Below are 113096 nucleotides of genomic sequence, written 5' to 3'. Positions count from 1 at the left end.
ACATTCCAAGACTTCCTCCACCAGGTCAAAACCACCACCCTCAACGCCTACGAACACCAAGACCTCCCCTTCGAACGCCTCGTAGACGAACTCGCCCCCGAACGCGACCTCAGCCGCACCCCCCTCTTCCAAGTCATGCTCGCCCTGCAGAACACCACCCACACCACCTGGCACCTCACCAACACGAACATCACCCCCCTACCACCCCACACCACAACCGAAAAATTCGACCTCACGCTGTTCGTGACGGAGTCCGAGAACTGCCTGCGGGCCACTTTCAGCTACAGCACAGATCTGTTCGAATCGGCCACCATCGAGCGTATGGCGGGTCACTTCCAAACCCTCCTCGCCCATGCGGCCACCACCCCCACCACCCCGCTGAGCCGACTCCGCATGCTCACCCCCGCCGAGGAACACCAACTCCTCGTCGAATGGAATGACACCGCCGCGGAATACCGGCGGGATCGCTGTGTTCACGAGCTGTTCGAGGAGCAGGTCGAAGTCGGTCCGGAAGCGGTGGCCGTGGTCTGTGGTGAAAGCGCCCTGACCTATCGCGAGCTGAATTTCCGTGCCAACCAAGTGGCGCACCACCTCCGCGAACTCGGCGTGGGACCGGACGTTCCCGTGGGCGTCTGCACCGAGCGAGGCCCGGACATGGTGGTCGCACTCCTGGCCGTGCTGAAGGCAGGCGGTGCCTATGTCCCGCTGGATCCGGATCACCCCGGGGAGCGCTTGGGTCTGGTCCTGCGCGACACGGCCGCTCCGGTGGTGCTCACCCAGCAGCACCTCGCCGGCCGGCTGCCTGCACGTGCTCTGGCGCTCGTGCTCCTGGACGGGGACTGGGAACAAATCGAGACCCGGCCCGTGGACAACCCGAGTCGCACTGCCGGGCCCGACGACCTTGCCTACGTTCTCTACACCTCAGGTTCCACCGGAACGCCCAAGGGCGTGGCTGTGACCATCCGGTCTCTGGTCAATCTGGTCGAGACGATGCGACAGGTTATCTCGGCCGGCAACGAGGACTGCTTCCTCTCGGCGACCACCGTCACCTTCGACATCTCGTACGTGGAGCTCTTGCTGCCGCTGATCACCGGTTCGCGCGTCGTCATCGCGAGCAGGTCCGAGGTCCGCTCGCCGGCGGATCTCGCCAGAGTGATCACCGAGCGCCGTGTCAACGTCGTCCAGGCCACCCCCTCTGCCTGGCGGCTCCTGGTCGACGTTCTCGAGGAACCCGTCCCGGACCTGCGGATCCTCGTTGGGGGAGAGGCGCTGGCGGAGGACCTGGCCCAGCGGTTGACTGCAGTCGCCACGCGTGTGATCAACGGATACGGGCCCACAGAGGCAACGATCTACGCAACGACCTCAGACGTCGGTGGAGCCGGCCGTGTCACCATCGGCCGTCCTGTCGCCAACACCGAAGTCTTCGTGATGGACCGCTTCGGAAGCCTGGCGCCGGTCGGTGTGCCGGGGGAGCTGTGGATAGGCGGGGTGCAGGTAGCACGCGGATACCTCAATCGACCGGAGTTGACGGACGAGCGATTTGTCGCCCATCCGTTTTCCAGCGATCCGGATGCGCGGGTGTACCGGACGGGCGATCTGGTGCGCTGGCTGCCCGAAGGGTCTCTTGAATTCCTGGGGAGGATCGATCAGCAGGTCAAGGTCCGCGGGTTCCGAGTCGAACTGGGTGAGGTCGAGTCGACCCTGATGGCGCACCGGGACGTTGCTTCGAGCGTCACTGTCGTTCGCGAAGACACTCCTGGCGACAGGCGGATCACAGCATATTGTGTTCCGGTCACCGGGAAGAATCTGCGCACGGACGCCCTGAGGGACTGGTGCGGTCGCACACTCCCGGATTACATGGTTCCCAGTACTTTCGTATTCCTCGATGGGCTGCCGCTGACGTCAAGTGGGAAGGTGGACCGCGCGGCTCTACCCGCACCGGACGGCAATCGTCCGGAACTTGTGGTGGAGTTCGTCGCCCCACAGACCGCGACCGAAGTCATCATTGCCCGCGAATGGTGCCGAGTCCTGGGCGTCGACCGCGTGGGGGTGCACGACAACTTTTTCACCCTGGGTGGCGACTCGATCCTCGGCATCCAGATGATCGCCAAGGTGAAGAAGCATGGTGTCCATCTCACGCCTCGCACGATATTCCAACATCAGACACTCGGCGGCATAGCCCGGGCGGCTAAGCGCTCTGTGGCGGTTCAGGCTGAGCAGGGAAGAATCACGGGGGAGTCCTCGCTGACGCCGATTCAGCAATGGTTCTTCGAGCGTGATGCGGTGGAGCCCCATTATTTCAATCAGTCTATGCTCCTTGAAACCGTGGACCTGGACCCAGCGATTCTGGAAGATGCGCTGGGGGCTCTCGTCGGACATCACGATGCACTCGCTTCAACCTTCCGCCAGGAGGCGGACGGTTGGGTTCAGTGCTTCGGCGAAGGCGTTCCCTCGAACACTCTTCAGTGTCATGACCTCTCGACACTTCCCTCCGAGGCGCGTCTGCCGGCCTTGAAGGAGATAGGCGAGGGTCTGCAGCGGAGCCTGAATCTTTCCGAAGGTCCATTGTTCCGAGTCGGTCTGATAGAGCTAGGTCGCGAAGGCGGACAACGGTTGCTGCTCACCGCACACCACCTGGTGGTGGACGGGGTATCCTGGCGCATCCTTCTCGAAGACCTCGGCACGGCCTACCAGGCGCTGTCGGACGGCCGGACTGTCGATTTTCCACAGAAGACCACTTCCTTCAAGGAGTGGAGCCGGCGACTGTCGGAGTTTGCCCACTCCGCTGAAATGCGGCAGGAAGAGTCCCATTGGGTGGAGCCGCGTACGGTGAACCCTCTTCCGCGGGACCACGACGGCTCCAACAGTGAGGCGTCGGAATCCCTGGTCACCGCCTCGTTGACAGCAGCAGAGACGGATTTGCTTCTCAAGACCGTGCCGGCGGCATTCGGTACCCAGATAAACGATGTGCTGCTCACCTCTCTCGCGTTCGCCCTGCGTGAGTGGACGGGAAGCAGTTCGACGGTTGTGGACCTTGAAGGACACGGACGGGAGGACATTTTCGCGGACGTTGACCTCACCAGGACGGTTGGGTGGTTCACAAGTCTCTTCCCGGTGGAGATCAAACTGGCAGAGGGAGCCGGTCCGGTCGATTCGTTGGCCCACGTAAAGCGTCAGCTGGCAAAGATTCCGCAGCGCGGGATCGGCTACGGAATCCTTCGTTACCTGGGGGAAGCGGGCATCCGGCGCAAACTCACCCGCCATGCTGCTGAGGTCAGCTTCAACTACCTGGGCACCTTCGAATCGAAGGTTCACGGACTGGGGACGCGTGCTGGAACGGGTGAGGACATCGGGAGGATGACCAGCCCACTCGGTCATCGCAGCCATCTCCTCCAGATCCTGATGGGGGTCAGCGGAGACCGGCTGGTCCTCGAAATCGCCTACTCGAGCAACGTCCACGACCCGAGCACCGTGGAGTTCCTGGCATCCCGGTTCCTGTCGACACTGAGGGAAGTGGTTCGAGCAGCTGACGTGCTTCCTTCTGCCGCGCAGCCGGGAGGGAACCCGGCCGAACGGCCGGCGGGGCCCGGCGGTGAACGCTTCAAGATGCTCGGGTCACTCCGCGGTGGCGTGGACAGTCGCGTCTCGGTGGTCGAGCTCAACCGGGCCGATGCCGCCCGCCCCGTACTCTTCTGCCTCCACGAGATCGGAGGCAACGTGACCGGGTACCTCGCCCTCGCGGAATCACTCGCGCCATGGGTGCGTGCCGTGGGGATCGAGGCGGGCGCCGTCGGGTTCGGCACCGAGCCCGACGAGGATTTGGCGGCGATGGCAGAAAAATACTGGCATGCCATTCGGGAGGTCCAGCCGACCGGGCCCTACCTCCTGGCCGGTTGGTCCTTCGGCGGGGTTCTCTCGATCGAGATCGCCCGGCTCATCGAGGATTCAGGTGAACGGGTAGGGTTTCAGGTGGCATTCGATTCCTGCTTGCCAACAGAAGACACTCTGGAAATGTTCGAACGTGACAGGGATGCTCTGCAGGAGCTCCATGCCCGCGTCTCCGCTGCTCCGGCTGCAGAAATCGAATCGACTCCACCGTGGTTCGTCGGCATGGTGCACCAGCTCAACCTGCCCGAGGCTCTGCTTTCCATGGAAAAATCGGAATTGGTGAACTGTCTGCGGACGATGCTGGCCCATTCTCGGGCCCTTGCCGGGTACCGTCCGCGGCCGGTCGCGAGTAATGTGCTGCTGTATCAGGCGGAATCGAGCGGAGACGTTCCGCTGGTGGAAAGCTGGGTCCCCTTCTCCGGTCGTGTGGATGCCAGAACGTGCGCAGGGAGCCATCACACGCTCCTCCGTCCGCCGCATGTGAAGGCCCTCGCCGACGCACTGGCGGAAGAGCTCCAAGGTGTGCTCCGGGAGCTCCGTTCCTGAGGGAATCCCTTCCCCGTTTTCCGACCGAGGTGAACCTCTCGGTCTTTCCAGTCGACTTCAATTCTCACGGTAAAGGTGCCGTACATGTCGTTCTCGCTGCTGTGTTTGCCCTTCTCGGGAGGTGGCGCAGGTTTCTTCCGGCCGTGGGGGAACCTCGGGGTGCCGGGGGTCGAGGTGGTGCCGCTCCAGCTTCCCGGCAGAGAAGAGCGCTATGCGGAGTCTCCGCATTTCGTGCTGGAGAACGCCGTAGCGGACCTGGCGAGCCAGGCGGAGCGGCTCACCGCTGATCGCCGCCCCATTGCGATCTTCGGGCACAGTCGCTTCGGTGCCGTCCTTGCATTTGAACTCGCCCGTAGGTTGGAGTCGCGGCCGCAGTTCGATCTGATCCGCTTGTTCGTCAGCGGATCACCTGGACCACGGGTCCGCCCGCCTCGGATCTCGGACTTGGCCGACGAAGATTTCCTCATTCGCGTGGAAGAGATGTCGGGATATCGGCACGCGGCATTCGATCACCCTCAGTTGCGTGATCTGCTGCTGCCGCTGCTCCGGGCCGACACCGCTATCCACGAAGACTACGAGCCGTTTTCCGATGCGCCGCTGTCGACGCCCATCACTTCCGTGCGAGGCACCCACGACGTATTGGCCCCCCGTGAGCTCGCCGAGCTGTGGGGGGCGGTGACCAGCAAGCCGTTCGAAATACTGGAAATGCCGGGTGGCCACATGTACCTGACCGAATCATCCCGCGTGCTGCTCGAAAAGATCGTCGAGAACTGCAAATGAGGAACCCCACACCGATGGATGGACATGTCGAACTCCAGGAAGAAGCTGCCGCCCGTACCGCACGTGACACGGAGTCACCGATGACCGATGAGCTCCTCTCGCAGGTACGGCAGGCCTGGCTGGACGTGCTCGGTCTTGAAGAAGTCCCGCTGGACGTCAACTTCTTCGAGACGGGCGGGAATTCGCTGTTGCTGATCATCCTGCACGGTGAACTGTCCAGCCTGGCCTCGAGGGAACTGCAGATCGCCGACCTCTACCGTTCCAACACGGTCCTCAGCCAGGCCCAGCTGCTTGCCCAGGAAGGAGCGAAGAACCCGTGACCGGGCTGAGGGAAGTCGCGCAGGACCGGACGCTCTACCAGTGGTTCGCCGACTCGGCCGAGCGGCACGCACAGGAACCGGCGCTCGAAGTGCAGGGCCACGTTCTCAGCTACGACGAACTGCACCGGACGGCGCTCGCCCTTGCCTGCCGTCTCGTGGAGGCGCACGGGGCAGTACCCGACCGGGTTGCGCTGCTGGCCACACGCACGGTGAGCGCCTACGCCGGCTATTTGGCCGTGCAGCGGCTCGGAGCAGCAGTCGTGCCGCTCAATCCCGACTACCCGCTCAAGCGGAACACCGACATCGCCGAGCGCGCCGGAATCGATGCGATCCTCGTCGATGCGGAACACGGCGCGGCGGTTCCCGATGCTTCTTCCGGCTTCGAGCCGACCGTGCTGCAGATGCCGAGCCTCCCGCTGCCGGCGGGCGACCTCGAGCAGGGTGCGCTGCCGCCCGTGCCCACGGACACCAGCCGTATCGCCTACATCCTGTTCACGTCCGGGTCGACCGGCCGCCCCAAGGGCGTGCCGATCACGCAGCGCAGCATCTCCGCATCGGTGTCCTACAACATCTGCTGCTACGAGGCGGGGCCGGGCTGCCGAATGTCCCAGGTCTTCGGGCTGACCTTCGACGCGTCGGTCTTTGACATGTTCGTGGCCTGGGGGTCCGGGGCCTGCCTCGTGGTCCCGTCGGCGCAGGACCTCTATACCCCAGTCGACTTCATCGTGGACCAGAGGCTCACCCACTGGTTCTCCGTACCGTCGGTGATCACCATGGCGCGGCTGATGGGGAACATGCCGCTGGGGCGGGCCGTCGGACTGCGGCACAGCCTCTTCGGAGCCGAGCCGGTCACCATCCAGCATGCCGACCTCTGGCGCCAGGTGGCGCCGCACTCGAGGATCCACAACCTCTACGGGCCGACCGAAGCCACCATCACGTGCACGGACTACGAGCTGCCCGCCGACCGCAGCATGTGGCCCGAGACGTCGAACCACACGGTGCCCATCGGCCGTGCCTACCCGCACCTGGAGATCGTCCTGCTGAACGAGGACGGACTGCCCGATGGTGAAGGCGAGCTGTGCGTCCGAGGCCCCCAGCGGTTCGACGGATATCTCGACCCGGCCGAAGACATGAACCGCTTCCTGCTGTTCGAGGAAGGTTCGGCACCGGCGGCTCCTTACACAGGCGGAGGCCTCACCGCCCTGCACTGGTACCGGACCGGGGACAGGGTCGCCATCCACGGGGGTTCCCTGGTGCATCGGGGCCGGCTCGACAACCAGGTGAAGATCATGGGTCATCGCGTGGAGATCGGCGAGGTCGAGGCCGCGCTGCGACAGCACGTGGATGTCGTCGAGGCCGCAGTGGTGGCAAGGTCCGTCGACGGCGAGACCCAGCTGCTCGCCGCCTATTCCGGGACGTGCATCCCGGAGAACCGGTTCCACCACTGGCTGCGCCGGCAGATCCCGCTCCACATGGTGCCCCGCAGGATCGTGCACCTCGACGCACTGCCCCTGAACGGGAACGGGAAGACCGACCGACGGCGTCTGGCGGAGATTCTCGGTGACCACACCCAGCCGAAGGCCCCGACGAGGTGACCGGAAACGACGTCGGGACGGACGGGCGCGACGGCCTTCGTCCCGTCGACAGTGCATGGTTCCGCATCCCCCCGGCCAGGGGCGAGGGCGGGCGGGTACGCCTGTTCTGCCTGCCGCAAGCAGGCGGCGGCACGTCCGGTTTCCAGCAGTGGCCGCGTGTCGCGCCCGGTTGGCTCGAGATCGTTCCCATCCGGCTTCCCGGCCGTGAGGCACGCTTCGACGAGCCTCTGCCCACCGACTTCGCTTCGGTCGTCCGACAGATCGCCGACGCGATCGGACGCCTGGCACAGGATGAAGCGGCGCGTGGTCGGCGGCCTGTCCCGTACGCCCTCTTCGGCCACAGCATGGGAGGCTGGCTGGCCTACGAGACGGCTCTGTGCCTGAGCCAGACGGCCGCTCGACAGGCATCGCGGGTGTTCATTTCAGGTATCGACGGACTCGATCACGCGGCCGTCCGGGTCGCCGAGACCATGGATCCGCGCTACATCGCCGAAGTGCTCGGCACGCTGTCCGGACCTGCGGCGCAGCTCGTGGCCCGGCCGGCACTGGCCGAGGTTTTCGCGAGTGCCGTCGCGTCGGACCTGGCGATGCTGCGTACGTACACACCGGCGTTCCGGAAGGTGAACTGCCCGCTCACCGTTCTCTGGTCCCCGGACGACCCGCGGACCGACCGCGACGGCATCCGCAACTGGGAGAAATGGACGGAGGGCGCCTTCGAAGTCCTGGAATTCTCCGGAGGCCACGGATTCCCGTTCGAGAGCGGCGAGGCGGCCGTGGCCGCGTTGGCCGCGCGCCTGGAGCCGGCGGACGGCATCGCCGTGTGACGTCGAGGTCCCTCTTTCTTCGTCTGATTGAACCCTTTCCCACGTATCAGAAGTCTGTCGCTCGCAGTGTCCGTCTCATGGCGGAGATTGCCAAGCTCGGGGGAACCATTAGTGAATTTGCGTTCGGAAGATCAAGATGTGGAATCGCGACTGCTCGCCCGCATGCGACGGTTTCGCGTATCGGGCATAGACCGTCGGCCTCATCCGACGCGGCCCGTCCGGCTGTCGTTCGCCCAGCAGCGGCTGTGGTTCCTCGAACAGTTGGCGCCAGGTGGCGTGGAGTACTCGATACCGTTCGCGTTCCGGGCTAGCGGAAGACTGGACGTCGCGGCGCTCGAGTCCGCCTTCAGCGGTCTGGTGCGGCGGCACGAGGTGCTGCGGACCCGGTTCGTGGTGGGTGCGGACCAGGATCCCGTGCAGGTCGTCGAGGATCCGTGGGCGGTGCGGGCCCGCATCGTGGACCTGACCGACCGGGGTGCAGAGGCAGCAGAGGCCGCCGGGCTGGAAGTGCTGGCCGAGGAAGCCGCGCGACCGTTCGACCTGACCAGCGGCAGACTGCTGCGGCTCGTGGTGGTTCGGATGGCCTCGGACGCCCATCTGATGGCGGTGACGATGCACCACATCGTCGCTGATGGGTGGTCCACCGGAATTCTGGCCAAGGAGCTGCCGGAGCTGTACGCGGCGTGCATGGCGGGGCGAGAGGCGCAGCTCGCCGAGCTGCCGATCCAGTACGCCGACTACGCGGTGTGGCAGCGGGACCAGCTGCAGGGAAAGGACCTCGAGCAGCAGCTGGCCTACTGGCGCAGCGCGCTGGCCGGACTGGTCCCGCTGGAGTTGCCGACCGACCGTCCACGCCCACCCGTCCGTTCTGGCCGAGGAAGCGCCGTCGACTTCACGGTTCCGGGTGGTACGACCGCGGCACTGCACGCGCTGGCCCAACGGGAAGGCACCACCCTTTTCATGCTCCTCCTTGCTCTGTTCCAGGTGGTGCTGGGGAAGTGGAGCGGCCAGGACGACGTGACGGTGGGCGTTCCCGTTGCCGGGCGCAACCGTGTCGAGGTCGAGGAGCTGATCGGCTTCTTCGTCAACACGCTGGTCCTGCGGTCCCAAACGTTCGACGACCCGCGGTTCGACGAATTCCTCCGCCGTGTGAAGGGCGCGACGTTGAGCGCCTACGAGCATCAGGACATGCCGTTCGAGCGTCTGGTGGAGGATCTCGCCCCGACGCGCGACCTGAGCCGTACGCCGCTGGTACAGGCCGTGTTCGCACTCCAGAACGCGACGGAGACGGCCTGGCGACTGCCGGGCGTGCGGATCGATCCCCTGCCGTCCGAGACGAAGGTGGAGAAGTTCGACGTGACCATGGTCCTGTCGGAGTCGCAGGGTGGCCTCGAGGGATCGCTGACCTACAGCAACGATCTGTTCGATCGCGAGACGGTCGAGCGGATGGCCGAGTACTTCCGCACCCTGCTCTCCGCGGTGGTGGCCGACCCGGCAGCGCGGCTCGGCGAGCTTCACGCAGTCGTGGTCGAGCAGTGCGGGTGGGTCGGGCCGCCGGCCGGAGCGGCGGGCCGAAGCGCCCGCCCGGATCCCGGCGAGGGCCCCGACCAGGACGAGGTGGAGTACGTCGCCCCCCGAAGCCCGGTCGAGCGCACCATCGCCCGGATCTGGGGCGATGTGCTCGGCGTCGCCCGGGTCGGTGTGCACGACAATTTCTTTCTCCTCGGTGGGCACTCCTTGATGGCGGCCCGTATCGCTTCGCAGTTGAGCCAGGAACTCGGCTTCGAAGTGACCGTCCGCACGCTGTTCGAGGCTCAGACCGTCGAAAACCTTGCCGGTGTGTTGGCTGCCGAACATTTCGCGAGAATCAGAAACAGGTTTGGAATTCCGACACCGACCGCAGGGGATTGACCCGGCGTCTGCTGTCTGCTCGCCACGGATGTGCGGTCGGCCGTGGGTGAGCGTCGAATGCTATGAGGAGAGTGAAATTTTGGAATCCCCCGTGTTCTTGAAGACGGGTGCCGGGACGGTCGAAGGTGTTCCCGCCGACGGCGGATCTGAGCACTTCTACCGCGAGGGGGGTGCGCGCCGCATCATGAGTGTCGCCAACTTCCCGGACGAGATCCTGTCGTTCCTGCAGATGGAGGGCCTCACCGTCCTGGATGTCGCCTCACGTCACCGGTGTGACAGTCTGGTCGAATTGGGGTGTTACGACGGGCGTGCGCTGGAAGTGGCGAAGGTCGCCAACATGTCCTATGTGGGTGTCGACGTGAACAGCGTCGCCATCGGCTCCTTGAGCCGTCGGATCGCGTACGAGGGCTTGGGGGAATGGGCGCGAGCAGTCCTCGGAAGTATCCGCGTTAGTGAGGACTGGGTGCCTGAGGTGCGAGGGGAACGTCCGTTGCTCCTCCTTCCCTTCAACCTGATCGGAAACCTTGACGAGCCGGCGAAGTTTCTCGCGGAGCTGGGTGGGGTGGGGAGGCTGGGTGTCATTTCCTTCTTCAATGACGATGCGTGGACCACGGAAGTACGACGCGCCTATTACACGGCCTGCGGAATAGCGATCCACGAAGAGGGCCCCGGCACTCACGGCGGTACCCTGTTTCGTGGTGACGGAGGGTTCCGATCCCAGTCGTTCAGTGTCCGAGGGATGCAGCGCCTGCTGGAAGCCGCAGGCGCCACCCTGGTGCACGAGACCAGTAATCGCCTCGGATGCTGTATCGCCGTTCGCTTTTCGTCGGTTCCCTCGGGTGCGCGCGCATGAGCGTCATGAACGGTGCTCAAGTAGTGCTGCAGACCCTCAACAGTGCTGATATTGACGTCTGTTTCACCAATCCCGGTACCTCTGAGATGCATCTCGTCGCCGGAATGGTCACGACAACCGGGATGCGGAGCATCCTGTGGCTGTTCGAAGGGGTGGCGACGGGGGCTGCCGACGGATACGGGCGTATGGCCGGCAAACCGGCCTCGACCCTGCTCCACCTGGGGCCTGGGCTCGGCAACGGCTTGGCCAATCTGCACAACGCCCGCCGCGCGGGCACTCCAGTGGTGAACATGGTCGGAGACCACGCCACGTATCAGAAGGCGTTCGATGCACCCCTCGACACCGATATCGAGGCCATGGCCGGAACCGTCTCGCAGTGGGTTCGGCGGACGCAGAGTGTCGCCGACGCCGGCAGGGATACGGCGGAAGCCATTGCCGCTGCCCGGACCTCGGGTCACCTGCAAGGTGGTGTGGCCGCGCTGATCCTCCCCTCCGACGTCTGCTGGTCCGCAGGGGGGACCGCCGCGCCCGTTCCCGCCGCCCGACGTCCGTCGATCGACACGGATGCAGTGGAGCGGATCGCCACCATGCTGCGGACCCGCGACGACTGTCTGCTTCTCATCGGCGGCGGCAACATGCGACGCTCGGGGCTGGACGCAGCGGGTCGTATCGCTCGGGCGACCGGGGCACGGCTGTTGGCCGAGAAGTCGCCGGCGCGGCACGAGCGGCGAGGTGCTCGCCTCCTCGGACTTCCTGTCCTTCCATTCACCCGCGTACCGACACGTCGTCACATACGAAGATCTCCGCCTGGTTCCGCCAGCTGCGTTCGTCTTGATCACGACATTGGGCCTGCCGATGCCCGAGTCGGACTTCCGTACCTGGCAGTCCGCCAGGGAGGGGCGGACCGTGATGGACCTGTGCGCGGCCCACGCTGTCGACGACGCGGTGGTGAGCCTTCGAGGTGTCCACGTGCAGGAGCTCTACGCAGCGCGGACGTCGGAATCGGTGCATCGTGCCGAGACGCGCCTGATCGACAATCTGGCCACCGCCCTCCACTCGGCAGGCCCCTAAAGGTCTCACAACCACGAGATGACCACCCCGTTCGAGAGCGTCATCGCCCTCGCTACCTCCTCCTCGTCAACAACGAACACCTGCATGAGGCGAACCTACGGCCTCTGCACCCCGATACCCGGCACCCCTAGGACCCACCGTGACCATCACCACCCTGAACGTCAGCCACATCGAGCTGTACGTCACCGACGCCATCACCGCCGCCGAGGCGTTCACCCACGGCTACGGCTTCCAGATCTACGCCACCGCCGAGCGCACCGGCCCGCACAGCGGCTCCCGGTCCCTAGCCCTCCGCACGGGGGACGTCATCCTCGTCGTCACCCAGGGCCTCGATGCCGACCACCCGGCCGCCGTCTACACCGCCCGGCACGGTGACGGCATAGCCGACATCGCCCTGACCGCCTCTGACGTTCGAGCCGCGTTTGCCGATGCGGTCTCCCGCGATGCGACCGTGCTGGCCGAGCCCGCCGAGGCCGACGGCTGGGTTACGGCCGTGCTCGGCGCCGGTTTCGACGACGTACGCCACACCTTCGTCCAGCGTCCGGCCGGAGCCGAGGCGCACGGCGTCCCGCTGCCACTGCCCGGCTTCGAGCCGGTCGCCGAGTTGCTGCCGGTGCCCGCCGAGGCTCCCGCGTTGACCGTGCTCGACCATGTCGCGGTCACCGTGCAGATGGGCGAACTCGCCGCCTCCACCGACTACTACGAGAGGGTCTTCGGCTACCGGGCCATCTACGAGGAGCTGATGGTTCAGGGCAGGGAAGCCATGGACTCCAAGGCCGTCCGCAGCCCCGTCGGCGACATCACCTTCACCGTTCTCGCGCCCAGCCCCGAGTACGAGGCCGGTCATATCGGCGACTTCCTCCAGCGGCACGGCAGCGGCGGGGTCCACCACCTGGCCTTCGCCACTGAAGACATCGTCGAGACCGTCGCCCGGCTCAACAAGCGCGGCATCGCCTTCCTGTCGACCCCCGACACTTACTACGACGCGCTGGCCGGGCGACTCGACCTGAACCGTCATTCCCTGGAAGAGCTCCGGGCCGCCGGCATCCTCGCTGACGAGGACCACGCCGGCCAGCTCTTCCAGATCTTTACCCGGACCGTCCACCCCAAGCGCACGCTCTTCTTCGAAATCATCGAGAGGATGGGAGCCGACACCTTCGGCGGCGGCAACGTCCGCGCGCTGTACGAGGCGGTCCAGGCCGAGAAGGCCGACCACGAGGGCGCCACCACGACGGTCGAGGCCATCCCGGAGCGCGCGCAGTGACCCTGCCCGCTCTCGATGGCATCCTCACGCCTGCGGATGCGCAGGCACTGGCGGCTGGCATCCTGCCCGCCTCCGTGGAGCGGTTCGTCGACGGCGCGGCGGGTGCCGGGCTGACCCTCGACGCCAACCGCACTGCCCTTGACCGTCTACACCTGGTGCCCCGCGTCCTGACTGACGTCTCCACCACCAGTACCGCGGCGACCCTGTTGGGGGCGCCCACCACCCTACCCGCGGCCGTCGCTCCCATGGCTTACCAGAAGGCGGTGCATCCCATGGGCGAACTCGGCGCGGCCCGCGCCGCGTCGGCCGCCGGGATCCCCTTCACGGCCTGCACCTTCAGCAGCACGCCGATCGAGGACATCACGGCCACCGGCGTCACCACCTGGTTCCAGCTGTACTGGCTGCGCGACCGGGGCCTGACCCGAGACCTCCTCGCCCGTGTCGAGGCAGCCGGCGTCCAGGCCCTGATGCTCACCGTGGACACACCGCGCATGGGCCGCCGACTGGCCGACCTGCGAGCCGGCTTCACCCTGCCGGCAGGCGTCACCGCGGCCCACTTCGCCCTTGGGGCCGACGGACTACCAGCCGGCGGGCGCGACGGGGTCAGCGCCGTCGCAGCGCAGACCGCTCACTTGGTCGACCCGTCGCTGTCCTGGGCTGATCTGGAATGGCTGCACGCGCAGACCACGCTGCCGCTCGTTCTCAAGGGTGTTCTCGACTCGCAGGACGCCGACCGCGCTGCGGAAGGCGCGGTCGCCGGCCTCGTCGTCTCCAACCACGGCGGCCGCCAGCTCGACGGCGCCCTGGCCGCCGCGGACGCCCTGCCATACGTGGTGGAGGCCGTGGCCGATCGCTGCCAGGTCCTCCTGGACAGCGGCATTCGCAGCGGCACTGACATTTTGAAGGCACTGGCGCTCGGCGCCGACGGCGTCTTGCTCGGCCGGCCCGTGCTGTGGGGGCTCGCCGCCGGTGGAGAGGCTGCGGTACGGCGGGTCCTCGGGCTGTTCCAGGAGGAGCTGGAACACGCCCTGGCCCTGGCCGGCTGTCCGGGTCCGGCCGCCGCGGCCCGGCTGCGCTTGGGGCGGGCCCTCGGGGGTGGCGTCCGGTGACGGCACTCGACAATTCGGCCATCGCCTTATCCGGCCCGCTGGCCAGCTGTTCGGAGGCCGCGCCTCGGCAGCGCCCCACCCTCGACGACGTCCGGCCTTCGTCGGCCGACGCGGCGGTCTCCAGGCCGAAATGATCGTCACTGAAGATCCGGTAGAGCACCACGCCGGTTCGCCTTCGAGCCGGGAGAGGCCCAGGTCGTCGACGACCGCGATCAACGTCGAAGCCGCCCGGGCCACCGGCCTGCGCGGCCACCCCTACACCACCCTGCCCGCTTTTCAGAAGACCTCGTTCCTCGTTCCTGAGTGCCTGACCCGGCCAGCGAGAAGGCGGCATCCGGTTCGGGGATGCCAGTGCGGCGGTCGCCTTCAGCGTCGGCCTGGGCGAGTAAGAGCTCGTAACACGTCGGATCGTCAGCCCGCGCTCCGCGGTTGAGGCCTCATCGCCGCCCCGACGTGTGAGCGGCCTATCAGCAGCTGCCCGGAGAGAACCGGGCGGTTGATCACCGGTCGGCATCGGCGACGGGCGAACCGCCCGCCGCCGCGGACGAGGTGCTCGACCCGTTCGCCCAGCAGGAAGGACCATACGCATGCGCGCCGCTGTCATCCACGCCTCCCGCGACGTACGAGTCGAGGAGGTGCCCGACCCGGTGATCCGGCGGCCCACCGACGCCGTGGTACGGGTCCTCCTCTCCTGCATCTGCGGCACCGATCTGTGGGCGTACCGGGGCATGGCCAGCTTCCAGCCGGGGCAGCGCACCGGCCACGAGTTCGTCGGCGTCGTCGAGGACGTCGGCGCCGACGTCATGGGTTACGCCGCCGGTGACCTGGTCGTCGTGCCGTTCGTCTGGTCGGACGGGATATGCGGCTACTGCGCCGAGGGGCTGACCACATCGTGCGAACAGGGCGGCTTCTGGGGCACGAGGGGATCGGACGGCGGCCAGGGCGAGGCGGTCCGGGTGCCGTACGCCGACGGAACCCTCGTACGGCTCCCCGGTGAAGCGGCATCGGACCGGCGTCTGCTCACTGCGCTCCTGACGCTGTCCGACGTACTGGGAACCGGACACCACGGCGCGCTCGGCGCGGGCGTGGGACCCGGCACCACGGTGGCCGTCGTCGGCGACGGCGCGGTCGGACTCTGCGGTGTGCTCGCCGCGAAGCGCCTGGGCGCCGAACGAATCATCGCGCTCGGCCGGCACCCCTCTCGTACGGCCATCGCCACTGCCTTCGGCGCGACCGACATCGTCCCGGAACGTGGAGAGACGGCGGTCGAGGCCGTGCGTGAACTGACCCGCGGCCGGGGCGTGCCCGCGGTGATCGAAGCCGTGGGCACCGAACAATCCATGTGGACGGCGCTGCAGATCGCCAGGGACGGTGGCTCCATCGGCTGCGTCGGAGTGCCGCACGGCAGCGACACGGGGCTGGATCTGAGCGACGTCTTCGAGCGGAACATCGCGCTGCGCGGCGGCGTCGCGCCGGTGCGGACCTACATCCCCCAGCTGCTGCCCGACGTCCTCGACGGGGTGATCGACCCGTCACCGGTCTTCGACCTGTCGATCGGACTCGAAGGAATCCCCGGTGGCTACCAGGCCATGGACGAGCGAACGGCCCTGAAGGTGCTGATCAGTTACTGAAACACCTCCTGCGCCGTCCCCTATTGACCTCAGCGACGAACCAGACGAACCAATGGAGTAATCGTGAGTAAGTGCCCCGACAGCGTTGTCTCATGCGTTGACATGAACGGTGACGAGCTGGCTGACCACGTGCTGAAGTACGCGTTCCGCCAACTGCTCGGCAACAACGGATACGTGCACGTGGTGGACGTTCCCGAGTCCTTCGACCATGTCGCCTTCCTCAAGGAGCTGGGGGAGTTCCAGCCCACGCCCACCGGCACGGTCGTCGGGGACGTGAAGCCCGAACGCGGTATGGACGACGTCAACCACGGCCAGAACCAGGGGGGATTGCAGCCCCACACGGAGGGATACGAGTTCCGCGGCACGCCGCCGCGGTATCTCGCGCTGTGGTGCGTCAAGCCGGCTGAGGGGCGAGGCGGCGAGACCACCATGCTCGACGGGAACCGCGTGCTCGCGGAGTTCGACACGAGCGAGCGGCAGCACTTCCTCGACACCCGCTACCAGTGGAAGTCCACCGAGGGCCTCGCCCGCCGCGGAGTGGTGCCCACGGCGGAGCACCCGGTCCTGGAGGAGCGCGACGGCGAAATGATCTTCCGGTACTCGACCAGCTACCTGCAGATACCCGAGGGCGACGAGCTGGCACGCCGGCTCATCGACCGGGGAAGCGCCCTCTACGAGGAGAACCACATCGCCGTCCGCTACCAGGAGCGGGACCTCGTGGTCTGGGACAACTGGCGGATGCTGCACTCCCGCAATGCCTTTGAGGACCCGCAGCGGCACCTCAAGCGCGTACAGATCGCCGGCTGACCCCCGAAAGGTAGGCACCCCCATGAACGGCGCCCGAGCAGTGCTCAGCACCCTTGTGCACGGTGGCATCGATGTCTGTTTCACGAATCCCGGCACCTCCGAGATGCACCTGGTCGCAGCCATGGTCTCGACGCCGGAGATCCGCAGCATCCTCTGCTTGTTCGAGGGAGTGGCGACGGGCGCCGCCGACGGGTACGGCCGGATGGCGGGACGGCCCGCCTCGACGCTCCTGCACCTGGGGCCCGGTCTCGGCAACGGGCTGGCGAACCTGCACAACGCCCGCCGCGCGGGTACGCCCTTGATCAACATGGTGGGCGACCACGCGACGTACCACAAACCCTTCGACGCGCCCCTGGACTCCGACATCGAGAGCATGGCCGGCACGGTGTCGGCATGGGTGCGCAGGACCGAGCGTTCCGCCGATGCCGGGCCGGACACCGCCGCCGCCATCCAGGCCGCCAGGACTCCGGTCGGCTATCTCCCCGGCGGCGTCGCCACCCTCGTCCTGCCCTCCGACGTCTGCTGGTCCGGGGGGGCCGGTGCCGTGCCCGTTCCTGCCGCGCAGCCCCCGTCGTTCGACGCGGCCGCGGTGGAGCGGATCGCCAAGACCCTGCGCGAGAACGAAGGGTGCCTCCTGCTCGTCGGGGGCGGCAACGCGCGCCGGGCGGGGCTCGGGGCGGCCAGCCGCATCGCGGCGGCGACTGGGGCCGACGTCCTGGCCGAAAAATCCCCCGCGCGGCACGAGCGGGGAGCCGGCATCCCGCGCTTCGACCGGCTGCCCTACCCCAGGGACCTGGCGGCCGACCGGCTCAAGGCGGCGCGGCACCTCGTCCTCGCCGGCACGCGCGAGCCCGTCTCGTTCTTCGCCTACCCGGGTAAGCCGAGCACCTTGATCCCGTCCGAGTGCGAGGTGCACGACCTCGGTGCGGCACCCGGAGCCCTCGAATACCTGGCCGACCTGGTGGCGCCCGGCACCGCGCCGTTTGTCAGCGACGCGGGCAGGCCGGGGCTGCCCAGCGGAGCACTGACGGCGGAGAAGGCCGCGGCCGTCATCGGCGCGCTCCTGCCGGAGGGGGCCATCGTCGTCGACGAGGCCATGACGTCCGACTATTGGCTGCCGGCCGCCACTGCCGGTGCGCCCGTCCACGACTGGCTGAACATCACCGGCGGTTCGATCGGCATGGGAACGCCGGTCGCCACGGGGGCGGCCGTTGCCTGCCCGGACCGGCCGGTCATCAATCTGGAGGCGGACGGCAGCGCGATGTACACCCTCCAGTCGCTGTGGACGCAGTCGCGTGAGGGCCTCGACGTGACGACAGTGATCTTCAACAACGCCTCCTACGCGATCCTCGACTCCGAGCTGCGGCGGGTCGGGGCGTTCCAGGGCGCCGACGCTCAGCGCAGCCGGTCGCTCATCGACATCCCGGGACTCGACTTCGTCGCGCTGGCGAACGGCATGGGCGTACCCGCCACACGGGCCCACACGGCCGAGGACTTCACCCGTCAACTGCGAGCCGCCGTCGCGGAACCGGGACCCCACCTCATCGATGCCGTGGTTCCGCCCGTGCGGGCCTCCTGAGCCCGACCACGCCCCTCCACCCGCCAACGGCCCTCCCATACGAAAAGAAGAACGGTGCCCACTTCCGTGTTCCAGCAGGTCTCCCTGCTGCCCGGCCTCTGGCCGTCCCCTGGACTCCTTGACGCACTCCGCCCGCTGAGCGAGCGGCCGCCACTGCGACTGAGCGAGTGGCCCTCACCGGATTCGGAGCCTGGAGAGTCGTTCGCGCGGACGGACGCATTGCTGGCGGGGTGGAAGGACCGGCTCGACGCCGGGCACCTGAGTCAGCTGCCTGCCCTGCGCTATGTGGGCCTGCGTGCCACTTCGACCGATCGCGTCGACCTGGACCACGCGCGGCGAGCGGGCATCACCGTGTCGCCCATTTACGGCTACGGCGACATCGGCACTGCCGAGTTCGTGATCGAGCAGCTCCTCGTCCATACGCGCCACAGCGGGGGCGCACCGGGGGAGCTGGCGGGCCGCCGCCTGGGGCTCATCGGCTACGGACCCGTGGCCCGGCGCGTAGGCAAGGTCGCCATGGCTCTCGCTATGGACGTCCTCTTCCACACCCCCAGGCATCGCTCCACGGCCGCCGACGAGCCTCGGTGGGCGCCGCTGGCCGAGCTGCTCGGCTCCGCGGACTGCCTGTCCTTCCACTCGCCCGCCTACCGGCATGTCGTCACCCTCCAGGACCTGTGCCGTATACCGGAGGGAGCCGTTGTCGTCGTGACGACCCTGGGGCTGCCCATGGCCGAGACCGATCTGCGCGCCTGGCAGGCAGACCGCTCGGGACCCGTGATCCTCGACTCGTGTGCGGCCCACGCCGTCAGCGAATCCACGAGGCTGGTCCCCGGCATCGACGTACACGATCTGTACGCCGCCCGGACCACCGAATCGGTCAAGCGCGCGGAGGCCCAACTGCTGGAGAACCTCACCGCAGCGCTCCGCTTGTGAGACCACCGCCGTGCCCCGCGTCATCAGCCTCCTCGGACGGCTCGGTCCATAGACGGGGGTGTCGAGGAGGTGGGTGAACTCGGTGCGGATCCGGCCGCCGCCGATCCGGCGTGGTTCCCCCGGCCCGGCCGTCTTGGCGTCTCGCTTGCCGTGTTCTGGGGCCTGGGTAAGAGTGCGCGATGGTGTACGCGGGTGTCATGCGGTCAGGCCGGCGTCGAGGAGTTTGGCGGCTGTGCCGATCGAGCCGGGCATGAGGTGTCGGTAGGTCTTGAAGGTGATGTCGATGTTGTTGTGTCCCATCCATTCGGCGACGTCCGTGATGGGGATGTTGTGCGTGAGGCAGTTCGAGGCGAAGAAGTGGCGGAGGCTGTAGATGACCATGCCTTCGGGTATGTCGAGTGCGCCTCGTCGCTTGAGTCGCTGCCATTGGTTTTGGAAGAGGTAGGGCTGGAAGGGACGGCCGGAGTCCTTTGGGTGGAGCAGTAGGTAGCCGTCGGTGGTGCCGTGCCTGTCGGCGTAGGACTCGATGGCGTTCTTGGTCCGCTGGGGAAGCGGGACGTCGCGGTACTCGCCGAGCTTGCGGTGCTTGAGGCGGTCGTACTGCTTCGTGGACTGGTTGACTTGCTCGCTGACACGGTAGACATCGTCGGCAACGATGTTGTTGAGGTTGACCGCGGCGGCCTCGCCGTTGCGTAGGCCGCAGCCGCTCATCAGTTCCACCAGTAGTTGGAAGACGTCGTCTCCGGTGCGACGAAGGGCCTGGAGCTCCTCAGGTGAGGGGATGACGGCGCGCTTGGGGTCGTACTGGGGTGGGCTGACGCCCAGGAGGGGGCTGTCTTCGAAGAGGCCCAGGCGGTGTGCGTCGAGGAGGATCGACTTCAGCTTGTCGTAGGCGTTGGACTGTGTTGCGAGGCCGGTGCCGTTGCGCTCCATCGTCCGGATGAAGTTGTCCACGACCTTGGGGTCGAATGTGCTCATCCGCCGGGTCCCGATGGCGGGGTAGATGTGGTGCTGGAGGAGCGAGTCGAGGCTGACGACCGTCGCGGGACCGAGGTGACGCTGACCGGCCTTCCACTCGGCGGCGTACTCCTTGAACCGCATCTGGCCGTACTTCTTGATGCGCTCGATCTTCGCCTGGCTCGCGGGGGCAGCCTTCTTCGCTTTGTAGACATTGGTCAATCGGTCGATGGCCGCGTCTGAGGTCAGGAAGCCGGACTCCTCGACCTGATTTCCGCCGGGGCCTCTGTAGCGGACCTTGTAGAAGTGCGGGCACTTCGCCCACCGGGGCGTGGGGTGCTCGCAGTCCTTGAAGAAGGAACCCATCCCTCGGGCGAGTCTCTTGGTTGCCATGCGCCTGGACTCCTCGGATACCGATGCTGACACTTTGCTGACCTTCAGCGATCCAAAGGGCATCTGACCTGCGAAAACGTTCCCATGCATCGTTATCGAGTTCAACCAGATCTACCGCCGCCTGGAGAGCTCGATGACGGAGGCGGCGCAGTTCACCGAACTGCTGCTGGCACCGCCGACCGTACTCGACCCGGTGTGCCCGGAACCGCTGCTGCCCGGGGCCGCCGACGTGCGCTTCGAACGGGTGGACTTCGCCCACGCGGGCGCGGAGCCGCTCTTCGAGGGCCTCGACCTGGTCGTGCCCAGCGGGGCGAAGATCGGCCTGGTCGGCCGGTCCGGCGGGGGCAAGACCACGCTCAGCCGGCTGCTGCTGCGGATGACGGACATCGACGGCGGCCGGATCCTGATCGGAGGTCAGGACATCAGCAGGCTGCGCCAGGCCGACCTGCGCAGTCTGATCGCCTACGTGCCGCAGGATCCGGCGATGTTCCACCGCACGCTGCGGGACAACATCGCCTTCGCCCGGCCGGGCGCCACCGACGCCGAGATCCGCCGCGCGGCCGAGGCGGCGCACGTCACGGAGTTCGCCGACGCGCTTCCCGACGGCTTCGAGACCATGGTGGGCGAGCGCGGGGTGAAGCTGTCCGGCGGACAGCGCCAGCGGGTCGCCCTCGCCAGGGCGATCCTGCGCGACGCGCCGATCCTGCTGCTCGACGAGGCGACCAGCGCCCTCGACTCCGAGAGCGAGATCCTCGTCCAGGAGGCGCTGTGGCGGCTCATGGAGGGGCGGACGGCGCTCGTGGTGGCGCACCGGCTGAGCACGGTCGCCACCATGGACCGGCTCGTCGTCCTCGACCGCGGACGGATCCTCGAACAGGGCACGCACCAGGAGCTGCTGGCCGCGGAGGGCGCCTACGCGAAGCTGTGGCAGCACCAGTCGGGCGGCTTCCTGGACGACACCCCCGCGGGGGCCGACCTGCACTGACCTCGGCCCGGCGGTCGTTCCCCGCCGGGGTCAGCCCCGCCGGGCTCAGCCGTCCGCCGGGTGGACCACCTCCACGCCCTGCGCCCGGAGTTCCTCCACCACCGGCGAGTCCTCCGGCGCGTCGGTGACGATGAGCGCGATCTGCTCCATCGTGCAGATGCGGCCCAGCGCCGCGCGGCCGAGCTTGTCGGCGGTCGCGACCAGGATCACCCGCTGAGCCGCCGCCACGGCGGCCCGCTTCACCTGTACGTCGTCCAGGTTGTACGCGGTGGCGCCCTGGACCGGGTCGACGCCGCAGCAGCCCAGGATGAAGGTGTCGAAGCACAGGTCCTGGAACGTCTGGACGGGTGTGCGGCCGTAGAAGGAGAGCTCTTCGGGGCGCACCTGGCCGCCGGGCAGCACGAGCTGGATGTCCGGATGCCCGGAGAGCGTGAAGGCGGCGTGCAGGGACAGCGGGGTGACGGTGAGCTTCCGGCCGGCCATCGCCTGGGCGACGGCCACGGCGGTGGTGCCGGTGTCCAGGGCGACGGTCTCGCCGTCGGTGAGCAGCTTCACCACCGTGGCCGCGAGTCGCTCCTTGGCCTGCGCGCCGGACATGGCGCGGATCGCGTACGGCGGCTCGACCCCGCCCGGCAGGTTGCTCACCGCGCCGCCCCGCACCCGGCGCAGGGCCCCGCGGGACTCCAGCACCTCCAGGTCCCGGCGGATGGTCATCTCCGACGCACCGGTGGCTGCGGCCAGTTCCGCGACGGTCGCGCGGTTCTCCTTCATGAGCAGCGCGACCACGAACCTGTGTCTCTCCATCACGTTCATGTGTCTGCTTTTAGCACAGGGAGGGAGCTGCCGGGGGTGCTGGTGCACACCCCATGTGTGGTAACGAACATCAAATCTGAGTAAAGTGCGCCGTTGTGTGTGATCTGGAGGCTCTAATGAACATCGGTGATGTTCATTCGATCAAGCAACGATGAGGAGAGCGATGTCCGCCACCCCTGAGGCCGACCCGTCCGAGAAGGCCGCACCGCTGCTCAGTACCGTCGCGATCATCGCTTCGTGCGCCGCCTTCGTGGTGATCGGCGCCCTGCAGGCCCTGTACGGTCCCGCGATCCCGGCGCTGCGGGACGAGTTCGGCATCAGCCCCGCCGTGGCCGGGCTCAGCCTCAGCGCCCACTTCGTCGGCGCGCTGCTGGGTGTGCTGATCTATCACGTGCTGCGGGGGCGGCTGAGCAACCGCACGCTGCTCGGCGGCTCCTACCTGCTCATGGCGGCGGGCGCGGCCGTTTTCGCGTTCTCGCCGAGCTGGATCCTGGCGCTGACCGGCACCCTGGTCATCGGGCTGGGCTTCGGCGGCATCGACTACGGCCTCAACCAGCTCTTCGCCGTCGGGTTCGGCCGCCGCAGCACCGCGATGCTGAACCTGCTCAACGGCCACTTCGGGGTGGGCGCGATCGCCGGTCCCGCCCTCGTCGGCTGGCTCGGAGCGGAGAGCTATCCGGAGATCTTCGTCGGCATCGGCGTCGTCTGCCTGCTCATCCTGCTCACCCTCGGCGGCGTGGCCGCCCGGGAGCCGGAGCCCGTCGGCGCGGAGGCCGGCCGGGCGGGCGGAGCGCGCGTCCTGCCGGTCATCGCCGCGTTCGTCGGCGTCTACGTCCTGCACGTGGCCATCGAGACGGGCGTCGGCGGCTGGGAGCCCACCCACCTGGAGGCCGTCGGCTACGGCGCCGCCACCGCCGCCACCGCGACCTCCGCCTACTGGGCGGCGATGACCATCGGCCGGTTCGTCATCGTCCCCCTGAGCCTGCGCTGGTCCGCGCCGTCCATCCTGACCGTCTGCTGCGCGGGCATGGCCGGCTTCCTGCTCCTCGCGACCGTCCCGGCGCTCGCCCCGTACGCGTACTTCGGCGTCGGCCTGATGATCGCGCCCATCTTCCCCACCTGCCTGCCCTGGCTGAACCGGGCCGTACCGAGCGTCGCCGCCGCCGGGGCATACGTGATCGCCGCCTCGATGATCGGCGGCGTGGCCTTCCCGCCGCTGCTGGGCGGGGTGATCGACACTATGGACGTGCGGGCGGCGCCGCTGGTGCTGTTCGCACTCGCCGCCGTCTGCGCCGTCCTCAGCGTGTGGCTGCGCAAGAACGCCCCCGACCCGGAAGCCGACGCGGAAGCCGACCCGGAAGCCGGCCCGGCCGGCCTCGATTCGGCTCCCGGCTCGCGCTCCGCGGCCCACCCGGACGCCGTCCCGACCCGAGGAGCCCAAGGATGACAGCCGTGAAAGCCGTCCTCTTCGACATGTTCGGCGTCATCGCACGCCTTCAGTCGCCCGCCTCCCAGGCCGTGCTGGAGCGCATGGCCGGCGTGGAACGCGAGCGGTTCTGGGCGGCGTACTGGTCGCGGCGCACCCCGTACGACCGCGGCGACGTGTCCGGTCCCGCCTACTGGAAGGGCGTCTGCGACGACCTGGACATCCCGCTCGACGAGCGCCTGACCACCGAGCTGATCGCGGCCGACGTGGCGAGCTGGAGCGAGGTCGACCAGGACTGCGTCGACCTGCTCCGCACCCTCGCCGACCGCGGACTCACGCTCGGACTGCTGTCCAACATCCCCGAGGAACTGGCCGTCCGGTACGAGACATACGAGCCGTGGCTGAACCTGTTCGCGGCCGTCGGGTTCTCCTGCCGCATCGGCAGCGCCAAACCGGAGCCCGCCGCCTACGCGTGGTGCGTACGTGAACTGGCGCTGCCCGCCGGGGAGATCCTCTTCGTGGACGACCGGGCGGACAACGTCGTGGCGGCGCGTGAACTTGGTTTGCAGGGGCATGTCTTCACCTCCACCGGGGCACTCGCCGCGCTATTTCCTGGCTGAAATTCCCGGTACGCGAAGTGACTTACATGTCCCAAATTGGCACTTGCCGCCGTCACTTGAGATGTGATCGTATGAATGAGCAGGCGCCGATGCCCGATCTGAACGGGTAAACAATCCGGGCCGCCGCCACCGATGAATCAACAACGGTGCGGCGGCCACCAGTTCCCTGCCTCTTTGGATGAATCATGCATTGCTCTCACAGTCTTGACGTATTTCCCTTACCTGCGTGAGAAGGAAAAATGGCCAGCACCGTTGTCACCGATCACCTCTATTACCCCGTCAGTGAACGCAAGATGGAGCGGGGTGAGGGCGTCTACCTGTACGACGAGGACGGAAGGCGCTACCTCGACTGCGCGTCGGCGACGTTCAACCTGAGCCTCGGCTACTCCCACCCGGCCGTCATCGCGGCCATGAAGGAGCAGCTCGACAAGGTGGTCCACCTTACCTCCTCCTACCAGAGCGACCCGGTCAACGGGCTCGTCCAGCGGCTCGTGGAGACCTCTCCGGCCGGACTGACGAAGGTGCACCCCAAGGTTTCCGGCGGCTCGGCCGCCAATGAAGGGGCCATCAAGATGGCCCAGCTCGCCACCGGCAAGTCCGATGTCATCACCCTGTTCCGCAGCCACGTCGGCCAGACGATGATGATGACCTCGATGTCCGGCAACTCCTTCCGCCGCGAGCCGTTCCCCAACCTCTTCCCGGGCAGCCTGCAAGTGCCCGACCCGTATTGCTTCCGCTGCTTCTACGGGCAGCAGAAGGACACCTGCGGAATGATGTGCGTAGACCGGCTGGAGGATTTCGTCGACTACGCCAGCAGTGGCCGGGTCGCCGCCGTCCTGATCGAGCCGATATCCGGGAACGGCGGCAACATCGTCCCGCCGGACGGCTACATGCAAAAACTCCGGGCATTCTGCGACGAGCAGGGAATAGCCCTGATCTTCGACGAGATCCAGACCGGGATCGGCCGTACCGGCCACATGTTCGCGGCCCAGTACTTCGACGTCGAGCCGGACGCGATCACCACCGCCAAGGGGCTGGGCGGATCGGGCGCGCAGGTGGCCGCCATCCTCACCAACGAGCGGCTCGCCGGACTTCCCGCGAACCACCACTCCTTCACCTACGGTTCCAACCTCCTCGCTGCCGCCGCCGCGAACGTCACGCTGGACATCGTGCGCCGGCCGGAGTTCCTCGCGAACGTGACCAGGACCGGCGACCACATCATGGAACGCCTCCGCGACATGCAACGCCGCTACCCGGCCATCGTGGACGTCCGCGGCGTCGGCCTCATGATCGGCTTCGAGATCGCCGAACTCGACGGCAAGCCCGCCGTCAAGCTGACCAACCACCTCGCCGACAAGGCCATGGAACACGGGCTGATCCTGCGCACCTCGCGCTACGGCTACGGCAACGTCCTCAAGATCCGTCCGCCGCTGATCCTCACGATGGAGCAGGCCGACGAGATCTGCGACAAACTGGAGAACCTCTTCCTCGCGGAGCTGACCCGATGAAAGAGCTGAAGAAGCTGCTGACGGAACTCGGCGAGCACGTCCGCACCGAACTCCTCGCCTACGCGGACCGCGGCCTCGTCCGCCAGGTCCACGGCGACTCGCCCGGCGGCGACGCCCAGTTCGACGTGGACGAGGTGGCCGAACGGGCCGTGGTCGACCACCTGCGCGCACACACCGGGATCCCGCTCGCCCTCTACACCGAGGACGGGTCGTACGTGGAACTCGCGCCCGACCCGCAGGTGCTCCTCGTCGTCGACCCGATCGACGGCACCCGCCCCACCTCGGCCGGGCTGGAGATGGGCATGGTGTCCATCGCCGCCGCCCCCTACCGCGACGGGGCGCCCACCCTCGCCGACGTCACCGCCGCCCTGCTGGTGGAGATCAAGAGCGGCGCCTGGATCTACGGGGACGATCAGGAAGGCCTCTCCAGCGGCGGCTTCCACACCCCCGTGCCGCGCCTGAGCCGCAACACCGACCTGGCCACGATGTTCTGGTCGATCGAGTTCAACGGCCACCCGATGCGACTGATGGCCGAGGCCTACGCCCACCTGGTCGACCGGTCGGCCAACACCGGCGGCATCTTCGTCTTCAACAGCAGCACCTTCTCCATCTCGCGCATCATCACCGGCCAGCTCGACGCCTTCGTCGACATCGGCAACCGGGTCCTGCGCGACCACCCGCGGACGGAGGACGAGTTCCGGCGCGTGGGCCGCGGCTCGATCCTGCACCTCTTCCCCTACGACATCGCGGCCGCCGTCTACCTCGCCCGCCTCGCCGGCGTGGTGATCACCGACGCCTACGGCGACGACCTGGGCTCCACCTCACTCGTGGACCTCGGCCCCATGAACCAGAAGTCGTGCATCGCCGCCTCCACCCCCGAACTCCACAAGCAGCTGCTCGACGCCGTCCACTGGGACCTCGGCGGCACCGTCACCCCGGCGACAAGGAAGACATCATGAAGGCGCTGACGCTGGGCCCCGACCGCACGCTCGCCCTGGTCGACCACCCGAAGCCGCAGGCCGCTCGCGCCGACGACGTCGTCATCCGGGTCGCACAGAGCGGCATCTGCGGCACCGACCGCAGCGTGCTCGTGGGCAAGTTCCCCGCCGAGACCGGCGTGGTGATGGGACACGAAGCCGTCGGGACCGTCGACTCCATCGGTCAGGGCGTCACCCGCTTCGCCGTGGGCGACCGGGTCATCGTCAACCCCACCCTCTACTGCGGCAACTGCCCCACCTGCCTCGAAGGCCACTTGAACTTCTGCGGCCACAAGACGGGCACCGAGGTCGGCCTGGACTACGACGGCTCCTTCGCGGAGTTCATCCGCCTCCCCGAACTCTTCTGCCACGCCGTACCCGACGACATGAGCTTCGACCGCGCCGTCGTCGTCGAGCCGCTCGCCTGCGCCCTGAACAACCTCGAAGCCGGACGGCTCGTCGCGGGTGAGACGGCGATCGTCGTCGGCGGCGGACCCATGGGCGTGGTCACCGCCATGGCCGCCCAGCTGTACGGGGCCCGGGTGCTGCTGGTGGAACCCGACCCGGTGCGCCGGCAGCTCGACCACGAGGTGTTCGAGGCCCCCGAGTTCGGCGGCCGCGTCACCGTCCACACCCCCGGGGACGGGGAACTCGCGGCGCGCGGCGACCTGGTCGTCGACTCCGTCGGCAGCCTCCTGGAACAGAGCATCGGTTACGCCGCTCTGCGCGGCCGGGTCGTCATCATGGGCTTCAACAGCAACGCCTCCGCCACGGTGCGCCCGCTGAGCCTGCTCCAGCGCGGGCTGCAGATCATCGGCGCGGGGGACTACAACAGCCAGATCTTCCCCAAGGCCATCGAACTCGCCCGGACCCTGCCGCTGGAGCGTGTGGTCACCCACCGCTTCCCCCTCGCCGAGCACGAAGAGGCGTTCAGGGCCCTCGCCGCCCTCCCCGGCGCCCGGTACACCGCGCTGAAGGTCGTCCTCGTACCCCCGCACCCTGAGGCGGCGGCATGACCCGCATCAACGACGCCCTGGTCCCGGGCGCCGGCCGTCCCGTCGTCGTCGGCGAGTACCCGTACTACCGGGCCGACCCCGCCAACTGGGCCTCGAACCTGCGGGAGTTGCGCCGCCTCGGCGTCGACGTCGTGTCCTGCTACCTGCCGTGGCGGTTCCACGAGACCGGTGAAGGCGCGGAGCGGACCTTCGACTTCACCGGCAGGACCGACCCGCAGCGCGATGTGACGGGATTCCTGGAGCTGGCCGCCCGGGCGGACTTGGCCGTACTCCTCAAACCCGGCCCCTTCATCCACGCCGAGGTCCAGCTCGGCGGGCTGCCCGACCGGCTCTGCGGGCCCCCGTACAACCCGTACCGCGGCCTGGACGGCGCAGTGCTCACCTCCCAGGACAAGCCGCTGCCCAGCCTGCTCGACCCGGCGGTCGCGGCCGAGGCCGAGACCTGGCTGCGCGCCGTCGCCGACGAGGTCGTGGCCAAGGCCGCGGCGCCCCACGGACCGGTGGTCGCGCTCCAGCTCGGCAACGAGGGCATGGCCGGCGAGGCGGGCCTGCGCGTCGACGCCCAGGACGCCTCACCGGCCGCCCGGGAGGCCTTCGCGCAGTGGCTCACCGAGCGCGGCCTGACCGACGAGGCCGCACTGGCCGCCCAGGACCTCGACCGGTGGAGCGGCACCCTGCGGGCCCTTTGGTCCGAGTGGTGCGGCCACGCCATCGTGGGCCTGTGGGACCGGATCTGCGACCTCTTCCCGGCCGGCCCCGCCCGGCTGGCCAACGTACCGTTGGCGAGCACCACGGCTCCGGGAGCCCTCGACGCGTGGGCCGCCCGGCAGCGCGCGGTCCAGGGCTCCCGCCACCTGGCCGGTCACACCGAGTGGGTGGGAAACCCGGCCCGCGACACCGCGGCCTTCTCCTCCCACCTGACCGGGATCATGCTCGGCGGTACCGATGTGGTCGAGGCCAACTGGGGTTTCACCTGGACCGACGAGACCTACGCCCAGCCGCGCACCCCGGTGTTCAACGCGCTGCTGGCGCTGCTGCTGGGCTCCACCACGGTCAGCGTCTACACCGCCTGCGCCGCGGGCAGCTGGGGCGGCCTCGTGGACATGGACCCCGCGGGGCTGCGCGCCGAAGGCGTCGACCCGGCCCTGCACGCGCCCCCGTACTGCCCGGGAGCCCCGCTCACCGAGGCCGGCGCACACACCGCGAACGCCGAAGGGCTGCGGCTGCTGGCCGCGTTCCTCGACCGCTTCGGAGGCCTGCTCCTCGACAGCGAGCCGGAACGCGACGCGCTGGTCCTCCTCGACCGGGCCCTGCCCGAGACCGGTGCCTGGCAGCGCGACGGCCGGACCGCGCTCGGGGAACTCGCCGACGCCGTACACGAACAGCTGCGCGAGCACGGCAGGCTGATCGGCCTGGGATGGCTCGACGAGCACCCCCGGCGGAGCGGCGACGGCCAGGGGATCCCCGTCGGGATCCTGCGCGCCGGAGCGCCGCACGGTGCAGCGTCCGACGAGCCCGGGACGCCGGGCGAGCTGAGGCTCGCCGCGGACGTCCCGGCCGACGGTGCGGTCGCCGCCTTCGTGGCCGCCTTGCCGTCGGCGGGCGCACCGCGCTGCACGTCCGAGCACCGGCGGGCGCTCGTACTCGGCCGGACCGGCCCGGGCGCCGTACGGATCACCGGCGCCTTCAACCCGACCGACGGCGACGACCGGGTCACCGGCCCCGACGGCGGGTGGGAGCTGTACCTCCCGGCGGGCTCCGCCGCCGTCGTCGTCACCCGCGGTGAGGCCCTGCTGGGCTGGCTGGCCACCCCGGCCCCGCCGTCCACCGCACCCGTCGCCCTCACCCGGGCCGGCGAGCAGGCCGACGCGATTCGCGTCACGGCCTCCTGAGAACGCGGGCGGCGGGACAGCGCACCTGACAGCGCGCGTCCCGCCGCCCGCCCCTTGCCCCCTCCCTTCCACGGCCTCTCCAGCCGTGTGAAGGGAATTTGGCGGACGTATGGAGAAGTTTTGGAGGCCCTCTCCAGGATGGGAGCACAGCCCCCGATCCTGCGAAGGAGGTGCACAGATGAAGAAGATCCAGATTCGTAAGGCCGGCCCCGTCCGCCTCACGTCCTCCGCTTGTTCGGTCTACCCGAACCCCGCCTGACCTCGCGTCAGGTGAGTCCGGCATCGGGCCCCCGCCGCGGCCGGGGCCCGATGCCGCCCGGGAGAGCAGGCAGAGAGGGAGCAGCGCCATGGCGGACCGAGATCTCCGCAGTTCCGACGACGCGCCGCTGGCGCTCCACCCGCTGGTCTACCTGGAGGACGGCGGCGAGGTCACCATCGGCCGTCAGGACACCGACTCGTACGCGATCTTCCCGCCGGACGGCGCCGAGCTGGTACGCCGCCTGCAGGAGGGGGCCACACCCGCACAGGCCGCCGACTGGTACGAAGCCGAGTACGGGGAGCGCGCCGACGTCGCGGACGTCGTCGAGGCCCTGTACGAACTCGGCTTCGTCCGCGCGGCGGACGAGGAACCGGCCGCGGCCGAGCCGGTGCGCTGGCAGCGGCTCGGACGGGCCCTGTTCTCGCCGGCCGCCTGGGTCTGCTACGGCGCGATCACGGCCTGGGCGGTGCTGCGCATGCTGCTGGAGCCCGACCTCGTACCGACGGCGCGGGACCTGCTGTTCAGCGACTACTACGCGGTGATCAACGTGGTCCTGCTGATCGTCGCCGTGCCGCTCATCGCCGTCCACGAACTGTTCCACGCCCTGGCCGGCCGCCGCCTCGGCATCCGTTCCCGGACCCGGATGTCGTACCGCTTCTACTTCCTCGTGGTCGAGACCTCACTGGACGGCCTGGTCGCGGTGGAGCGCCGCAAGCGCTACCTGCCGATCCTGGCCGGGATGGTCGCCGACGTCGTCCTGATCAGCCTGCTGATCACGGTGGCCGACGCCCTGGGACCGGGCGGCGGGGCCGCGCTCGTCGGCCGGGTGTGCCTGGCCGTGGCGTTCGCCGCGGTCATCCGGCTGCTCTGGCAGTTCTTCCTCTATCTGCGCACCGACGTCTACGTGCTGATCACCACCGCGCTCGGCTGCGTGGACCTGCACACCACGTCAGTGCGCCTGCTCCGCAACCGGTTCAACCGGCTCCTCGGGCGGACCCACCTGCTGGTGGACGAGGGCACGTGGCACCCCGTGGACCGGCGGGCGGCGCGCTGGTACTCCTGGCTGATCCTCGTCGGGTACACGATCAGCCTGAGCACGTTCCTGCTGGGGCTCGGCCCGGTCTTCCTGCAGATGATCACAGCCTCGCTCGACCGCTTCGGTGCGGGCCACCGAGCGGACTGGGTCCTCCTGCTCGACTCCTCGGTCTTCCTGCTGCTGACCTTCGCCCAGGTGGGCCTCGCCCTCTGGATCGCCGTCAGGGAGCGCCTGCGCAGCCGGCGGTCCCGGCTCGACCACGTCATCGCCTGAGGGAACGCCCGGACGGGGCTCCCGACGGCCACTTATGTGAAAGGCAGGCCCATGAGCGGCCACTACTGGATCTCCGCTCCGCAGCGCGCGGAGCGTGACCGGCTGCGGGCCGGCCTCGAACTGCCTCCCCTCCTCGCGTCCGTGGACGCGCACCGGCGGCTGCGCGGCCCGTACACCGCCGCCGGCACCCTGCTCCGGGCCGTGGCCCCGGAAGCGCTCCGCCGCCGGCCCGCCCTCGCCGACCGCCACTACATCGAACTCCAGGAGAGCACCCCGGAGCTGAAGCCTCTGGTACCGGCGATCACCCGCGCCCTGGAACAGCAGTCGGCGGCCCCGGGCGAGGTCAGCCGCTACCCGGCGCGGCTGCACTCGCTGCGCGTCTCGCACGGCCTGGTCGACTTCCTCCTCACCGCGCTGGCCGATGCCGGCGACGGGCCGCGGACCCTGGTCGTGGAGAACGTCCAGCACGCCGATGCCACCGACCAGGAGTTCCTGGCGGCCGCAGTGCGCAGGATCCCCGCCGGGCTGCTCACCATCGTGGTGTGCACCGGCACCGGGGAACTGGCCGATCCGCCGGGCACGCTGTCCGTTTCGCTGCCCGCCGCACTCGGCGCGCACACGACCAGGATCACCGGCTCGGCCCCGGCCCAGGCCCCCGTCCCCGACGCCGTGCCCGCCGGTCCCGCGGCGGCTCAGCGGTACGTGGACGCCGACGGCGCCGACGACGACCCCGCGCTGCTCCGCGCGTACGAGCAGCTGGCCCCCGCCGAGCGGGCCGCCCTGCACGACCGGCGGGCCGCGGACCTGACGGAGCGGGCGGAAGCGGGCGAGTCCTCGCTCAGGCTCGGCGCCCTGCCGTACCACCTCATGCGCGGCGGCGACCCCGGCGGCGCGGGACTGGACGCCCTGCGGTGGGCCCTGGGCCGGTGCAAGTACCTGGGCTTTTACCACGCGGCCGCGGAACTGGGCGAGGCGGGCCGACTGGCCGTGGACCCGGCGGAACGCCCCGACCTGTGGTGGATCTTCATCCGGGAGACCGGGGTGTGCCTGGCGGCCGCAGGCCGCCCCGACGAGTCGGCGGTCCTCCAGGAGGAGGCGCGGACCGCCACCATCGACCCCGCGCACCACATGAAGCTCGCCTACGAGATCGGGATGCTCTACGCCCGCCACTACCCCGAGGAACGCCGCGACGAGCGCAAGGCCCGAGCCTGGGTCAACCAGGCCATCGCCATCGCGGACCTGCTGCCGGACCCCAAGGAGCGCGCCTTCTACTCGGTGTTCAACCGCAACGGCCTCGCCCTGGTGGAGGTCCGGGCCAAGCGGCCCGACGAGGCGCTCCGGCTGCTCGACGAAGGCATGGAAAGGCTGGACCGGGAACTGGGCCTCGGCGAGCGCACCTGGCACCGCGTCGGGCTGCGCTACAACCGGGCCCAGGTCAACGGCATGAGCGGCCGGCTGGAGGCGGCCCTGGAGGACTACGCCGAGATCATGGACGCGGACAACGACTTCGCCGACCACTACTTCAACCGGGGCAACATCCTGCGCAAACTGGGCCGCACCGAAGAGGCCATCGCCGACTACGAGACGGCGCTCGGCCTCGAACCGCCCTTCCCCGAGGCGTACTACAACCGGGGCGACGCCCGGATGGAACTGGGCGACGCCCAGGGTGCGCTCGCCGACTTCGACCGCACCCTGGAGCTCGACCCCGGGCACGCCCCGGCGCTGCTCGGACGCGCCGGCGTGCTGGACGACCTCGGTGAGACGAACGCGGCGCTTCAGAGCGTGGCCGCCGGACTCGCGCTGGCCCCCGAGCACCCGCATCTGCTGTGCCTGCAAGGGCGCCTGCTGGCCGAGGACGGGCGGCCGGCGGAAGCGGTCCGCGCCGTCGAGGCCGCGTTGCGCAGCGATCCCGAGCTGGCCGAGGCCTGGGCGGTCAGGGCCGAACTCGCCTACTCCGCGGGTGACCTGGCCGCCGCGGCGGCGGACTTCGACCGCGCGGTGGAGCTCGCCGACCGTCCCGAGTTCCGCTTCAACCGGGCCGTGGTCCACGAGGCGGCGGGCCGTTTCACCGAGGCGGCGGCGGACTTCGACGCGGTGTTCGCCGCCACCGAGGACCCCGACGCGCTCAGCCACCGGGACTCCTGCCTGCTCGCGGCCGGGTAGGGGCGATGAGCCTGCGGCAGGGCCGGGCCCCGCAGGGCCGGAGCGAGACGGCGGAGCTGTTCACCGAGGCGATGTCACGCCTGGTGTCCGGGGTCGCCGTGGTGTCCGCACGGCGGGCCGACGGCCGGCCGTGCGGACTGCTGGTGTCCTCGGTCTGCTCGTACAGCGTGCGGCCGCCCTCCGTGCTGGTGGCGCTTGCCCGCAGCTCACGGACCTGCCGCGAGCTTGACCCGCGCCCGGGTACGGCTTTCGGCGTCCACCTGCTCGGCGCCGGGGACACCGACCTCGCCGCGGTGTTCGCCGGCGGCGCGGAGGACAAGTTCACCGGTGTCCGCTGGAGCTGGGACGACGGGGTGCCCCGGCTGCTCGGCGTGCCCGTGTACCTGAACTGCCGGGCCGGGGCGGTGTTCCCCCACGGCGACCACGTGATCCTCGTGGGCGAGGTCGGGGAGTGCGTCCTGAGCGAGGGCGAGCCGCTGGTGTACTTCCGGCGCAGGCTCGACTGGCGGCTGGGCTGACGCGGCCCCTACCCCCGGCGGCACCGCTCGTGCCCGGCGTTCGCGGGCCGCCCGCCGCCCAGCAGCGTGCGCTGCGCCGCCTGGAGCGCGGGACCGGGCTCGATGCCCATGTTCTCCACGACCTCGCGCCGCGCGCGGGTGTACGCGTCCAGCGCCTCGGCCCGGCGCCCGGTGTCGGCCAGGGCCAGCATCAACTGCTCGTGGAACGCCTCGCGCAGCGGATGGCGGGCGCAGAGCTCCTCCAGCTCGCCGACGACCTCGCGGGCGCGGCCCTGACAGGTGTCCGCGCCGATCCGGTCGTGTATCAGCGCCAGCCGTTCCTCCTCCAGCCGGACGCCGTAGTGCGCGGGCAATCCCGCCTGGCCCAGGCCCCCCAGCGGGGACCCGCGCCACATGGCCAGCGCGTCCCGGAACGCCTCTCCCGCTCCGTGGCAGTCCCCGGAGGCCAGCAGGCCGCGGCCGAGGGCGGCCGCCTTGCGGAAGCCGTCGAGGTCCAGTTCTCCCGGACCCACGCGCAGCATGTACCCGGAACCGGCCGTACGCAGCAGGGGGTGCTGCCGGGGGTCCCGGCCGCCCCGGCTGTGCCCGGGGTCCAGGGTCCGGCGCAGCCCCGACACGTACATCTGCAGGGTGGCCACCGCGGATCGGGGCGGCCGGCCGTCCCAGAGCTCGTCGATCAGGGTGTCCACGGAGAAGGTCTTGTTGGCGTGCAGCAGCAGGAGGGCGAGCAGGGCCCGGCGCTTGAGCGCCGTGGGAGTGCACGGGCGGCCCGCGAGGTGCACCTCGACCGGGCCCAGGATCAGGTACCTGGGGCGGTCCGCGCCAGGAGCGTGCCGAACACCGTAGGCCGTCGTGGATCTCGCCCGTTTGGCTAACACCGAGTGCCACCCCATGTCGTGTCTGCGCCCCAGGGCGCCAGTGCTGTCGGTCGACGTGCGAGCCGGAATCCCCCCGGGTACGCACGTCATGGATACGGGTCATCGGACCGCGTGTCACCAGCCGGAACAGGCCAATCGGGGCCGGACGGACCGAATCCGGCCGCCACGCGACGGCCCCTGGGCGCGGCGCTTGCGGGGCCGGCCGGCCCCCGCCCCCGCCCCCGTCCTAGGCGTCCCACATCGTGCGCGGATGAGGCGTATCCCCGTGGCTTCTGGGAAGGTGCAGGAAGCAGGACGGAAGGGTGATGCCGGATGATTCCGGGAGCGGACAACGAACGCTTCACCGTCGCGGTGCAGAGCGTGGACGGAGCCGTCGTCCTTGAGCTGGCGGGGGAGCTGGATCACGACACGGCGCAGCCCTTGCGTGACGCCCTCGACGCGGCGGTCACCCAGGGTGGCCGACTGGTGGTGGACCTGTCGGGACTGGGGTTCTGCGATTCCACCGGGCTGAACGTGCTGCTGCACAGCCGGCTCTCGGCCCAGGAGGCCGGCGGCAGCCTGGAACTGACCGGGCTGCGCGGGTCGGTCGCCCGGATGTTCCACATCACCGGCGCGGACGGGGTCTTCCCCGTGCACGCCGATGTGGCGGAAGCACTGGGCCGGGCGAGCGGCCCACCGGGCTAGCCCGGCGGGTCGGCTGCGCGCGCACGCGGCAGCGCGGAGTCCGGATGCGCCACCGTATTCGCCACCTTCGCCACCGGATGCGTCCCCGGACGCGCCCCTGGATGCGCCACGTCACGTCGACACGGAGGAGTCTGACCGTCATGGAAGAGCGGGGGTCACCCGACCGGACCTGGTACCTGGTACTGGACGGGGCCACCGATGTCGTGACGCGCAGCCGTGAATTCGCGCGCCGGGCGCTGGCCGCATGGCACTGGCTCCCGGCCGCCACACCGGAGGGGCGGGACACGGCCGAGGACGTACTGCTGCTGGTGTCCGAGGTGGTGGCCAACGCCTGCCTGCACGGCGGCGGGCCGAGCGCGCTGCTGCTGGACTGCGACGACGAACGGCTGCGGATCGAGGTGACCGACGGGAACCCGGCGCCGCCGGTCCCCCTGCCGGCGCGCTCGCCCTCGCAGGCGGGCCGGCCCGGCGGGCACGGGCTGCTGATCGTGGACCGTCTGGCGCGCAGCTGGGGTTCCCAGCCCAAGCCGGAGGGCAAATGCGTCTGGCTGGAAGTGGCCGCCCCGGCGGCGGTCAGGGACCCGGTCGGGAACGGGGCCCGGGATCCAGAGCCGCGATGACCTCGTCGGTAGCGCTGACCTTCCCGATGCGCGGGAAGATCTTGCCGAAGCTGTGCGCGTGGGAGTCGGGGTCCGTGTCGGCGGTGGCGTCCTCAACGAAGACCAGGTCGTAGCTGAGCTCCCAGGCCGTGCGTGCGGTGGACTCCACGCCGACGCTGGTGGAGATGCCCGCCAGGACGATCTGGTGGATGCCGCGCCGGCGGAGCTGGAGGTCCAGCTCGGTACCGGTGAAGGCGCCCCAGTGGCGCTTCGTGACGACCACGTCGGCGAGGGCGGCGAGGTCTGCCGGGATCTCGGAGAACGCGGCGGGCGGGGCCGCGGCCGGGCCCGGGCGGTCCACATTGGCGGTGGGCAGGTCGCCGCCGTCGGGGGACCAGGCCACCTTGACGAGGACCACGGGCAGCTTGCGGGCGCGGAACGCCTCGGCGAGTGCGATCCCCTTCTTGAGGATGTCGGTGGCGGGCCGGGTGATGGGAAGGTCCAGGATGCCCCTCTGCAGGTCGATGAGGACCAGGGCGGTGGCCTCGCCGAGAGCGAGGCGGGTCGGGTCAGCGGTCATTTCCCGACATTATTGGACATTCAGCCAAGGCTGCAAGGATCTAGAATGGGAACATGAGTGCGAATATCGGGGAATCCCGGCCTGCCCTGACCCCGGCGCTGACCGGTGCGGAGCTGGCCCGCTGGTACTGGACGCTGGCCGAGCTGAGTGCGCTGGCGCGCGAGATGGGCCTGTCGGCCGGGGGCGGCAAGGCCGCCGTCACGGCCCGGCTGACCGCCGCGCTCGACGGCCTGCCGCCCGGACCCGCCCCGTCCCCGGCCCCCACCGCCCGCAGGGGCGGCCGCCAGCTCGCCGCCCCCGTCGACGGCGCGACCGTGATCCCGCCGGGGCAGCGGTGCAGCCAGGTGCTCCGGGAGTTCTTCGTCCGGGAGATCGGACCTGGATTCCACTTCGACGCCTTCATGCGGGAGTACGTGGCCCAGGGCGCGGGCCGCACCCTCTCCGAGGCCGTCGCCCACTGGCACGCCACCCGCGCACAGGCGGCGCAGCCGCAGGAGGTCGCCGCCCAGTTCGAGTTCAACCGATTCCTGCGCGACTGGCACGCCCGCCACCCCGACGGCGCCCGCACCGAGGCCCTGGCCGCCTGGCGGGCCCACCGGGCCCGCCCCCGCGACTGACGGGCGCGGGAGCCGGTCCTTGCGCATCCGGGACCGCCCGCCGCCCGACGGAGCCCGGGTTCACCCGCCGTGGCGACCCTCAGGAACCGGTGCGGGTACCGGCTCGGGCAGCCGCCGGGCCAGCGCCCACGCGAGCACCGGCAGGACGGCCAGCGGCAGCAGCGCCACGCGCAGCGACGTGGCGTCGGCCGCGGCGCCGATGAGCGGGCCGGCCAGGCCGCCCACGCTGACGGTCAGGCCGAGCGTGACCCCGCCGGCCGTGCCCATGCGCGTGGGGAGGTAGTCCTGGCCCAGGGTGACCTGGAGCGAGAAGGGCACGTAGAGCGCGGCGGCGGCCAGCGCCGCGCACGGGTACACCAGCGGCAGCGGCAGGAAGAGGATCCCGGCGACGGCGGGCACGGCGGCGGCGTACGCGCGGTGGACCGTGGTCACCCGGCCCCAGCGCCCGGCCAGCCGGCCGCCGAGCAGCGTGCCGCCCGCACTGCCCGCGAACAGGGCGAACAGCGCGACGGCGCCGGCGGTTTCACCGCCGCCGCGCTCGCGTACGTACAGGGCGATGAAGGTGCTCAGGCCGATGAAGACGACGGAACGGACGATCACGACGAGCGAGAGGAGCAGGAAAGCGGGCCGGTTCTCCCCCAGGGCGGCCGCGGTGGCCTTCTCCGCCCGGGCGGCGGGGCAGGCGGCCGCGCCGGTGGGGGCGGGCGGCCGGCCCAGGAGGACGCCGAGCGCGGCCGGGAGCGCCAGCAGCCACCAGCCGGCCGGCCCGGGCACCGCCAGGGCGCCGACGACCAGCAACGGCGCGCAGGCGAAGCCGATGTTGCCGCCGAGCGCGAACCAGCTCATCGCCGTGTGCCCGGGCCCGCCCACCGTGGCGCGCACCAGCCGGGCGGCCGCCGGGTGGTAGGCGGCGACGCCCAGACCCGAGAGGGCCACGGCCGCTACCGTGGCCGGGTAGCCGGCGTCCAGCCCGACCAGTGCGATGCCGAGCCCGGCGGCGCCGGTGGCGACCGGTATCAGCCAGGGCGCCTGGCGGCGGTCGGCCAGCATCCCGAAGAGCGGCTGGACCACTGAGGAGAGCAGCGAGGCGGCGAGCACGATGCCGGACGCGGCGGCGTATCCGTACGAGCGCTCCGCCACGAGGAAGGGGACGAGCGCGGCGACGGCGCCCTGGTAGACGTCCACGCACGAGTGGCCCGCCGCGAGGGCGGCGGTACGGCGCCGGACCGGAGTTGTTCTGATCACTGACTTCACCGGTCGAGAATCGCCCTCGCCCAGGGCGTCGCGCTTCCGATAAATTGCCTGGTGATGCAGAAAAACCGCCAGCTGGGCATCCGCCACACACCGCGGGCCGCGACCAGCATCCGCGAGCTCGACACCGACGTCGGGATCGATCCGCACCGCCACGACGACCATCAGATCGCCTACGCGGGCTCCGGGGTCCTGTCCATCACCACCGACGCCGGCACCTGGGTGGCCCCCGCGACCCGGGCCCTGTGGATCCCGGCCGGGACCGTGCACGAACACCGCGCCTTCGGCCGTACCGACCTGCACTCGGTCGGCCTGCCGACCCGGCTCAACCCGCTGTCCCTGGACGGGCCGGCCGTGATCGCGGTCGGCCCGCTGCTGCGCGAGCTGATCCTTGCCTACACGCGCGCCCCCGAGGACACCGGCCCCGAGCGGCGCCGGCTGCTCGGGGTGCTCCTCGACCAGCTGCGGGCCTCGCCGCTCCAGCCGCTGCACCTGCCCGCCCCGGCCGATCCGCGGCTCGCGGCGGTGTGCGCGCTCCTGCACGCCGATCCGGCCGACCCGCGCGGGCTGGCCGCGCTCGCCGCGCAGGCGGGGGCCGGGGCGGGGGAGCGGACGCTGAGCCGGCTGTTCCGGGCCGAGCTGGGCATGACCTTCCCGCAGTGGCGCACCCAGCTGCGACTGCACCAGGCGCTGCGGCTGCTGGCGGTGGGCACTCCGGTGACGGCGGTCGCGCACCGCTGCGGCTGGTCGTCCGCGAGTGCGTTCATCGACGTCTTCCGCAAGGCCTTCGGGCAGACGCCCGGGGCCTACGGGCGGCCGTAGCGCAGGAGTACGACGCCGTTGCCGAAGGTGCGCGTGGCGTCGAGGCGCAGCGGCGTCGGGCCGTAGTCGAGGGGCAGGAAGAGCGGTTTGCCGCGCCCGATCCGCACCGGGTGCACACAGATGTGGTACGCGTCCACGAGGTCGTGGCGCAGGAACGAGGCGGCGAGATCGGCTCCGCTCAGTGCCAGGTCCCCGCCCGGGGCCGCCTTGAGCGCGGCGACCTCCGCAGGTACGACGTCCCGCACGACCGTGGTGTTCCAGTCGGTCTCGCCCTGGGGCAGGGTGCGCGAGTACACGTACTTCGGCATGGGTCGCCAGATGCCGGCGAACTCGGCCATCGGCCCGGTGATCGCGGGGTCGGCGTCGGCGGTCGGCCAGAAATCGGCCATCAGCTCGTGCGTGACGCGGCCGCTCAGGAATCCGCCCATCGTGCGGAGTTCGTCGTTGAAGTACTGGTGCAGCTCGTCGTCGACGACGTGCCAGTCGATCTGCCGCTCGGGTCCCTCGATGTATCCGTCGAGGGAGACCCCCATCATGAGGACGATCTTCCGCATGGGGTTCACGCTACATACTGACCGGTGTGAAGACCGAAGACGACACAGTGCTGTTCGACATCGAGGGCCGGACCGGGGTGGTCACCCTCAACCGGCCCAGGGCCCTCAACGCCCTCACCCACCCCATGGTGCTGCGGATCGACGAGGCCCTCACCGGCTGGGCCGAGGACCCCGCCGTCGACCAGGTGCTGATCCGCGGCGCCGGTGAGCGCGGCCTGTGCGCGGGCGGCGACATCCGGGCCATCCACGACGACGCCAAGGCCGGGGGCACCGCGTCCGCGGACTTCTGGCGCGACGAGTACCGCCTCAACGCCCGCATCGCCCGTTACCCGAAGCCCTACGTCGCCCTTATGGACGGCATCGTGATGGGCGGCGGTGTCGGCGTCTCCGCCCACGGCCGCGTCCGCGTCGTCACCGAACGCTCCCGCGTCGCCATGCCCGAGACCGGCATCGGCTTCGTCCCCGACGTCGGCGGGACCTGGCTGCTCGGCCGCGCACCGGGCCGGCTCGGCACCCATCTCGCCCTCACCGGCGCGGCCGTGGGCGCAGCCGACGCGCTGCTGTGCGGGCTCGCCGACCACTTCGTCCCCGCCGCGCGGCTCCCCGAGCTGACCGCCGGGCTCGCCGCGGCCCCCGTCGACGAGGTGCTGCCCCGGTACGCCGCCGCGCCGCCGCCCGGTGACCTCGCCGACCGGCGGGCCTGGATCGACCACTGCTACGCCGCGGACACCGTCGAGGAGATCGTGGACCGGCTGCTCGGCCAGGGCGAGCCGGCCGCCAAGGAGGCCGCCGAGACGATCCTGGCCAAGTCCCCGACCGCGCTGAAGGTCACCCTCGCCGCCGTGCGCCGGGCGGCGGCGCTCGACTCGCTGGAGCGGGTGCTGGCCCAGGAGTTCAGGGTCTCCTGCAACGCCCTGCCCTCCCCCGACCTGGTGGAGGGCATCCGGGCCCAGGTCGTCGACAAGGATCGCCGGCCGCGCTGGTCGCCGCCCGCCCTGGGGGACGTGACCGACGCGGACGTGGAGCGGTTCTTCGCCCCGCTCGGCGCGGGCGAGCTCACCTTCGGCTGAGCCGGGGCGCGCCGGGGCGTCCCGTTCGCCCGTTTCTCCCCGCGCGCCCCGGGCCGAACGCGGCCGGCCTACGAGCCGACGTACTCCCGCAGGTGCCGGGCGGTCAGCGTGTCCGACCCGGCCACCAGGGCGGCCGGAGTGCCCTCGAAGACGACCTCGCCACCCGCGTGGCCGCCGCCCGGGCCGATGTCGATCAGCCAGTCCGCGTGCGCCATCACCGCCTGGTGGTGCTCGATGACGATCACCGAGTTCCCGCTGTCGACGAGGCGGTCCAGCAGGGCGAGGAGCTTGTCCACGTCGGCCATGTGCAGCCCGGTCGTCGGCTCGTCGAGGATGTACGTGGACGACTTCTCCGCCATGTTGATGGCGAGCTTGAGCCGCTGGCGCTCGCCGCCCGACAGCGTGTTGAGCGGCTGGCCGAGCCGCAGATATCCCAGCCCCACGTCGGCGAGCCGGCCCAGGATCGCGCGCGCCTGCCCGGTGGTGAAGAACTCGTACGCCTCCGCCACCGGCATGTCGAGCACCTCGCTGATGTTCTTGTCGCGCAGCCGGTACGTGAGTACCTCCGGCGTGAACCGCCGGCCCTCGCACTCCTCACAGACCGAGGCCACCGCGGCCATCATCGCCAGGTCCGTGTAGACCAGTCCGAGGCCGTTGCACTTCGGGCAGGCGCCCTCCGAATTGGCGCTGAACAGCGCCGCCTTGACCCCGTTGGCCTTGGCGAAGGCGGTCCGGATCGGGTTCAGCAGGCCCGTGTACGTCGCCGGGTTGGAGCGGCGCGAACCGCGGATCGGCGACTGGTCGGCCACCACCACCCCGTCCCGCCCGGCCAGGTACCCGTGGATCAGCGAACTCTTCCCGGAGCCCGCGACCCCGGTCACCACCGCCAGCACCCCCAGCGGCACGTCCACGCTGACGTCCTTCAGGTTGTGCAGATCGGCGCCCTTGACCGACAGGTGGCCGCGCGGGGCGCGCACCGGCTCCCGCAGCCGCGCCCGGTGTCCGAGGTGACGGCCGGTCAGCGTGCCGGAGGTGCGCAGCCCGGCCACGTCCCCGCTGTAGCAGAGCTGTCCGCCCGCCGTGCCCGCGCCCGGACCCAGGTCCACGACGTGGTCGGCGATGGCGATGACCTCGGGCTTGTGCTCGACGACGAGGACGGTGTTGCCCTTGTCGCGCAGCCGCAGCAGCAGGTCGTTCATGCGCTGGATGTCGTGCGGGTGCAGTCCGGTCGTCGGCTCGTCGAAGACGTACGTGATGTCCGTGAGCGAGGATCCCAGGTGGCGCACCATCTTCACCCGCTGGGCCTCACCGCCGGAGAGGGTGGCCGACGGGCGGTCCAGGCTGAGGTAGCCGAGCCCGATCTCGACGAGGGAGTCGAGCAGGTCACGGAGGTTCGCGAGCAGCGGTGCCACGCCCGGGTCGTCGATCCGGCGGACGAAGGCGGCGAGGTCGCTGATCTGCATCGCCGAGCACTCGGCGATGTTCACCCCGTCGATGCGGGAGGAGAGGGCGGCCGCGGAGAGCCGGGCGCCGCCGCAGTCGGGGCAGTCGGTGAACACCACGGCGCGGTCCACGAAGGCCCGGATGTGCGACTGCATGGACTCGCGGTCCTTGGACAGGTACGTCCGCTGGATCTTGGTGATCAGGCCCTCGTAGGTGAAGTTGTTGGACCCCACCTTCACCTTCACCGGGCTCCTGTGCAGGAAGTCGGCCCACTCCCGCTCGGAGAAGTCCTTGAGCTTCGTATCGGCCGAGTAGAAGCCGGAATTGGCCATGATCTGCCAGTACCAGGAGTCCACGGCGAAGCCCGGCACGGTGATCGCGCCCTCGTTGATCGAGAGTTCGCGGTCCACGAGCTGGTCCACGTCGATGTCGGAGACCTGGCCGATGCCCTCGCAGCGCGGGCACATCCCGTCGGGGGCGTTGAAGCTGAAGGCGGTGGACGTGCCGATGTGGGGTACGCCGAGCCGGGAGAAGACGATCCGCAGCATGGTGTAGGCGTCGGTGGCGGTGCCCACGGTGGAGCGGGAGTTCGCGCCCATCCGCTCCTGGTCCACGACGATGGCCGCGCTCAGGTTGTGCAGCCCGTCCACGTCCGGCCGGCCCAGGCTGGGCATGAAGGACTGGACGAAGGCGGTGTACGTCTCGTTGATCATGCGCTGCGACTCGGCGGCGATGGTGCCGAAGACGAGGGAGGACTTCCCGGAACCCGACACCCCGGTGAAGACGGTGAGCCGGCGCTTGGGTATGTCGAGGGAAATGTCCGCGAGGTTGTTCTCCCTGGCCCCGCGGACCTGGATGACCTGATGGCTGTCGGCGGCGATCTGCACGGAACTCCTCGCGGTGGCGGTGTCTCGAGCTTACTTTCTACACTGTACTCTATACGTTGTAGTGAATTGTTGGCCGCATGCTCGGAGGGGCCGGAAATGGCGAAGGACCAGCGCGGTGCGGGCGATCCCGTCCGCACGCTGGAGCTGCTGTGGCGCGAGCCCGGGCAGGAGCCGCGGCCCGGGCGGCGCGGCCCGCGGCAGGGACTCAGCGTGGACGCCGTGGTCCGCGCCGCGATCGCCCTCGCCGACGCGGATTGGCTGGCCGCACTGACCACGCGGGCGCTGGCCCAGCGGCTCGGGGTGACGCCGATGACCCTCTACACCTACGTCCCGGCAAGGCCGAGCTGCTCGACCTCATGCTGGACGAGGCGTACCGGCGCATGGACCGCCGGGAGGCGGACCCCGGCGAGGGGTGGCCGGTGAAGGTCACCCGCGTCGCCGACGACAACCGCGACCTGCTCGGCCGCCACCCCTGGATCGCCGACCTCTCCGTCACCCGCCCTCCGCTGGGCCCCGGCGTGATCGCCAAGTACGAGCGCGAGCTGGCGGCCTTCGACGGCATCGGGCTCACCGACACCGAGATGGACGCCGCCCTGACCCACCTCCTCGGCTTCGTCCACGCCAACGCGCTGGCCGCGGCCGACGCCGCCGAGCACAACAGCCGCCAGAGCGACGAGGAGTGGTGGGCCGTCAGCGCACCGCTGCTGGAGCGGGCCTTGACCCCGAGCGCTACCCGCTCGCGAGCCGAGTGGGCAGCGCGGCGGGCGCCTACGACCCGGATGGGGTCTGGGCCTTCGGCCTCCGCTGCGTCCTGGACGGCCTGGCCCGCCTGACCGGAAACCGGGAGGCCCGGCCGGGGCCGTGAGGCCTCCCAAATGGCCGGCGGCGTACGATGTGCCGAAGCGCGTCGTCGAGTTCGGCGAGGACGCCTCAGACCTCGGCTTGTCCATGCCCCAGCTGGCCATCGCCGTAAGACTCCCGCGCGACCGACCGACCACCGCGGCTGACAAGACGGCGGAACACCCGTGAGCTCCACGTCGATTCGCTTGATCGAACCCTCCGACGGCCCGGCACTCGCCGGCCTGCTCTCCCGGGACAAGCAGGCGTACGCGCGCTGGCTGCCCGCGAGGCCCGCAGAGTTCTACACGCCCGACGGGCAAGCCTCGGTCATCGAATCCCTTCTGGCCTCCCATGGCCAGGGTCTCGCGTGGCCCGGCGTCGTGGTCTCCGACGAGACCGTCATCGGGCAGGTCGGCATCAGCTCGATCCTGCGCGGCCCGTTCCAGAAGGGATTCCTCGGCTACTGGGTCTCTTCGCTCCACCAGGGACTCGGGCACACGAGCCGTGCCGTCGGCCTCGCACTGCGGATCGCCGAAGACGAGCTGAACCTCCACCGACTGGAGGCACACACCCAACTGGAGAACGTCGCGTCTCAGGCGATCCTCCGCAGGCACGGATTCAGTTCCTGGGGCATCGCCCATGAACACTTCTACGCCGACGGCGCATGGCGCGATGAAGTGTTCTGGGAAAGGAAACTGGCCGGCAGGCCCGCCTCCTGAGGGCTTGCAGATCATCAACACGTCGTCTTGATCTCGTTGGTGGGCTTGCTGGTGTGTCATCCCGGTCAGTTCGGGATCGGATAGCGGGGCCTGGTCCGTCGCGTCCGGCCGGCCAAGAACTCCCCGGGCGGCAACGGCCTCGCGAAGGAGTGGACACCCCCTGCGTCCCGGCCACCGTTGCCGGGCGGGGCAAGTCGAGTGCAAGTGGGTTGCAACCGGGGTCCGCAGGCTGGGTGTCATGACTTCGAGCAACACTTCCGTTCACCCTTACACCCGCGAGATGGCGATGATCCACCAGGTGTTCCGCCGTGAGTCGCGCCTGCTGGCCGAACTCGTTCAGGAGGTGCGGCCCGCCGACACCGACCGCTCCCGGATCCTCGCCGAGCACTGGCGGCTGTACTCCATCGGCCTGCACGCCCACCACACCGGGGAGGACGAGATGCTCTGGCCGGTGCTGCTGCCCCACCTGGATCTCGACGCCGAGCAGGTCCTGGCGATGGAGGCGCAGCACCGCGAGCTCGACGAGGGGATCGCCGAGGTGCAGCGGCTGATGGACCGGTGGCAGGCACAGGCCCTGCCCGAGGACCGCGACGAGCTCGCCGACGCGCTGCGCCTGCACCACCGGCAGCTGTGCGCCCATCTCGACGAGGAGGAGCGGGAGGTCATGCCGCTGGTCGCGCTCCACGTGAACGAGGAGCAGTGGCACGCGGTGGGCGAGCGGGGCCTGGCCGAGACGCCCCGGAACCGGCTGATGATCGCCCTGGGCGCCATCCTGGAGGACAGCTCGCCGCAGGAGCGCCAGGAGTTCCTGGCCCGGCTTCCCGTCCCGGCCCGGGTGCTGTGGCGGCTTCTGGGGCAGCGGCAGTACCGCCGCGAGACCGACCGGATCCGTGGCCGACGACGCAACGCTGCCTGACGTGCCGTCACTGCCACGCCCCCGTCCCGTACCGCACGTACCCATGGAGGAACTCGCACCGATGCGCATCGGATTCTCCGTCCCCCAGTTCGGCCCCTTCGCCGACCCCGACCGCACCGCCGGCATGTGCGCCGCGCTGGAAACGCTGGGGTGTCACAGTCTCTGGGTGGCCGACCGGCTCCTGGCACCGCTCACCCCCGCCGAGGGATATCCCGGCGGGAAGCCGATGCCCGTCCGGTACGGCACCCATCTCGACCCGTTGCTCGCCCTGGGCGTGGCGGCCACGGCCACGGAACGGGTCCGGCTCGGCAGCAGCACGCTCAACGCCCTGTGGCAGCCGCCCCTCGTGCTCGCCCGGGCGCTGACGACCCTCGACCTGATCAGCCACGGCCGCCTGGACGTGGGCATCGGGCTGGGCTGGATGCGTGAGGAGTACATGGCCGCCGGCGTGCCCTGGCAGGGGCGCGGCGCGCGGCTGGAGGAGACCCTCGACGTCCTCGACGCCGTATGGCGGTCCGACCGGGTCGTCCACACCGGCCCCCTGTGGACGATTCCCGAGTCGACCGTGCTGCCCAAGCCCCTCCAGAGCCCGAGGCCGCCGATCCTGCTGGGAGGATTCACCCCGCACGCCCTGGAGCGGGTCGGCAGGCGTGCCGACGGCTGGCTCGCCGCGTCGATGCCGCTGCCCTACCTCGACGGTCTCTGGGCGGTCGCCACCGAGGCCGCCGAGAGGGCGGGGCGCGACCCGGCGGCACTGCGCCGGGTGTTCCGCGTGAACCCCGACGTCACCGCGGCCGACGCCGACCCCGCGGAGACCCATCACCGCGGGACCGTGCGCCAGATCTGCGACCACCTCGGGGTGATGTGCACGGCGGAGACCGACGAGGTGCTCGTGGACCTCCAGCTGACGACGGATTCGCCCGAGGAGTTCCTCGACCTCGCGGCGGAGTTCATGGCCGAACTCGGGTGTGAGTAGTCGCGGTACAGAACCGGCGGCATCCAAGAGCTGTCCGTCGCCCTTGCCGGTCAGGGTTACAGCGGATCTCCGAGCGGTCGGTACTGCTCCTCCAGGTTCTTGGCCCAGTGAGCAGCGAAGTCCGGTTGTGTGCCGTCGGCATCGGTGAAGCCGTACTCCTGGTACGGGCCCCAGGTGGCCAGGGCCCGTCCGGTCTTGGCCATGATGTCGGGGTCGGCGGCCAGCGAGGCGACGGCCCGGCCCGAGCATGCGGGGGTCACCGCCGGCGTACCGGCCGCCCCTGCCGTAGGGGCACCGCCTACGCGGGCTCCGGCGGCAGGCCGGCCAGCCCGGCCTGCGCTGCGTCCGCCCAGAGGGGCGAGTCCCACGCGGCCGCCACCCTCGCGGCTTCGAGGTAGTGGCGCCGGGCCTGTTCGGGGCGGTCCAGGAACCGGGCGAGTTCGCCCAGGGTCTGCGCGACGGGCCGGAAGACGAGGCTGAGGCTGCTCGCGCCGCCCGCCAGCCCCCGCAGGGGCAGCAGGTCCTCGTACACCTCGGTGGCCGCCGCCGTGTCGTGGAAGGCGATGGCGGCCATGCCGCGCATCCCGGCCAGGATGGGGAAGGCGAAGTCGCGCCGGAGGGGTACGCGCAGGCCGAAGATCTCCCGGGCCTCTTCGGGCCGGCCGGCGGCCAGCAGCGCGAGCGCGGCGAGGGATTCGTTGTGCGGCTTGTACTGCTCCCACACCGCCAGCAGTACGGGCAGCATCTCGGCGAGCCGGCCCTGCTGCAGGCGGATGCAGCCGACGCTCAGGGCGGCCAGCCCGCTGAGGTCCACCGCCCCCCGTGCCCGCAGCTCCGCCACCGCCGTCCCCAGGGCCTGCTCCGCCTCGTCGAAACGCCCCTGTGCCATGGCGAGCATGGGGTGGCGGAGCCTGGCCACCGCGAACGCGCCCTGGAGCTCGTACCTGCGGGCGATCTCGTCCGCTCGTACGAGGCACCGCTCCATCTCCGCCGGGTCGTTGCGGGCGGCGGCGATCCGGGCGGCGACGTAGGCGCTCATCCAGGAGTACTCGGGGCTGTCCTGGGTGTCGGCCACCTCGGCGAGTTCCCGGTGGAGCTCCAGGTAGGCGACGGGTTCGAGTTCGACGTCGACCTTGCGCAGCAGCGACGTGAGGGTGAGGCCCCGCAGGCGGGGCTCGTCCACGGTCCGGGCGAGTTCCACGGCGCGGCGCGCCACGGCCCCCGCGCGGGGATCGGTGTCGTCGAGTGCGTCGGACAGCTGGTCGAGGAGCAGGCACCGCTGCCGGTCGGCCAGCGCCGGGTCCTCCAGCAGTTCCCCGAGCTCCTCGACGGCTTCCGGGTCGGACGCCGCGTACGGGCGGACGCGCCAGGGCGTCGGCTCGGTCCACGTCGTGTAGGCGGCGGTCAGCAGGTCGGCCCGGCCCTCCGCGCGGGCCACCCGTACGGCCTGTTCCTGGGCTTCGCGGGCGGGTACCACGGCCCCCATCCGGATCCGGCAGTCCACCAGCTGCCCCAGCAGCATCACCCGCAACAGGGCCGCATCCTGGTCGGCGAAGGCGGCCGGATGGTCGGCGAGGAGGCCGAGGGCCGCGTTCAGGAGGGCCTCGGCGTTCTGCGGGGCGTAGCGGCGCACCGCCTGCTCGCACGCCAGCCGGGCGTGACGGACCGCGGGCCCGGCGTCGGCGGTCACGACCGCGGCAGCCTGCAGGAGGTGGTGGGCGGTGGCGGCGACGTCGTCCGAGCCGAGGGCGAGCAGGCTCCTGCCCAGGCGGGAATGCATCCGGGCCAGCCGCAGGCGCGTGAGGTCGCCCTCCAGGGCGTCCCGAACGAGGGCGTGGGTGAAGCGGACCGTGCCCGGACGCGGCTCGGTGAGCAGTCCGGCGGTGACGCCCGCGTCCAGGGCGTCGAGGAGCTGCTCGCCGCCGCCGTCCGCGGCGTGGACGAGGAGGGCGACCGGAGCCTCGCGCCCGGCGACGGCCGCCAGCCGCAATCCGGCCGTGACGGTCGGTGCGAGCAGGGCCAGCCGTCGCCGCAGTACGTCCTGGACGCCCTGCGGGACGCGGGCGAGCGCCTGGTGCTCGCCCTCACCGGCCAGCAGGAGCGAGCTCTCGCGCAGGTAGAAGGGGTTGCCCCCGGCCCGTTCGGCCAGGGCCGTCGCGGCGTGGTCGCTCATGGCGGCCGCGCCCCGCCGCAGCAGTTCCTTCGCCTGGGCGTCCGACAGTCCGCCGAGCGCCAGCCGTACGGGCGAGCAGGCGGCGAGCCGTGCCAGTGCACCGGTCAGATCGCCCTCACCGGTGCGGTACGAGCCCACCAGGAGCAGCGGTACGTCGCGCAGCTGCTCGGCGCAGAGCAGGAACAGCTCGATGCTCTCCCGGTCACCGCGGTGCAGGTCGTCCAGCACGATCGCGAGCGGCCGCCGCAGCGCCGTGTCGCGGAGCCAGCCGAGCAGCGCCCTGTGCAGGCGGAAGCGCCGGGCCGGGCTGCCTTCCGGCAGCCCGGAGTCCCTCTCCGTGCCCGGAGCCAGAAGCGGGGCGAGCTCACCGGCGTACGGGCCCGGTGGCGCGGCCTGCGCCAGGCCCGGCAGCATGTCGAACCAGGCCCAGCCGGGCGGGGCGCCGTCGGTCTCCGGGCACTGTCCGGACCCGACCAGCCAGTCCTGCGCCGGCAGTTGACGTACGGCGGCCCCCAGGAGGCTCGATTTGCCGATACCGGCCTCTCCGGAGATCAGGACCACCTGCGCCCGGCCGCCCCGTGCCCGGTCCGCGGCGGCGGCGAGCCCGGCCAGTTCCCCGTCACGGCCCAGGAGCCGGTCCGCCGTCAGGGTCGTCGGCGTCCCGCCCCCGCCCCCGCGTCCGACAGGCGCGATCGCGGCCCGCGCCGGTGCCGAGGCGGAAGCGGCCGCCTCGGGGGGCTCGGTGGTCGCGGCGGGTGTCCCGGTCGCCCGGTGGAGTACCTCCAGGCGCTGGTGCAGCAGGGCCTGCTCCAGTTCCACCAAGGTGGGCCCGGGCTCGACGCCGAGTTCCTCGCCGAGGACGTGCCGGGCCTGCCGCAGCGCGGCCAGGGCGTCCCCTTGGCGGTCGCGGGCCCACAGCGCCAGGGCCAGCAGCCGCCAGCCCTCCTCGTGCAGCGGCTGCTCCCGGGTCAGCGCGCCGGCGTCGGCGAGGGCCTGCGCGGCCTGCCCGCCGGCCAGCCGTGCCGCTGCGAGGCGTTCGCGGGCGGTGCGGTGCACCTCGTCCAGGCGGGCGCGCTCGCCGGCGGTCCACGACTCGTCCGAGAACTCGGCGTACGGCTGCCCGCCCCACGAGCCGAGCGCCTCGGCCAGGCCGTCGACGGCGACGTGGGCGGGCAACTCCGGCGCCGAGCAGGCCATCACGCGGCCCTCGAACACCCAGGCGTCGACCGCGTCCGGCTCCAGGGCGAGGGCATAGCCGTAGGGCGCGCTGACCAGGAGCCGCGCAGGCGTGCGCGGCGCGCGTCCCGGTTCGAGGGCGCGCCGCAGACGCGCGATGTAGGCGTGAAGAGATGCCTGGGCGCTCGACGGGATGCGGGTCGGCCACAACCGCTCGATGATCCGCTCCGTCGGCACGACCGCCCCACGGGCGAGCAGCAGTTGGACCAGGACCATCCGGGCGAGCCGACCGCCCACATCGACGGGACGGCCGTCGACTTCGACCCGGAACGAGCCGAGCACCTTCAATGTGACCATGACAAGACCATCGTAAGCGGCACACCGCAGCTCGATCCGCCCGCGGAACTCACGCCGGTCGGATGGTCAGACGGAAGACCCCAGTGATCACTTGACCTGCGCGGCGATGGTCCGTGCGCACTCCATCGCCTCCGCGTGTGTGGTGTCCACCTCCAGGTCGTAGGTCACGCCCTGGTGGACCACTTCCGCCTGGGACGCAGCCATCCCGACGGTCCGATCGCCTCGTGCGACCTCGCGGCCTGCGGCCACCGCAGCGTCACACCTGACGCCGACCCACAGCACCCCCAGTTCACCCAAGGCCTTCTGCCATCGCTGCTGTGAGTACGCTCCGCCGAGGAAGACCTCATCGACGATGACCCGGGCACCCGCACGGGCCATCGCGGCGACCCCTGCGATCCAGGCCGCTTCCATCGTCCGGAACTCAGGACCGACGATCACCTCTCCGTCCGGAGCGAACTCGATCCCCCCGTCCGACGCCTGCATGGACGCCGGCATCGCTTCAACCAGCGTGTCCGTCCCGAGGGCCAGCCATGGATCCGGCAGGACCGCCTGCAGGCAGCGAACGATCCCGGACTTGCCCGAACTGGATCCACCGTTGACAACGATCACTTGAGTCATCACCGCGCCACAGTAGGGGCGCCGGGGCAACACTCGAAACGGATTTCCGTTGTTCCAGTCGGGGTGCCTGTGGGTGGGCGGTCCGGCTGCGCGGGGTGAGCGGGCCGGGCGGGTTTCCGCGACGGCGTCAGTACCAGCGCTGGTCCGGCATGCCGTACAGCAACAAAGACCGAACCTGGCCAAGCCCTCCTAGCGGTAGCCGGCGGCGTTCGCCGGGCGGCCGGGGTCCTGGACCTCGACCATGTACCGCCACGCGTCCGGACGGCTGCCGTCGAGATCCGTGAAGCCGTAGACCCGGGCGAGCTGCCCGCTGGAGAGGGACTGCCCGTTCCAGCGCGCCACGTCCGGGTCCGCGGCGAGCGCCGCGACCGCGCGGCCCACGTACGACGGGGTCTCGGAGATGCAGAAGTGCGGGACCGTCGCCAGCGCGTCCCGCCAGTTCTCCTCCGCCACACCGAAGTTGTCGAGCATCATCTCCGAACGCAGCCAGCCCGGCGTCAACGCCACCGCCGTCGCCCCGCGCGGGCCCAGTTCGTGCCCGAGCGCGAACGCCATGCGCAGGACCGAGGACTTGGCGATGTCGTAGAAGAACGACACCCGGTAGCGGCTCGCGTTGTACTCGGATGTGCCGTCCGTCATCTCCACGACCAGCCCGCCCGGCTCGCGCAGCAGCAGCGGCAGCGCGAAGTGGCTCGTGACGGCGTGGGTCTCCACCGCCAGCCGCATCAGCCGCAGCCCCTTGTCCAGATCGTGCTCCCACACCGTGCTGTCCCACTCGAAGAGCAGCTCGCCGCCCCAGATGTCGTTGACCAGGACGTCGAGGCGGCCCTGTTCGCCGTCGATCCGTCCGACCAGGGCCTCGACCTCGGACGGCACCAGGTGGTCGGCCACCACCGGGATCCCTCTCCCGCCCGCGGCCGTCACCAGCTCGGCGGTCTCCTCGATCGTCTCGGGCCGGTCGTACTCCGACCGCTTCCCCCGGGTGCTGCGCCCCGATACGTACACGGTCGCGCCCCGCGCGCCCAACTGGACCGCGATGCCGCGGCCCGCGCCCCGCGTCGCCCCGGCCACGAGGGCGACCTTGCCTTCGAGCGTGCGCTGTTCCTCCGCCATGGCCCGACCCTACGGCGCTTGCCCCTTCCCCTGCCCGCCGGACACGGCAACCGCCGCCAGGGACAGCAGCAGCCCTCCGGCCGCCGCGCCGAGGGCCGGACCCGGCCCCCACAGCGTCCAGGCCGCCCCGAAGAGCAGGGAGCCCGCGAACCGCGCCAGCGCCTGCACCGTCTGGAGCACCGCGAGCCCGCTGGTGCGCAGTTCGGCCGGGAGCAGCGGCCCGGCCGCGGCCATCAGCACCCCGTCGGTGGCCGCGTAGAACAGGCCGAGGAGTACGAGGACGCCGACGACGAGCGGTGGACCGGCCGGCACGGGGGCCAGGAGCAGCAGGCAGGCCCCGAGCGGCGGCACGTGACCGCCGAGGAAGACCCGGCCGCGGCCGAGCCGGTCGGCGAGGCGGCCCGTGGGCAGCGCCGTCAGCAGGAACACCGCCGCCGTGCCGACGGGCAGCAGCGGGAAGTACGCGGCCGGCAGGTCGAGTCGGCGCTGGAGCAGCAGATAGAGGAAGGCGTCGCCGACCGTGAACAGGCCGAGCGCGGCCGCGCTCGCGCAGAGCCGCCGCAGCCCGGCGATCCGTACGAGAGTGCGCACGCCCGGCAGCGGGGTGCGGACGGCCGGCGCGGGGGCCTCCCGTACGAACAGGACCAGCACGACCACCCCCAGTACCGCGACGCAGCAGCTCACGGTGAACACGGCCGCGTACCCGTCCACCACGGCCCACAGCACCCCGAACGCGGCCAGCGGCCCGAGCAGCGCGCCCGCCGTGTCGAGGGCGCGGTGCACGCCGAAGGCGCGGCCCTGTGCCTCCGGCGGGCAGGACAGCGAGATCAGCGCGTCGCGCGGGGCGGTACGCAGGCCCTTGCCGGCCCGGTCGGCGGTGAGCACCGCGGCCACCGACCAGGGGGTGGCTACGGTGAGCAGGGCCGCTTTGCACGCGGCGGAGAGCGCGTAGCCGAGGCCCGCCACGAGTCTGCGGCGGCGGGTGCGGTCCGCGACGCGGCCGCCCGCGAGGCGAAGCAGCGCGGTGGCGCCCTGGTAGAGCCCGTCCAGGGCGCCGAACGCGAGCGGGGACATCCCGAGCCCGGCCACCAGGTACAGCGGCAGGACGGCGGTGACCATCTCCGCCGAGACGTCCGTGAGCAGGCTGACCATGCCGAGCGCGAACACCGTGCCGGGGACGGCCCGCAGGGGGCCGCGCCGGGCCGGAGCCTCCCCGGCGATGTCCGCGGCCCGGCTGGTCGACAGGTACACGGATGCCTCCTCGGCGTCTAGAACCAGTTGACGGTGAGCGGGAAGGCGGCGGTGACGGTGGCGCCCGTGGAGTCGGTGGCGGTGGCGGTCACCTGGACCGTGCCGCTGCCCCACGGCTTGCCGCTGATCCGGCCGGTGCCGGCGTCGACGCTCAGGCCCCAGGGCAGGCCGGTGGCCGCGTAGCGGATCGGGGACTTGCCGCCGGTGGCGCTGAGCTGGATGGTGCAGGACTGGTTGAACTTGCAGGTCTGCGGGCCGGGATCGGCGAGCTTCAGGTCACCGGGGGTGGGAGTGGGCGTCGGCGTGGGGGTTGGTGTCGGCGTCGGGGTGGGTGTCGGGGTCGGAGTGGGCGTGGGCGTCGGGGTCGGGGTGGATCCGCCGAACACCTCACCGATCGGCTGGACGTTGGCCGCGTTGCCCGCGTGCGTGGCCGTGCCGAAGAGGTCCTCGAAGGTCCGCAGCAGGTGGTGGTGGTTGAAAGCGGTGGTGTACTTGCCCGTCTTGACGTTCGCGCCGTAGAAGACGGTGGCGATCTGGTTCGAGCCGAGGTAGTTGTCCTCGTCCCACGTCAGTACCAGCAGGCTGTTGTTGGCCTTCGCCCACTGGGCGTAGGCGTCGATGTTGTTCTTCGTCCAGGTGTCGCCGGTGCCGACCGAGCACGAGTGCATGTCGTTGCACTGGTTGGGTACCACGAAGGACAGGTCCGGCAGCGCCGCGAAGTTGTTCTGCGGGAACTGCGTCCAGGTCTTCCCCGTGTTCAGCGGCACGTTCTTGAAGGCGAACCACGGGTTGTGCTTCTGCGCGTACTGGCCGTTCGTGCAGGCCGTGGACCCCTCGCCGGGCAGGTCCTCGTTGTACGTCGCGAAGGTCTTGCCGGCCGCGATCAGCTCCTGTCCGAGGTTCGCCGCCGTCATCGACTGCGGCGTGTAGCAGCCGTCGCCCGTGATGCCCTGCGTGGAGCCGGAGAAGAGGTTGAAGTAGTTGGGCTGGCTCGGGTGGGTCAGCGCCTTCATACCGGTCAGGCTCGCGCCCGCGTTCGCCAACTGGTTGATGTACGGGGCGTTCGCGCTGCCGATGATCTCGCCGTACTGCTTGTTCTCGTACACGACGACCACCACGTGGTCGTACGCGGGCAGCGCGGCCGCGGCGACGGCCGACCCGGTCGCGGACCCGGTCACGGAACCGCTCTCCGCCGCCTGGGAGTTGGCGACGGTGAACGCGCCGAGCAGGCCGAGCGCGCCGACTCCGGCCATGAGCGCGGACCAGCGGGCCCCGCGTCTGGGGCGGGCCTTGGGTGACGGAAGGGGCATGGGTGGTTCCTCCTCGTGGGTGGTGTCACTCCTCGCGCCGGGCCGCACCGGCCACGGCGATGTTCAGGAACCGCGGTACGGGCCGCCCGCGGTCGCGGAACTCGTGCGCGACCGCGGCCCGTACCGCCGTCAGCCGGGCCTCGGGCAGCAGCACCAGCACACTGCGCCCCGGCTCCGGTCCGGGCGGCCAGGCGCTCAGCGCCCCGGCCCGGCGGGCGCAGGCCACGGCCCGCGCCAGCTCCGCCGCCGGGTCCGTGCCCCCGTCGTCGCCGCGCACCGCCACGAGCACCAGCCGCGCTCCCGAGACGGCCGGGTCGAAGGGGACGTACCGCCGGCTCGCCCGGGACCCGGCGTCCAGCAGCAGGGCTTCGCCGGGCCGGGCGAAGAGCACCGCCCGGCGCAGGGCGTCGTCCCCGTCCGGAAGGGCCTCGGCCAGCAGCCGGACCAGGTGCGCGCGGTCCGGCCGTTCGTCCGGCCCCGTGTGTACGTCGGCCACCGCGAGCGCCAGCGCGCAGTCGGCGGGCTCCGCCGTGGCCAGCCCGGCGGCCGCCGTGAGCGAGCCCTGCACGTGCAGGTCGGTGCCGCCGCGGCCGTAACCGGCCCCGGCCAGCGCCCGCAGCACGGCGTACGGCCGGACCGCCCATGCGGGCGCCGCGGGCGGCGGCCCGGACAGCGTCAGCGGCAGATCGCAGCCGTCCGCGGGGTGGCCCAGCGAGCTGAGACGCACCATGCCGTCGGTGCGCGGAGCCGCGGCGGCGGCCGTGGGCCAGCTCGCCGCCGCGACCAGTCCGGGGGAGCCCAGGTGAAAGGCGTACGGGGCACTCCACACGGCGGCCGGGGGCCGGCCGTGCGCGGCCTCCAGGGCGTAGGCGACGAGGCGGAAGAGCGGATCGGCGGTGGCCCGGCGGGCCAGGTCGCCCGCGGCGGCCGTCACCGGAGCTCCTTGCGGGCCAGGATCCGGTAGGCGTTGCCGCCGTCCGTGGCACGGGCGGCCGCCGTGCGCAGGGCGTCCAGCACCGCCGCGCCGGCGAAGCACGGCAACGCGGCCGCCCGTACGGTGTGCGCGAGGGCCCGGGCACGGGGCGTGGCCGGCGGGCCCCACGGCCGGTCCGGGTCCGGGGCCAGCCGCGTCACGGTGAGGGCCACCGCGCCGAAGAAGTCGTTGCCCTGGTGGGCCGGGCCGTGCTCCTCGGCGAGGACGGTGAATCCCCGGTCGGCCAGCGCCTCGCGCAGGTTCGTGGCGGGCACCAGGTGCTGGTGCTGCGGCTGGAACCAGGGCAGCCACGCCGGGCCGAGCAGCCGGGCCATGCGCGACTCCGGGTCGGGAACCTCGATGGTCAGGAACCCGCCGGGGGCGAGGACGGCGGCCGCCGCGTCCAGTTCGGCCAGCGGCTCCCGGGTGTGCTCCAGGTAGTGGTACATGCTGACCACCTCGTACTGGCCCGCCAGCTTCGAGGCGAACTCGGGGAACTGACCCTGGTAGCCGGTCTCCACCCAGCCGCGGCGCTCGGCCGCACGCACACCGTCGCCCATGTCGAGTCCGTCGAACCGGGTCCGCGGCCAGACGGCCCGCGCCGCGTTGCAGAAGTGGCCGTGCCCGGTGCCCACGTCGAGCCAGGACGAGGGCTCCGTGTGCGGGAGGAGCATCCGGGCGCGTGCCCGGTAGGCGGGGCCGAGCCGGCCGAAGACCGTGCCCGCTCCCTCGCCGCCGCGCCCGTCGTAGAAGTCGCGGTAGTAGAACTCCAGCCCCTGCGGGCTCAGCCGGGGATTCTGGAAGACGTGCCCGCAGCCCCCGCACTGCTCCAGGGTGAACCGGCCGGGCTTGCCCTGGAGCAGGTCGGGCACCCGGACCCGGACGGTGAGCCGGAGGGAGCCGCACCACGGGCAGTCCGCGCGGCGCGGTTCGAGGAAGCGCCCGGGGCCCGCGGCCAGGTCCTCGCGGTAGGCCTCCGCCCGGGCGGCCTCGTCGCCCGCGCCGTCACTCCCGTCCCCGCCGCCCGCGCGGCCGGCCGGGGTACGGGCGACCGCCGCGGCCGTACGCAGGGCGGCGCCGAGCGAGCGCAGCGGCCGGGCGGCGGTGGCCCCGGCCAGGTCGGCGGGGCGCAGCGGGGAGCCGGGCCCGCCGAGGGCGAGGTACGGCTGGAGCCAGTACAGCCCGGCCGCGGCGGCGCCCCACCGGCCCTGGCGCAGGGCGACGCCCGCCAGCAGGGCCAGACCGGAGAGCTGGGCAGCGGCTAGTGCCCCCGGCGGCAGCCCCTGGGCGCGCAGCTCGGCGGCCCGGGCGGGCCCGGTCGCCTCGGTCCGCGGTCCGCAGCTCAGCGCGGGGGCGATGGCCAGGCCCGTGGCCCCGGCGGCGTACTCCTTCAAACGGCGGGTGAGCGCGAGGAGTTCCTCCGGCCCGGGGCGCGGGCCGCCCGGTTCGACCCCGGCCCGTTCGAGCACCTCCTCGGCGACCAGTACGGCGAAACCGGCGCCGCGCCCCTCACCGAGCCGGTCGTCGCGGTAGCGGCCGGGGTCGACCAGACGCAGCAGCCCCAGGGCCCGCTCGGTGGCCAGGTCCGCCGGGAGCAGGTCCAGTACCCGCAGCCCCTCCCGGTCGGCGTGCGCGCAGGCGGCGAGGAAGGTGACCGCGTCGGGTTCGACCCCTTGGGCGGTGAGCAGCCGCCACCCGGCGGCCCGCGGCACCGTGGTCGCGGCGGACGGGACCGCGGGCAGCACCGGGATCGCCCGCAGCCGGCGGCCGGCCCGTACGGTGCCGGCGCCGAGCGCGGCCAGCACGACGGCGGAGGTCCACCGGACCCGGGTGATCGGGAGTGGCGTCATAGCAGCTTCTCCAACCGGTCGGCCGCGGCGGCGGCTCCGCCCGCCGCGGCGAATGAGGCCTGGATCCGCCGGGCGGACCGGCGGTGGCCGGGATCGTCCAGCACGGCCGTGATCGCGTCACGCAGTTCCTCGGCCCGGGTCCTGCCGAACCGCACGCGCACCCCGGCCCCGGCCTCCACGACCTGCCGGGCCACGATCGGCTGGTCGTCCCGGATCGGCGCGACCACCAGCGGCAGCCCGTACGCGAGGGCCTCGCAGACGGTGTTGTGGCCGCCGTGGCAGACCACCGCGTCCAGGTGCGGCAAGAGTTCCAGCTGCGGGACGCTCTCCTGCAGCAGGACGTGCCCCGGTACGGACCCGACCAGCGCGGCCGGTGCCGCCAGTACCAGCTGCACCTCCTCGGCGAGGCGTTCTGCCGCGCCCAGTACCGCCGCGTAGAACCTGCCGCCGGCCTCCTGGTTGAGCGTGCCCAGCGACACCAGCACCCGCCGCCGGGCCGGATCCAGGCGCTGCCAGGGAAACCCCGGCGCGGGCGGCCGGGCCCCGAAGGCGGGACCGACGAAGGCGTGGTGCGGCGGGAAGCCGTCCCGCACTCCGACGAGTTCGGGAGTGGAGAAGACCAGCACGAGCCGGTCCGAGAACCGCGGATCCCAGTCCGGCGGCCGTGACCCGAACTCCGCGAGGAGTCCGGAGATCTGCCCGGCCACCCACTCCCCGACCTTCGGGAAGTCCGCGAAGGGCCGGGTGAGTTCGGCCGAGGTGCTGGCGGACGTCGCCCACGGGAGGCCGAGCCGCCGGGCCACCAGCGGCCCGGCCAGGGCCTGCTGGTCGGCGACCAGCAGGTCGGGTGCGAAGTCGTGGACGGCCAGGGTCACCCCCGGGACCATCGCCCGGGCCAGCGGCACCAGCGCCTCCTCCCACAGGAACCGCAGCGCCCCGACCCCGCGCAGGTCGCGCCAGCGCTCGTGCAGCGTCGCGTAGCCGCCGCCCGCCTCCTCGCCGGCGGGCAGGATCCGGGCCGACGGGGGCAGCAGCCGGGCCAGCGCCGCAGCCGGTCCCGTCCAGGCGACCTCGTGCCCCCGCGCGGCCAGTTCGGCCCCGACGGCCACGGTCGGATTGACGTGCCCGGCCAGCGGCGGCACCGTGAAGAGCACCCTCATGGGACCAGCGCTCCCGCCCGCGGCCCCGCCGCCACGGCAGCCGCCGCGGCCGTCGCGGCCGTCGCGTCGAGATGGGCGAGCACGGCCTCCCGCAGGGCCCCGCTGCTCTCCTTGAGGACGTCGTGGCCCAGGTCCGGCAGGATCCGCAGCGCGCCGTCCGGCGCGTGGCGGACCAGTTCCCGGGCGCCCGGCACCAGTTCGGAGTGCTCGCCGCACACGACCAGCACCGAGCAGCGCAGCCGCGCGTAGTCGGCCGGGGTGAAGGTGCGGCCGGCGGCGATGTCGTCGATGAGCGTGGTGCGGTTGAGCAGGTCGTCGGCGATGGCCGTGAGATGGGCGGCCTTGCGCAGGCGCAGGGTGAGCAGCTCCGCCGGTACCGGGCTGTCCTCCAGACTGAGCGCGGCCGCCGAAAGAGTGTCCACCATGTTCTCCACCCAGGCTCCGCCGAGCGGGGGTTCGAGGAGCGTGAGACCGGCGACGAGGTCGGGCCGGGCCAGGGCGGCGTGCACCGCCAGGGTCCCGCCGTAGCTGTTGCCGACCAGGTGCACCGGGCGGTGCCCGAGGTCCAGCGCGCCGAGCAGCGCGAAGAGGTCCCGTACGGCGGTGCGGCTGTCGTAACCGCTCGCGGGCCGCTCGGTACGGCCGTGGCCGCGCAGGTCGTAGAGGACGGCCTCGTGGCCGGACCGGGCCACGGGCACGGCCAGAGGACAGTAGAAGGAGGACAGGTTGTCGACGACCAGGCCGTGAAGGAAGACGACCACGGGCCGGTCGGGACGGGCGGCCCCGGCGGTGGCCGGGAGCCGCTGGACGTGGAATTCCAGGGAGTTGGCGGAGACGACGGCCATGGCGGGCTCAGCCGGTGGGGGCGGCCGAGGCGGCCGGGGCGGCTGCCGTGCGGGCGAGCGAAGCGTGCGTGATCCGGCCGATGTGGGTGACGAGTTCACCGACCGACATGGCCAGGATGGCGTCCATGTCCTTCTCCGCCAGGAAGCCCATCAGGTCCACCTCGGCGCCGTAGCGGTGATGGAGCAGCTCGGCGAGGGCGACGAACTCGATGCTTTCCAGGGCGAGGTCCTCGTTGAACGTCGTCCTCATCGTGACCTCCTCCGCGAGCAGGTATTCGTCGCCGACGATCTCCACGAGCATTCCGGTGATCTCGGCGAGGATGTCAGGTGCCATGACGGGTCTCCGTGAGGTGGAAGGGGGCGGGGGACGGCGCCGTGCCGTGGGCGGTCCAGGCGACGACGTGGTCGGGCGGTCCGGGGGCGGGCCGGCCCGGGGCGGGCAGGTCAGGGGCGGGCCGGTCGGCGGGGACACGGGTCGTACGGACCGGGTACGGGTGACCGTCGGGGGAGCGCACGAGCAGCGCGCCGGAATCCGGCTCACCTGCCACCCGCCAGTCCCGCGGCCGGCCGCCGAGCCCGCTGCCCGCCGCCTTCGCCGCGGCCTCCTTCGCGCACCACAGGGCGGTGAGCGCAGCCGGCAGTCCGGTGCCCTCCCAGTCGGCCAGCCGCTCGGCGAGGCGGAGTTCCTCCGGTCGCAGAGCGATCCGGACCAGCGCGTCCGGGTCGGCGGTCACGGGCTCCACGTCGATGCCGACCGCGTCGCGGGGGTGGGCGAGGGCGACCGCGATCCGCTCCTTGTGGGCGATCGACAGCCGGAAGCCGCGGGTGAGCGGACCCTCGGCCAGTGGCCGGCCCGCGGGATCGTTCCCGACCGGCACCTCCACCGGGAACACCGGCCCGGCCCCGGCCTCCCACAGCAGTCCGCGCAGCGCGTCCTTGGCGGCGATCCGGCCCAGCAGCCAGGGCGCCCGGGCCCGCGGTGACAGCCGCTCGTACGCCGCCCGCTCGGCGGCGCCGAGGTAGCGGCGCATCACCAGCTCCTGCGAGGCCGGGTCGGTCCAGCGGCGGCGGGCCAGGCACCAGCCCTCGGGCCGGGGCTCGCCGATGCCGCACACCTCCGGGGTGAACTTCATCGGCCACACCCGCTCGTCGGCGCCGAACCGGCGGTACGTCCATCCCTCGATCAGGGCCCACACCTCGCCCGTGGCACGGCGCAGTTCGAGGTCACCGCGCACCGTGACGTCCCGTACCTCCCGGATCCGGGCCGTGGCGGCGACCAGCTCCCCGGGGGCGGGCGGGGGACCGCAGAAGCGGACGCGGTCCACCGTCGCCGGGAACACCAGCCGGTCCACCGGCAGGCGCAGCTGCATCCAGTGACCGAACAGCTGACCCGCGGCGTCGAGCAGCGCCCCCGGGTCGGGGAGCGCCCGCAGCACGCCCTCGATGCCGTCCGAGGCGACGGTCCGTACCTCGTGCACCCCTGCGAAACGCGGGCCGTGGAACATCCACCGGTCACGGTAGAGCGCCTCGGCGCTGACGGGGGCGGGCCCCGGGTCGCGCAGGGGAGTGGCGTCGGGCGCGGGCGGCCGCCCGTACCGCTCACCGAGCAGCACGACCACCGACGCGAACTCCCCGAGGGTGACGCGCGAGCGGCCGGGCCCGTCGCCGCGGACGGTGACCTCGACGTCGACGGCCGGTTCGACGGCGAGCCAGCGCAGCGCCCGCACGTCCTCGTAGCCGATGACGGCGAGGCCGGGCGCGGCGCGGCGCTGCGCGGCCTCGGCGGCCAGCTCCAGCATGGTGGTCATCGGTACGACGGGGAACCGGTCGGACTCCTGCGGCCAGCCGTCCGGCTGGAGGTACACGCAGTGGTCGCGTACGTAGGGCAGTGCGGCGAGCGAGCAGCGCAGGGTGTCACTCCCCGAGGCCTGTCCCGTGGCCCGCCCCGCGGCCGGTCCCGTGGCCCGAACCGTGTCCGGCGGGCGTACGGCCGACCAGGCCTCGGCGACGCTCCGGGCGGCCGCGCCGGTGTCTTCGAGGACCGCGTCCAGCGCGGACAGCAGGACCGGCCGGGGGACGGACGGCTCGGCCCGGACCTGCGCCGGGGCGGCCGGGGCCGTGGGCGGGAGGCCGCCGCCCAGCGCGGTGCGCGCCGTCCCGCCGAGGCGGACCAGCGGCGAACCGAGGTCCAGCAGCACGGCTCGCCGCGCCGGAGCGGGCCGTACCGGCTCGGCCGTCTTCTCCGGCGCGGGTACGGACAGCAGGTCCCAGCGCGGCTCGTGCCCCTCGGCCCAGAGCGCGGCGCAGGCACGCTCCAGCGCCGCGAGACCCGGAAGCCGGGGGGAGGAGGTGGACACCGAGAGGTGGGGACGCTCGCGCAGGGTGTCCTCCACGAAGCCCGGCAGGCTGCCCGGGCCCAGGGTGACGAAGCCGCGCACGCCCTCCTCCTCGTACAGCCGCAGCGTCAGCTCGCGGAAGCGGACCGGCTCCAGGAGGTGGCGGACGACCAGGTCCCGCACGTCCCGCGGCTCGGCGGGGAACGGCGCGCACGTGGTGGCCGACCACACGGGGAGGGCTGCGGGCCGCAGCGGCAGCCGGCCGAAGGCGGCGCGGACCTGGCCCAGGTACGGCTCCCACATCGGGGTGTGGAAGCCCGAACGGAACGGGAGCTCCTGGCCGAGCACCCCGTCGCCGCGCAACCGGTCGACCGCGGCGGCCACTTGGTCCGGTTCCCCGCATATCACCGACTGGTGGGGGCAGTTGTCATGGCTGACCACCACCCGGTCCAGGCCGTGCAGTGCCGCCTCCGCCCGGTGCGCACCGCAACCCAGCGCCGCGTACACGAGATCGGGCACCAGCAGGTCCGACGGCCGGAGCCCGTCCAGGAAGGTGTCGGCGGCTTCCTGCGGATACATCCCGGCGGCCACCATCGCCGCCCACTCGCCCAGGCTGTGGCCCGCCAGCACATCGGCCTCGACACCGAGCGCGGGCATGATCCGGGCGAAGAAACGGCCCGTCGCGATCGCGTCGAGGGCCCGCTCCACCAGGGACGTGCCCCGCGTGAGCCGGGGCCGCGCCGTCCCGAGCCGGTCCGCGACATCGTCCACCACGGGGGCGAACTCCGGCTCCAGGCCCGGGAACAGGAAGGCCACCCGGCCGCCCAGCGGCTCCGGTGTGAACCACACGTCCCCCCGACCCCGCCAGGCCCGGCCGCGCGCCACCACCTTCGCGGCCAGCGCGAGCCGCTGGGGCGTGGGCCCGAACACCGCGAGCCGGCAGGGCCCGTCGCCGCCGGACACCGGCGAGCCCGCCGCCAGCCGGGCCGACAGCTCCGCAGGACCGTCCGCGCCCAGCAGGAGTACGTCGCCCCGCGCGGCCGCCCCCACCGGCGCGGCCGCGCCGCCCAGCGGCAGGAAGCGGCGGGCCGGAGCCGCCGGGCGCGCGGCCGCCGGAGCCTCCTCCAGCACCACGTGCGCGTTGATCCCGCCGAAGCCGAAGGCGTTGACCCCCGCCCGGAGGGGCTCCGGACCCCGCTCCCACGGCTCCGCCGCCGTCACCGGCCGCATCCGGGTCCGGGCCAGGTCCGGGTGCGGATCCTCCAGGTGCAGCGTCGGCGGCAGCACCCCCTCGTACACCGCCAGCGCGGCCTTGATCAGCCCGGCCATGCCGGAGGCCTGCATGGCGTGCCCGAGCATCGACTTGACCGAGCCGAAGCCGACCCCCGGCCCGGAACCCTCCGGTGGTCCGAACACCTGGGCCAGGGTGTCGAGTTCGGCCACGTCCCCCACGGGCGTCCCGGTGCCGTGGGCCTCCAGCAGCCCCAGCGCGCCCGGCGCCCGGGGATCCAGGCCGGCCTCCCGCCAGGCCCGCTCCAGTGCCCGTACCTGGCCCGCGACCAGGGGGCTCATCAGGCTCGCCGCCCGGCCGTCTCCGGCCACACCCGTGCCGCGGATCACCGCGTAGACGCGGTCGCCGTCCCGCTCCGCGTCCGCCAGCCGCTTCAGCAGCACCACCCCGGTGCCCTCGGAGAGCAGGGTCCCGTCGGCCCTCCGGTCGAAGGGCCGGATCCGCTCGCTGGGGCTCAGCGCCCGCAGTTGAGTGAACACGCTCCACAGCGTGGCGATGTGGCAGTGGTGCACGGCGCCCGCGACCACCGCGTCGCAGCGGCCGCCCGCCAGCAGCGCCACGGCCTGGTCCACCGCGAGCAGCGAGGAGGCGCAGGCCGCGTCCAGGGTGTAGGCGGGGCCGCGGAAGTCCAGCCGGTTCGCGGTCCGGGCGGCGGTGAAGCTCGGCACCAGGCCGATCGACGCGTCCGGCCGCTCCGGCCCGAGCGCGTCCTGGAAGGCGGAGCGCACCGCCGCGATCCGCCGCTCCCCGAGCTCCGGCGCGAGCTCCCGCAGTGTCTGAGCCAACTGGTGTGCCGTACGGACCCGTTGGTCCAGCCGGGCGGTGGCCACCCCCATGAACCCGCCGCGCCCCAGCACCACCCCGATCCGTGAGCGGTCCGCCGGCAGCCGGTCCTCGCCGCCCGCGTCCGCGATGGCCTCGGCCGTCGCGTGCAGGGCCAGCATCTGGTCCGGCTCGGCCCCCTCCACGGCGGCAGGCATGATCCCGAAGCGGGTCGGGTCGAAGGCGGCGAGGCCGTCGACGAACCCGCCGCGCCGGCAGTAGAACCGGTCGCCGGACACCGGGCCGGTGGCGCCGTCGGGGTCGTAGTACACCTCGGGATCCCAGCGCCCCGGCGGGACGTCGCCGATCGAGTCCGTACCGGCGAGCAGATTGCGCCGGTAGGCGGCCAGGTCGGCGGCCCCGGGGAACACCGCGCCCATCCCGACGATCGCCGTGTCCGTGGGCCGCGGGCCGCGCCGCCGCTCACTCATCGCCGCGGCCCTCCTGAGCCATCAGGACCACCTGTACGTCGGTCCCGTACGAGAGTTCGGCGAGGAACGCGGCGGTGCCCGCCCCGGGACCGATCAGCGGGATGCCGCGCCGGGCGTACGCACGCTCCAGCTCGGGCGTGACCATCCCGCCCGCCTCCGCCGCCCAGGGGCCCCAGTCCACGGCCAGCACCCGGCCCGGAAAGGACTCCGCCCAGGTGTGCGCCAGGACGTCGAGGGCGTCGTTGGCCGCGGCGTAGTCGCACTGGCCGCGGTTGCCGTACACCCCGGCGACACTGCCGAACAGGGCCAGGAACCGGGGCGCGGGGGCCGTACCGTGCTCGGCCGCCGCGGCGGCCAGGTGGCGGGCTCCGTCCACCTTGGTGGTGAACACCTCGGCGAAGTCGGCCGGTTGCTTGTCGCGCAGCAGCCCGTCGCGCAGGACACCGGCGCCGTGCACGATGCCGTCCAGCCGGCCGTGCCGGGCGCGCACATCGGCCACGACGGCCTGCACGGCGCGCGCATCGGTGACGTCGGCGCAGTGGTAGCGGACGGAGGCCGCCGCCGTGGCCAGGGCGGCCAGCGTGGCCCGTACCTCGCGCTCGGCGAGGATCCGCGAGGCCGCCGCCTCGATCTCGGCGGGCGTACGGAGTCCCGTGGCGATCAGCGCGGCGCGCAGTGCCACCCGGTCCCGCGCCTGGGCGAACTCGTCGCCTCCGGGGCCCGGTTCGGGCGTACGGCCGACCAGCTCGACGTGGCAGCCGGTGGCGCGGGCCAGGGCCAGGGCGGTCCGGGCGGTGATCCCGCGGGCCCCGCCCGTGAGCAGGACCACGGATCCGGGTCCGAGGGGCGGCCCTTCCGGCCCTTCCGGCCCGTCCGGCCCGTCCGCGGATGCCGGGGCGAGCGGCGCGGACACCGCGCCGAGGGCGACCCGGGTTCCCTCGGCGGTGTACCCGACGGAGGCGGGGCCGTCGGCCGGGGGGCAGCTCAGCTCGGCGAGGAGCTGCGCCGCGATCCGCTCAGGGTCCTCCCCCGGGTGGATGCCGACCGCGCGGATCAGCGTGCCGGGGAATTCCAGGGCCGCGCTGCGGGCGAAGCCGTGCAGACCGGCCCCGGGGGTGCCGGGCGCGGTGACGAGGAGCAGCCTGCGGACCCCGCCGGTCAGGGCGTTCCGCAGTCCCGGGAAGGCCGCGGGGAGCAGGGGCTCGGCCCCCGGGCGCAACGCGGACAGGTCCACGATGCCGTCGAACCCGGCCTCGGCCTCGGACACGACCTTCACCTCGGCGCCGAGCGTGCCCAAGGCCGCGCCCAGGGCGAGCGCGACGCCCTGGCCGTCCTCGACGACCCCGATCCGCAGTCCGTGCAGGGCCCGCGGGTCTCCGGCCGCCGCGGGTACGGAGACCAGGTCCACACGGAGCCGACGGAGCTGGCTGTCGGGGGCCGGGGCCGCCGGGTCGGGCAGGGCCGGCACCGGGCCGGGTCCGGGTTCGGGGCTGGGTTCAGGGCCGGGGTCGGTGGACGGCCCGGTGGGTGCGTGGGAGGTGACCCAGTCCACGATCCCGCGCAGGGTCTTGATCCGGGACAGCTCCTCTACCGCGGACTCGGCGGAGCCGCCCGGGTCCTGCGGCAGGCCGATCCGGTCGGCCAGGGCGCCGATGATCTCGACCCGCTTGATGGAGTCGATGGACAGGTCCGCCTCCAGATCCAGCCCGGGGTCGAGCATGTCCCGGGGGTAACCCGTCCGCGTGTGCACGATCTCCAGGACGGTGTCCATGACCTCTTCGGCGGAGGGGGTCGCGACGGTGGGCCCGGCCGCCGGCTGCGGGCCGGCCGCCCGGGAACCGCCGGGTGCCTCGGCCGTGACCGGGTCCGGCGCGGCGCCCGACCGGGACCGGTCGTACGCCTCGGCCGGAGCCCACCCGGGGTCCGGGGTCCGCGTCACCGCGGGCGCCCCCGCGCCCAGGTAGCCCAGCAGGACGTCCCGCTGCGCCTGGACCAGTTCGCGGGTGCCGCGGAGGTACTCCAGTACCGCCTCCTCACGCCGGTCGGCCGCCGGAACCGGATCCGGACGTGAACCGGCACCGGCACCGGCGGCCGAAGCAGAGGCCCGATCCGCAGCCACCGCCGGAGGCAGTCGGCGGGCCGGCCGGAGGCCGCCGGCCACCGGGACGCCGTCGGCGGTGCGCACCAAGTGGCCGTCCACCAGCCAGCCCGGACGTCGCGGCGCCCGGTCCGGCAGGACGGAGGTCCGGCCGCGGAACAGCGCCTCCGGCGCCACCGGCACGCCGGCCGCCGCCAGTTCCGCCAGCGCCGTGACCAGTCGGACCAGGCCGTGTTCGCCCGGCACGTCCAGCGGGACGACCGTGTGCGGGCGGTCGCGCAGGATCCGGCCGGTCAGACCTGACAGGACCCGGCCCGGCCCCGCCTCCACGAAGGTCCGCACACCGGCCGCGTACATGGCCTCCACCTGCTCCACGAAGCGGACCGGCTCCGCGAGCTGGCGTGCGGCAAGGCCCCGTACCTCCTGGGCGGAGGCCGGATACGGGCCGGCCGTCGTGTTCGACCAGACGGGGACACGCGGGGCGGACACCACCGTCGCCGCCAGTTCCGCCGCGAGGGCGGCCGTGGCCCCCGCCACGACCTCGCTGTGGAACGCGCACGCCACGGCCAGCGGCTCGGCCGACAGGCCCGCCTCGCGCAGCGCCGACACCGCGGCGGCAACGGCCGTGGTCGGGCCCGATATCACGCACTGCCGGGGGGCGTTGTGGTTCGCCACCACGCACCCGGCGCGCGCGGCGATCTCCCGTACCTGCTCCGGCGCGGCCGACACCGCCGCCATCGCCCCCGGATCCTCCCCGGCGGCGGCCACGATCGCCTCGGCCCGGCGCGCACTCAGCCGCAGCAGGCCCGCCGTGTCGTAGACCCCCGCCGCCCACAGCGCGGTGAGCTCCCCGTACGAGTGCCCGGCCACGTCGTCCGGCCGTACGCCGAGCTCGGCCAGCAGCAGGTGTGCCGCAGCCCCCGCCAGTCCGAGGGCGGGCTGGGCCACCCGGGTGTCGGTGACCGCCGCCCGCTGCGCGGCCCGCTCCTCGGCGGTGAACGCCGCGGGCGGGAACACCGCCGAGACCACCGGCGGGGGCGCCGCGTCCAGGAGGGCGCGCAGGGCGGGGAACGCCATGAACAGCTCGCCCAGCATTCCCGTCCGCTGGCTGCCCTGCCCCGGGAACAGGAACGCCACGCGGCCCGGGTCCGCCGCCTCCTCGCGTACGTGGACCCCCGCGCCGGGGGTGAAGGCCCGCGCCTGCTCCAGCCGGGCCGCCAGTTCGTCCAGACCGGCGGCGACGACGGCGACGTGGACGGTCCCGGTCCCGGAGCCGGAGGCCGCTTCCGCCGCGAGGTCGCGCAGGGCCCACGGCCGCCCGGCCGCGTCGTTCTCCTCCAGCCGGGCCGCGAGCCGCGCCATCGCCCGGCCGGCCGCCCGCCGGTCCTCGCCGCGGAAGCAGAACAGCTCGGCCGGCCATTCCTCCAGGCCGTGGCGGGGCTCCTCGCAGCCCCCGTAACCGGTCAGCACCGCATGGTAGTTCGTACCGCCGAAGCCGAAGGCGCTCACCCCGGCGATCCGCCGCTCCGGGGGCACCGCCCAGGGCCGGGCCTCGGCATCGAAGGAGAACGGGCTGGTCTGCCCCCGCCAGGCCGGGTTCGGCGATTCGACGTGCAGGGTCGGCGGCCGCACGCCCGCGTGGACCGCCCGGGCCGCCTTGATGAGCCCGGCGAGTCCCGCCGCGCATTTGGTGTGGCCGAGCTGCGATTTCACGGAGCCCAGCGCGCACGAGCCGGCAGCGGCGCCCGCGGCCGTGAACAGCTCGCTCAGGACGGCCAGTTCTGTGCTGTCGCCGACCACCGTCCCGGTGCCATGCGCCTCGACCAGGCCCACCTCGCCCGGGGAGACACCGGCGCGTGCGTAGGCCCGCTCCAGTGCCCGCCGCTGCCCTTCCCGCCGGGGCGCGGTCAGACCGAGCGACCGGCCGTCGCTGGCCGCGCCGACCGCCTTGACCACGGCGTACACCCGGTCGCCGTCCCGCTCCGCGTCCGCGAGCCGCTTCAGCACCAGCGCACCCACGCCCTCGCCGAGCGCGATCCCGTCGGCCGCCGCGTCGAAGGGCCGGCAGCGGCCGCCGGGAGACAGGGCGCGGACGGAGGCGAACATCAGGTAGTCGTTGATGCCGTTGTGCACGTCGGCGCCTCCGCAGACGACCATGTCGCTGTCCCCGTCGCGGAGTTGGCGGCAGGCCAGGTCCAGGGCGGCGAGGGAGGACGCGCAGGCGGCGTCGACGGTGCAGTTCGCTCCGCCGAGGTCGAGCCGGTTGGCGACCCGGCCCGCGATGACGTTGGCGAGGATGCCGGGGAAGGAGTCCTCGGTGAGGCGCGGCAGTTGGTCGTCCAGGGCGGGAGGGAGGTCGCCCAGGTAGGACGGGAGCAGCGCGCGCAGCCCGTACGCGCCCGCCAGTTCGGTACCGGCCTCCGCGCCGAAGACCACCGAGGTCCTGGCGCGGTCGAACTCCCGGTCCTTGCCGTAGCCCGCGTCCCCGAGGGCTCGCGCGGAGATCTCCAGTGCCAGCAGCTGGACCGGTTCGATCCCGGCCAGGGAGGCGGGCGGGATGCCGTGCGCGAGGGCGTCGAAGGGCACCGGGCCGAGGAAGCCGCCCCAGCGGGAGGGGGTGCGCTCGCCGGCCCGGGCCGGGTCGGCGTCGTAATACAGCTCCGGGTCCCAGCGTTCGGCCGGCACCTCCGTCACCGCGTCCGCGCCCGCCAGGATCCGCGCCCAGTAGGCGGCGAGGTCGGGCGCGCCGGGGTAGGCGCAGGCCATTCCGACGATGGCGATGTCGAGCGGGTCGGCCGCCGGGGCCGCCGCCTCGGCCCCCGTCGTCGCGAAGTCCTCGGCCCGGCGTTCCAGCAGGGCGGTGGCACCCTCGGTGACCTGCGCGTGCAGCGCGGCGACGGTCGTGGTCCCGGAGCGGAGCACGGCGGCCTGGCCCAGCATGAACAGCCCCTCGGCGTACTGCTGCTCCGCGTCCACAGGCTCCAGGGCGGCCCCGTCGGCCGCCCGCCGCAGGCCCTTGCTGGCGATCCGCAGCCGCCCCAGGTTGAGCCGTTCCAGCTCCTCCCACATCTCGCGCGGCTCGGCGCCGCTCTCGGTGAGCCGCCGCCGGGTCGCTTCGAAGCTCTCGGCGTACGGGGTGGGCGCGCAGCGGGTGGCATGTCCGGGCGCGGTGTGCAGCAGCACGGTGTCCGCGCACTCCACCGCGGCCCGCTGGAAGCCGGGCAGTACCGCGCCCGCCGCCACGGCTTCCTCGGTGAACAGGTAGGCGGTGCCCATCAGTACCCCGATCCGGGCGCCCCGCTCGGCCAGCGGGGCCGCGGCCGCCGCCGCCATGGCGGCGGAGCGCCCGTCGTGGATCCCGCCCGCGAACAGCACGTCCAGAGCTTCGGGTTCGGGGCACGACAGCAGCCGTTCGATCTGTTCCTCCCACAGGGGGAACGAGGCGCGCGGCCCGACGTGTCCGCCGCACTCCAGCCCCTCGAAGACGAACCGGCGTGCCCCCTCGGCGAGATACCGCTCCAGCAGCCCCGGTGACGGCACGTGCAGATGGGTGCGGATCCCGGCCGCCTCCAGTGGCGCGGCCTGCGCCGGGGTGCCGCCCGCGATGATCGCGTACGGCGGGCGGGCCTCGGCCACGGCCGCCAGCTGCTCGCCCCGCAGCGCGGCTGGGGCGAAGCCGAGCAGGCCCACGCCCCAGGGGCGTTCCCCGAGCCGCTCGGCGCTCTCGGCCAGCAGCCGGCGTACGTCCGGGCCCTCCATCACGGCGAGCGCCAGGTACGGGACCCCGCCCGCGGCGGCCACCGCCTCGGCGAAGGCCGCATGGTCGCTCACCCGGGTCATGGGGCCCTGGGCGACGGGCAGCGGCCGCCCCGGAGTCCGCCCGAGCGGCCGGGCCCGTACGGCGGCCTCAAGGTGCCCGGCGACGGCCGCCCGTACGGCCTGGAGCACCCCGCCCGTGGTCCGGTGGCGCGCGGCCAGCCGGGCGGCCGAGGCGCCGTCCTGCCCGACCGGCAGCAGCTGCGCCCGCAGGTCCCGGGCGCCCAGCAGAGCGGGCACCGGCCCCTCGGGCGGGGTCAGGTCCGGACGCGCGAACACCCGGTGCCCGTCCGTCAGCCGTGTCTCGGAACCGTCCATCACCCGCAGCGCCGAGGCCACTTCGGCGGGCAGGCCCGCCTCGCCCTCGGCCGTCAGGGCGAGCTGTACGTCGAGCAGGACCCCGGCTGCCCCGCCTGCGACGGCCGCGGCCGCCGTGTGCGGCCCGATCCCGCCATGGGCCAGTACCGGGACCCCGGCCGCGGGGTCCGCGAGCAGCTGCTGGAGCAGTACGAAGGTGGTGGCCGTGCCGACCCGGCCCCCGGCCTCGTGGCCCTTGGCGACGAGGGCGGCCGCACCGGCGGCCACGGCGGTCGCGGCCTCCGCCGGGCTGGTGACCTCGGCCCACACGCGGGGCCGGCCCGCAGCGGCCGCCCAGCCGGCCACCCGCTCCGGGGTGTGCGACGCCGGGTCGGCGAGCAGCACGGTGTCCACCGCGGGCGGCAGCTCCTGTGGCCCGAGCGGGCAGCCAGCGGGTACCCGTACCCCGTGGCGGCGGCCGCCGCCGAGCCGGCGGGCCAGTTCCGCGAGGGCGCGCCGGGCGGCGTCCGCGTCCCGGCCGAGGTCGAGCAGTCCGAGGGCCCCGGCGCGCTCGGCGGCGGTCACGATCCGCGGGTGGGGCTCCTCGAACGGGCTCACCGCGACGACCAGATCGCGGGTGGCGGCGGACTGCGGGGGGTGGGGGGTCACGGGCGCTCCTCTTCCAGTGCTGTGTGACATGGCGCGATCAGGGCGCAGTACAGGGCGGAAGAACCGGGGGAGTGCGGCGGGCGTTGGGCCCCGCGGTACGGGTGGTGCGTCTGTGGCGGCGCTCACGGCGGTTCGCACGGGCGGCGGGCGGTCCGCCGCCGGTGCGCTGGGATTGAACAGTGGTCAAACGGCCCCACGCCGGGATGCATCGTGCGGGGACCGCCGTGCACTGTCAACAGGCATGCGGAGTACGTCGTTTCGCTCTCGCCGGGCGCGCGGCGCGCTCGGAACGTGCCCCGGCCCGACCCGCCGAACGCGCCTCCCACGCCGCTGGCCTGCGGTGTTTCCCGCCGGGCGGGGCCGGCCCCGGCGCGCGGGCCGCCGTACGGCACGCCCCGGGCTCATGCCGCACCGGCATGTGTTGCCGCCGACCCGGCATGAACGCCGCTGCCGGGTCCAGTAGTTGTTCACCCGGTGGCCCTTACGGGTGCAACCCCGCGCGGTTACCGTCCGGTCATGACCCCCACGCTCGCGCAACTCCGCTACCTCGTCGCCGTGGCCGACTGCCGGTCCATCACCGGAGCCGCCGCGGCCGTCTTCGTCGCCCAGTCCGCGCTGTCCCGTGCCGTCCAGGCGATGGAGCGGGACCTCGGTGTCGAACTTCTCGCACGCCGGGGAAGGGGGGTGGATCTCACGCCGGAGGGGGCCCGGGTCGTCCGGCTGGCCCGCACCGTGCTCAACGCGGTGGAGGCCATCGACGACATCGGGACCCCCCACGGCAAGGACTCCGGGGCCGTCCTCACCCTCGTCACCACGCCCACCCTCGCCCTCGACCTGGCCACCGGCCTGGTCACGGCCTTCGCCGAGAAGCATCCCGGTGTGGACGTCAGGATCCAGCAGCACGACAGCCGCGAGGCCCTGGTCCAGGAACTGAACCAGGGACGGAGCGAGTTGGCGCTCGTCGACCTGCCCGTCGACAAGGAGCTCTCCACCCACCACATCCAGGAGCGCGAGGTGGTGCTGATCTCGCCGATCGGCTCCCGGCTGCCCGACCCGCTGCCGCTGCGCATGCTCGACGGACTGCCGATGGTGCTGCCCACCCCGGGAACCGGCCGGCGCACCGAGATGGAGGCCATGTTCAGCTGCCTGGGCGTGCGGCCCGTGCCCTCCCTGGAGGTCGACGAGCGCCTCGCCTGGGTGACCGGCGTGACCGACGGCCGCGGCTCCCTCATCTGGTACCGCGACGTGGTGTCGAGGGCCTTCGGCAGCAGGGCGGAGATCCGCTCCTTCACACCCTCCCTGCTGCGCCCGGTGGGCATCGCGCACGCCCGACGGCCGCTGAGCCGCGCGGCCCGCGCGTTCATCGCGCACGCGGGGCGCACGGCACCCGTACGGGAACCGGTGCGCTGACCAGACATGCCGGCTCGGCATTGAACAATGCTCGAACGGGAGGTGGTCGGGCCTGGTGCCACGCAGTGACGTGCCCTCACATGGTGGGCATGTCCCGACTCCTGACACCCCCACGGGCCGCCGCCCTCGCGACCGCGGCCCTCGCCACGCTCCTGCCCGCGACGGTCTGGATGGCCACCGCCACCGCCTCGCCCGCCTCCTCGGCCGCGCCCACCCCGGCCGTACCCGCCCACGCGGCCGCCCGCTCCCTGGCGCCGGAGAAGAAGTGCGCTCTCCCCGGCGGCCTGGCCGAGCTCAGCGGCCTCGCCATGAGCCGCCGCCACCCGGGCGTCTTCTACGCCGTCAACGACAGCGGCAACACCAACCAGGTCTTCGCGATCGACTGCACCACCGCCACCGGTCGGCTCGCGGCCACGTTCACCGTCTCCGGCGTCGGCAACACCGACTGGGAGGGGCTGGCGATCGGCAAGGACGCGAGCGGCGGGCCCACGATCCTGGTAGGCGACATCGGGGACAACTTCAGCGGCCGCGCGGAGATCACCGTGCACGCCTTCGCCGAGCCCGAGCGGCTCGCCGACGCGGCGGTCACGCCGGCCACCTACCGGTTCGCCTACGCCGACGGCCGGCACGACGCCGAGTCCCTGCTCGCCGACCCGGTCACCGGCCGTCTCTACATCGCGAGCAAGGTCATCGGAGCGGCGGGGCAGCTGTACCAGGCACCGCTCCCGCCGGTGACCGGGCAGGTCAACACCCTCACCGCGGTCCGGCCGGGCCCCGTGTTCGCCACCGACGGGGCGTTCTCGCCGACGGGAGCCTCGTACACCCTGCGCAGCGGCGGACCGCTGGGCGCCAACACGGCGTCCGTGTACGACACCTCGGGGGCCAAGCTCGCGGACGTCGCGCTCCCCGCGCAGTCGCAAGGGGAGACGGTGACGTACGCCGATTGCGCGAGCCTGCTCGTCGGGTCGGAGAACGACACCCAGATCTGGCGGGTGCCGCTGCCGCCGGAGGCCGCCCCGGGCTGCGGCACCACGCCGACCCCGACCCCGACGCCGACCCCGACGCCGACCCCGACCCCGACCCCGACCCCGAGCCCCACCCCGACCCCGACGCCCACGCCCACTCCCGGGGATCTGAAGCTCGCCGACCCGGGCCCGCAGACGTGCAAGTTCAACCAGTCCTGCACCATCCGGCTCACCGCCACCGGCGGAAAGCCCCCCGTCCGTTACGCGGCCACCGGCCTGCCGTGGGGTCTGACCATCGACAGCGCCACCGGACGGGTCACCGGCAAGCCCTGGGGCATCGGTACGGTCCAGGTCACCGCCACCGTCACCGATTCCGCCGGGGCCACCGCAGGTACGGCATTCGCACTGACCGTCAACTGGTTCTGAGACGGCGCGGGGCGGGCTTGTACAACCCGCCCCCCAAGCCGCACTGTTGACCGAGTCTCGTTCATCAGGTCAGGAGAGCCGGCTTGTCGTCCCACATTTCTTCCGCCCCGCACGCCTCGGACACCCCGCACGTCATCGACCCCGCCGGCGGCTGCCCGCACGCCCTGAACGCCCGGCTGCGTGCCCAGGGCGCCGTGGCGGAGGTCGTACTGCCCGGCGCGGTGCCCGGCGCGGTCGTCCTCGGGCACGACGCGCTGAAGGAGTTCCTGGCCCACCCCGACGTGGCCAAGGACGCGCGGCACTTCCCGTCCCTGCACGACGGCACCATCCCCCCGGACTGGCCGCTGCGGGTCTTCGCCAACGCCCAGGGCATGCACACCGCCGACGACGCCGACCACCGCCGGCTCCGTTCGCTGGTCGGCAAGGCCTTCACGGCCCGCCAGGTCGAACGGCTGCGGCCCCGTGTCGAGGAGCTGACCGAAGGACTCCTCGACGACCTCGGCCGGGCCGCGGCCGAGGCCCCGGACGGGGTCGCCGACCTGTACGCGCACTTCGCGCTCCCGCTCCCGATGAACGTCATCTGCGAGCTGCTCGGCGTGGACCCCGAGCACCGGGGCCGACTGCACCACCTGACCAACACGGTGATCATCGCGACCGACATCACCCCGGCCGAGAAGATGGCCGCGCTCCAGGAGCTCGTCGCCCTCATCGGCACGATCGCGGCCGCCCGGCGGGAGGCCCCCGGGGAGGACCTCACCAGCGGCCTGATCGCCGCCCGCGAGGACGACGGCGACCGGCTCAGCGAGGCCGAACTCATCGGCACCATGAGGCTGATGCTCGTCGCGGGCCACGAGACCACCCTCAACCTCATCACCAACGCCGTTCGCGCCCTGTGCGCCCACCGCGACCAGCTCGCCCTCGTCCTGGACGGGAAGGCCACCTGGTCGGACGTCGTGGACGAGACCCTGCGCTGGGACGGCCCGGTCAGCTGGTTCCCCTTCCGCTACCCCACGCGCGACCTGACCGTCGACGGCACCGTGATCCCGCAGGGCACCCCGGTACTCGCCGGATACACCGCGGCCGGCCGCGACGAGGCCTTCCACGGCCCGGACGCCGACCGTTTCGACATCACGCGTCCCACGGCCGCCCGTCACCTCTCCTTCGGCCACGGCGCGCACTACTGCATGGGCGCACCGCTCGCCCGGCTGGAGGCCACGATCGCGCTGGAGCGGCTCTTCACCCGCTTCCCCGACCTCGATCTCGCGGTCCCCGAGGCCGAACTCCCGCACCAGCGCAGCTTCATAAGCAACAACGTCCAGTCTCTGCCGGTCCGCCCGGTCCGGTCGTAGGACCCCGGTGCTCCGCCGCCCGCCGGGACCGGATCCCGGCGGGCGGCCCGTCACCCCAGGTTCACGGGCCGCTCCGGGGCCAGGTGGTTGGCGATCGCCTGCAGGACGTTCGAGCTGGCGTTCTGGACGGTGCTGCCGAGGCCCTGCGTCGCCACCGTCGCGATGGCGATCTTCTTGGACGGCAGGTAGGCGACCGTACCCGCGTAGCCGGCGAAGGACGGGTTCTGGACGATCCAGGTGTTCTGCACCGGCAGACCCAGGGCGAACCAGGCGTTCCCCTTGATCTTCACGACGGGGGTGAGCTGAACCTTGTGCGACTGGGGCGTCAGCAGCTTCCCTTCGCCGATCGCCGCGAAGGCCTTCGCCATGTCCTCCAGCGTTCCGGTCATCACCGCGCCCTCCGCCAGCGTCCACGAGGGATTCCAGTAGGTGGCGTCCTCGAACACGCCCCGCTCGTTGTCGAAACCGTGGAGCACCGGCGCGGGGATCTCGGCCCTGGACGAGATCTCGGTGTGGGTCAGGCCCATCGGCCCGAGGACGTCGTCGCGCATCACCTCCGCCAGGGGCTTGCCCTTCACCCTGGAAATGATGTCGCCCAGGATCACCCAGTTGGCGTGCGAGTAGGCGAAGCCCGAACCGGGGGGCAGTACCAGGGGCTTGGAGACCGCGATCCGCACGCGCTCCTCACCCGTCCAGAACTGGAAGGGGTCCTTGTACAGATCGGCGATGAAGGCCTTGTCCGTGACGTAGTCCGCGTACCCGGAGGAGGCGGAGGACAGCATCTTCAGCGTGATCTCGTCCGCGTGCGGAAGGTCCGGGCGCCAGCGGGAGATCTTGTCGTCGAGCGTGACCTTGCCCTCGTCGACCAGCTTGAGCAGCGCGGTCGTCATATAGGGGATCGCGACCGAGCCGATGCGAAAGCGCATGTCCGTCGTCGCGGGGAAGCCCGTCATCGTCTCCCCTGCCGCGGCGGACGAGACCCGCTCGCCGTCGACCCACACCTCGGCCATCGCCGCGGTCAGTCTGTACTTCTTGAGGGCGGCGGCCACCTGCTGCCTGGTGAAGGCCGCGGTATCGGCCGGAATGCAGGTGCCGCCTCGGGACACCTGGCCGGCCGGGCACTGCTTCGCGGCGCTATCGGCCCGGCTGAGGGTGCAGCCGCCCGCCAGCGCGGCGCCCAGGAGAAGGTGCACGCAGGTGAGGGTGAAGGTCTTGGAACTGCGCACGGTGGTGCCTCCATGCAGGTCGAAGGCGAATTTCCCCCATCTCGCGATTGCAGGCCCCGTCTCGCAGGCTAACCGGGCGTGCCGCCCGCCGCGCTCCGGAAGCGCTCCGAGAGTGACGGCCTGCCCGCGCCTGGCGGCGTGAACTCCGTGCTCAGCCGGCCCGGGGGTCTTGACTCCGGACCCCGCTGCTCGCCGCGGCTCGGCGAAGGCGGCCGGCTGCTGCGGCGGACTGTCCTCGTCCTGCGCGGAAGTCGCCGGGAACAGCGTGGCGTTCGCCTTCCACCCGCCCGTCGAGGGCAGCCGCTGAGCCAGGGCTCCGGGCATGTTCCCGAGGTCGCGCCACACGGTGACCTGACCGGCGGGCTCCGAGCGGTGCCGTGGAAGTAGGTGCTCCCGGTGCCTCACCGGCCTGGGTGAACCGGGCCCGGCCGACCGGCGGGCCGGTCATCGCCCCGGCCTCGTGCCCGGCGCCGACGCCGGTGCCGAGCTCCACGGCTCACACTCCCGGCCCGACGTGCACCGTCACCGCGTGCCAGCCGGTCGCCCCGTCGGGCAGGGTCCCGGTGCGTTCCCCCGTCTGGGGGGTGCCGGTGCCGTCCGTGGCGCGGACCTCCAGGGTGTGCCGGCCGGCGGTCGCCTGCCACGGCCACACCCACTGACGCCAGGTGTCGGCGCCGTCCGAGGCCCCCAGCCGCGCCTCGTTCCAAGGGCCGCCGTCCACGCGTACCTCGACCCGCGTGATCCCCCGGTGCTGCGCCCACGCCACCCCGGCGACCGCGACCGGGCCCGGCACGAGCACCGAGGAAGGGCGGGGGGTGTCGATCCGCGACTGCGTCTTGACCGGGCCCATCGCGGCCCAGGACCGGCGCACCCAGTACGCGTCGTACGCGGCGAAGGTGGTCAGGCGCAGCTCGCTCAGCCATTTGCAGGCGGAGACGTACCCGTACAGGCCCGGTACGACCATCCGGACCGGGAACCCGTGGGCGAAGGGCAGCGGCTCGCCGTTCATCCCGACGGCCAGCAGCGCGTCCCGTCCGTCCATCACGGTCTCGACGGGCGTGCCGATCGTCATGCCGTCCACCGAGCGCGACACCAGCTGGTCGGCCGGCCCGCCCTGGGACGGCGGCCGTACGCCGGCCTCGCGCAGCAGGTCCGCGAGGCGGACGCCGAGCCAGCGGGCGTTGCCCGCGTACGGGCCCCCGACCTCGTTGGAGACACAGCAGAGGGTGATGTCGTGTTCGACCAGGGGGCGGGCGAGCAGCTCCTGCAGATCGAGGGTGAGGGGCTTCGTGACCCCCTCCCCGTGGATGCGCAGGCGCCAGGTGTCCGCGTCCACGCGCGGTACGACCAGGGCGGTGTCCACGCGGTAGAAGTCCTGATTGGGCGTGACGAAGGGGGAGATGCCGGGCACCGGGAGATCCGCTCCGGCGGGGACCGGCGGCGCGGGCACGGCGGGCCTGGGTAGACGGAAGCGGGCCCGGGACGCCGTCGCTCCGGCGGAGCCGTAGGCGCCGAGGCGCCGCCCGGCGAGGCCGGCCACGGCGGAGACCGCGAGGGTGACGACGACCAGCCGTCCGAAGCCGCGGCGGTCCATCGCCCAGGCGCCGCCGGGCGCGGTCCCGGCGGGCCGGGGCCGATTCGCCGCCGTGACCAGCAGGTACAGCACTCCGGCCGAGGCCGCGCCGCCCACCAGCGACGGCAGCGCGTCGCGCCAGGACGCCGCCGGCCGGCCGAGCGCGGCCGCCGCCCCCAGCAGCCCGAAGCCGGCGGCGACGGCCAGCCCGGCGGGGAGGTGGCGGACGGCGAGCATCCCGACCCCGGCGGCGACCACGCCCAGCACGGCGACGATGCCGAGCGTCAGCACCAGCTTGTCGGCGGTGCCGAACGCCTGGATCGCCCACTCCTTGACGGCCGCGGGCGTACGGTCGACCACGGCCGCGCCGACGGCAGTGAGCGGAGAGGACTCGGGCCTGACGGCGGCCGCGGCCAGCTCGGCCAGGGCCAGTCCCGCAGCGGCGGCCACCAGCCCGCTGACCGCTGCGGCGAACAGCCGCCGCCGGCGCCCCGGGTCTGCCTTCGCACGGTCCATGGGGGATCACCGTTCCGTCCTTGTGCCGACACCCCACGGTAGGTCAGCCCCCGGCGACACCGCCTGTGGCCGCGCCGCCGTCCGCTTCGGGGACCCGGGCGCGCGGAAGCACGCCGTCGTCGACGGTCCGGTCCTCCCGGACGCCTTCGTCCCAGCCGCGGTCCGGCATCGCCCGCCGCTTGCGGAGCTCCACCACCCCCTCGGCGAGCAGCAGGGCCGGAGCTTGCTCCTGTTCGGTCTCGGACATGCCCCCGATCCTTTCCGGGCGCGCGCCGCGCGAGGGAGTGCCCGGTGCCCGCTCCCTCGGACGGGGAGGGATATTCCCCCGGCAGAGTGACGATCACCCGATAAAGCGATGATCACCCTGCTCGGGGGTGTACGTCAGTTCGCCGCCGCCGGGAGGGACGCGGCGATCGCGGCGGCCAGGCCGTACGGGTCCCCGCTCGGCCGGACCGGATGCCGGGTGGTCCGCCGCGCCCACTCCTCCTCGAAGGCGTGCCAGTCGATCGCGCGCGGCGCGGCCCGCCGGACCAGCGCCTCCTCCAGCGAGTCGAAGTACGCGTCCCACCTGCGGGCGTACAACTCCGAGATCAGGCCGCTCCATTCACGGTTCGCGTAGTCGTGGAGGAAGCCGCCCTCACTGGTGCCGCGAGGGCCCCACACACTGAGGATCGAGCGGGCGTCGTACTCGTACCGGTCCTGCTCGGCCCGGTCGGTGCCCGAGGAGCGGGCCCGGTCGAGCCAGCGGCCGAGCAGGAAGTTCGGGTCGCAGCCGGTGATCGCGTCCAGCTTCCGCTCCCCGTCCCGCCACTCGTCGGTCAGGTCACGGAAGAGGGCCTGGTTCCCGGCCTCGTACGCCGCCTTGATCTTCGGAAGCAGTACCCGCGAGTGGTTGGCGAGCGCCTGTCGGGCGGTGTCCACGAGGTCGAACCGGTAGGCGCTGGAGGTGCGCAGCCGCGGATCCACCCTGAGCAGGTGGTCCAGTGCCCGGCGGACCGAACCGGCCGGGTAGCGCACCGACTTGGGGCTCCAGTACGCCGCCCCGGCCGCGGTCAGGCTCGGCCGCGCGGTGAACAGGCTGTCCTGCGACTCCGACCACAGCCCCGACGAGGTGCTGTACGGCCCCTTGCGCAGCTCCTCCCACGCCGCCGCGGCCTCAGCGTCCGGCCTGCCGTAGCGGCGGGCCGCGAAGTCGGCGAACCACCGGCGCTGGTCGATCGGCTCCGGCTCCCAGGCCAGGTCGGTGAACAGGTCGAACGCGGCCGGATTGGTTCCGGTCGCCTCCGGCAGGTAGGCGATCCCGGTGAGCGCGCTGTTGCTCTTGGCACGCCAGGGGCCGAAGCGCTCGATCCACACGGAGGTGTTCGCCCCGATGGTGGTGTGCCCGCCGAAGTTGTAGATGGTGCCCATCGCGTACGGAGCGCCGCCCCAACGGGTCTCGCGGTCCAGCCGGTTGTACCGGTCCGACAGCCCGTCCAGGATCAGCAGCTTCGAGGTGTCCACGCCGGCCAGGAGTTCCGCTGTCGGGTCGTCCTGCCAGCCGAGCACCGCCCACAGCGCGCCCGGGTGGGCGGCGTGCAGGGCGGCCTGGACGGCCCCCGCGGCGGACTTCACGTCCACCGGGCCCGTCCGGCCGCCCTCGTGCAGCGGGCTCATCCGGAACATCGTGCTGTCCCCGAACACCGCCCGCTGCTCCGCGTAGTACGCGGCGGCCAGCTTCCCGAACGTCGGCGAGGCCGGGTCCAGCCAGTCCGGCCGGTCGAAGCCCGCCCAGTCGCCCTGCGGCACGGTGGCCGAGTCCGGGTTGCGGGCGGCGAACTCCGGCGGCACGGTGCCGAAGTAGCCGGGCAGGACCGGGGTCATGCCGAGCCCGCGCAACTGGTCCGCGATCCGGCCGCCCAGCTCGGCGCGCTCGCGCATCAGCCGCTCCGAGACCGGGCCGCCGAAGCCGCTGAGGTTCTGCAGCAGCCACCAGCTCTGGTGGCCGGGGCCGGGGATCCACCGGCGCAGTTCCTCGGTGGAGTAGCCGAAGCCCTGGAGCGCCCGGTAGTACGGGTACTCGGCGCCGACCTGCACGAACACCTCGTTGATGCCGTGCAGGGCGAGCAGGTCGATCTGCCGCTGGTGCTCCTCGAAGGAGCGGTACGGGCCGGAGTACCCGTCATCGGTGTCGTTGAGCGCGTACCGGTGCGGTACGAGCGCGCTGCGGGTGACCGGCGCCGGGACCCCCGGCAGTTCGGCGGGGAGCATGCCGATGCTGTCGCCGGGCCAGCCGATGTCGGCCCCGGCGACGTGCTGGAGGTACCAGCCGACACCGGTGAGCAGGGTGGCTCCGGTGCTGCCGTGCACGGTGATCTTGCCCGGCGTTCCGGAGACGGTGAAGGTGTCGGCGGCGCCCGCCGAGTCGGGCAGGAGGGTGAACTGCCCGGCGTGGCGCGGCAGTAGCCGTTGCAGGGCGGCCCGCGCGGGCGCGACGTCGAAGGTCCGGGGGCGCGGCGCGGCCGGCTGCAGGGCGCCGCGCGCGCGGAGGCGTACGGGCAGGCCGGCCTGCCCGGGTGCGGCCGGGTGCGCGCCTTCCCGCGCGTCACCGCGTACGTCGGCCCGCGCGGGCGGCCCCGCAGCCGGGGCGGGGGCGCCGGGCGCGGGCCCCGCGCAGACCAGGGCGAGCAGCGCCGCGGGGAGGGCGGCGAGGGCGACCGGGCGGGGGACGGGCAGGCGCCCGCGTCGTGGTGGGGGCGCGGGAGCGGGCCCGGGTGCGGGCAGTGGCACGGGCTCGCGCTTGAGCTCGGGGCCGGGGTCGGGGGCAGGGGCAGGGGCAGGGGGAGGGGCGAGCTCGGGCATCGGTGTCCGGTTCGGCGTCGGGTCCGGGTTCGGGTTCGTCATCCGTCCGCCGTCAGACCGGCAGGGCCCAGGCCTGGTCGACCCGGTGGTCGCCGCAGGGAGCCAGCCGCAGCCGCTCGGCCGGGGCGTCCGGGGTGGCTGCCGCGGCCGGGGCCGTCAGGCACCGTCCGCTCACCTCCTCGACGAGCGCCCCGTCACGGCGGTGCGCCCAGCTCTGGCCCTGCTGCCCGGCCTCCGCGGGCGCGCAGTCCGCCAGCTCCACCAGGCCGTCCTCGCCGGCCGAGAGGCACTCGCCGGCCAGCCGCAGGCTCGCGTCGCCGCCCACGGCCCACCGCTGGTCGGGGGCTCCGGTGCACGTCCCCATGACGACCGCCCCGACACCCGTGGTGTTGGCCCCGTCGGCGCACTTGGCGCCGTCACCGACGATCTGTCCGGTCGGTACCGCCTGGGCGCAGCCGCGCGGGGTGAGCCGCCAGACGGCCGTGTCGTGACCGGCCAGCCTCCCGGTCAACGTCTCGGAGACCTCCCGGCGTTCCCCGCTCCACAGGTTTCGCGCGTCGGCCGTACAGGACGGCAGCCCGATCTCGTCGAGGGGCACGTTGATGTCCCGGGCGGCGCCCGAGCGGTTGAGCACGGCCACCGCGCGGTCGCCGTTCGCGAGCGGCCGGACCAGGATCTCGAAGGTCGCGTTCGAGGAGACCACCGCTCCCTGACGGCCCATGGGGTCCTGGTCCAGCTCGATGAGCCGGGTGTTCCCGAGGGCGGCGAGCCCGCCCGGGGTCAGGTGGGAGACCTCGGACGACAGGATGAAGGGGGCCGCCATCATGGCCCACAGGGCGACCTGGCTGCGGCTCTCGGCGTCACTGAGTCCGGGGGCGCCCGCGATCAGGAAGTCGGGGTCGTTCCAGTTGCCGGGGCCCGCGTAGCGGCCCAGCCAGCGGTTGTAGCCGTAGTTGCCCATCACCGAACTCCACCGGGAGGTGGCGGGGGCGGCCGGGTTGTACACCTTGATGTCCCGGCCCTCGCGCCACAGCTGGCCGGTCTCGCCGACCCACCCGAGGACCTTGTGCCAGTCGGAGCCGCCCCATTCACCCTGCTGGAAGTAGGCGGGCGCGGAGGCCGACAGCACCATGTCCCGGCCGCTCGCGCGCAGGGCCGCGGCGACGGCGTTGTACGCGTCCCGGTAGGCCTGTTCCTTCGTCTTGCCCTCCGGCACCCACAGGTTGCAGCCGTCCATCTTGACGTAGTCGACGTTCCAGGAGGCGAACTGCCGGGCGTCCTGCGCGTAGTGGTCCGCGCCGCCGCCCTGGGGGGCGCCGCTTCCCGGGTACTTCTCGCAGGTGAGGGAGCCGGCGTCCTGGTAGATGCCGAACTTCAGGCCCTTGGCGTGCAGGTGGTCGCCGAGCCAGGCCATGCCGTGCGGGAACTTCTCCTTGTCGACGACCAGCGCGCCCCGCGCGTCGCGGCTCTTGGTCATCCAGCAGTCGTCGACGGTCACCGTGTCGTAGCCCTTGTCGGCGAGCCCGGTGGACACGAGCGCGTCGGCGTTCGCGACGACCTTGGCCTCGTCGATGTCGCACATGTAGTGCGCCCAGTTGTTCCACCCCATGGGAGGGGTGAGCGCGAGCGGGGTGTCGGAGGTCGCGGTGGGCTCGGCCCCCGCCGGGGCGGGGGAGAGCGCCAGGGCGAACAGGGCGGCCGCGGTCAGACAGGGGAGCGAGGTGCGCAGGCGAGGCGGCACGGAGTCTCCTTGACGTGGACGTACGTGGGGCAGTGGGGCAGTCGTGCGCCCAGTGCAGCGACGCGACTACTCGCTGTCAATGAAAGTCGATGATTATCCGCCAATGACCAGCAATATGGCCGCAGTCGATGAGGCACCGAAGGTCTGATACGGCGTATGTTACGGTGTATCTCATGCCGAGGAGATCAGCCGCCCTGGACCGGGCCACCCCCGAGACGATCGCCGTCGCCGCCCTGCGCATCCTCGACGAGGAAGGGCCCGCCGCCCTGAGCTTCCGCGCCCTCGCCGACCGGCTCGACGTCTCCCACGCCACCGTCCAGCGCCGCTGCGCCGACCTCGCCGGACTGCTCGACCTCTGCACCGAGCACCTGGCCGCGCAGCTCCCCGACGTCCCCGCCGGAACGGACTGGGCGGACGTCGCCGAGCAGCGGTTCGGCGCGCTGTACCGGCTGCTCACCGCCCACCCCGGGCTGCTGGTCCTGCGCGGCGGCCGCCCCTGGCTCGGGCGGCAGCTGCTGGCCCGGCTCGTGGAGCCCGCGCTCGCCGACAGCGTGGCTGCGGGGATGACCGCCGCCGAGGCGATGACCGTCTACCGCCGCATGTACCTGCTCACCCTGGGCAGCGCGGCCTTCGTGGACCACCGGGACCCGGCCGGAGCCACCGCCGCCTCCCGGGCGGCCCTGGCCGCGCTGGACCCCGCCGAGTTCCCGGTGCTCACGGGCGGGCTGGCCGACGTACTGCCACCGCTGACGGACCACGAGGTGTACTACGGCGCCCTGCGCCAGCTGATCGAGGCCGCCCGGCCCGCCCGGCCGTCCGCCGCGCCCACCGCCTGATGAGGAGACCGACCATGCAACCGGAACAGCAGCTCGACTACGCCGCCGTACGCGCCGCCGCCGACCGGATCGCCGGAGCGGTACGCCCCGTCGCCGTGGCCCCGGCGGCCGAGGGCGTCTGGTACGCGCTGGAACACCTCCAGCACACCGGCTCCTTCAAGGCCCGCGGCGCGCGCAACTTCCTCGCCGCCCACCGCGAGGCCGGCACCCTCCCGGAGGCCGGCGTCACCATCGCCTCCGGCGGCAACGCGGGCCTCGCCTGCGCCTGGGCGGCCCGCGCCCAGTCCGTACCCGCGACCGTGTTCCTGCCTGTGGGCGCTCCCCGGGTGAAGGTGGAACGGCTGCGCGGGTACGGGGCCGAGGTGCGGCTCGTCGGCGACCGGTACGCCGAAGCGCTGGCCGCCTGCGAGGAGTTCGCCACCGCGAGCGGGGCCCTGAGCAGCCACGCCTACGACCACCCGCTCATCGCGGCGGGCGCCGGGACCCTGCTCGACGAGATCCGGGCCGCACTGCCCGGGCTGGACACCGTGGTCGTCGCCGTCGGCGGCGGAGGACTGTTTGCCGGGGTCGCCACCGCCGCCCGCGAACACGGCGTACGGGTGGTCGCCGCCGAGCCGGAGAACTGCCGGGCCCTGAACGCGGCCCTGGCGGCGGGCCGCCCGGTCGACGTCGCCGTGGACTCCGTGGCCGCCGACTCCCTCGGTGCCACCCGGGTCTCCGGGGACGCGCTGGCCGCCGCGCAGCACGAGGCCGTGCGGTCGGTCCTGGTCCCGGACGGGGCGATCACGGCCGCCCGGCGCGCGCTCTGGGAGGAGCACCGGCTCGTGGTCGAGGCGGGCGCGGCCACGGCGCTGGCAGCGCAGCGCGGCGCGTCGCGGCCGCTGGGCGAGCGGGTCGCCGTGATCCTCTGCGGGGCCAACACGGACCCCGCGGACCTGGTGGCCCCCGCGGTCTGAGCCCGGCCCCGACGGACGACGATCGTCGCGGCGGCCGACGACTTTCGAGGACAGCACCGGGCGCCGCCCGTTTGTGAGGGTTCGTAGTGTCCAGGCGACGGCCGCCGGACACGACGAACGACACGGAGGAACGGCGTGGCACAGCGCAAGGGTTGTCTGATCGGCTGCGGGGTGGCGCTGGTGCTGGGCATCGGCCTCGCCGTGGCCGCGGTCTTCGGCGTGGGCAAGGTCCTCGACGCGGCCGACAAGACCCTGGTCGACCCCAAGGTCTACGAGGCCGTGAAGACCGGTGACGCGGAGAGCGAGGTCCGCGCCAAGCTCCCGTCGGGCGACTCCTTCGTCAAGAGCGCCCTCAAGGAGGGAGGCCCTGCCGAGCCCGAGGGCAGCGCCTGCTCCTGGTACGTGTCCAGCGGCGACCCCAAGAACGGCAACGAGACGGTGCTGCGCTTCTGCTTCAAGGACGGCAAGCTCGCCGAGAAGGCCGAGTACCCGATGAAGTAGCGCCGGTGCGGGGCGGGCGCGGAGGTGCTTGCATCCGGTACCCAGGTACGGGTTTACCGTCGGAGGTGTCCCCGGCTGCAGGGGCGCGATGACGGGAGAAGGCCATGAGTGCTCCGGCGTGGGTGCCGCAGTCCTGCACACTGCCCACCGAGGAGCGGCCCCCGCGGGTCGCGGAGTGGGACGCTCTGTTCGCCGAGCGCCTGACGTCGCTGTCCCGGCCCGGGCGCCTGGGCCTGCGCCTTGAGCTGAGCGGCGGGCCGGGTGTCGAGGAACGAGTGCGTGAGCTGGTGGCGCGAGAGGCCGGCTGCTGCTCGTTCTTCGCCTTCACCGTCACGGTCGGCGACATCTCCGTCCTGCTGGACATCGCCGTCGACGAGGCGCACGAAGCGGTCCTGGACGCCCTGGTCGCGCGGACCGCTGCCGACGGGGAGTCGCGGTGAGCACGGGCCTGCGCAGCGGGCAGCTCGCCGCGGCGGCCGGGGTGAACGTCCAGACGCTGCGCTACTACGAGCGCCGTGGCCTGCTGGCCGAGCCCGAGCGCAGCAACGGCGGTCACCGGCTGTACGGCGAAGACGCGGTGACCGCACTGCGGGTGATCAAGGCCGCCCAGCGCCTCGGCTTCACCCTGGAGGAGGTCGCCGAGCTGCTGGAGGCCGGCCGCCACCGCCACGGCCGCCCGGTCGCCGGACTCCAGGAGCGCGCTGCGGCGAAGCTCGCCGAGGTCGACGCGAAGATCGCGGATCTCACCACCATCCGCACCGCCCTGACCGCCGCCGCCGAGGCGGGCTGCGACGACCTCACCGTCTGCGCCGGAAGCGCGTGCTGCCCGATCCCCTTCACCGACCTCGCCGAGGAGAACCGCCATGCCGGACGCTGCTGCTGACCGGCGCCCCCCGCGCACCCCGAAGGTGCTCGCGGGCCTGGCCGCCCTGGCCTGTGTGGCCTGCTGCGCCCTGCCCACCCTGATCGCCGCGGGCGTCCTCGGGGCCGGGGCCGGGGCCGGGGCCGGGGCGGTGGTGGGCCGGCTGCCCGCCCTCGCCGTCGCCTTGGCCGTGCTCGCGGCGGGAGCCTGGTGGCTGGGCCGGCGCCGCCGCTCCTGCGCATGTGGAGGGAAGAGCGCAGGCGGGGACGAGTGCGGCTGCGAGCCCGCCGGCGGGACGCGGAACACCCACTGAGCACTGCGGTTCGCCGGACCGGTCACCGTCACCGTCAGGGCTCAGCCGCAGTCGCGTACCGAGCAGAGCTCCACCCGGCGGATGCCGGGCAGCTGAGCGATCTGCTGCTCCAACTGCACACGCTGCGCCTCGGGGAGGTCGTCGGGGAAGCGGACCTCCAGGTAGGAGACCTGGTCCGACCCCGATCCGTAGACGCTGGTCGCACCGTACGGCCGGAGCCGCTCCGTGGCGTCCCCGAGTCCGCCGCGGAACCAACCGGGTTCGGTTTCGGCCCGATAGCTGTGCGGCTGGGCCAGCGAGGGTCCGATGTGGAAGTGCCAGACGCAGAACACGGTGAGCGCCACGGCTCCAGCGGTCACCAGGGCGCCGACGATCCCGGACAGCAACGCCGCGACCGGGCGTTCGCGCGGATCCCCGAGGGCGGCCAGCAGGAGGAGGAGCGCCGACGGCCAGAACAGGAACATGCCGATGAAGACCCCGAGCACCCCCCACGGGATCAGCACGATTCCCACGATCAGGCAGCCGCGCGTGAAGGCCCGAGTGCTGCGGAGGAAGAGCGGGATCGCGACGCACGCGCCGGTCAGGGCGTACAAGGCGCCGATGTGAGTGAGGCCGAGCCCCCACAGCAGGGGTGCAGCGGCGGTCAGCACCGCGCCCGCCGCGAGAGCCCGCTGCACCTTGTGGACCCGGCGGCTCTGGTGGAGCCGCGCGTCGCTTTCCTGTCCGGCACTCATGGCCGCCCCCTCGTACCTTGAACGTGTTCAACTGAACGCGTTCAAGGTATCAGGCCCGCTTCGGGGAGGGGTGACCGCGCCGCCGAAGCGGTTTCGCGGCGCCTGGGTAAAGCGCATTAGTGCGGGTCTCCGGGAACCGTCGATAAAGAGTCAGATCTTGATGGTGGGCCAGCTTCGTCATTGAATCGATATCACGGTCAACCGCCTTTGAACTAAAGCGCATTAGCCCAGGTCGTGGCGGGTCTGACCAAAGTCGCCGAGGCCAGTGCGGAACCGCCGCGCCATTCGGCACCTATGTGCCACCGGCCACGGCCACCCCTGCCTCATTGACGAGGTCTTGCTTTCCGGCGACCGTGGGCACCGCCTCCGGCGACGAGGCCGGACTTCTGTGAAGGCGGCGACGATGACCCGTGCGAACCCGACCCGTATCGCCGTTGCCGCGTTGGCGGCCGGCGTCCTCCTCTCGACCGCCGCGTGCGGCATGAGCGGCAGCCCCGGGGATGTCGAGGAGGCCGCGAAGACGGGCAGAGTGGCGGGTGAGATCACCTTCCGCACGCTCCAGTTGAAGCCCACGTTCACGCAGTACGTACAGGGCGTGATCGACGGCTTCGAGAAGAAGTACCCCGAGGTCAAGGTCAAATGGGAGGACGTCCCGGGCGACGGCTACAACGAGAAGCTCGTCGCCGACACCCAGGCCGGAGCCCTCCCGGACGTGGTCAACCTCTCCACCGACTCCTTCCAGCTCCTCGGCGACCGGGGCATGCTCGCCGACGTCGCCAAACTCGACGGCGCGGTCGCCCAGGAGTACGTGCCGGGCGCCTGGGAGCAGTTCAAACTCCCGGGCAGGGGCGACGGCGTGTACGCGTACCCCTGGTACGTGACCCCGGAGATCCTCACCTACAACAAGGAGCTCTTCGAGAAGGCGGGCCTGAACCCGGCCGAGCCGCCCACCAGCGTGGAGCAGTTCTTCGACTACGCCGAGAAGATCGCCGCCTCGTCCGGCGGCCGCTACTCCGCCTTCATGGCCGACCCCAAGGGCCGGCTGCCCGGTGACTGGCAGAAGATGGGCGTACCCCTCCTCGACGAGAAGCGCGAGCGGTTCACCTTCGACACCGCCACGGCCGTCGCGTGGGTGGAGCGGATGAAGGACCTGTACGCCAAGGGCGCCATGCCCAAGGAGTCCCTGCTCAAGTCGGACGACATCAACCAGCTCTACGGCGGCGGGAAGCTCGTCTTCGGCCCCGGCTCCCCGGGCTTCGTCAAGGACATCAAGCGAAACGCCCCCCAGGTCTACGCGGGCACCCAGGTCGCGGGCGCCGTCACGGGCAAGCTCGGCCACATAGGCATCTACGCCCAGTGCCTCGGCATCAAGAAGGACACCAAGCACCTCGACGCGGCGACCGAGTTCGCCAAGTGGGTCACCAACGGCCCCAACCAGGTGGAGTTCTCGAAGAAGGCCACCATCTACCCCTCCAACGCCCGGGGCCTCGCCGACCCGTACTTCGCGGACAAGGGCGACGGCAAGGACGCGGAGACCCTTGCCCGCGCGGTCGGCGCCGAGCAGCTGAAGACCGCCGAGCTCGACGCCAACACCCCCGTCCAGTGGACCAACCAGGTGGGCGACGCCGTCGTACGCGAGGTACAGAAGGCCATCAAGGGCGAACAGGATGCCCGCACGGCGGTGAAGAAGGCCCAGGAGGAGGCCAACGAGCTCCTCGCCGACGCGGCGCGCAAGTGACCGGCGTCCAAGTGGCCGGCGCCGAGGTGGCCGGCGCCGAAGTGGCCGGCGCCCAAGAAGGCATGCGGCACCGCAGACGGTCGCGGAAGGCGAGGACGGCCGTGGAGGCCGACACCGGACTGGTCCACCGCACCTGGTGGGCCCCCTACCTCTTCCTCGCCCCCGGTCTGGTGATGGTGACGCTGTTCAGCCTCTGGCCGTTCGTCAACACCGTGATCCTCTCGCTCACCGACTCCCGGATCCTGCGCGGCGGCACCTTCGTCGGCTTCGACAACTACACCCGGGCCTTCGCCGACCCCGACTTCTGGGTGGCGACCGGCAACAGCGTCCTGTACCTCGTGGTCGTCGTGCCCTGCCTGGTCTTCCTGCCGCTGGCCCTCGCGGTCCTCGTGCAGACGAAGGTCCCCGGCATCGGGTTCTTCCGGTCCGCCTTCTACACCCCGGTGATCGCCTCCGCCGTGGTCGTCGGCCTGATCTGGCAGTGGGTGCTGCGGAGCGACGGACTGGTCAACACCGTCTTCCTGAAGCTGCGCCTCGTCTCGGAGCCGGTGCCGTTCCTGACCGACAGCACGATGCTGCTGGTCTCCGCGATGATCGTGACCGTGTGGAAGGGCCTCGGCTACTACATGGTCTTCTACCTGGCGGCCCTCGGGAACGTCTCCGCCTCCCTCCACGAGGCGGCCGCGCTCGACGGCGCCGGCCCCGTCCGCCGCTTCTTCAGCATCACCGTCCCCCAGGTGAAGCCGATGATGCTGCTGGTCGCCACCCTCTCCGCCATCTCGGCGCTGCGCGTCTTCACCGAGATCTACATCCTCGGCGGCGAGAGCGGCGGTCCCGGCGGCGGCGCCCGCACCCTGCCCTTCCTCATCCGGCAGGTCGGCCTCGGCTTCTCCGGCGAGACGGGCTACGCCTCCGCGATCTCCATCCTGCTGTTCCTCCTGACGCTGGTCTTCAGCCTGCTGGGCCGCCGTCTGTCGAAGGGAGACGAGAATTGAGGCGCCCCTGGACCGGTCCGGCCGGGCGGTACGCCACGCTGGTGCTGATGCTGGTGGTCGTGCTGGGTCCGATCGTGTGGCAGTTCCTGACCTCGATCCGCGGCCGCACCGAGAACGTGTACGACGGCGTGCTGCCCTCGCAGCCCACCCTCGACAACTACGTCCGGGTCGCCGAGTCCTTCCCGCTGCTCCAGTACGTCGGCAACACCCTGATCGTGGCCGTCCTCGCCGTCACCTCGAACACGCTGTTCGCGTCCATGGGCGGGTACGCCCTGTCCCGGGCCGGCTGGAAGGGCCGCAAGGCCGTCTTCACCGTCCTGGTGGCGTCCCTGATGTTCCCCTTCGAATCCGTGATGATCTCGATGTTCCTGACCGTCCGCGGGATGGGCCTGGTCGACACCCTCGTCGGCGTGTGGCTCCCCGGTGCGGTCTCCGTCCTCAACATCATGATCATGCGGGCGGCGTTCCTGTCCGTGCCCAAGGAGGTGGAGGAAGCCGCGGTCCTGGACGGTGCGGGCGAATGGGCCCGCTTCACCCGGGTCTTCCTGCCCGCCGCCAAGGGCGCCCTGGCCGTCGTCTGCATCACCAGCTTCATGGGTGCCTGGGACGACTTCCTCTGGCCCCTGCTGGTCCTGACCAACAGCGACAACTACACCCTGCAACTCGGCCTGAAGACCCTGGCCGGCGCCACCACCGTCAACGACCAGCGGCTCATCGCCGCCGGCGCGATGGCCGCGCTCATCCCGATGATGCTCCTCTTCTTCGCCCTCCAGCGTTTCTTCTTCAAGGGCGTGGGCGAGGGAGCGGTCAAGACCTGAGCCGATCCGTCCACCGCCCGTACCGACCATCCTCCCCTGGAGCAGCCGTCATGCACGACGACCGCAGCGTCACCGAACACCGCCTCCGCCGGGTCCTCAAGGAGCGCATCAAGCCCGCCGTCCACTCCCGCCCGGTCCCGCTGACCGTCGAGCGCTGGGAGGCCCCGGGCGAACCCGTCCCCGTCGCCGAGGGCCTGGCGGCGACGTACGAGCCCTGCGCGATCGGCGACACGTGGGGCCCGGCCTGGGGCACCACCTGGTTCAAGGTCACCGGCACCGTCCCGGCGGACTGGGCCGGCCGTACGGTGGAGGCCGTCCTCGACCTCGGCTTCGACCGGATGATGCCCGGCTTCCAGTGCGAGGGCCTGGTCCACCGGCCTGACGGCGGCGAGGTCAAAGCGCTGAACCCGTACAACGACTGGGTGCGCGTCGCCGACCGCGCCGCGGGCGGCGAGCGCATCGAGTGGTACGTCGAGGCCGCCTCCAACCCGGTCCTGGTCGACCACTCGGCCACGTCCGAGGGCGACCGGCTGACCAGCGGCGACCAGCCCCTCTACCGGCTCGCCCGGATGGACCTCACCGTCTTCGAGACCGAGGTCTGGGAACTGGTCCAGGACCTCGAAGTCCTCCACGACCTCATGACGCAGCTCGACACCGCGGACGCCCGCCGGTACGAGATCCTGCGCGCCGTCGAGGCGGCACTGGACGCGGTGGACCTCGGCGACGTGGCCGGCACGGCGGCCTCCGCCCGGTCGTGCCTGGCGGGCGTGCTCGCCGCGCCCGCCCACGCCTCCGCGCACCGGATCAGCGCGGTCGGCCACGCCCACATCGACTCCGCGTGGCTGTGGCCGCTGCGCGAGACGGTGCGCAAGGTCTCGCGCACCTCCTCCAACATGGTCAACCTGATGGACGAGCACCCCGAGTTCGTCTTCGCCATGTCCCAGGCGCAGCAGCTCGACTGGATCAAGACGTACCGGCCGGAGCTCTTCGAGCGGGTCAAGAAGAAGATCGCGGACGGGCAGTTCGTGCCGGTCGGCGGCATGTGGGTGGAGTCCGACACCAACATGGTCGGCGGCGAGGCCATGGCCCGCCAGTTCCTCTACGGGAAGAAGTTCTTCCTCGACGAGTTCGGCATCGAGACCCTGGGCGCCTGGCTCCCCGACTCCTTCGGCTACACCGCCGCGATGCCGCAGATCGTCAAGCTCTCCGGCTCCAAGTGGTTCCTGACCCAGAAGATCTGCTGGTCCCAGGTCAACGAGTTCCCGCACCACACCTTCTGGTGGGAGGGCATCGACGGCACCCGCGTCTTCACGCACTTCCCGCCCGTCGACACCTACAACTCGGACCTCGGCGGCGCCCAGCTGGCCCACGCCGCCCGCAACTACCGCGAGAAGGGTCGGGGTACGCGGTCGCTGACCCCGTTCGGCTGGGGCGACGGCGGTGGCGGCCCCACCCGCGAACACCTCGCCCGCGCCAAGCGCCAGCGGGACCTCGAAGGCTCCCCGCGGGTCGAGATCGAGCGGCCGGACGCCTTCTTCGAGAAGGCCCGCGCCGAGTACCCGGACGCGCCCGTCTGGGCCGGCGAGCTCTACCTGGAGCTGCACCGCGGCACCTACACCTCCCAGGCCAAGACCAAGCAGGGCAACCGACACAGCGAATCGCTGCTGCGGGAGGCCGAGTTGTGGGCCGCCACCGCCGCGGTGAACGTGCCGGGGTACGGGTACCCGTACGAGGACCTGGAGCGGATCTGGAAGACGGTGCTGCTGCACCAGTTCCACGACATCCTGCCCGGCTCCTCCATCGCCTGGGTGCACCGCGAGGCGCGCGAGACGTACCGGGCGCTGCGCGAGGAGCTCCAGGGCATCACCCTGGCCGCGCAGCAGGCACTCGCGGGGGAGGGCACGGAGGAACTGGTCTTCAACTGCGCCCCGCACACCCGGCGCGGCGTCCCGGCCGGCGGCGCGGGCCGCCCCACCGAGGCGGGAGCGCCCGTCACCGTGGAGGAGCGGCACGGCGGCGGGCACGTCCTGGCCAACGGGCTGCTGCTGGTGGAGATCGACGGCCGCGGGCTGGTCGTCTCCGCCTACGACCTCCAGGCGCGCCGCGAGTCGGTCGCGCCGGGGGCCGCCGCGAACCTGCTCCAGATCCACCCCGACTTCCCGAACATGTGGGACGCCTGGGACGTGGACGCGTTCTACCGCAACAAGGTCACGGACCTCGTGGAGCTGGACGCGCTGGAGGTCGCCGAGAGCGGCCCCTCGTCCGTCACCGTCCGGGTCACCCGCTCCTTCGGCCGCTCGAAAGCGGTCCAGTCCCTCACCCTGCGGGCCGGAGCCAAGACGCTCGACATCGTCACGGACGTGGACTGGCACGAGACCGAGAAGTTCCTCAAGGCCGCTTTCCCGCTGGACGTGAAGGCCGAACGGACCGCCTCCGAAACCCAGTTCGGCCACGTCTACCGGGCCACCCACACCAACACCTCATGGGAGGCGGCCAAGTTCGAGATCTGCGCCCACCGCTGGATCCACGCCGAGGAGCCCGGCTGGGGCGTCGCGCTGCTCAACGAATCCACGTACGGGCACGACGTGACCCGCGACGTGCGGGCCGACGGCGGGCAGACCACCACCATCCGGCTCTCGCTCCTGCGCGCCCCGCGCTACCCCGACCCGGAGACCGACCAGGGCTCCCACACGCTGCGGTTCTCGCTCGCGCCCGGCGCGGGGATCGGGGACGCCGTCCGCGAGGGCCACGCGCTGAACCTGCCCGAGCGCGTGGTGCCGGGCGCGGGGCCGGTCGCCCCGCTGGTGGCGGTGGACGACGACGCGGTGGTCGTCGAGGCGGTCAAGCTCGCCGAGGACCGCGGCGGCGACGTGATCGTCCGCCTCTACGAATCCCGGGGCGGCCGTGCCACGGCCACCCTCACGGCAGACTTCCCGATCACGGCGGCCGTCGAGAGCGACCTGCTCGAACGCCCCCTGGAGGGCGCGGCGGTGGGATCTCCCGCGGCGGACGGCACGGTCGCCCTGACCCTCCGTCCCTTCCAGATCCTCACGGTCCGCCTGCGCCGCTGACGTCGCGGTAGCCGTGCCGCCGCCCGGCCCGCAGCGCGTCGCGCAGTGCGGCCAGGTGCTCGGTGTCCGCGGGGATCCGCAACCGTTCCAACAGGGCCAGCGCGGGGCCTGGTTCGAGATCCCCGTACAGATCGTGGTGGCTCGCCAGCAGGGCCCGGAAGAGGGCCGGGTGCAGGACGGGGACCAGGGCCGCCGTCTCGTAGGCGGCGGCCTTGACCGGCCAGGGCACCGGGCCGGAGACCTCCAGCACCCGCCGGGCGCGGCGCACCAGCGGATCTCGGCCGGGGTCCGCCGGCAGCTTCCGTCCGGGCAGCCGGCCGATGTCGTCGCCCAGTACTTCGGCGAAGGCCGTCCCCGTGGTCCGGCGGTCCTCGAACCAGTCGAGCCACAGACAGTCGCCGACGGCCGCGGACTCCCCTGCCGCTTCCAGCCGCCGCCGGAAGCCGTTCCACAGGACCGCGGCGGGGAGCGGGCCGTCCTCCCCGAGGTGGGCCAGGTGGAGCTGGCCGGTCAACCGTGTGTCGCTGCCGAGCAGGTCCATCAGGCCGAAGGCGACCCGCAGCCGGTCGGCCAGGGGGAGCCGTTCGTCCCGGAACACCTGCCAACCCCAGTCGTCGGCGATGTCGGCCGCCGTCTGCGGCGCGCCGGGGGAGTCGTGGTCGCTCCACAGACCGGGACCGGTCTGCGTGATGCCGTCCTCGGCCAGCCAGCGGCGGGCGAGCTCGCTGTCGGCCCGGTCCCCGAGGAAGGCCGACACGGTTTCGGTGAACTCCCGCGGCGCCGCGGCGTGGACCAGGTGGCCGACCGGGATCGTCGTCATCCGGGCGTCGGGGATCCGGCGGACCAGTTCGGCGATGCCGTCCTGCGGGACATGGCTGGTGGGGCCGCCCGCCACGACCAGGGTCGGGGCCGTGATCCGGCCGAGCCCGGCTCGCCAGGCGGGGTCCGGCCGATCCAGCTGGGCCCGTACCGCGAGGACCATGGCCCAATCGAAGTCGAGTTCGCCCTCCGGCCGCACGGGCCGGGTCGCCTCGCGCGGGAAGGGGGCCGGGATGTCCTCCAGGACGAGCCGGACCACCCGGTCCGGCTGCTCCTGCGCGATCAGGTACGCCACGACGCCGCCCATCGAGTGCCCGGCCAGGTCCACCCGGTCGAGTCCGAGCGCGTCCAGGAAGGCCAGTACGTCGTCCCGCATCAGCTCCAGCGAGTACCGCTCCGTCCGTTCGCTGCGCCCGTGCCCGCGCAGGTCCAGGGCGTACACCCGGCGCTCCCGGGCGAGTTCGTCGCGTGCGGGAGCCCAGTGCCCGGCGTTCTCGCCGAGCGCGGGCAGCAGGACCAGGGGTTCGCCGTCCTCGGGGCCGGCCGCCTGGTACGCCAGCCGGACGCCGTTCGCCGTCAGGGTGTGGTGCTCCGTCATCCGGCAGACAGTACGGGCCCGGCGTGAGCCGCGGGGGCGCTGGGCGGGGTAACGCCGTGGACGGTGCTCGCGCCGTTGCCGTAAGTTCCTGCCTGCCCGCCTCCGTCGGCGGGTTTCTTCATGTCACCGTGCACCCATGGGGGTCCCTCGTCATGTCCTTCGCCACCGGTTCGCTGCCTCCGCTCGGCGCGCCCCCGCTGCGCCCGCTGGTCCGCTCGCCGAAGGGCCTGGCCACGGCGCTGACCGTGCTGCTCGGCCTGTGCGCGGCGACCCGGCTGCTCGCCGTGGCCGCCGGGTTCGACCGGTACCTGGCTCTCGACGCGCTCGGGACGAGCCCGGTGGTGGGCGCCGGGCCGGGCTGGGGGCTGTACTCGGCGTCGACGAGCCTGGTCATGCTGGCCATGCTCCCCACGGCCGTGGTGTTCATCATCTGGTTCCACCGGGTCCGGGTGAACGCGGGGGTGTGGGCACCCGGGATGTTCCGTAGCGGCGCCGGCTGGGCGATCGGAGTCTGGTTCATCCCCGTCGTCGGGTGGACCGTCCTGCCGTACCTGATCGCCATGAAGGTGTGGGCGGCCAGTGCTTCGAGGCTGCCCGGCAGCGCCGCGTCGCCCGTGTCCGCCGCCCCGGTCACCGCTTGGGCCGGCGCGCTCGTTGCCGCGATGGCGGTGTCGCTGGCCGGGAACCGGTTGGCGGTCGGCGCCACGACCGCGGACGCGATGGGTGCCTCCGCGCTGGTGGGTATGGGAGCGGACCTGCTTTACGCCGTCGCGGCGGGACTGGCCGTCGTCTTCGTGCGCCGTCTCTCGGCGATGCAGTCGGCGGCGTGAGCGCGGCGTGAACTCCGCCACAGGTGGCGGCGGGCCGGGCCGCAGGCCCCGGTAATCCCGGGCCGGCGGGGTGCCACCCGGTTTTGCACCTAGTTGCAAAACCGGGCGCCCCTCGCTAGAACAGGGACATCACCCCCGCGCGAGGAGGCGCCCCCCATGTCCCAGAGCCGGTACCCGCACCTGCTGAGCCCCCTGGACCTCGGCTTCACCACCCTGCCGAACCGCGTGATCATGGGCTCGATGCACACCGGCCTCGAAGAGCACGAGGGTGGCTTCGAGCGCCTCGCCGCCTTCTACGCCGAGCGCGCCCGCGGCGGCGCCGGCCTGATCGTCACCGGCGGCATCGCGCCCAACGACGCCGGCCGGCCCTTCGAGGGCGGCTCCCGCCTCACCACCGAGGACGAGGCCGCCGAGCACCGGGTGATCACCGAGGCGGTGCACGCCGAGGGTGGGAAGATCGCGATGCAGATCCTCCACTTCGGCCGCTACGCCTACCACAAGGACCTGGTCGCCCCCAGCCCCCTCCAGGCCCCGATCAGCCCGTTCGTCCCGAACGAGCTCACCGACATCGAGGTCGAGAGGACGGTGGAGGACTTCGTCCGCGCCGCCCGCCTCGCCAAGCTCGCGGGCTACGACGGCGTCGAGATCATGGGCTCCGAGGGCTACCTGATCAACGAGTTCATCGCCGCCGCCACCAACAAGCGCACCGACCGCTGGGGCGGCGCGTACGAGAACCGCGTCCGCTTCCCGCTGGAGATCGTCCGCCGCACCCGGGCGGCCGTCGGCGAGGACTTCATCCTCATCTACCGCCTCTCCATGCTCGACCTGATCCCCGGCGGTTCCACCCTCGACGAGGTCGTCCACCTCGCCAAGGAGATCGAGGCGGCCGGCGCCACCATCATCAACACCGGCATCGGCTGGCACGAGGCCCGCATCCCCACCATCGCCACCTCCGTCCCGCGCGGCGCCTACACCTGGGTCACCAAGCGGCTGATGGGCGCGGTGAGCGTCCCCCTCGTCACCAGCAACCGGATCAACACCCCCGAGATCGCCGAGGAACTCCTCGCCGACGGCCGCGCCGACCTGGTCTCGCTGGCCCGCCCCTTCCTCGCCGACGCCGACTTCGTCGCCAAGGCGGCCGCCGGCCGCTCGGAGACGATCAACACCTGCATCGGCTGCAACCAGGCCTGCCTCGACCACACCTTCAGCGGCAAGATCACCAGCTGCCTGGTCAACCCGCGCGCCTGCCACGAGACCGAACTCGTCCTGTCGCCCACGCAGTTGAAGAAGCGCGTCGCCGTCGTCGGCGCAGGTCCGGCCGGCCTCGCCTGCGCCGTCTCCGCGGCCGGGCGCGGCCACGCCGTCACCCTCTTCGAAGCCTCGGGCCACATCGGCGGCCAGCTCGACATCGCCCGCCGCATCCCGGGCAAGGAGGAGTTCGAGGAGACCATCCGCTACTACGGCACCCAGCTCGCCGCCCACGACATCGACGTCCGGCTGAACACCCGCGCCGACGTGGAGACCCTCCAGGGCTACGACGAGGTCGTCGTCGCCACCGGTGTCACCCCCCGCACCCCCGACATCGAGGGCGTCAACGGGGAGAACGTCGTCACCTACCTCGACGTGCTGCGCGATGGCGCCCCCGTCGGCGAGCGCGTCGCCGTCGTCGGCGCCGGCGGCATCGGCTTCGACGTCGCCGAGTTCCTCACCGACAGCGGCGAGGGCGCCTCCCAGGACCCCGAGGTGTACTTCCGCCACTGGGGTGTGGACACCACGTACACGGGGCCCGGCGGGCTCGCCAAGCCCGAGCGCCCCGCTCCGCCGCGCCAGGTCCACCTGCTCCAGCGCAAGACCACCAAGGTCGGCGCCGGTCTCGGCACCACCACCGGGTGGATCCACCGCGCGGAGCTCAAGCACCGCGGGGTCGTCTCCGTCGCGGGGGCGACGTACGACCGGATCGACGACGAGGGCCTGCACATCACCGTCGGCGGCGAGCAGCGCCTCGTGCCCGCCGACACGGTGGTCCTGTGCACCGGCCAGGAGCCGCGCCGTGACCTGTACGAGGCGCTGCTCGCGGCCGGTACCAGGGCGCACCTGATCGGCGGCGCCGACGTCGCCGCCGAGCTCGACGCCAAGCGGGCCATCCGCCAGGGCACGGAGCTGGCCGCCACTCTCTGACATCCGCCTGCCGAAGGGGATTGTGGCGGTCCGGCCGGGCCGCCACAATTTCCCGGGTGACGTTCTCCACCGCAGACGCGGACAAGGTCCTCGCCGACAACTTCGCCCCATGGGTGCTCGCCCTCGGCCTCACCGTCCAGGAGACCGGCGACCGGCACGCCGTCCTGCGGCTGCCGTGGTCCGACACCCTGGCCCGGGACGGCGGCGGCCTCTCCGGGCAGGCCCTGATGGCGGCCGCCGACACCGCCACCGTCATCGCGATCTCCGCCGCGCGCGGGGCGTACGGGCCGATGACCACCGTTCAGCAGTCGACGAGCTTCCAGCGGCCCGTCGCCGACGCCGACGTGCTGATCCACGTACGGGTCACCAAGCTCGGCAGGAGGATGGCCTTCGCCGATGTCACCATGACGCCCGAGGGCGCCGCCGAGCCGTCCGCCACGGCCTCCACCGTGTACGCCCTGCTCGGCTGAGCCCCTCAGCCGCCGGCCGCGACCGGTAGCCGGACCACCAGCCGGGCCCCGCGCGCCGACTCCTCGGCGGTGAGCGTGCCGCCGTGGTGGGCGGTCAGGTCCCGGGCGATGGCGAGACCGAGGCCCGCTCCGCCGTGGTCGCGGCTGCGGGCGTCGTCGAGCCGGGTAAAGCGCTCGAAGACGCGCTCCCGGTCACCGGGCGGGATGCCGGGCCCGTCGTCGACGACTTCCAGCACGGCGGTCCCTCCATGCGGTCCGCCGGTGGTGCGCAGCACCACCTCCACCCGCCCGGCGGCGTAGCGCTGGGCGTTGTCGAGCAGATTGGTGACGACCCGGGCCAGCCACAGCTCGGTGCCCGTCACCGCGACGCCGGACGCCAGGTCGTCGGCGCGCACGGGAACGCGGTCCCCCAGGCGTGACTCCACCGCGCCGCGGACCACGTCGCCCAGGTCCAGCCGGACCGCCAGGGCGGGCTGGGCGGCGTCGATGCGGGCGAGCAGCAGGAGGTCGGAGGCGAGCTGCTGAAGCCGCTCGATGTCCTCCAGCGCTCCGCTGATCAGCTCCGGCCACAGCTCGGGGTCCCGGACCGCGAGGGCCACCTCCAGCTGCGTGCGCAGCACCGTGATCGGGCTGCGCAGTTCGTGGGAGGCGTCGGCGATGAACTCGCGCTGGCGGTTCCCGGCGGCCTCCAGCCGGTCCAGGGTGGTGTTCATGGTCTGTGCGAGCCGGGCGACCTCGTCACGGGTGGGCGGTACGGGGACCCGGCGGTGCAGGTCCCGGTCGGTGATCTCGGCGACCTCGGCGCGGATCGCCTCGACCGGATCGAGCGCCCGGCCGGTGACCCGCCAGGTGACGAGGGCGACGGTGGCGAGCAGCAGCGGGCCGCCGACCGCCAGGGCGGCGGTGGTGGTGTCGTCGGCGGCGTCCACGTCGCGCAGCGAGGTCCCCACGAAGACGGTGACCATGCCCTGCGGGGTGTCGGTGGTGACCTGGACGACGCGCTGGCGGTGCTCGCCGCCGAGCGTGCCGATCCGCCAGGTGTGGAACGCCGTGCCGGGGCGCATCGGTTTGACCGGGGCGATGGAGGGGGCCGCGGCCAGGTTCGGGGTCGCGCGCAGCACCCGGCCGCGGGCGTTCACCACCTGGACGAAGTCGGCGCCGTGCAGCGGCGGCCGCATCCGTTCGAGATCTCCGGCGGCCGCGAGCTGGGCGACCGTCTCGGCCTGCCGCTCCGCGTCGCGCTCGGCATTGCGGAGCAGTTCGGCTTCCAGCAGCCCGAGCAGGGCGAAGGAGGCCAGGGCCAGGGCCGCGGCAACGACCACCACGGCGCCCACGGTGGCGCGGGCACGGACGGTCGTGGGCCACAGCCGCCGCAGCGGCGGCCGGCTCAGGACGCCCCGAAGAAGTCGCCGGGGGGCCGGGCGGGGGAGCGCGGTATCAGCCACCGTCCGCCGCCAGTCGGTAGCCGGCACCGCGTACGGTCTCCAGAGCCGTGCGGCCGAACGGCGTGTCGATCTTGCGGCGTACGGCGCTGACGTGGACCTCGACCACGTTGGGATCCCCGGCGAAGGCACTGTCCCAGACCTGTTCCAGGATCTCCCGCTTGGGTATCACCTCGCCCGGGCGCCGGGCCAGGTACTCCAGGACCGCGAACTCCCGCGCGGTCAGCCGTATCTCGGTGTCGCCGCGGGTACAGGAGTGCCGGGCGGGGTCCAGCGTCAGGTCGCCGAACCGCATGGTCTGGGGGCCCCGCCGGCCCGTACGCCGCCCCAGCGCGCGCAGCCGGGCGACCAGGACGAGGTAGGAGAAGGGCTTGGACAGGAAGTCGTCGGCGCCGGTGTCCAGCGCCTCGGCCTCGTCGTACTCGCCGTCCTTGGCCGTGAGCATCAGGATCCCCGACTCGTTTCCGGCGGCGCGCAGCCGCGCGCACACCCGGTAGCCGTTCAGGCCCGGCAGCATGATGTCGAGCACGATCAGGTCGTAGTCGTGCTCCGTGGCCATCCACAGCCCTTGCAGCCCGTCGTGGGCCACGTCCACCGAGAACCCCTCGGATTGAAGTCCCCGCTGCAGGGCCACGGCCAGTCGCCGTTCGTCCTCCACCACCAGTACGCGCATGCCGAACAGGGTCTCAGGCCCGGCCGGCGGTCGGCTGAAGAGGTCTTCAGCTGGCTTCAGGTGGGCTTCAGCATCCGCTGGGCATGCTCGGGAACGATCCGGGTGCGGTGCCCGGTTGTGTATGAGGAGTGCCGGTATGTCTGAGTCCGTCCCGCCGTCCGAGCAGCCCGAGAACGCCCCGGAACCCGGCGCTCGGGGGCGCGTTCCCCTGGGTCGCCTGGTGCCCCGGAGCAAGGGCGCCCGCTGGGCGGCCCTGGGCGCGGCCGCGGTCATCGTCGGAGGCGGAGCGGCGGCCGTGGCCGTGGCCGGGCACCACGACGGCCGGGTGAGGGCGCACGAGGGCCCGCACATGGCCTGGGCCGGGCCCGATCACGAGGGTCAGGGCAAGCGTGGACCCGGGGACGCCCGCGAGAAGCGTGAGCGCATGCGCCTCGATCTGAAGGGGATGGGCCCGAAGGAGCCCGGCGCCCTCAAGGGGCACGGCCTCATGGGCGGCCCCGGCGGCCCCGGTGACCACGCGAAGGCGGCGCCGCTGCCGCTGCCCTCGCTGGCCATCGGCCAGGCAGCCGAGAAGGCGGCCGCCGCGGTGGAGGGCGGCAAGGTCGAAGGCCTGCGGGTGGTCGCCCAGGAGGGTGGCGGAAGCGCGTGGCGAGCGGTGGTCATCGGAGCGGACGGAGTCCGGCACGCGGTGACCGTTTCCGGCACCGACGGCACCGTCACGGGCAACAGCGTCCTCACCGGCCACGGCCGGTAGGGGAGAGCCGCCGGAGAGCCGGCGGGGGAAATCCGCGAGACACACCGGGACGGCGTCACATAGCGTCCCGGTGTCGACGTCCTTGCCGTCGCACACCACCACACGCGCGAAGTGGGACGGGAGTTCGTCCGGATTGTCTGAACAAAGCCTTTTACGTGAACATCCCGCGCTGGGACGGAACAGGGACTTCAACGTCTTCTGGCTCGGCCAGGCCCTGTCCGTCCTCGGCGGGTCCATCTCGCTGCTCGCGCTTCCGCTGCTCGTCCTCGAAGCCACCGGGTCCCTCGTGCAGTTGGGCCTGATCACCGTCGTCGCCGGGGCCACCGCCATCGGCACGGGGCTGTTCGCCGGATACGTGGTCGACCGGGTGGACCGCCGTCGGCTGATGATCGTCTGCGATCTGGCACGGGCAGTGCTGCTCGGCGCGGTGCCGGTCGTGTGGTGGGCCGGCGGGCCGCGGATCTGGCTGCTGTACGTACTGACCGCGCTGGTCACCGTACTGAAGACGCTGTTCGACGTGGCCTACGTGACGGCCGTGCCGAGCCTGGTCCGCAAGCAGGACCTCATCGCCGCCAACGGACGGCTGATGGGCACCTTCGCCATCGGGACCCTCCTCGGACCGGTGGCGGCCGGGTTCATCACGGCCGCGGTGGGCGCGGACTGGGCGCTGGGCGTGGACGGGGCGACCTTCCTCGTCTCCGCGGCCAGCCTGGGCTGCGTGAGGTTCCGGCGGCCCGCCGACAGCGGAGCGGACCCGGCGGAGCCACGGGCGGGGGCGCTGCGCGACGTGTTCCTCGTGGGCTTCCGCTTCCTGTGGACGCATCCGCTGCTGCGCCCGCTCACGGTGCTGCTCACCGTGCTGACCTTCGTCACCATGGGCGCCGTCGACCTGCTGATCTACCACGTCCGGAGCGACCTGGACCGGGACGCCGCCACCCTCGGCTACGTGATCGCCGTGAGCGGGGTCGGCGTGGTCGCCGGGGCCCTCGGCGCCGGGAGGCTGCGCCGGATCCTCGGCTTCGGGCCCTGCTGGCTGGCCTCCGTCACGTTGATCGGCGTCGCGGTGGCGGGGATGGGGGTCAGCCGCAGCGTGCCGGTGATCGCCGTGCTCGCCGCCGTGTTCATGTTCGGGATGACCCTGGGCGGGGTGACCAGCATGACCCTGCGCCAGGAGGTGACCCCCGGCCACCTGCTCGGCCGGGTCACCTCCGCCTTCTGGACGGTGCACAACGCCTCGGGGCCGGTGGGCGCGGGCGTGCTCACGGCGCTGGCCGACGGCCACGGGGTCCCGGCGGTCAGCCTGGCAGGCGGAGCGTTCTGCCTGCTGATCGTCGGCGCCGGGCTGCTGACGCCGCTGCGCACCGCCCGCCACGGCGCTGCCGACGCGGTGCCGCCGGCCACCCGGAAGCCGGATGTGAGGTGCGACCCGGAGGAGCGTCTGGGATCGTGAAGGACAGGCCGTCGCAGCGAGGAGCGGACATGTCCGGACAGTTCGAGGCGAGCGTCGAGATCGACCGGCCGGTCGAGGAGGTCTTCGCCTACCTCGCCGACGGGCGCCACGACCCCGAGTTCAGCCCGCGCGTCCAGGAGATCGCGAAGACCCCCGACGGCCCCACCGCGCTCGGCACGGTTTTCCGCAGCACGGTCAAGGACGCCGGGATGAAGACCGGCCGCGAGTTCCGCATCGTCGGCTTCGACCCGCCGCACCGGATCCGCTGGTCGGAGCAGAGCCGCAACCTGGTCACCGCGGAGGGCGGCTACGATTTCGAAGCCCTCCCCGGCGGGCGCACCAGGGTCCGCATCTTCAACACCCTCGAAGGCCACGGCCTCGGAAGACTGCTCGTCGGCTTCGCGGTGAGCGCGGCCCGCAAGGACGCCCCCGCCTTCGGCCGCCGCATCAAGGCGGCCGCGGAGGCGTCCCTCAGGCGGTAGGGGTCAGAACCGTGACGGGCCGACCGGGAACGGCAGCGGCTTCGACGGGGCCGGAGACACCCGCTGTCCGGCAGCGGCCGGCGGGTTCTGGCAGGTCACGTCCTCGGCGGGCAGCCGCCCGGTGGTGAGGTAGGTGCTGACGGGCTCGTTGGCGCAGGAGTTCGGGTCGGCGAGGTACACGCCGTGCCCCTCGCCGCCCATCGCCAGTACCATCCGCGAGCCCTTCAGCGCCCTGTGCAGCCCCTGGCCGCTGGTGAGCGGGGTCTGCGAGTCCCACTCGTTCTGCACCGTCAGCACGTTCGCCTGCTTCTTCATCGGCGTGGCCGCCTCGGCCGGGCGGTCCCAGAAGGCGCACGGCTTGATGTTCGACGCGAAGTCCCCGTACAGGGGGTACTTCACCTTGTCCTTCGCAGCGTCCCGCTCGTACTGCTCGGTGTAGCGGGGCCAGCTGCCCGTGTCCCCGCACGCCACGGCCCAGAAGACGGCGGTGCCGTTGTCCGAGGCGGGTTCGGCCGCCGCGCCTCCCGCGAGCAGCCGCTTCAGCGCGGCCGTGTCCGAGCCCGCGGGCTGCGGCTTGCCCTCGGCCGCGGCCTTGAGGGCCACGACCAGGGGAGTGGCCTGCGCCGGGTAGAAGAACACCGCGCGCGCGGTACGGATGATGTCTCCGGTGACCTTCTGCCCCTCGAAGTCGATCGGCTCCCGGTCGGCGCGCGCCACCAGCGCCCAGAAGGTGTCGGACACCGCCTTGGGGGTGTCGCCGAGCCCGTACTGGGCCGACCGCTCGGCCGCCCAGCCCGTCCACCGCGCGTAGGCGGGCTCGGCCTCGGTCGCCCACACCTGGAGCATGCCGCGCCAGATCCGCTGCGGGTCGACGCCGCTGTCCAGCACGAAGCGGTCGGTCCGCTCCGGGAACATCTGCGAGTACACCGCGCCGAGGTAGGTGCCGTACGAGTAGCCCAGGTACGAGAGCTTGCGCTCGCCCAGCACCGCACGGACCGTGTCCATGTCGCGCGCCGTGTTGCGGGTGGTGATGTACGGGAGCACGTCCCCGGCCTTCTCGCGGCACTTGTCCGCGACCGTACGCGCCCACGTCACGTCGGAGGAGAAGGTCTCGGGCCGGTACGGCCGGTTGAAGTCCTGCTCGGTGTCGGTCAGTCCGCAGGTGATCGGACTGCTGGCGCCGACACCGCGCGGATCGAAGCCGATGAGGTCGTACTGGTCCCGTACGTCCTTGGGCATCAACTCGGCCGCCATCAGCGGCAGATCGAGCCCGGAGCCGCCCGGGCCGCCGGGGTTGAGGAGCATCACGCCGTGCCGCTTGGCGGGGTTCTCGCTCTTGATCCGGGATATCGCGAGGTCGATCGTGCGGCCTTGGGGGCGCTTGTAGTCGAGCGGGACCTTCAGGGTGGCGCATTCGTACGAGGCCGGCTGACCGTCGGCGCAACGGTGCCAGGCGGGCTTCTGCTTGAGGTACTCCGCCTCCGGGGCGGCGGACGCCTGGGTCGCGGCCAGCAACGGAACGGTGGTGGCGATGAGACCGGCGGTGGCGAGCATGGGTGCGAGGCGCTTCAGGCGCACAATGGCCGTCCTTGCGTTCGGTGAAGTCTTGTACGAACTCACCTTGTTGCATGCGGCGGCGAGGCGAATCATCCCGAAGGTCAGCCCTTGTGCGCCTCACGAACGAGCTGATATCCGGACAACTGGCCGACACGCCGTGGTAGTTGTCCGTCAGGCGCACCTGGTCAATGCTGGCCGTCGTGCGCGGCGCCGGTTTCCACGGTGCCTCCGATGTGGCCGCGCAGGGCCGTCAGGGCCTCCTCCGACGGGCCGGTGACCACCCAGCGGCTTCCCACCAGATAGGTGCCGCCGTACATCCGGGCCTCGTCCAGCCAGGAGCGCTGCCCCTGGTCGGCGGCGAAGGTGGCCATGCGGTACGCGCCCTGCCCCGTCTCGCAGCCGCCCTCGCGCAACTCGTCCGCCTGGATGTCGACGTGAGCGGTGCAGCCGACGGCCGCGGCTATGTCCTCGATCGACGAGGACGGCGCGGACTGCGCCCCGGTCTCCTTCCCGGGGGCGGCGTGGGCGGCGCCGTGCGCGCCGTGTGCGCCGTGTGCGTCCTGCGCCGCCCGGCTTCCACCGCAGCCCCCGGCCAGCAGCACGGCGCACAGGGCGGCGCAGGCCGGCGCGAGCGCGCGCAGGAGCGGGCGGTGCGGGCGGGCGGTGGACGGCGGCATGGCTACTTCCTCACTGGCTCATCGACTCACGTGTTCACGTGCTCACTTGCTCACCGGCAGATCGGGGAGCTGTCGTGGCGCCCGGGCGGGGGAGGCGCCCGGGCACCACGGGTCTTCGCGGGCCGGGGCTAGCTCGCCATCTTCGCCTTCTTTCCCTTGTCGGTCACGGCGAACCAGAGGCCCTGCTTGCCCTGTCCGAGAACATCGCCGGGCGCCTTGTCGCCGGTGAACGTATAAACCGGCCAGCAGTCGATCGTCAATTGTTCCGAACCATCGGGACGCTTTACCGAGCCGATCAGTTCGGCCGCAATTCCCGTCACCTTCGTCTTGTCGACGGGCTTGGCGGGCTTCCAGGTGTCCAGGCAGGCGTCGAGGCAACCGATTTTCATCGGCCAGGCACTGTCCTTGTCGAATCGGTAAAGCGTCTGGCCCGCGCCGTCCGCGATGATGTCCCCGAGCATGACGTTCTTCGTGATGGACAGTTCGGAACCCTGCGACGGCGCCTTCTTGGCGGCCGCGGCGGGCTTCCCGTCGGCCCCCAGCGCGTGCCAGGTGCCGCCGACGCCCTCACCGAGCGTGTCGCCCGCCTTGGCGTCCTTCGCGTACCGGTACACCGGCCAGCCCGCGAGGGTCAGCTGCCGGGTGCCGTCGGCGCGTTCGACCGAGCCGAGCAGGCCCGCCTCGATCCCCTCGCCCGCTGTCGCGTCGTCCGCCGCCACGGCCGGCCATGCCTTCGCGCAGTCCCCCTCGCAGCTGGACTTGGGGGGCTTCGGCGTGTCCTTGTCGAACCGGTAGAGCGTGAAGCCCTCACCGTCGGTGACCGCGCTGCCCACGTTCCCGACCTCCGCCACCTTCAGCTGCCCGGCCGGGCTGTTCTTTCCTGCGCCGCCCGCCGGGTTGGCGCCGGAACCGCTCCCGTACCCCGCATCCGCTCCGGAACCCGCATCCGCTCCGTACGAGCCGTCGGCGCCGTAAGCGGACCCGATCTTCTTGCTGTCGCTCACCGGCTGTACCGAATTACCCTTCCCCGAAGGATTCTCGGCGAGGCCGCATCCGGCCGTAAGCAGCAGTACCGCGACCGCCGACCCGGCGAATATCTCACGACGCATTCTCTTCACGATCTCTCCTTCAGGTTCGGTCCCGCGTTCCCGTTCGTCTCTGGGGTAATTGATACGGGGCCCGGGGTGGTCGAAGCGGATATCCCTTGGAATTTGTCAGATCGCGCCAACATTGAACCCGCGAGCGATCCGCATTCGTGCGCCCCCTCATTCCTGGATGCGCATGGCGAGGGCCGGGCAGCGCCGCACCGCGCGCAGGGCCTTCGGCCGCAGCCGTGCCGGCACCGGCATGGACGCCTTCGCCGGGTAACCGTCCGCGTCGAGCTGTACGACTTCGGGCAGGACGTCCACGCACAGGCCGTGCCCCTTGCACAGGGTCCAGTCCACGACCAGCCGCGCCGGACTCTCGTCCCGTATCCGCTCCGGACTCTCGTCCCGCGGTACCGGGAGCGCGCCCAACACCCGCCGGCCGCACCCCGAGCCGAAGGCATGGTCCTGGAACTCGTCGGGGAAGGCGGCGAGCGCAGAGGCCACGAAGTGCGAGGTGCCGTCGGGATGGCTGCACGCACCGCGTTTCCGGACGGCCATGAGCCGCGCCTCCACCGCCTCCAGGGCGGCGCCGCCGCCTCCCCGGACGGCGTCGTCCAGTACGTCGGCGAGTCCGGGCAGCCCGCGTACGCACGGCCCGCACTGGCCCGCCGTCTCGTTCGCCATCCACCGGGTCACCCGGGCCACTTCGCCGGCCGGACAGGTGTCCTCGGGCAGCGGCAGTACCGCCCCCGCTCCCAGCACCGCGCCGAAGGACGTCAAGGACTGCCGGGACAGCTGCGCGGAGCGCGCGGACACCGGGTCCAGCCATCTGCCGTGGTAGCCGCCCACCAGGACACCCTGGCCGGGATCGAGATTGCACAGCTCCAGGACGTACGGCAGGGACGTGCCGGTCGGCGCCTCGACCACTGTGGATCCGGCGACGGTCAGCAGCACGGTGCCCGGCTCGGTCAGCAGGCCGGTCGCACAGTACTCCCGTGCGCCCAGCCGTGCGGCCAGGCCGAGTTGGGCGTAGGTCTCGGTGTTCGACAGCAGGGTGGGCACGCCACCCAGGCCTCTCTCGCTGGTCCGTACCTTCTGTCCGGACGGTACTGTGGCACCGCCGTTGAGTCCGTTGACCATGGCGGTCCCCTCCCCGGTCACGAAGCGCTCGGGAAGCCGTGCCACCCGCACCCGGCGGCCGGCCGGGCCGCGTTCGGAGACGGCGTCGCGCACCGACTGCTCCACGTCCCCCCGGGTGACGGCCACCACGATGTCCTCCGCGCCGAGCGCGGCGGCGGCCAGCAGGGCTCCGTCGAGCACCAGGTGCGGGGCGTGCAGCAACAGGGCCTTGTCCTTGAGGCAACTCGGCTCGCCCTCACTGCCGTTGACGACGACGGCGGTGGCCGTGTCCTGCCCCCGGGCCGACCGGGTGACCGCCTGCAGTTTCCGTGCGAACGGGAAGCCCGCTCCACCGCGGCCCCGCAGGTCGATGTCCTCCGCGAGGGCGATGAGGTCGTCCGGGCGGTACCGGGGCAGCGTGCCGTGCGTGGCCAGATGGGCCGAGCGGTCGAGCCGCGGGAGCTGGTCGAGTCCGGCCAGCAGCCTGGGGGCGCCCACACAGCCGAGACTGGGGCGCGGCCAGCCGGTCACAGCCACCGCTCCGCGCCGGCGGGCTGCTCACCGTACAACTGCCGCCTCCCCCCGGCGCCGCCCGGTGTGGACGCCGCGGCGTAGGCCCGGGAGGTGGGCCGGGACAGCGGGGCGGGCCCGGTGGGTGCGAGCGGACGTGCCTCACGCACCGGCGCCGCACGTGGGCCCGGTCGCGGACGCAGGCGCACACGCGGGCCCGGCGCGGCGGCCGGACTGGAAGGCGCCCCACTCGCCCTCGACTTGATGCGGAGCATGAGGACGCCGGCGACACCGATCAGGCAGAGTCCGTACGCGACCGTCACCCAGGTGCCGCCAGGGCGCCCCGACTTCAGCCCGTGCACGAGGGACGCGCCCCAGGCCGGATAGGCACCGAAGTGCAGGGCCCGCCACCACAGCGAGCGGGCCTTGGTCGCGAACACGCTGCGCACCGCGCCGGAGACGGCGACGGATACGAAGAGGTACCCGGCGAGCGTGCCGAATCCGATGAGGACGGGCTGTTCCTCATCCGCGAACGGCAGCACCGCCGCGGCCGCCGATGCCTGCTGCTTGGCGACCTTGACCCAGATGTGCAGGGCCAGGAAGGACAGCCCGGCCACGGCCAGGCCGCGGTGGGCGCCTTGGGCGAGCAGCCGGTGGCCCGGTCCGAGAAGCGCCCGGTCGGTGGCCAGTAGTCCCCAAAGGACGGTGGCGGTGAGCGAGACGAGCGAGAGCACGCCCGCCCCGAAGTCGAGGAAGTCCCATATATGGGACAGGGCGCCCGCACGGGCCACCACTATGAAGGAGACGACGGCCGCGGCGAGGGCCGGGACCGTCGCCGGCGGCCGACTGCTGCGGCGCGCCCGGTGTGAGCGGCGTATGTGCGGCTGGGGCAGGGGCATCCAGATCTCCTGTGCGCCTGGGATCCGAGCACGTCACCTGGCGCTCGGCACCCGGGGGTTGTTGTCGGTCGAGCCCGGCAGCGCTGTGAATTCCTGCGCCGGCCGAGGAGCGTGGGGCCGGAGTGCAGAAGCATCGTGGAGCTACACGGCACCTCCACGGGATTTATCGAAACGTGATAATTTCTCGCAGCGCGTCTACAGCGCATCGAACAACCCCGGAAGATTCCCCTCCAGCGGAGGTTTCAACAGGCCACCGCACCGCCCGCCACCTACGCGTCCCCGACGGCAAAATCACGGCAAAACCACGGGACCGGAGGTGGCCGGACCCCTCCAGGAGGGAGTACGAGGACAGCAACTCTCTTGCGTAACAGTGCTGTTGGCGAGAGAGGCAACCTCGGCGGGCTTGTCGCACAAGCACCGGACAAGCCTCACCCCGGCACGAACGAGGAAAACGATGTGCGAACTTCTGAACCGCATCTGGTCCCGCCCCAGAGGCGAGTGGACCCGCGTCCTGCGCAGGGAACTCCCCGCGCTGGCCGCCGAGATAGTGGAGGAGCTTCTGCATGGAATTCCGGGATTTTCCACCCTTATCGATGACAACGATGCCATCGACGACGAACTGCTCAGACAGTGCGTGGAAGAGGCCCTTCTCACCGCTCTCGGCTACCGCGACGCGCGTAGCGGCAACGTGTGCAAGGAACAGGAACAACACCGGCAGCAGGCAATGGAGATGGAGCAGGAGCCCGACGAGATCGTGTGCGCGGACGAGGTCCAGCACGAGCGCGCGGGCGAGCTCCGGGTCGAGGCCAGACAACACGGCGGGCAGCAGCAGGCCGGCCGGCACGACGAGAAACCAGGCGGGCAACACGGTGAGCCACATGGCGGGCACCACGTCGGGCTGCCCGGGCTGCCCCGGCAACCCGACCGCCGCGGCGGCGACCGGGCACGCCAGGACCTGTTCAAAGCCCTCACCGATGACCGGGCCCCGTCGGAGAGTTCCCTCGCCGAGCTCGCGGAGGCGGCCGGCTGGCCCCTCCCGGTGGCCGTACGGGCCATCGTGCCGGCCACGCCCGGCGAGGCCCAGCAGCTGGCGACCGTACTCGACGACGCCCTCGTCGGAATGTTCGCGGGCCGCCCGTGCCTGCTGGTCCCGAGCCCCGATCCCGACACCCGGACCCCACTCGAACTCCCGCTGCGCGGCCGCTTCACAGCCGTCGGACACGCGGTCCCGCTCCGGGACACCGCGTCCTCGCTCCGCTGGGCGCTGCGCCTGCTCGCCCTGACACCCACCCGCGCCGGGCTGGACGCCCGCGCCGTCTTCGTCGACGACCACCTCTCGACCCTGCTGCTGCTCCAGGACGAGCCCCTCGCCCACGCACTGGCCGCCCGCTGGCTCCGGCCGCTGGCCGATCTGACCCCGCGCCAGAGCGAGCGGCTGGAAGTGACCCTGCTCGCCTGGCTGGAGGGCGGCGGCGCCCCCGAGGCGGCGAAGGCCCTGAGTGTGCACCCGCAGACCGTGCGCTACCGCATGCGGCAGCTGGAGAAGCTCTTCGGACCCGGTCTGCGTGACCCCCGCACCCGGTTCGAACTGGAGATGGCGCTCCGCAGCCGCCGGCTGATGGCCCAGGTACGGCGTCAGGCCTCGCGGGTGGGACGCCGCACGGCACGCGTGGTCACGGCGGACTTCAGGCCCGTGGTCGTCGGGCGGATGGCTCGCGTCAACGGCCTGTGAGCAACAACGGCAAACCGGCCCGGCCCCGTCCGCACGGGGGCCGGGCCGGCTGCATGTGTGCCGGGCCGGATGTTCACATGGCGGCCGGCGCGGCGGAAACCGCGCCGTGCATCGTGGAGTTGATGTGCGTCAGTTCCTCGTACGCCCGGGCGCAGGGCCCGCACGCCGCCAGATGACGGGCCAGGCCACGGGGCTGCTGCGTACGGCTGCGCCGAACCGCGGAGCCGAGCATGTGGCTGTAGTGGTCGCACCGGGCGTCGGCCGCGGTGTCGAGATGGGCGAGGAGAAACGCCTCGCGCAGGCCTTCCCTGGCCCGGAACGCCAGCGAGGTCACCGCGCTGGGCGTGATGCCCAGCAGCGCGGCGACCTCGTGCGGCGAGTCCTCCTCGACGAGCGTGTGCCATAAGACGGCCTGCCAGCGCGCGGGCAGCGTGTGGAAGGACCGGGCGAGTAGCCTGCGGTCCTCGCCGGCCAGCAGCCTGCGCTGCGGGTCGCCGCCGGCGGCCGCCTGCTGGCACCAGGAGTCGAACTCCGCTGTCAGCAGGGTCCTTTCGGCGCTGTCGCTCCACTGCATTGCCGTGTGCCGGACGACTGCCAGCAGGTACGCGCGCCAGGGGCCGCGGGGCCCGGCGCCGGAGCGGACGGCCTGCAAGGTCCGCAGGAAGGCCTCCGAGACCAGGTCCTCGGCGTCCTGCGGGGTACGGCAGCAGGTGCGCGCGTACGCGAGGGCGGCCCGCCGGTGGCGCCGGTAGAGCAGATCGCACACGGCCGCGTCCGCGGCTCCCGAGCCGAAGCCCCTCCTGAGACGGCGGGTGAGTTCCCCGTCGGAGGGCGGCGGCTTGCCCTCGCCCGGATGGTGCGGACCGGCCGCGGACTCACGAGAGCCGGACGTGGAACCGGACGTGGAACCCGACGTGGAACCGGACGTGGAACCGGACGTGGAGCCGGAGATGGAGCCGGACATGGCACTCCTCGTGTTCAGGACCCGGCTGGGCACAAGTATGCGGTGTTGGCCCGAAGTCGGCTTCGGGCCAACACCTGTCCCGGGCGCGGCGCGGGGCGCGAGAGGGAGGAGCGCCTCGTCCGGGAGTTGGGGGGTGATCGGTACCGCGTGGCGTCAGCGGCAGGTGCGCCCGCCGTTGATGCAGTTCACCGCGTTGGTCATCAGCCGGTCCGGCATCACGTTGATGAAGTCGTTGTGGTCGGTCACCGGCTTGTGGAGCTGCTCGGGGAAGCTGTCCACGGCGAACCGGGCCCCGGGCGCGACCCCGTACGTGAGCCGCTGCACCAGTTGCGGAATGGCGGTGAAGCCCTTCGGGCATCGGCCGGCCTTGTCCGGGAAGGCCACGTGGGTGCGGTGGTTGGCGCTGTCGGCGTTGCGGCCGTCCCAGCAGCTCTGGAAGGTGAAGGTGCGCACCACGTCGCTGCCCTTGGGGCAGACCGGGTACTTGTCCTTCAGCTGGCGGTTCTCGAAGCCGGTGCAGCTCCACGAGGCGTTGGCGTTCGCGTTGCCGTTGGCGAACGCCTTGGCGTCACCGGTGATGATCCGCAGGAAGCGGGGCATGGCCTTGACCTTGC

General features: G+C 72.2%; 87 protein-coding genes and 3 pseudogenes (1 of these 90 running past the window's edge). 54 read left to right on the top strand and 36 right to left on the bottom strand.

The genetic code is table 11. The annotated features are described in order from the left end of the window. From ACFYOB_RS22225 to ACFYOB_RS22155, 15 genes and pseudogenes are all read left to right on the top strand, one after another. A partial coding sequence (locus ACFYOB_RS22225) for an amino acid adenylation domain-containing protein (protein WP_388561944.1) occupies window positions 1–4434 on the top strand: 4434 nt, incomplete at its 5' end. Between the two features lie 84 nt (window positions 4435–4518). Continuing rightward, complete coding sequence (locus ACFYOB_RS22220) at window positions 4519–5214, top strand: thioesterase II family protein (protein WP_388561942.1); 696 nt, start codon at window positions 4519–4521, stop codon at window positions 5212–5214. 80 nt (window positions 5215–5294) lie between these two features. Continuing rightward, on the top strand, window positions 5295–5534 hold the full coding sequence (locus ACFYOB_RS22215; RefSeq protein ID WP_388561940.1) for a phosphopantetheine-binding protein: 240 nt from the start codon (window positions 5295–5297) through the stop codon (window positions 5532–5534). Next, window positions 5531–7129: an AMP-binding protein gene (locus ACFYOB_RS22210; protein WP_388561938.1), complete on the top strand. Its 1599-nt coding sequence runs from the start codon at window positions 5531–5533 to the stop codon at window positions 7127–7129. The genes ACFYOB_RS22215 and ACFYOB_RS22210 overlap by 4 nt, the downstream gene beginning before the upstream one ends. Then, complete coding sequence (locus ACFYOB_RS22205; protein ID WP_388561936.1) at window positions 7126–7953, top strand: thioesterase II family protein; 828 nt, start codon at window positions 7126–7128, stop codon at window positions 7951–7953. Before ACFYOB_RS22210 ends, ACFYOB_RS22205 begins: the two co-directional genes overlap by 4 nt. Window positions 7954–8091: 138 nt before the next feature. After that, window positions 8092–9864 carry a condensation domain-containing protein gene (locus ACFYOB_RS22200; RefSeq protein ID WP_388561934.1) on the top strand — a complete coding sequence of 591 codons (1773 nt, stop codon included), beginning with the start codon at window positions 8092–8094 and terminating at the stop codon, window positions 9862–9864. 91 nt (window positions 9865–9955) lie between these two features. Then, entirely contained in the window at window positions 9956–10717 is a 762-nt protein-coding gene (locus ACFYOB_RS22195; protein WP_388561932.1) for a hypothetical protein, read from the top strand. Further along, window positions 10666–11028: pseudogene (locus ACFYOB_RS22190) on the top strand (thiamine pyrophosphate-binding protein); the annotation flags it as partial. The gene ACFYOB_RS22195 and the pseudogene ACFYOB_RS22190, both read left to right, overlap by 52 nt. A gap of 544 nt (window positions 11029–11572) precedes the next feature. Beyond that, window positions 11573–11788, top strand: a complete 216-nt coding sequence (locus ACFYOB_RS22185; RefSeq protein ID WP_388561986.1) for a hypothetical protein — start codon at window positions 11573–11575, stop codon at window positions 11786–11788. A 139-nt stretch (window positions 11789–11927) separates the two neighbouring features. Next, window positions 11928–13052 (top strand): 4-hydroxyphenylpyruvate dioxygenase, encoded by a 1125-nt coding sequence (hppD, locus tag ACFYOB_RS22180; protein WP_388561930.1) that lies wholly within the window; start codon window positions 11928–11930, stop codon window positions 13050–13052. Then, window positions 13049–14161 (top strand): alpha-hydroxy acid oxidase, encoded by a 1113-nt coding sequence (locus ACFYOB_RS22175; RefSeq protein WP_388561928.1) that lies wholly within the window; start codon window positions 13049–13051, stop codon window positions 14159–14161. The genes hppD and ACFYOB_RS22175 overlap by 4 nt, the downstream gene beginning before the upstream one ends. Before the next feature lie 587 nt (window positions 14162–14748). Then, entirely contained in the window at window positions 14749–15792 is a 1044-nt protein-coding gene (locus ACFYOB_RS22170) for a zinc-dependent alcohol dehydrogenase family protein (RefSeq protein WP_388561926.1), read from the top strand. Between the two features lie 102 nt (window positions 15793–15894). Further along, window positions 15895–16599: a TauD/TfdA dioxygenase family protein gene (locus ACFYOB_RS22165; protein WP_388561924.1), complete on the top strand. Its 705-nt coding sequence runs from the start codon at window positions 15895–15897 to the stop codon at window positions 16597–16599. A gap of 22 nt (window positions 16600–16621) precedes the next feature. Then, window positions 16622–18178, top strand: coding sequence for an acetolactate synthase large subunit (locus ACFYOB_RS22160; RefSeq protein ID WP_388561922.1), 1557 nt, complete (start codon window positions 16622–16624; stop codon window positions 18176–18178). 54 nt (window positions 18179–18232) lie between these two features. Continuing rightward, complete coding sequence (locus ACFYOB_RS22155; RefSeq protein ID WP_388561921.1) at window positions 18233–19111, top strand: NAD(P)-dependent oxidoreductase; 879 nt, start codon at window positions 18233–18235, stop codon at window positions 19109–19111. 195 nt (window positions 19112–19306) lie between these two features. Here the strand turns inward: ACFYOB_RS22155 and ACFYOB_RS22150 are convergent, their stop codons facing one another. Next, window positions 19307–20461 carry a tyrosine-type recombinase/integrase gene (locus ACFYOB_RS22150; protein WP_388561919.1) on the bottom strand — a complete coding sequence of 385 codons (1155 nt, stop codon included), beginning with the start codon at window positions 20459–20461 and terminating at the stop codon, window positions 19307–19309. 88 nt (window positions 20462–20549) lie between these two features. Here ACFYOB_RS22150 and ACFYOB_RS22145 point away from each other — a divergent pair. Beyond that, a pseudogene (locus ACFYOB_RS22145) lies at window positions 20550–21446 on the top strand (ABC transporter ATP-binding protein); the annotation flags it as partial. Window positions 21447–21491: 45 nt separating this feature from the next. Here ACFYOB_RS22145 and ACFYOB_RS22140 read toward each other — a convergent pair. Next, window positions 21492–22259: a DeoR/GlpR family DNA-binding transcription regulator gene (locus tag ACFYOB_RS22140; protein WP_388561917.1), complete on the bottom strand. Its 768-nt coding sequence runs from the start codon at window positions 22257–22259 to the stop codon at window positions 21492–21494. Between the two features lie 163 nt (window positions 22260–22422). On the opposite strand from ACFYOB_RS22140, the gene ACFYOB_RS22135 reads away from it, so the two are divergent. The 9 genes from ACFYOB_RS22135 to ACFYOB_RS22095 all read left to right on the top strand — a co-directional run bounded on the left by ACFYOB_RS22135 (window position 22423) and on the right by ACFYOB_RS22095 (window position 33947). Further along, the gene (locus tag ACFYOB_RS22135; RefSeq protein WP_388561915.1) at window positions 22423–23706 is read left to right on the top strand and encodes an MFS transporter; all 1284 of its coding nucleotides are present in this window, start codon (window positions 22423–22425) and stop codon (window positions 23704–23706) included. Continuing rightward, the gene (locus tag ACFYOB_RS22130) at window positions 23703–24305 is read left to right on the top strand and encodes an HAD family hydrolase (RefSeq protein WP_388561913.1); all 603 of its coding nucleotides are present in this window, start codon (window positions 23703–23705) and stop codon (window positions 24303–24305) included. The genes ACFYOB_RS22135 and ACFYOB_RS22130 overlap by 4 nt, the downstream gene beginning before the upstream one ends. A 239-nt stretch (window positions 24306–24544) precedes the next feature. Continuing rightward, on the top strand, window positions 24545–25813 hold the full coding sequence (locus tag ACFYOB_RS22125) for an aspartate aminotransferase family protein (protein ID WP_328928827.1): 1269 nt from the start codon (window positions 24545–24547) through the stop codon (window positions 25811–25813). Beyond that, window positions 25810–26772 carry an inositol monophosphatase family protein gene (locus ACFYOB_RS22120; RefSeq protein ID WP_388561911.1) on the top strand — a complete coding sequence of 321 codons (963 nt, stop codon included), beginning with the start codon at window positions 25810–25812 and terminating at the stop codon, window positions 26770–26772. The genes ACFYOB_RS22125 and ACFYOB_RS22120 overlap by 4 nt, the downstream gene beginning before the upstream one ends. After that, on the top strand, window positions 26769–27806 hold the full coding sequence (locus ACFYOB_RS22115) for a zinc-binding dehydrogenase (protein ID WP_388561909.1): 1038 nt from the start codon (window positions 26769–26771) through the stop codon (window positions 27804–27806). Before ACFYOB_RS22120 ends, ACFYOB_RS22115 begins: the two co-directional genes overlap by 4 nt. Continuing rightward, window positions 27803–29698 carry a beta-galactosidase gene (locus tag ACFYOB_RS22110; RefSeq protein ID WP_388561907.1) on the top strand — a complete coding sequence of 632 codons (1896 nt, stop codon included), beginning with the start codon at window positions 27803–27805 and terminating at the stop codon, window positions 29696–29698. Before ACFYOB_RS22115 ends, ACFYOB_RS22110 begins: the two co-directional genes overlap by 4 nt. Before the next feature lie 347 nt (window positions 29699–30045). Further along, window positions 30046–31266, top strand: coding sequence for a hypothetical protein (locus ACFYOB_RS22105; RefSeq protein WP_388561905.1), 1221 nt, complete (start codon window positions 30046–30048; stop codon window positions 31264–31266). 51 nt (window positions 31267–31317) lie between these two features. Next, window positions 31318–33429 (top strand): tetratricopeptide repeat protein, encoded by a 2112-nt coding sequence (locus ACFYOB_RS22100; protein ID WP_388561903.1) that lies wholly within the window; start codon window positions 31318–31320, stop codon window positions 33427–33429. 5 nt (window positions 33430–33434) lie between these two features. Next, window positions 33435–33947, top strand: a complete 513-nt coding sequence (locus ACFYOB_RS22095) for a flavin reductase family protein (protein WP_388561901.1) — start codon at window positions 33435–33437, stop codon at window positions 33945–33947. An 8-nt stretch (window positions 33948–33955) separates the two neighbouring features. Here the strand turns inward: ACFYOB_RS22095 and ACFYOB_RS22090 are convergent, their stop codons facing one another. Next, window positions 33956–34825, bottom strand: a complete 870-nt coding sequence (locus ACFYOB_RS22090; protein ID WP_388561899.1) for a BTAD domain-containing putative transcriptional regulator — start codon at window positions 34823–34825, stop codon at window positions 33956–33958. Between the two features lie 312 nt (window positions 34826–35137). On the opposite strand from ACFYOB_RS22090, the gene ACFYOB_RS22085 reads away from it, so the two are divergent. Continuing rightward, window positions 35138–35509 (top strand): STAS domain-containing protein, encoded by a 372-nt coding sequence (locus tag ACFYOB_RS22085; protein WP_388561897.1) that lies wholly within the window; start codon window positions 35138–35140, stop codon window positions 35507–35509. 140 nt (window positions 35510–35649) lie between these two features. Then, complete coding sequence (locus ACFYOB_RS22080) at window positions 35650–36129, top strand: ATP-binding protein (protein ID WP_388561895.1); 480 nt, start codon at window positions 35650–35652, stop codon at window positions 36127–36129. Here the strand turns inward: ACFYOB_RS22080 and ACFYOB_RS22075 are convergent. Then, window positions 36083–36688: a hydrolase gene (locus ACFYOB_RS22075; RefSeq protein ID WP_388561893.1), complete on the bottom strand. Its 606-nt coding sequence runs from the start codon at window positions 36686–36688 to the stop codon at window positions 36083–36085. The genes ACFYOB_RS22080 and ACFYOB_RS22075 overlap by 47 nt on opposite strands. 53 nt (window positions 36689–36741) lie before the next feature. Between ACFYOB_RS22075 and ACFYOB_RS22070 the strand changes: the two genes are divergently transcribed. Continuing rightward, window positions 36742–37305 carry a DUF6434 domain-containing protein gene (locus tag ACFYOB_RS22070; RefSeq protein WP_388561891.1) on the top strand — a complete coding sequence of 188 codons (564 nt, stop codon included), beginning with the start codon at window positions 36742–36744 and terminating at the stop codon, window positions 37303–37305. Window positions 37306–37365: 60 nt separating this feature from the next. Here ACFYOB_RS22070 and ACFYOB_RS22065 read toward each other — a convergent pair whose 3' ends face one another. Further along, window positions 37366–38559 carry an MFS transporter gene (locus tag ACFYOB_RS22065; RefSeq protein WP_388561889.1) on the bottom strand — a complete coding sequence of 398 codons (1194 nt, stop codon included), beginning with the start codon at window positions 38557–38559 and terminating at the stop codon, window positions 37366–37368. Between the two features lie 54 nt (window positions 38560–38613). Between ACFYOB_RS22065 and ACFYOB_RS22060 the strand changes: the two genes are divergently transcribed. Next, a complete protein-coding gene (locus ACFYOB_RS22060) occupies window positions 38614–39378 on the top strand; it encodes an AraC family transcriptional regulator (protein WP_388561887.1) in 765 nt (254 codons plus the stop codon). Here the strand turns inward: ACFYOB_RS22060 and ACFYOB_RS22055 are convergent. Continuing rightward, the gene (locus ACFYOB_RS22055) at window positions 39363–39932 is read right to left on the bottom strand and encodes a dihydrofolate reductase family protein (protein ID WP_388561885.1); all 570 of its coding nucleotides are present in this window, start codon (window positions 39930–39932) and stop codon (window positions 39363–39365) included. The two genes, ACFYOB_RS22060 and ACFYOB_RS22055, sit on opposite strands and share 16 nt — an antisense overlap. Before the next feature lie 26 nt (window positions 39933–39958). On the opposite strand from ACFYOB_RS22055, the gene ACFYOB_RS22050 reads away from it, so the two are divergent. After that, complete coding sequence (locus ACFYOB_RS22050; protein WP_388561883.1) at window positions 39959–41002, top strand: enoyl-CoA hydratase/isomerase family protein; 1044 nt, start codon at window positions 39959–39961, stop codon at window positions 41000–41002. A gap of 68 nt (window positions 41003–41070) precedes the next feature. Here ACFYOB_RS22050 and ACFYOB_RS22045 read toward each other — a convergent pair whose 3' ends face one another. Then, window positions 41071–43332, bottom strand: coding sequence for an ATP-binding cassette domain-containing protein (locus ACFYOB_RS22045; RefSeq protein ID WP_388561881.1), 2262 nt, complete (start codon window positions 43330–43332; stop codon window positions 41071–41073). A gap of 96 nt (window positions 43333–43428) precedes the next feature. Between ACFYOB_RS22045 and ACFYOB_RS22040 the strand changes: the two are divergent. The 4 genes and pseudogenes from ACFYOB_RS22040 (at window position 43429) to ACFYOB_RS22025 (ending at window position 46783) form a co-directional block, all read left to right on the top strand. Continuing rightward, window positions 43429–44197 (top strand): annotated as a pseudogene (locus tag ACFYOB_RS22040) (TetR/AcrR family transcriptional regulator C-terminal domain-containing protein). A 181-nt stretch (window positions 44198–44378) separates the two neighbouring features. Beyond that, on the top strand, window positions 44379–44891 hold the full coding sequence (locus ACFYOB_RS22035) for a GNAT family N-acetyltransferase (RefSeq protein ID WP_388561879.1): 513 nt from the start codon (window positions 44379–44381) through the stop codon (window positions 44889–44891). A 238-nt stretch (window positions 44892–45129) separates the two neighbouring features. After that, complete coding sequence (locus tag ACFYOB_RS22030) at window positions 45130–45807, top strand: hemerythrin domain-containing protein (RefSeq protein WP_388561877.1); 678 nt, start codon at window positions 45130–45132, stop codon at window positions 45805–45807. 61 nt (window positions 45808–45868) lie between these two features. Further along, a complete protein-coding gene (locus tag ACFYOB_RS22025; RefSeq protein WP_388561875.1) occupies window positions 45869–46783 on the top strand; it encodes a TIGR03619 family F420-dependent LLM class oxidoreductase in 915 nt (304 codons plus the stop codon). A gap of 56 nt (window positions 46784–46839) precedes the next feature. On the opposite strand, the gene ACFYOB_RS22020 is transcribed toward ACFYOB_RS22025, so the two are convergent. The 13 genes from ACFYOB_RS22020 to ACFYOB_RS21960 all read right to left on the bottom strand — a co-directional run bounded on the left by ACFYOB_RS22020 (window position 46840) and on the right by ACFYOB_RS21960 (window position 71369). Further along, a complete protein-coding gene (locus tag ACFYOB_RS22020; protein ID WP_388561873.1) occupies window positions 46840–47043 on the bottom strand; it encodes a hypothetical protein in 204 nt (67 codons plus the stop codon). Between the two features lie 38 nt (window positions 47044–47081). Further along, window positions 47082–50489 carry a BTAD domain-containing putative transcriptional regulator gene (locus ACFYOB_RS22015; protein ID WP_388561871.1) on the bottom strand — a complete coding sequence of 1136 codons (3408 nt, stop codon included), beginning with the start codon at window positions 50487–50489 and terminating at the stop codon, window positions 47082–47084. Window positions 50490–50576: 87 nt separating this feature from the next. After that, window positions 50577–51107, bottom strand: coding sequence for a chloramphenicol phosphotransferase CPT (gene cpt, locus ACFYOB_RS22010; RefSeq protein ID WP_388561982.1), 531 nt, complete (start codon window positions 51105–51107; stop codon window positions 50577–50579). Window positions 51108–51296: 189 nt separating this feature from the next. Then, on the bottom strand, window positions 51297–52220 hold the full coding sequence (locus tag ACFYOB_RS22005; protein ID WP_388561869.1) for an SDR family oxidoreductase: 924 nt from the start codon (window positions 52218–52220) through the stop codon (window positions 51297–51299). Between the two features lie 9 nt (window positions 52221–52229). Next, a complete protein-coding gene (locus tag ACFYOB_RS22000; RefSeq protein WP_388561867.1) occupies window positions 52230–53471 on the bottom strand; it encodes an MFS transporter in 1242 nt (413 codons plus the stop codon). A 17-nt stretch (window positions 53472–53488) separates the two neighbouring features. Then, entirely contained in the window at window positions 53489–54781 is a 1293-nt protein-coding gene (locus ACFYOB_RS21995; RefSeq protein ID WP_388561865.1) for an alkaline phosphatase family protein, read from the bottom strand. A gap of 25 nt (window positions 54782–54806) precedes the next feature. Beyond that, entirely contained in the window at window positions 54807–55715 is a 909-nt protein-coding gene (locus tag ACFYOB_RS21990) for a galactokinase (RefSeq protein ID WP_388561863.1), read from the bottom strand. Beyond that, on the bottom strand, window positions 55712–57604 hold the full coding sequence (locus ACFYOB_RS21985; RefSeq protein WP_388561861.1) for a methyltransferase domain-containing protein: 1893 nt from the start codon (window positions 57602–57604) through the stop codon (window positions 55712–55714). Before ACFYOB_RS21985 ends, ACFYOB_RS21990 begins: the two co-directional genes overlap by 4 nt. Further along, the gene (locus ACFYOB_RS21980; protein WP_388561859.1) at window positions 57601–58764 is read right to left on the bottom strand and encodes a glycosyltransferase; all 1164 of its coding nucleotides are present in this window, start codon (window positions 58762–58764) and stop codon (window positions 57601–57603) included. The genes ACFYOB_RS21985 and ACFYOB_RS21980 overlap by 4 nt, the downstream gene beginning before the upstream one ends. After that, window positions 58761–59609: an alpha/beta fold hydrolase gene (locus tag ACFYOB_RS21975; protein ID WP_388561857.1), complete on the bottom strand. Its 849-nt coding sequence runs from the start codon at window positions 59607–59609 to the stop codon at window positions 58761–58763. Before ACFYOB_RS21975 ends, ACFYOB_RS21980 begins: the two co-directional genes overlap by 4 nt. 7 nt (window positions 59610–59616) lie before the next feature. Further along, a complete protein-coding gene (locus ACFYOB_RS21970) occupies window positions 59617–59943 on the bottom strand; it encodes an acyl carrier protein (RefSeq protein ID WP_388561855.1) in 327 nt (108 codons plus the stop codon). Next, a complete protein-coding gene (locus ACFYOB_RS21965) occupies window positions 59933–64489 on the bottom strand; it encodes a beta-ketoacyl synthase N-terminal-like domain-containing protein (RefSeq protein ID WP_388561853.1) in 4557 nt (1518 codons plus the stop codon). The genes ACFYOB_RS21970 and ACFYOB_RS21965 overlap by 11 nt, the downstream gene beginning before the upstream one ends. Beyond that, window positions 64482–71369: an SDR family NAD(P)-dependent oxidoreductase gene (locus ACFYOB_RS21960; protein WP_388561851.1), complete on the bottom strand. Its 6888-nt coding sequence runs from the start codon at window positions 71367–71369 to the stop codon at window positions 64482–64484. Before ACFYOB_RS21960 ends, ACFYOB_RS21965 begins: the two co-directional genes overlap by 8 nt. Before the next feature lie 516 nt (window positions 71370–71885). On the opposite strand from ACFYOB_RS21960, the gene ACFYOB_RS21955 reads away from it, so the two are divergent. The 3 genes from ACFYOB_RS21955 (at window position 71886) to ACFYOB_RS21945 (ending at window position 75519) form a co-directional block, all read left to right on the top strand. Next, window positions 71886–72779 (top strand): LysR family transcriptional regulator, encoded by an 894-nt coding sequence (locus ACFYOB_RS21955; RefSeq protein WP_388561849.1) that lies wholly within the window; start codon window positions 71886–71888, stop codon window positions 72777–72779. 89 nt (window positions 72780–72868) lie between these two features. Then, window positions 72869–74170, top strand: a complete 1302-nt coding sequence (locus tag ACFYOB_RS21950; protein WP_388561847.1) for a putative Ig domain-containing protein — start codon at window positions 72869–72871, stop codon at window positions 74168–74170. An 83-nt stretch (window positions 74171–74253) separates the two neighbouring features. After that, complete coding sequence (locus ACFYOB_RS21945) at window positions 74254–75519, top strand: cytochrome P450 (protein WP_388561845.1); 1266 nt, start codon at window positions 74254–74256, stop codon at window positions 75517–75519. A 50-nt stretch (window positions 75520–75569) separates the two neighbouring features. On the opposite strand, the gene ACFYOB_RS21940 is transcribed toward ACFYOB_RS21945, so the two are convergent. The 5 genes from ACFYOB_RS21940 to ACFYOB_RS21920 form a co-directional block, all read right to left on the bottom strand. Next, the gene (locus ACFYOB_RS21940; RefSeq protein ID WP_388561843.1) at window positions 75570–76745 is read right to left on the bottom strand and encodes a serine hydrolase domain-containing protein; all 1176 of its coding nucleotides are present in this window, start codon (window positions 76743–76745) and stop codon (window positions 75570–75572) included. A gap of 496 nt (window positions 76746–77241) precedes the next feature. Further along, window positions 77242–78834 (bottom strand): molybdopterin-dependent oxidoreductase, encoded by a 1593-nt coding sequence (locus ACFYOB_RS21935; protein ID WP_388561841.1) that lies wholly within the window; start codon window positions 78832–78834, stop codon window positions 77242–77244. Window positions 78835–78877: 43 nt separating this feature from the next. After that, window positions 78878–79081: a hypothetical protein gene (locus ACFYOB_RS21930; RefSeq protein ID WP_388561839.1), complete on the bottom strand. Its 204-nt coding sequence runs from the start codon at window positions 79079–79081 to the stop codon at window positions 78878–78880. Window positions 79082–79215: 134 nt separating this feature from the next. Continuing rightward, window positions 79216–81717: an alpha-N-acetylglucosaminidase gene (locus ACFYOB_RS21925; RefSeq protein WP_388561837.1), complete on the bottom strand. Its 2502-nt coding sequence runs from the start codon at window positions 81715–81717 to the stop codon at window positions 79216–79218. A 10-nt stretch (window positions 81718–81727) separates the two neighbouring features. Beyond that, the gene (locus ACFYOB_RS21920) at window positions 81728–83416 is read right to left on the bottom strand and encodes a ricin-type beta-trefoil lectin domain protein (RefSeq protein WP_388561835.1); all 1689 of its coding nucleotides are present in this window, start codon (window positions 83414–83416) and stop codon (window positions 81728–81730) included. Window positions 83417–83589: 173 nt separating this feature from the next. Between ACFYOB_RS21920 and ACFYOB_RS21915 the strand changes: the two genes are divergently transcribed. The 6 genes from ACFYOB_RS21915 (at window position 83590) to ACFYOB_RS21890 (ending at window position 86884) form a co-directional block, all read left to right on the top strand. Continuing rightward, the gene (locus tag ACFYOB_RS21915) at window positions 83590–84252 is read left to right on the top strand and encodes a TetR/AcrR family transcriptional regulator (RefSeq protein WP_388561833.1); all 663 of its coding nucleotides are present in this window, start codon (window positions 83590–83592) and stop codon (window positions 84250–84252) included. 14 nt (window positions 84253–84266) lie between these two features. Continuing rightward, window positions 84267–85208: a serine/threonine dehydratase gene (locus ACFYOB_RS21910; protein ID WP_388561831.1), complete on the top strand. Its 942-nt coding sequence runs from the start codon at window positions 84267–84269 to the stop codon at window positions 85206–85208. Window positions 85209–85343: 135 nt separating this feature from the next. Beyond that, window positions 85344–85709, top strand: coding sequence for a hypothetical protein (locus ACFYOB_RS21905; protein WP_388561829.1), 366 nt, complete (start codon window positions 85344–85346; stop codon window positions 85707–85709). A 104-nt stretch (window positions 85710–85813) separates the two neighbouring features. After that, the gene (locus ACFYOB_RS21900; protein ID WP_388561827.1) at window positions 85814–86149 is read left to right on the top strand and encodes a hypothetical protein; all 336 of its coding nucleotides are present in this window, start codon (window positions 85814–85816) and stop codon (window positions 86147–86149) included. After that, entirely contained in the window at window positions 86146–86592 is a 447-nt protein-coding gene (locus tag ACFYOB_RS21895) for a MerR family transcriptional regulator (protein ID WP_388561825.1), read from the top strand. The genes ACFYOB_RS21900 and ACFYOB_RS21895 overlap by 4 nt, the downstream gene beginning before the upstream one ends. Next, window positions 86573–86884, top strand: a complete 312-nt coding sequence (locus ACFYOB_RS21890) for a hypothetical protein (protein WP_388561823.1) — start codon at window positions 86573–86575, stop codon at window positions 86882–86884. Before ACFYOB_RS21895 ends, ACFYOB_RS21890 begins: the two co-directional genes overlap by 20 nt. A gap of 41 nt (window positions 86885–86925) precedes the next feature. Here the strand turns inward: ACFYOB_RS21890 and ACFYOB_RS21885 are convergent, their stop codons facing one another. After that, window positions 86926–87618: a hypothetical protein gene (locus ACFYOB_RS21885; protein WP_388561821.1), complete on the bottom strand. Its 693-nt coding sequence runs from the start codon at window positions 87616–87618 to the stop codon at window positions 86926–86928. Window positions 87619–88021: 403 nt separating this feature from the next. Here ACFYOB_RS21885 and ACFYOB_RS21880 point away from each other — a divergent pair, with 403 nt between their 5' ends. The 4 genes from ACFYOB_RS21880 (at window position 88022) to ACFYOB_RS21865 (ending at window position 94240) form a co-directional block, all read left to right on the top strand. Then, window positions 88022–89356, top strand: a complete 1335-nt coding sequence (locus tag ACFYOB_RS21880; RefSeq protein ID WP_388561819.1) for an ABC transporter substrate-binding protein — start codon at window positions 88022–88024, stop codon at window positions 89354–89356. 62 nt (window positions 89357–89418) lie between these two features. Next, window positions 89419–90351, top strand: a complete 933-nt coding sequence (locus ACFYOB_RS21875) for a carbohydrate ABC transporter permease (RefSeq protein WP_388561980.1) — start codon at window positions 89419–89421, stop codon at window positions 90349–90351. Continuing rightward, window positions 90348–91169 carry a carbohydrate ABC transporter permease gene (locus tag ACFYOB_RS21870; protein WP_388561817.1) on the top strand — a complete coding sequence of 274 codons (822 nt, stop codon included), beginning with the start codon at window positions 90348–90350 and terminating at the stop codon, window positions 91167–91169. Before ACFYOB_RS21875 ends, ACFYOB_RS21870 begins: the two co-directional genes overlap by 4 nt. A 50-nt stretch (window positions 91170–91219) precedes the next feature. Further along, complete coding sequence (locus tag ACFYOB_RS21865; protein ID WP_388561815.1) at window positions 91220–94240, top strand: alpha-mannosidase; 3021 nt, start codon at window positions 91220–91222, stop codon at window positions 94238–94240. Here ACFYOB_RS21865 and ACFYOB_RS21860 read toward each other — a convergent pair. Then, complete coding sequence (locus ACFYOB_RS21860; protein ID WP_388561813.1) at window positions 94218–95657, bottom strand: alpha/beta fold hydrolase; 1440 nt, start codon at window positions 95655–95657, stop codon at window positions 94218–94220. The genes ACFYOB_RS21865 and ACFYOB_RS21860 overlap by 23 nt on opposite strands. Window positions 95658–95809: 152 nt before the next feature. Between ACFYOB_RS21860 and ACFYOB_RS21855 the strand changes: the two genes are divergently transcribed. From ACFYOB_RS21855 to ACFYOB_RS21845, 3 genes are all read left to right on the top strand, one after another. Beyond that, window positions 95810–96487 (top strand): DUF4328 domain-containing protein, encoded by a 678-nt coding sequence (locus ACFYOB_RS21855; RefSeq protein WP_388561811.1) that lies wholly within the window; start codon window positions 95810–95812, stop codon window positions 96485–96487. Between the two features lie 156 nt (window positions 96488–96643). Further along, window positions 96644–98665: an FAD-dependent oxidoreductase gene (locus tag ACFYOB_RS21850; RefSeq protein ID WP_388561809.1), complete on the top strand. Its 2022-nt coding sequence runs from the start codon at window positions 96644–96646 to the stop codon at window positions 98663–98665. 56 nt (window positions 98666–98721) lie between these two features. After that, entirely contained in the window at window positions 98722–99135 is a 414-nt protein-coding gene (locus ACFYOB_RS21845) for a PaaI family thioesterase (protein ID WP_388561807.1), read from the top strand. 5 nt (window positions 99136–99140) lie between these two features. On the opposite strand, the gene ACFYOB_RS21840 is transcribed toward ACFYOB_RS21845, so the two are convergent. Both ACFYOB_RS21840 and ACFYOB_RS21835 read right to left on the bottom strand, forming a co-directional pair. After that, on the bottom strand, window positions 99141–100460 hold the full coding sequence (locus ACFYOB_RS21840; RefSeq protein WP_388561805.1) for a sensor histidine kinase: 1320 nt from the start codon (window positions 100458–100460) through the stop codon (window positions 99141–99143). Window positions 100461–100572: 112 nt separating this feature from the next. Beyond that, window positions 100573–101250: a response regulator transcription factor gene (locus tag ACFYOB_RS21835; RefSeq protein WP_388561803.1), complete on the bottom strand. Its 678-nt coding sequence runs from the start codon at window positions 101248–101250 to the stop codon at window positions 100573–100575. Between the two features lie 136 nt (window positions 101251–101386). On the opposite strand from ACFYOB_RS21835, the gene ACFYOB_RS21830 reads away from it, so the two are divergent. The 3 genes from ACFYOB_RS21830 to ACFYOB_RS21820 all read left to right on the top strand — a co-directional run bounded on the left by ACFYOB_RS21830 (window position 101387) and on the right by ACFYOB_RS21820 (window position 103936). Beyond that, on the top strand, window positions 101387–102004 hold the full coding sequence (locus ACFYOB_RS21830; protein ID WP_388561801.1) for a hypothetical protein: 618 nt from the start codon (window positions 101387–101389) through the stop codon (window positions 102002–102004). A gap of 133 nt (window positions 102005–102137) precedes the next feature. Further along, complete coding sequence (locus ACFYOB_RS21825; RefSeq protein WP_388561799.1) at window positions 102138–103454, top strand: MFS transporter; 1317 nt, start codon at window positions 102138–102140, stop codon at window positions 103452–103454. 29 nt (window positions 103455–103483) lie between these two features. Continuing rightward, window positions 103484–103936: an SRPBCC family protein gene (locus tag ACFYOB_RS21820; RefSeq protein ID WP_388561797.1), complete on the top strand. Its 453-nt coding sequence runs from the start codon at window positions 103484–103486 to the stop codon at window positions 103934–103936. 3 nt (window positions 103937–103939) lie between these two features. Here ACFYOB_RS21820 and ACFYOB_RS21815 read toward each other — a convergent pair whose 3' ends face one another. The 5 genes from ACFYOB_RS21815 to ACFYOB_RS21795 form a co-directional block, all read right to left on the bottom strand. Beyond that, the gene (locus ACFYOB_RS21815; protein WP_388561795.1) at window positions 103940–105514 is read right to left on the bottom strand and encodes an alpha/beta hydrolase; all 1575 of its coding nucleotides are present in this window, start codon (window positions 105512–105514) and stop codon (window positions 103940–103942) included. Window positions 105515–105678: 164 nt separating this feature from the next. Then, a complete protein-coding gene (locus tag ACFYOB_RS21810; protein WP_388561793.1) occupies window positions 105679–106170 on the bottom strand; it encodes a hypothetical protein in 492 nt (163 codons plus the stop codon). 128 nt (window positions 106171–106298) lie between these two features. Then, the gene (locus ACFYOB_RS21805; RefSeq protein WP_388561978.1) at window positions 106299–107279 is read right to left on the bottom strand and encodes an SCO0930 family lipoprotein; all 981 of its coding nucleotides are present in this window, start codon (window positions 107277–107279) and stop codon (window positions 106299–106301) included. Between the two features lie 156 nt (window positions 107280–107435). Then, a complete protein-coding gene (locus ACFYOB_RS21800) occupies window positions 107436–108875 on the bottom strand; it encodes an NADH-ubiquinone oxidoreductase-F iron-sulfur binding region domain-containing protein (protein WP_388561791.1) in 1440 nt (479 codons plus the stop codon). A 29-nt stretch (window positions 108876–108904) separates the two neighbouring features. Further along, on the bottom strand, window positions 108905–109786 hold the full coding sequence (locus ACFYOB_RS21795; protein ID WP_388561789.1) for a hypothetical protein: 882 nt from the start codon (window positions 109784–109786) through the stop codon (window positions 108905–108907). A 454-nt stretch (window positions 109787–110240) separates the two neighbouring features. On the opposite strand from ACFYOB_RS21795, the gene ACFYOB_RS21790 reads away from it, so the two are divergent. Beyond that, the gene (locus ACFYOB_RS21790; protein WP_388561787.1) at window positions 110241–111518 is read left to right on the top strand and encodes a helix-turn-helix domain-containing protein; all 1278 of its coding nucleotides are present in this window, start codon (window positions 110241–110243) and stop codon (window positions 111516–111518) included. Between the two features lie 73 nt (window positions 111519–111591). On the opposite strand, the gene ACFYOB_RS21785 is transcribed toward ACFYOB_RS21790, so the two are convergent. Further along, window positions 111592–112482: an RNA polymerase sigma factor gene (locus ACFYOB_RS21785; protein WP_388561785.1), complete on the bottom strand. Its 891-nt coding sequence runs from the start codon at window positions 112480–112482 to the stop codon at window positions 111592–111594. Window positions 112483–112635: 153 nt separating this feature from the next. Next, window positions 112636–113096 carry the final stretch of a DUF1996 domain-containing protein gene (locus ACFYOB_RS21780; RefSeq protein WP_388561783.1) on the bottom strand. Its footprint extends 937 nt past the window's final position, so only the last 461 of its 1398 coding nucleotides appear in the window; its start codon lies off the right edge, out of view; it ends in the stop codon at window positions 112636–112638.

The sequence above is a fragment of the Streptomyces sp. NPDC006463 genome (assembly GCF_042870715.1).
In the GTDB taxonomy this organism is placed as follows: domain Bacteria; phylum Actinomycetota; class Actinomycetes; order Streptomycetales; family Streptomycetaceae; genus Streptomyces.
This window is presented reverse-complemented; position numbering and strand designations above follow the sequence as displayed.

Excerpts from the sequence above, each read along its gene's own strand:
- ACFYOB_RS22220 (WP_388561942.1), top strand. The coding sequence starts at position 4,519 with ATGTCGTTCTCGCTGCTGTGTTTGCCCTTCTCGGGAGGTGGCGCAGGT.
- ACFYOB_RS22215 (WP_388561940.1), top strand. The coding sequence starts at position 5,295 with ATGACCGATGAGCTCCTCTCGCAGGTACGGCAGGCCTGGCTGGACGTG.
- ACFYOB_RS22185 (WP_388561986.1), top strand. The coding sequence starts at position 11,573 with ATGCCCGAGTCGGACTTCCGTACCTGGCAGTCCGCCAGGGAGGGGCGG.
- ACFYOB_RS22170 (WP_388561926.1), top strand. The coding sequence starts at position 14,749 with ATGCGCGCCGCTGTCATCCACGCCTCCCGCGACGTACGAGTCGAGGAG.
- ACFYOB_RS22165 (WP_388561924.1), top strand. The coding sequence starts at position 15,895 with ATGAACGGTGACGAGCTGGCTGACCACGTGCTGAAGTACGCGTTCCGC.
- ACFYOB_RS22160 (WP_388561922.1), top strand. The coding sequence starts at position 16,622 with ATGAACGGCGCCCGAGCAGTGCTCAGCACCCTTGTGCACGGTGGCATC.
- ACFYOB_RS22150 (WP_388561919.1), bottom strand. The coding sequence starts at position 20,461 with ATGGCAACCAAGAGACTCGCCCGAGGGATGGGTTCCTTCTTCAAGGAC.
- ACFYOB_RS22140 (WP_388561917.1), bottom strand. The coding sequence starts at position 22,259 with ATGAACGTGATGGAGAGACACAGGTTCGTGGTCGCGCTGCTCATGAAG.
- ACFYOB_RS22135 (WP_388561915.1), top strand. The coding sequence starts at position 22,423 with ATGTCCGCCACCCCTGAGGCCGACCCGTCCGAGAAGGCCGCACCGCTG.
- ACFYOB_RS22130 (WP_388561913.1), top strand. The coding sequence starts at position 23,703 with ATGACAGCCGTGAAAGCCGTCCTCTTCGACATGTTCGGCGTCATCGCA.
- ACFYOB_RS22125 (WP_328928827.1), top strand. The coding sequence starts at position 24,545 with ATGGCCAGCACCGTTGTCACCGATCACCTCTATTACCCCGTCAGTGAA.
- ACFYOB_RS22120 (WP_388561911.1), top strand. The coding sequence starts at position 25,810 with ATGAAAGAGCTGAAGAAGCTGCTGACGGAACTCGGCGAGCACGTCCGC.
- ACFYOB_RS22115 (WP_388561909.1), top strand. The coding sequence starts at position 26,769 with ATGAAGGCGCTGACGCTGGGCCCCGACCGCACGCTCGCCCTGGTCGAC.
- ACFYOB_RS22110 (WP_388561907.1), top strand. The coding sequence starts at position 27,803 with ATGACCCGCATCAACGACGCCCTGGTCCCGGGCGCCGGCCGTCCCGTC.
- ACFYOB_RS22105 (WP_388561905.1), top strand. The coding sequence starts at position 30,046 with ATGGCGGACCGAGATCTCCGCAGTTCCGACGACGCGCCGCTGGCGCTC.
- ACFYOB_RS22100 (WP_388561903.1), top strand. The coding sequence starts at position 31,318 with ATGAGCGGCCACTACTGGATCTCCGCTCCGCAGCGCGCGGAGCGTGAC.
- ACFYOB_RS22095 (WP_388561901.1), top strand. The coding sequence starts at position 33,435 with ATGAGCCTGCGGCAGGGCCGGGCCCCGCAGGGCCGGAGCGAGACGGCG.
- ACFYOB_RS22085 (WP_388561897.1), top strand. The coding sequence starts at position 35,138 with ATGATTCCGGGAGCGGACAACGAACGCTTCACCGTCGCGGTGCAGAGC.
- ACFYOB_RS22080 (WP_388561895.1), top strand. The coding sequence starts at position 35,650 with ATGGAAGAGCGGGGGTCACCCGACCGGACCTGGTACCTGGTACTGGAC.
- ACFYOB_RS22075 (WP_388561893.1), bottom strand. The coding sequence starts at position 36,688 with ATGACCGCTGACCCGACCCGCCTCGCTCTCGGCGAGGCCACCGCCCTG.
- ACFYOB_RS22070 (WP_388561891.1), top strand. The coding sequence starts at position 36,742 with ATGAGTGCGAATATCGGGGAATCCCGGCCTGCCCTGACCCCGGCGCTG.
- ACFYOB_RS22060 (WP_388561887.1), top strand. The coding sequence starts at position 38,614 with ATGCAGAAAAACCGCCAGCTGGGCATCCGCCACACACCGCGGGCCGCG.
- ACFYOB_RS22055 (WP_388561885.1), bottom strand. The coding sequence starts at position 39,932 with ATGCGGAAGATCGTCCTCATGATGGGGGTCTCCCTCGACGGATACATC.
- ACFYOB_RS22030 (WP_388561877.1), top strand. The coding sequence starts at position 45,130 with ATGACTTCGAGCAACACTTCCGTTCACCCTTACACCCGCGAGATGGCG.
- ACFYOB_RS22025 (WP_388561875.1), top strand. The coding sequence starts at position 45,869 with ATGCGCATCGGATTCTCCGTCCCCCAGTTCGGCCCCTTCGCCGACCCC.
- ACFYOB_RS22015 (WP_388561871.1), bottom strand. The coding sequence starts at position 50,489 with ATGGTCACATTGAAGGTGCTCGGCTCGTTCCGGGTCGAAGTCGACGGC.
- cpt (WP_388561982.1), bottom strand. The coding sequence starts at position 51,107 with ATGACTCAAGTGATCGTTGTCAACGGTGGATCCAGTTCGGGCAAGTCC.
- ACFYOB_RS22005 (WP_388561869.1), bottom strand. The coding sequence starts at position 52,220 with ATGGCGGAGGAACAGCGCACGCTCGAAGGCAAGGTCGCCCTCGTGGCC.
- ACFYOB_RS21995 (WP_388561865.1), bottom strand. The coding sequence starts at position 54,781 with ATGCCCCTTCCGTCACCCAAGGCCCGCCCCAGACGCGGGGCCCGCTGG.
- ACFYOB_RS21985 (WP_388561861.1), bottom strand. The coding sequence starts at position 57,604 with ATGACGCCACTCCCGATCACCCGGGTCCGGTGGACCTCCGCCGTCGTG.
- ACFYOB_RS21980 (WP_388561859.1), bottom strand. The coding sequence starts at position 58,764 with ATGAGGGTGCTCTTCACGGTGCCGCCGCTGGCCGGGCACGTCAATCCG.
- ACFYOB_RS21975 (WP_388561857.1), bottom strand. The coding sequence starts at position 59,609 with ATGGCCGTCGTCTCCGCCAACTCCCTGGAATTCCACGTCCAGCGGCTC.
- ACFYOB_RS21970 (WP_388561855.1), bottom strand. The coding sequence starts at position 59,943 with ATGGCACCTGACATCCTCGCCGAGATCACCGGAATGCTCGTGGAGATC.
- ACFYOB_RS21965 (WP_388561853.1), bottom strand. The coding sequence starts at position 64,489 with ATGAGTGAGCGGCGGCGCGGCCCGCGGCCCACGGACACGGCGATCGTC.
- ACFYOB_RS21955 (WP_388561849.1), top strand. The coding sequence starts at position 71,886 with ATGACCCCCACGCTCGCGCAACTCCGCTACCTCGTCGCCGTGGCCGAC.
- ACFYOB_RS21950 (WP_388561847.1), top strand. The coding sequence starts at position 72,869 with ATGTCCCGACTCCTGACACCCCCACGGGCCGCCGCCCTCGCGACCGCG.
- ACFYOB_RS21935 (WP_388561841.1), bottom strand. The coding sequence starts at position 78,834 with ATGGACCGTGCGAAGGCAGACCCGGGGCGCCGGCGGCGGCTGTTCGCC.
- ACFYOB_RS21930 (WP_388561839.1), bottom strand. The coding sequence starts at position 79,081 with ATGTCCGAGACCGAACAGGAGCAAGCTCCGGCCCTGCTGCTCGCCGAG.
- ACFYOB_RS21925 (WP_388561837.1), bottom strand. The coding sequence starts at position 81,717 with ATGACGAACCCGAACCCGGACCCGACGCCGAACCGGACACCGATGCCC.
- ACFYOB_RS21915 (WP_388561833.1), top strand. The coding sequence starts at position 83,590 with ATGCCGAGGAGATCAGCCGCCCTGGACCGGGCCACCCCCGAGACGATC.
- ACFYOB_RS21910 (WP_388561831.1), top strand. The coding sequence starts at position 84,267 with ATGCAACCGGAACAGCAGCTCGACTACGCCGCCGTACGCGCCGCCGCC.
- ACFYOB_RS21900 (WP_388561827.1), top strand. The coding sequence starts at position 85,814 with ATGAGTGCTCCGGCGTGGGTGCCGCAGTCCTGCACACTGCCCACCGAG.
- ACFYOB_RS21890 (WP_388561823.1), top strand. The coding sequence starts at position 86,573 with ATGCCGGACGCTGCTGCTGACCGGCGCCCCCCGCGCACCCCGAAGGTG.
- ACFYOB_RS21885 (WP_388561821.1), bottom strand. The coding sequence starts at position 87,618 with ATGAGTGCCGGACAGGAAAGCGACGCGCGGCTCCACCAGAGCCGCCGG.
- ACFYOB_RS21880 (WP_388561819.1), top strand. The coding sequence starts at position 88,022 with ATGACCCGTGCGAACCCGACCCGTATCGCCGTTGCCGCGTTGGCGGCC.
- ACFYOB_RS21875 (WP_388561980.1), top strand. The coding sequence starts at position 89,419 with ATGCGGCACCGCAGACGGTCGCGGAAGGCGAGGACGGCCGTGGAGGCC.
- ACFYOB_RS21865 (WP_388561815.1), top strand. The coding sequence starts at position 91,220 with ATGCACGACGACCGCAGCGTCACCGAACACCGCCTCCGCCGGGTCCTC.
- ACFYOB_RS21860 (WP_388561813.1), bottom strand. The coding sequence starts at position 95,657 with ATGACGGAGCACCACACCCTGACGGCGAACGGCGTCCGGCTGGCGTAC.
- ACFYOB_RS21855 (WP_388561811.1), top strand. The coding sequence starts at position 95,810 with ATGTCCTTCGCCACCGGTTCGCTGCCTCCGCTCGGCGCGCCCCCGCTG.
- ACFYOB_RS21850 (WP_388561809.1), top strand. The coding sequence starts at position 96,644 with ATGTCCCAGAGCCGGTACCCGCACCTGCTGAGCCCCCTGGACCTCGGC.
- ACFYOB_RS21835 (WP_388561803.1), bottom strand. The coding sequence starts at position 101,250 with ATGCGCGTACTGGTGGTGGAGGACGAACGGCGACTGGCCGTGGCCCTG.
- ACFYOB_RS21830 (WP_388561801.1), top strand. The coding sequence starts at position 101,387 with ATGTCTGAGTCCGTCCCGCCGTCCGAGCAGCCCGAGAACGCCCCGGAA.
- ACFYOB_RS21820 (WP_388561797.1), top strand. The coding sequence starts at position 103,484 with ATGTCCGGACAGTTCGAGGCGAGCGTCGAGATCGACCGGCCGGTCGAG.
- ACFYOB_RS21810 (WP_388561793.1), bottom strand. The coding sequence starts at position 106,170 with ATGCCGCCGTCCACCGCCCGCCCGCACCGCCCGCTCCTGCGCGCGCTC.
- ACFYOB_RS21805 (WP_388561978.1), bottom strand. The coding sequence starts at position 107,279 with ATGCGTCGTGAGATATTCGCCGGGTCGGCGGTCGCGGTACTGCTGCTT.
- ACFYOB_RS21795 (WP_388561789.1), bottom strand. The coding sequence starts at position 109,786 with ATGCCCCTGCCCCAGCCGCACATACGCCGCTCACACCGGGCGCGCCGC.
- ACFYOB_RS21790 (WP_388561787.1), top strand. The coding sequence starts at position 110,241 with ATGTGCGAACTTCTGAACCGCATCTGGTCCCGCCCCAGAGGCGAGTGG.
- ACFYOB_RS21785 (WP_388561785.1), bottom strand. The coding sequence starts at position 112,482 with ATGTCCGGCTCCATCTCCGGCTCCACGTCCGGTTCCACGTCCGGTTCC.